This window comes from Pseudomonas lurida, from assembly GCF_002563895.1.
Taxonomy (GTDB): Bacteria; Pseudomonadota; Gammaproteobacteria; order Pseudomonadales; family Pseudomonadaceae; genus Aquipseudomonas; species Aquipseudomonas lurida.
Map to the genome: position 1 here is coordinate 2,678,731 of NZ_PDJB01000001.1, position 114,469 is coordinate 2,793,199.

General features: G+C 61.7%; 97 protein-coding genes, 1 pseudogene and 2 riboswitches (2 of these 100 running past the window's edge). Of the genes and pseudogenes, 42 read left to right on the forward strand and 56 right to left on the reverse strand.

Annotated elements, in window-relative coordinates; all coding sequences use genetic code 11:
* Nucleotides 1-1,332, reverse strand: partial view of a ubiquinone-dependent pyruvate dehydrogenase gene (poxB, locus tag ATH90_RS12095; protein WP_034104550.1) — the 5' portion only. The gene continues 393 nt to the left of window position 1, outside the view; 1,332 of the gene's 1,725 nt are visible here — the first part of the coding sequence; the start codon lies at nt 1,330-1,332; the stop codon falls past the left edge of the window.
* A 77-nt stretch (nt 1,333-1,409) separates the two neighbouring features.
* A complete protein-coding gene (locus ATH90_RS12100; RefSeq protein ID WP_098466357.1) occupies nt 1,410-2,642 on the reverse strand; it encodes an NADH:flavin oxidoreductase/NADH oxidase family protein in 1,233 nt (410 codons plus the stop codon).
* Between the two features lie 71 nt (nt 2,643-2,713).
* Between ATH90_RS12100 and ATH90_RS12105 the strand changes: the two genes are divergently transcribed.
* The gene (locus ATH90_RS12105) at nt 2,714-3,118 is read left to right on the forward strand and encodes a MerR family transcriptional regulator (RefSeq protein WP_098466358.1); all 405 of its coding nucleotides are present in this window, start codon (nt 2,714-2,716) and stop codon (nt 3,116-3,118) included.
* 41 nt (nt 3,119-3,159) lie between these two features.
* Here ATH90_RS12105 and ATH90_RS12110 read toward each other — a convergent pair whose 3' ends face one another.
* Nucleotides 3,160-3,654: a DUF934 domain-containing protein gene (locus ATH90_RS12110; protein WP_034104555.1), complete on the reverse strand. Its 495-nt coding sequence runs from the start codon at nt 3,652-3,654 to the stop codon at nt 3,160-3,162.
* A complete protein-coding gene (locus tag ATH90_RS12115) occupies nt 3,638-5,296 on the reverse strand; it encodes a nitrite/sulfite reductase (RefSeq protein ID WP_098466359.1) in 1,659 nt (552 codons plus the stop codon). Before ATH90_RS12115 ends, ATH90_RS12110 begins: the two co-directional genes overlap by 17 nt.
* A gap of 422 nt (nt 5,297-5,718) precedes the next feature.
* On the opposite strand from ATH90_RS12115, the gene ATH90_RS12120 reads away from it, so the two are divergent.
* Nucleotides 5,719-6,786, forward strand: coding sequence for an ABC transporter substrate-binding protein (locus ATH90_RS12120; protein WP_034104559.1), 1,068 nt, complete (start codon nt 5,719-5,721; stop codon nt 6,784-6,786).
* Here the strand turns inward: ATH90_RS12120 and ATH90_RS12125 are convergent.
* Nucleotides 6,783-6,998: a DUF2970 domain-containing protein gene (locus ATH90_RS12125; protein WP_034104561.1), complete on the reverse strand. Its 216-nt coding sequence runs from the start codon at nt 6,996-6,998 to the stop codon at nt 6,783-6,785. The two genes, ATH90_RS12120 and ATH90_RS12125, sit on opposite strands and share 4 nt — an antisense overlap.
* 140 nt (nt 6,999-7,138) lie before the next feature.
* Between ATH90_RS12125 and ATH90_RS12130 the strand changes: the two genes are divergently transcribed.
* Entirely contained in the window at nt 7,139-14,116 is a 6,978-nt protein-coding gene (locus tag ATH90_RS12130) for an NEL-type E3 ubiquitin ligase domain-containing protein (protein WP_098466360.1), read from the forward strand.
* Between the two features lie 4 nt (nt 14,117-14,120).
* Here ATH90_RS12130 and metH read toward each other — a convergent pair whose 3' ends face one another.
* A complete protein-coding gene (metH, locus tag ATH90_RS12135; RefSeq protein ID WP_098466361.1) occupies nt 14,121-17,831 on the reverse strand; it encodes a methionine synthase in 3,711 nt (1,236 codons plus the stop codon).
* A 166-nt stretch (nt 17,832-17,997) separates the two neighbouring features.
* Here metH and ATH90_RS12140 point away from each other — a divergent pair, with 166 nt between their 5' ends.
* Together ATH90_RS12140 and nfuA are read left to right on the forward strand one after the other, a co-directional pair.
* Nucleotides 17,998-20,289, forward strand: coding sequence for a fatty acid cis/trans isomerase (locus ATH90_RS12140; RefSeq protein ID WP_098466362.1), 2,292 nt, complete (start codon nt 17,998-18,000; stop codon nt 20,287-20,289).
* Between the two features lie 728 nt (nt 20,290-21,017).
* Entirely contained in the window at nt 21,018-21,602 is a 585-nt protein-coding gene (gene nfuA / locus ATH90_RS12145) for a Fe-S biogenesis protein NfuA (RefSeq protein ID WP_003173594.1), read from the forward strand.
* A gap of 247 nt (nt 21,603-21,849) precedes the next feature.
* Here nfuA and cobM read toward each other — a convergent pair whose 3' ends face one another.
* From cobM to ATH90_RS12165, 4 genes are all read right to left on the reverse strand, one after another.
* Nucleotides 21,850-22,596, reverse strand: coding sequence for a precorrin-4 C(11)-methyltransferase (gene cobM / locus ATH90_RS12150; RefSeq protein ID WP_098466363.1), 747 nt, complete (start codon nt 22,594-22,596; stop codon nt 21,850-21,852).
* A gap of 69 nt (nt 22,597-22,665) precedes the next feature.
* Nucleotides 22,666-23,058 (reverse strand): cobalamin biosynthesis protein, encoded by a 393-nt coding sequence (locus ATH90_RS12155; protein WP_098466364.1) that lies wholly within the window; start codon nt 23,056-23,058, stop codon nt 22,666-22,668.
* A complete protein-coding gene (locus ATH90_RS12160; protein ID WP_034104574.1) occupies nt 23,055-23,759 on the reverse strand; it encodes a CbtA family protein in 705 nt (234 codons plus the stop codon). The genes ATH90_RS12155 and ATH90_RS12160 overlap by 4 nt, the downstream gene beginning before the upstream one ends.
* An 11-nt stretch (nt 23,760-23,770) precedes the next feature.
* Nucleotides 23,771-23,959 (reverse strand): CbtB domain-containing protein, encoded by a 189-nt coding sequence (locus ATH90_RS12165; RefSeq protein WP_034104576.1) that lies wholly within the window; start codon nt 23,957-23,959, stop codon nt 23,771-23,773.
* A gap of 96 nt (nt 23,960-24,055) precedes the next feature.
* A riboswitch (cobalamin riboswitch) is annotated at nt 24,056-24,262 on the reverse strand.
* Nucleotides 24,263-24,388: 126 nt separating this feature from the next.
* Nucleotides 24,389-24,587, forward strand: a riboswitch (cobalamin riboswitch).
* Between the two features lie 93 nt (nt 24,588-24,680).
* On the opposite strand from ATH90_RS12165, the gene cobW reads away from it, so the two are divergent.
* The 4 genes from cobW to ATH90_RS12185 are packed head-to-tail and all read left to right on the forward strand — an operon-like array spanning nt 24,681 to nt 31,161.
* Nucleotides 24,681-25,742, forward strand: a complete 1,062-nt coding sequence (gene cobW / locus ATH90_RS12170; protein ID WP_034104578.1) for a cobalamin biosynthesis protein CobW — start codon at nt 24,681-24,683, stop codon at nt 25,740-25,742.
* Nucleotides 25,743-25,745: 3 nt separating this feature from the next.
* On the forward strand, nt 25,746-29,507 hold the full coding sequence (gene cobN, locus ATH90_RS12175; RefSeq protein ID WP_098466365.1) for a cobaltochelatase subunit CobN: 3,762 nt from the start codon (nt 25,746-25,748) through the stop codon (nt 29,505-29,507).
* Nucleotides 29,507-30,505 carry a magnesium chelatase ATPase subunit I gene (locus tag ATH90_RS12180; RefSeq protein WP_098466366.1) on the forward strand — a complete coding sequence of 333 codons (999 nt, stop codon included), beginning with the start codon at nt 29,507-29,509 and terminating at the stop codon, nt 30,503-30,505. Before cobN ends, ATH90_RS12180 begins: the two co-directional genes overlap by 1 nt.
* Nucleotides 30,506-30,558: 53 nt before the next feature.
* On the forward strand, nt 30,559-31,161 hold the full coding sequence (locus ATH90_RS12185) for a vWA domain-containing protein (protein WP_098467666.1): 603 nt from the start codon (nt 30,559-30,561) through the stop codon (nt 31,159-31,161).
* A 112-nt stretch (nt 31,162-31,273) separates the two neighbouring features.
* On the opposite strand, the gene ATH90_RS12190 is transcribed toward ATH90_RS12185, so the two are convergent.
* Complete coding sequence (locus tag ATH90_RS12190; RefSeq protein ID WP_034104584.1) at nt 31,274-32,221, reverse strand: DUF1853 family protein; 948 nt, start codon at nt 32,219-32,221, stop codon at nt 31,274-31,276.
* A 145-nt stretch (nt 32,222-32,366) separates the two neighbouring features.
* Here ATH90_RS12190 and ATH90_RS12195 point away from each other — a divergent pair, with 145 nt between their 5' ends.
* The 8 genes from ATH90_RS12195 to pepN are packed head-to-tail and all read left to right on the forward strand — an operon-like array spanning nt 32,367 to nt 40,834.
* Nucleotides 32,367-33,257, forward strand: coding sequence for an NAD(+) kinase (locus ATH90_RS12195; protein ID WP_003217892.1), 891 nt, complete (start codon nt 32,367-32,369; stop codon nt 33,255-33,257).
* Nucleotides 33,254-34,228 carry a metallophosphoesterase gene (locus tag ATH90_RS12200; protein ID WP_164403586.1) on the forward strand — a complete coding sequence of 325 codons (975 nt, stop codon included), beginning with the start codon at nt 33,254-33,256 and terminating at the stop codon, nt 34,226-34,228. The genes ATH90_RS12195 and ATH90_RS12200 overlap by 4 nt, the downstream gene beginning before the upstream one ends.
* Nucleotides 34,229-34,266: 38 nt before the next feature.
* Entirely contained in the window at nt 34,267-35,616 is a 1,350-nt protein-coding gene (locus ATH90_RS12205; RefSeq protein ID WP_098466367.1) for an ATP-binding protein, read from the forward strand.
* On the forward strand, nt 35,616-36,101 hold the full coding sequence (locus ATH90_RS12210; RefSeq protein WP_098466368.1) for a hypothetical protein: 486 nt from the start codon (nt 35,616-35,618) through the stop codon (nt 36,099-36,101). Before ATH90_RS12205 ends, ATH90_RS12210 begins: the two co-directional genes overlap by 1 nt.
* Nucleotides 36,101-37,024 (forward strand): tetratricopeptide repeat protein, encoded by a 924-nt coding sequence (locus tag ATH90_RS12215; protein ID WP_034104595.1) that lies wholly within the window; start codon nt 36,101-36,103, stop codon nt 37,022-37,024. The genes ATH90_RS12210 and ATH90_RS12215 overlap by 1 nt, the downstream gene beginning before the upstream one ends.
* A 51-nt stretch (nt 37,025-37,075) precedes the next feature.
* Nucleotides 37,076-37,336, forward strand: coding sequence for a YeaC family protein (locus tag ATH90_RS12220; RefSeq protein ID WP_016972751.1), 261 nt, complete (start codon nt 37,076-37,078; stop codon nt 37,334-37,336).
* On the forward strand, nt 37,333-38,163 hold the full coding sequence (locus ATH90_RS12225) for a DUF2797 domain-containing protein (RefSeq protein WP_034104598.1): 831 nt from the start codon (nt 37,333-37,335) through the stop codon (nt 38,161-38,163). The genes ATH90_RS12220 and ATH90_RS12225 overlap by 4 nt, the downstream gene beginning before the upstream one ends.
* Before the next feature lie 13 nt (nt 38,164-38,176).
* On the forward strand, nt 38,177-40,834 hold the full coding sequence (gene pepN, locus ATH90_RS12230; RefSeq protein WP_098466369.1) for an aminopeptidase N: 2,658 nt from the start codon (nt 38,177-38,179) through the stop codon (nt 40,832-40,834).
* Between the two features lie 54 nt (nt 40,835-40,888).
* On the opposite strand, the gene ATH90_RS12235 is transcribed toward pepN, so the two are convergent.
* Nucleotides 40,889-41,935 (reverse strand): aldo/keto reductase, encoded by a 1,047-nt coding sequence (locus tag ATH90_RS12235; RefSeq protein ID WP_034104603.1) that lies wholly within the window; start codon nt 41,933-41,935, stop codon nt 40,889-40,891.
* A 160-nt stretch (nt 41,936-42,095) separates the two neighbouring features.
* On the opposite strand from ATH90_RS12235, the gene ATH90_RS12240 reads away from it, so the two are divergent.
* From ATH90_RS12240 to ATH90_RS12255, 4 genes are all read left to right on the forward strand, one after another.
* Complete coding sequence (locus ATH90_RS12240; RefSeq protein ID WP_034104605.1) at nt 42,096-42,812, forward strand: helix-turn-helix transcriptional regulator; 717 nt, start codon at nt 42,096-42,098, stop codon at nt 42,810-42,812.
* A 52-nt stretch (nt 42,813-42,864) separates the two neighbouring features.
* Nucleotides 42,865-43,200 (forward strand): nuclear transport factor 2 family protein, encoded by a 336-nt coding sequence (locus ATH90_RS12245; RefSeq protein WP_034104606.1) that lies wholly within the window; start codon nt 42,865-42,867, stop codon nt 43,198-43,200.
* A 15-nt stretch (nt 43,201-43,215) separates the two neighbouring features.
* Nucleotides 43,216-44,319 (forward strand): cell division protein ZapE, encoded by a 1,104-nt coding sequence (zapE, locus tag ATH90_RS12250; protein WP_098466370.1) that lies wholly within the window; start codon nt 43,216-43,218, stop codon nt 44,317-44,319.
* Nucleotides 44,320-44,491: 172 nt separating this feature from the next.
* Complete coding sequence (locus ATH90_RS12255; protein WP_034104610.1) at nt 44,492-44,983, forward strand: GNAT family N-acetyltransferase; 492 nt, start codon at nt 44,492-44,494, stop codon at nt 44,981-44,983.
* 110 nt (nt 44,984-45,093) lie between these two features.
* Here the strand turns inward: ATH90_RS12255 and ATH90_RS12260 are convergent, their stop codons facing one another.
* From ATH90_RS12260 to ATH90_RS29065, 4 genes are all read right to left on the reverse strand, one after another.
* Nucleotides 45,094-45,315: a hypothetical protein gene (locus tag ATH90_RS12260; RefSeq protein WP_034104612.1), complete on the reverse strand. Its 222-nt coding sequence runs from the start codon at nt 45,313-45,315 to the stop codon at nt 45,094-45,096.
* Between the two features lie 144 nt (nt 45,316-45,459).
* A complete protein-coding gene (locus ATH90_RS12265) occupies nt 45,460-47,688 on the reverse strand; it encodes a TonB-dependent siderophore receptor (RefSeq protein ID WP_098466371.1) in 2,229 nt (742 codons plus the stop codon).
* A gap of 112 nt (nt 47,689-47,800) precedes the next feature.
* Entirely contained in the window at nt 47,801-49,549 is a 1,749-nt protein-coding gene (locus ATH90_RS12270; RefSeq protein ID WP_034104616.1) for a phosphoethanolamine transferase CptA, read from the reverse strand.
* A gap of 161 nt (nt 49,550-49,710) precedes the next feature.
* The gene (locus ATH90_RS29065) at nt 49,711-49,890 is read right to left on the reverse strand and encodes a DUF6026 family protein (protein WP_141537479.1); all 180 of its coding nucleotides are present in this window, start codon (nt 49,888-49,890) and stop codon (nt 49,711-49,713) included.
* 270 nt (nt 49,891-50,160) lie between these two features.
* Between ATH90_RS29065 and gnd the strand changes: the two genes are divergently transcribed.
* Genes gnd through ATH90_RS12285 form a run of 3 tightly spaced genes read left to right on the forward strand, consistent with a single transcriptional unit; the run spans nt 50,161 to nt 53,485 of the window.
* Nucleotides 50,161-51,144, forward strand: coding sequence for a phosphogluconate dehydrogenase (NAD(+)-dependent, decarboxylating) (gene gnd, locus ATH90_RS12275; protein WP_034104618.1), 984 nt, complete (start codon nt 50,161-50,163; stop codon nt 51,142-51,144).
* Nucleotides 51,141-52,664 carry a glucose-6-phosphate dehydrogenase gene (zwf, locus tag ATH90_RS12280; RefSeq protein WP_098466372.1) on the forward strand — a complete coding sequence of 508 codons (1,524 nt, stop codon included), beginning with the start codon at nt 51,141-51,143 and terminating at the stop codon, nt 52,662-52,664. Before gnd ends, zwf begins: the two co-directional genes overlap by 4 nt.
* Entirely contained in the window at nt 52,661-53,485 is an 825-nt protein-coding gene (locus tag ATH90_RS12285) for a Cof-type HAD-IIB family hydrolase (RefSeq protein ID WP_034104622.1), read from the forward strand. The genes zwf and ATH90_RS12285 overlap by 4 nt, the downstream gene beginning before the upstream one ends.
* A 66-nt stretch (nt 53,486-53,551) precedes the next feature.
* Here the strand turns inward: ATH90_RS12285 and ATH90_RS12290 are convergent, their stop codons facing one another.
* The gene (locus tag ATH90_RS12290; protein ID WP_034104624.1) at nt 53,552-53,812 is read right to left on the reverse strand and encodes a hypothetical protein; all 261 of its coding nucleotides are present in this window, start codon (nt 53,810-53,812) and stop codon (nt 53,552-53,554) included.
* 342 nt (nt 53,813-54,154) lie between these two features.
* On the opposite strand from ATH90_RS12290, the gene ATH90_RS12295 reads away from it, so the two are divergent.
* A complete protein-coding gene (locus ATH90_RS12295; RefSeq protein WP_069023369.1) occupies nt 54,155-55,480 on the forward strand; it encodes a sigma-54 dependent transcriptional regulator in 1,326 nt (441 codons plus the stop codon).
* A gap of 85 nt (nt 55,481-55,565) precedes the next feature.
* Here ATH90_RS12295 and ATH90_RS12300 read toward each other — a convergent pair whose 3' ends face one another.
* The 7 genes from ATH90_RS12300 to ATH90_RS12330 all read right to left on the reverse strand — a co-directional run bounded on the left by ATH90_RS12300 (nt 55,566) and on the right by ATH90_RS12330 (nt 61,581).
* On the reverse strand, nt 55,566-56,864 hold the full coding sequence (locus ATH90_RS12300; RefSeq protein WP_034104628.1) for an autotransporter outer membrane beta-barrel domain-containing protein: 1,299 nt from the start codon (nt 56,862-56,864) through the stop codon (nt 55,566-55,568).
* Between the two features lie 49 nt (nt 56,865-56,913).
* Nucleotides 56,914-57,660, reverse strand: a complete 747-nt coding sequence (locus tag ATH90_RS12305; RefSeq protein WP_034104630.1) for a hypothetical protein — start codon at nt 57,658-57,660, stop codon at nt 56,914-56,916.
* A 42-nt stretch (nt 57,661-57,702) separates the two neighbouring features.
* Nucleotides 57,703-58,383, reverse strand: coding sequence for a C39 family peptidase (locus tag ATH90_RS12310; RefSeq protein ID WP_034104632.1), 681 nt, complete (start codon nt 58,381-58,383; stop codon nt 57,703-57,705).
* 61 nt (nt 58,384-58,444) lie between these two features.
* The gene (locus ATH90_RS12315; RefSeq protein ID WP_034104634.1) at nt 58,445-59,188 is read right to left on the reverse strand and encodes a hypothetical protein; all 744 of its coding nucleotides are present in this window, start codon (nt 59,186-59,188) and stop codon (nt 58,445-58,447) included.
* A gap of 67 nt (nt 59,189-59,255) precedes the next feature.
* Entirely contained in the window at nt 59,256-59,807 is a 552-nt protein-coding gene (locus ATH90_RS12320) for a hypothetical protein (protein ID WP_034104636.1), read from the reverse strand.
* Nucleotides 59,807-60,256, reverse strand: coding sequence for a hypothetical protein (locus ATH90_RS12325; protein WP_034104638.1), 450 nt, complete (start codon nt 60,254-60,256; stop codon nt 59,807-59,809). The genes ATH90_RS12320 and ATH90_RS12325 overlap by 1 nt, the downstream gene beginning before the upstream one ends.
* Nucleotides 60,257-60,585: 329 nt before the next feature.
* Nucleotides 60,586-61,581 carry a FecR family protein gene (locus tag ATH90_RS12330; RefSeq protein ID WP_069023357.1) on the reverse strand — a complete coding sequence of 332 codons (996 nt, stop codon included), beginning with the start codon at nt 61,579-61,581 and terminating at the stop codon, nt 60,586-60,588.
* 153 nt (nt 61,582-61,734) lie between these two features.
* On the opposite strand from ATH90_RS12330, the gene ATH90_RS12335 reads away from it, so the two are divergent.
* Both ATH90_RS12335 and ATH90_RS12345 read left to right on the forward strand, forming a co-directional pair.
* Complete coding sequence (locus ATH90_RS12335) at nt 61,735-62,004, forward strand: PepSY domain-containing protein (protein WP_098466373.1); 270 nt, start codon at nt 61,735-61,737, stop codon at nt 62,002-62,004.
* A gap of 388 nt (nt 62,005-62,392) precedes the next feature.
* Entirely contained in the window at nt 62,393-63,430 is a 1,038-nt protein-coding gene (locus ATH90_RS12345; RefSeq protein WP_034104646.1) for an Ldh family oxidoreductase, read from the forward strand.
* 37 nt (nt 63,431-63,467) lie between these two features.
* On the opposite strand, the gene ATH90_RS12350 is transcribed toward ATH90_RS12345, so the two are convergent.
* Nucleotides 63,468-63,797 (reverse strand): ElaB/YgaM/YqjD family protein, encoded by a 330-nt coding sequence (locus ATH90_RS12350; RefSeq protein WP_098466374.1) that lies wholly within the window; start codon nt 63,795-63,797, stop codon nt 63,468-63,470.
* A gap of 163 nt (nt 63,798-63,960) precedes the next feature.
* Here ATH90_RS12350 and ATH90_RS12355 point away from each other — a divergent pair, with 163 nt between their 5' ends.
* The gene (locus tag ATH90_RS12355) at nt 63,961-64,215 is read left to right on the forward strand and encodes a hypothetical protein (RefSeq protein WP_003190904.1); all 255 of its coding nucleotides are present in this window, start codon (nt 63,961-63,963) and stop codon (nt 64,213-64,215) included.
* On the opposite strand, the gene ATH90_RS12360 is transcribed toward ATH90_RS12355, so the two are convergent.
* Nucleotides 64,208-65,101 (reverse strand): LysR family transcriptional regulator, encoded by an 894-nt coding sequence (locus ATH90_RS12360; RefSeq protein WP_098466375.1) that lies wholly within the window; start codon nt 65,099-65,101, stop codon nt 64,208-64,210. The genes ATH90_RS12355 and ATH90_RS12360 overlap by 8 nt on opposite strands.
* A 153-nt stretch (nt 65,102-65,254) precedes the next feature.
* Between ATH90_RS12360 and ATH90_RS12365 the strand changes: the two genes are divergently transcribed.
* Entirely contained in the window at nt 65,255-66,181 is a 927-nt protein-coding gene (locus ATH90_RS12365) for a carbon-nitrogen hydrolase family protein (protein WP_034104653.1), read from the forward strand.
* A gap of 63 nt (nt 66,182-66,244) precedes the next feature.
* Here ATH90_RS12365 and ATH90_RS12370 read toward each other — a convergent pair whose 3' ends face one another.
* Complete coding sequence (locus ATH90_RS12370) at nt 66,245-66,706, reverse strand: LEA/WHy family protein (RefSeq protein ID WP_098466376.1); 462 nt, start codon at nt 66,704-66,706, stop codon at nt 66,245-66,247.
* Nucleotides 66,707-66,718: 12 nt separating this feature from the next.
* A complete protein-coding gene (locus ATH90_RS12375) occupies nt 66,719-68,146 on the reverse strand; it encodes a nucleobase:cation symporter-2 family protein (protein ID WP_034104654.1) in 1,428 nt (475 codons plus the stop codon).
* A gap of 233 nt (nt 68,147-68,379) precedes the next feature.
* Between ATH90_RS12375 and ATH90_RS12380 the strand changes: the two genes are divergently transcribed.
* Entirely contained in the window at nt 68,380-70,005 is a 1,626-nt protein-coding gene (locus ATH90_RS12380) for a methyl-accepting chemotaxis protein (RefSeq protein ID WP_034104656.1), read from the forward strand.
* Between the two features lie 130 nt (nt 70,006-70,135).
* Here the strand turns inward: ATH90_RS12380 and ATH90_RS12385 are convergent, their stop codons facing one another.
* The 10 genes from ATH90_RS12385 to ATH90_RS12430 form a co-directional block, all read right to left on the reverse strand.
* Nucleotides 70,136-71,113 carry a 2-hydroxyacid dehydrogenase gene (locus ATH90_RS12385; RefSeq protein WP_069023338.1) on the reverse strand — a complete coding sequence of 326 codons (978 nt, stop codon included), beginning with the start codon at nt 71,111-71,113 and terminating at the stop codon, nt 70,136-70,138.
* Nucleotides 71,110-72,402, reverse strand: a complete 1,293-nt coding sequence (locus ATH90_RS12390) for an MFS transporter (protein WP_034104660.1) — start codon at nt 72,400-72,402, stop codon at nt 71,110-71,112. Before ATH90_RS12390 ends, ATH90_RS12385 begins: the two co-directional genes overlap by 4 nt.
* 45 nt (nt 72,403-72,447) lie before the next feature.
* Nucleotides 72,448-73,389, reverse strand: a complete 942-nt coding sequence (locus ATH90_RS12395; protein ID WP_034104662.1) for a sugar kinase — start codon at nt 73,387-73,389, stop codon at nt 72,448-72,450.
* Entirely contained in the window at nt 73,382-74,164 is a 783-nt protein-coding gene (locus tag ATH90_RS12400) for a sugar phosphate isomerase/epimerase family protein (RefSeq protein ID WP_098466377.1), read from the reverse strand. The genes ATH90_RS12395 and ATH90_RS12400 overlap by 8 nt, the downstream gene beginning before the upstream one ends.
* A 71-nt stretch (nt 74,165-74,235) precedes the next feature.
* Nucleotides 74,236-75,249 (reverse strand): LacI family DNA-binding transcriptional regulator, encoded by a 1,014-nt coding sequence (locus tag ATH90_RS12405; protein ID WP_098467667.1) that lies wholly within the window; start codon nt 75,247-75,249, stop codon nt 74,236-74,238.
* Between the two features lie 108 nt (nt 75,250-75,357).
* The gene (locus ATH90_RS12410; protein ID WP_098466378.1) at nt 75,358-75,957 is read right to left on the reverse strand and encodes a LysE family translocator; all 600 of its coding nucleotides are present in this window, start codon (nt 75,955-75,957) and stop codon (nt 75,358-75,360) included.
* A 54-nt stretch (nt 75,958-76,011) separates the two neighbouring features.
* Nucleotides 76,012-76,851, reverse strand: a complete 840-nt coding sequence (locus tag ATH90_RS12415; RefSeq protein WP_098466379.1) for an AraC family transcriptional regulator — start codon at nt 76,849-76,851, stop codon at nt 76,012-76,014.
* Between the two features lie 73 nt (nt 76,852-76,924).
* On the reverse strand, nt 76,925-77,566 hold the full coding sequence (locus ATH90_RS12420; protein ID WP_034104673.1) for a DUF1345 domain-containing protein: 642 nt from the start codon (nt 77,564-77,566) through the stop codon (nt 76,925-76,927).
* 142 nt (nt 77,567-77,708) lie between these two features.
* Complete coding sequence (locus ATH90_RS12425; protein ID WP_098466380.1) at nt 77,709-80,807, reverse strand: efflux RND transporter permease subunit; 3,099 nt, start codon at nt 80,805-80,807, stop codon at nt 77,709-77,711.
* Nucleotides 80,808-80,825: 18 nt separating this feature from the next.
* A complete protein-coding gene (locus tag ATH90_RS12430; protein ID WP_098466381.1) occupies nt 80,826-81,983 on the reverse strand; it encodes an efflux RND transporter periplasmic adaptor subunit in 1,158 nt (385 codons plus the stop codon).
* A 220-nt stretch (nt 81,984-82,203) separates the two neighbouring features.
* On the opposite strand from ATH90_RS12430, the gene ATH90_RS12435 reads away from it, so the two are divergent.
* Complete coding sequence (locus ATH90_RS12435) at nt 82,204-82,905, forward strand: response regulator (RefSeq protein ID WP_034104679.1); 702 nt, start codon at nt 82,204-82,206, stop codon at nt 82,903-82,905.
* A gap of 3 nt (nt 82,906-82,908) precedes the next feature.
* Complete coding sequence (locus tag ATH90_RS12440) at nt 82,909-84,210, forward strand: ATP-binding protein (protein WP_034104681.1); 1,302 nt, start codon at nt 82,909-82,911, stop codon at nt 84,208-84,210.
* Here the strand turns inward: ATH90_RS12440 and ATH90_RS12445 are convergent, their stop codons facing one another.
* The 3 genes from ATH90_RS12445 to ATH90_RS12455 form a co-directional block, all read right to left on the reverse strand.
* The gene (locus ATH90_RS12445) at nt 84,211-84,879 is read right to left on the reverse strand and encodes an anti-sigma factor (RefSeq protein ID WP_098466382.1); all 669 of its coding nucleotides are present in this window, start codon (nt 84,877-84,879) and stop codon (nt 84,211-84,213) included. It lies immediately after the preceding gene.
* Nucleotides 84,876-85,391 carry a sigma-70 family RNA polymerase sigma factor gene (locus ATH90_RS12450; RefSeq protein ID WP_098466383.1) on the reverse strand — a complete coding sequence of 172 codons (516 nt, stop codon included), beginning with the start codon at nt 85,389-85,391 and terminating at the stop codon, nt 84,876-84,878. The genes ATH90_RS12445 and ATH90_RS12450 overlap by 4 nt, the downstream gene beginning before the upstream one ends.
* Before the next feature lie 66 nt (nt 85,392-85,457).
* A complete protein-coding gene (locus tag ATH90_RS12455; protein ID WP_034104687.1) occupies nt 85,458-85,979 on the reverse strand; it encodes a DUF3455 domain-containing protein in 522 nt (173 codons plus the stop codon).
* A 139-nt stretch (nt 85,980-86,118) separates the two neighbouring features.
* Between ATH90_RS12455 and ATH90_RS12460 the strand changes: the two genes are divergently transcribed.
* The gene (locus ATH90_RS12460; protein WP_034104689.1) at nt 86,119-86,889 is read left to right on the forward strand and encodes a class I SAM-dependent methyltransferase; all 771 of its coding nucleotides are present in this window, start codon (nt 86,119-86,121) and stop codon (nt 86,887-86,889) included.
* Between the two features lie 91 nt (nt 86,890-86,980).
* A complete protein-coding gene (locus ATH90_RS12465) occupies nt 86,981-87,766 on the forward strand; it encodes a sulfite exporter TauE/SafE family protein (protein WP_034104691.1) in 786 nt (261 codons plus the stop codon).
* A 456-nt stretch (nt 87,767-88,222) separates the two neighbouring features.
* Here ATH90_RS12465 and ATH90_RS12470 read toward each other — a convergent pair whose 3' ends face one another.
* On the reverse strand, nt 88,223-89,464 hold the full coding sequence (locus ATH90_RS12470) for an acyl-CoA dehydrogenase family protein (RefSeq protein WP_098466384.1): 1,242 nt from the start codon (nt 89,462-89,464) through the stop codon (nt 88,223-88,225).
* 254 nt (nt 89,465-89,718) lie between these two features.
* Between ATH90_RS12470 and sfnG the strand changes: the two genes are divergently transcribed.
* On the forward strand, nt 89,719-90,804 hold the full coding sequence (gene sfnG / locus ATH90_RS12475; protein WP_098466385.1) for a dimethylsulfone monooxygenase SfnG: 1,086 nt from the start codon (nt 89,719-89,721) through the stop codon (nt 90,802-90,804).
* On the opposite strand, the gene ATH90_RS12480 is transcribed toward sfnG, so the two are convergent.
* Nucleotides 90,788-91,888 (reverse strand): GNAT family N-acetyltransferase/peptidase C39 family protein, encoded by a 1,101-nt coding sequence (locus ATH90_RS12480; protein ID WP_034104698.1) that lies wholly within the window; start codon nt 91,886-91,888, stop codon nt 90,788-90,790. The two genes, sfnG and ATH90_RS12480, sit on opposite strands and share 17 nt — an antisense overlap.
* Nucleotides 91,889-91,982: 94 nt before the next feature.
* Here ATH90_RS12480 and ATH90_RS12485 point away from each other — a divergent pair, with 94 nt between their 5' ends.
* Both ATH90_RS12485 and ATH90_RS12490 read left to right on the forward strand, forming a co-directional pair.
* A complete protein-coding gene (locus ATH90_RS12485) occupies nt 91,983-93,569 on the forward strand; it encodes a RimK family protein (RefSeq protein ID WP_034104700.1) in 1,587 nt (528 codons plus the stop codon).
* A 7-nt stretch (nt 93,570-93,576) separates the two neighbouring features.
* On the forward strand, nt 93,577-94,503 hold the full coding sequence (locus ATH90_RS12490) for a magnesium transporter CorA family protein (protein ID WP_034104703.1): 927 nt from the start codon (nt 93,577-93,579) through the stop codon (nt 94,501-94,503).
* Between the two features lie 524 nt (nt 94,504-95,027).
* On the opposite strand, the gene map is transcribed toward ATH90_RS12490, so the two are convergent.
* Complete coding sequence (gene map / locus ATH90_RS12495; protein ID WP_034104705.1) at nt 95,028-95,777, reverse strand: type I methionyl aminopeptidase; 750 nt, start codon at nt 95,775-95,777, stop codon at nt 95,028-95,030.
* Nucleotides 95,777-95,977, reverse strand: coding sequence for a ParD-like family protein (locus ATH90_RS12500; RefSeq protein WP_003190946.1), 201 nt, complete (start codon nt 95,975-95,977; stop codon nt 95,777-95,779). The genes map and ATH90_RS12500 overlap by 1 nt, the downstream gene beginning before the upstream one ends.
* Before the next feature lie 273 nt (nt 95,978-96,250).
* Here ATH90_RS12500 and ilvA point away from each other — a divergent pair, with 273 nt between their 5' ends.
* A complete protein-coding gene (ilvA, locus tag ATH90_RS12505) occupies nt 96,251-97,291 on the forward strand; it encodes a threonine ammonia-lyase, biosynthetic (protein ID WP_098466386.1) in 1,041 nt (346 codons plus the stop codon).
* A gap of 216 nt (nt 97,292-97,507) precedes the next feature.
* A complete protein-coding gene (locus ATH90_RS12510; RefSeq protein WP_034104707.1) occupies nt 97,508-97,777 on the forward strand; it encodes a DUF1652 domain-containing protein in 270 nt (89 codons plus the stop codon).
* On the opposite strand, the pseudogene ATH90_RS12515 reads toward ATH90_RS12510, so the two are convergent.
* The 11 genes and pseudogenes from ATH90_RS12515 to ATH90_RS12565 form a co-directional block, all read right to left on the reverse strand.
* Nucleotides 97,774-98,177, reverse strand: a pseudogene (locus ATH90_RS12515) (hypothetical protein). The gene ATH90_RS12510 and the pseudogene ATH90_RS12515 overlap by 4 nt on opposite strands.
* Nucleotides 98,178-98,255: 78 nt before the next feature.
* The gene (locus ATH90_RS12520) at nt 98,256-98,525 is read right to left on the reverse strand and encodes a DUF2790 domain-containing protein (RefSeq protein ID WP_034104711.1); all 270 of its coding nucleotides are present in this window, start codon (nt 98,523-98,525) and stop codon (nt 98,256-98,258) included.
* Between the two features lie 87 nt (nt 98,526-98,612).
* A complete protein-coding gene (locus tag ATH90_RS12525) occupies nt 98,613-99,551 on the reverse strand; it encodes a carbohydrate kinase family protein (protein ID WP_034104713.1) in 939 nt (312 codons plus the stop codon).
* A gap of 12 nt (nt 99,552-99,563) precedes the next feature.
* Complete coding sequence (gene xylB, locus ATH90_RS12530) at nt 99,564-101,045, reverse strand: xylulokinase (protein WP_034104800.1); 1,482 nt, start codon at nt 101,043-101,045, stop codon at nt 99,564-99,566.
* A 130-nt stretch (nt 101,046-101,175) separates the two neighbouring features.
* On the reverse strand, nt 101,176-102,657 hold the full coding sequence (locus tag ATH90_RS12535) for a mannitol dehydrogenase family protein (protein WP_098466387.1): 1,482 nt from the start codon (nt 102,655-102,657) through the stop codon (nt 101,176-101,178).
* A 16-nt stretch (nt 102,658-102,673) separates the two neighbouring features.
* Nucleotides 102,674-103,777 carry an ABC transporter ATP-binding protein gene (locus ATH90_RS12540; protein ID WP_034104718.1) on the reverse strand — a complete coding sequence of 368 codons (1,104 nt, stop codon included), beginning with the start codon at nt 103,775-103,777 and terminating at the stop codon, nt 102,674-102,676.
* 39 nt (nt 103,778-103,816) lie between these two features.
* The gene (locus ATH90_RS12545; RefSeq protein ID WP_012723930.1) at nt 103,817-104,647 is read right to left on the reverse strand and encodes a carbohydrate ABC transporter permease; all 831 of its coding nucleotides are present in this window, start codon (nt 104,645-104,647) and stop codon (nt 103,817-103,819) included.
* 10 nt (nt 104,648-104,657) lie between these two features.
* Nucleotides 104,658-105,548, reverse strand: coding sequence for a carbohydrate ABC transporter permease (locus ATH90_RS12550; protein WP_034104722.1), 891 nt, complete (start codon nt 105,546-105,548; stop codon nt 104,658-104,660).
* Between the two features lie 166 nt (nt 105,549-105,714).
* A complete protein-coding gene (locus ATH90_RS12555) occupies nt 105,715-106,998 on the reverse strand; it encodes an ABC transporter substrate-binding protein (RefSeq protein ID WP_371919465.1) in 1,284 nt (427 codons plus the stop codon).
* Between the two features lie 360 nt (nt 106,999-107,358).
* A complete protein-coding gene (locus ATH90_RS12560) occupies nt 107,359-108,264 on the reverse strand; it encodes an AraC family transcriptional regulator (RefSeq protein WP_034104726.1) in 906 nt (301 codons plus the stop codon).
* Between the two features lie 72 nt (nt 108,265-108,336).
* On the reverse strand, nt 108,337-109,626 hold the full coding sequence (locus ATH90_RS12565; protein WP_098466388.1) for a glycosyltransferase: 1,290 nt from the start codon (nt 109,624-109,626) through the stop codon (nt 108,337-108,339).
* A gap of 158 nt (nt 109,627-109,784) precedes the next feature.
* On the opposite strand from ATH90_RS12565, the gene tpx reads away from it, so the two are divergent.
* From tpx to ATH90_RS12580, 3 genes are all read left to right on the forward strand, one after another.
* Nucleotides 109,785-110,285 carry a thiol peroxidase gene (gene tpx / locus ATH90_RS12570; RefSeq protein WP_034104730.1) on the forward strand — a complete coding sequence of 167 codons (501 nt, stop codon included), beginning with the start codon at nt 109,785-109,787 and terminating at the stop codon, nt 110,283-110,285.
* 231 nt (nt 110,286-110,516) lie between these two features.
* Complete coding sequence (locus ATH90_RS12575) at nt 110,517-111,821, forward strand: MdtA/MuxA family multidrug efflux RND transporter periplasmic adaptor subunit (RefSeq protein ID WP_034104732.1); 1,305 nt, start codon at nt 110,517-110,519, stop codon at nt 111,819-111,821.
* Nucleotides 111,818-114,469: the 5' portion of an MdtB/MuxB family multidrug efflux RND transporter permease subunit gene (locus tag ATH90_RS12580; RefSeq protein WP_034104734.1), read on the forward strand. 450 nt of this gene lie beyond the right edge of the window; 2,652 of the gene's 3,102 nt are visible here — the first part of the coding sequence; it begins with the start codon at nt 111,818-111,820; its stop codon lies off the right edge, out of view. The genes ATH90_RS12575 and ATH90_RS12580 overlap by 4 nt, the downstream gene beginning before the upstream one ends.

The window sequence follows — 114,469 nt, forward strand, 5'->3', positions numbered from 1 at the left end:
GTCCCCCATCAACATGGCAAAGCCGCCATCGCCGGACATCGAAATCACTTGGCGATCCGGGAAAGCTGCCTGTGCGCCGATGGCCTGGGGCATCGCGTTGGCCATGGAACCGTGGTTGAACGAACCGATCAGGCGACGCTTGCCGTTCATCTTCAAATAGCGCGCCGCCCACACGGTCGGCGAACCGACGTCGGCGGTGAAAATGGCATCTTCATCCGCCAGTTCGCTGAGCAGGCGTGCCACGTACTGCGGGTGGATCGGCCGATTGGCCTTCGACGGTTGTGCCAGGTCGTCCAGCCCCTGGCGGGCTTTTTCATAATGCTTCAAGGAGGTCTCGAGAAAGCTGCGATCGGTCTTGCGCGTCAGGCGAGGCAGCAGGGCGCCGATGGTTTCACTGACATCGGCGGCAATGCCCAGGTCCAGCGTCGCACGACGACCCAGGGCCTGCGGGTTGCGGTCAACCTGGATGATCTTGGCGTCGGTCGGGTAGAACTGGCGGTAGGGGAAGTCGGTGCCGAGCATGATCAACGTGTCGCAGTCGAGCATGGCGTGGTAGCCCGAGCTGAAGCCGATTAGGCCGGTCATGCCCACATCGAACGGGTTGTCCCACTCCACATGTTCCTTGCCGCGCAGGGCATGCACCACAGGGGCACCCAGCGCGTCGGCCAAGGCGACGACCTGGTCATGGGCGCCCGCGCAACCGCTGCCGCACAGCAGGGTGACTTTCTGGCTGCTGTCCAGAATGTCGGTGAGGCGTTGCAGGTCCTGCTCCGCAGGCAGGGTGCGCGGCGCGTGCAGGGCCGGCCAGGGCTTGAGTGTGTCCTCGACCTCTAGCAGCGACACATCGCCGGGAATCACCACGACCGCCACGCCACGGTTGAGGATCGCCGAACGCATGGCGCGATGCAGCACGTGGGGCATCTGCTCGGGGTTGGAGACCAGCTCGATAAAGTGGCTGCACTCCTTGAACAGTTCCTGGGGATGAGTTTCCTGGAAGTAGTTCAGGCCGATCTCCGAGGACGGGATCTGCGCGGCAATCGCCAGCACCGGCACATGGTTGCGATGGCAGTCGAACAGGCCATTGATCAAGTGCAGGTTGCCCGGTCCGCAGCTGCCGGCGCACACCGTCAGCTCGCCCGTGGCGGCCGCTTCGGCACCCGCGGCGAACGCCGCCACTTCCTCGTGACGCACATGCATCCATTCGATGCTGTCCATGGTGCGCAGGGCGTCTGTGAGGCCGTTGAGGCTGTCGCCGGTCAGGCCCCAGATGCGCTTGATGCCCGCCTGTTCAAGGGTGGTCGCCAACTGCTGGGCCAGGTTGATTTTCGCCATGAAGAACTCCAATCGTCAGTGAGGTTAAAAACTGCTGATCAATAGGGGACAGTTCGATCACGGCGAATGCTCCGCTCTTAACGTGAAGATTGCGTCATGGCCGCACGGTATTGCCGCGTGCGCCGGGCAATGAACCATTGGTCACGGACCAGCGCAACGCACGGGGCGACTCTGGCCCTGGGCAGCAGGCCGCGGCTGAGTCGGCGCATCTGGTAGCGCACTACGGCGAGGACAGCGAGGGAGGCCAGGGGTTTGCGCTTCCAGTCGATCGGCTTGAGCTGCGGGTTGGGGTCGCGACCTTCGCGCCAGTGTTGGATCAGTTGCGGCTCCAACGTCAGGGCCGTGGCGATACCGGCCATGGCGATGCCGCTGTCCAGCACGTGCTGCACGACCGGTAGGCGGCGAATCCCGCCGGTAACCATGACCGGCATGGTGGCGATGGTTGCAAGCGACGTGGCCATTTCCAGGAAGTACGCTTCGCGGGCCAGGGTACGACCGTCCCGTGCCTCGCCTTGCATGGCTGGTGCTTCGTAGCTGCCACCGGACAACTCCAGCAGGTCGATAGGCAGTGGGTTGAGCATTTCGACCACGGCACGTGCATCGGCCTCTGCGAAGCCGCCGCGCTGGAAGTCTGCGGAGTTGAGTTTGACGGCCACGCAGAACGAAGGGCTGACACTGGCGCGTACCGCACGGACCACTTCCAGGAGCAAGCGCGCGCGGTTTTCCAGCGAGCCGCCCCAGCGGTCGGTGCGCTGGTTGCTCAAGGGTGAGAGAAACTGGCTGATCAGGTAGCCGTGGGCACCATGGATTTGCACGCCGGTAAACCCGGCTTTCTCGGCCAGGCGTGCGCTGATGGCGAAGCGTTTGATCACATCCTGGATATCGCCTTCGGCCATGGCCTTGGGTTTGGCGAACATCTTCGAGAAACCGCCCAGGTCAAGCGCGACGGCGGAAGGTGCCACGGCTTGCTGGCGCAAGTTGGCCGGGGTCTGGCGCCCCGGGTGGCTGAGCTGTACCCAGAAGTGCACGTGCCTGGCCCGAGCCACATCGGCCCATTCGCGAAAGCTGTCCAGCTGCTGCTCGTCCTCGAGGGCGACGCCGCCCGGGCCGGTCATGGCGCGGCGGTCGATCATCACGTTGCCGGTGATCAACACGCCAGGCTCACCATCCGCCCAGGCCTTGTACAGCTGCATCAATTCACGCGAAGGCGCCTGCCGGTGATCCGCCATGTTTTCTTCCATCGCAGCCTTGGCGATACGGTTGGAGAGGACTTGGCCGTTGGGCAGTTGCAAGGGTTCAAAGGGGGACATGGATTGACTCCTGGGCGGGGGAGGCCTCAGGCTAAGCTTAAAGTTAACTTTAATGTCAAGCAGGTGCGGCGATGAATATTGGTGAGCTGGCAAGACAGAGTGGGCTGGCGGCGTCGCGCATACGGTTCTACGAGTCCGAGGGCCTGATCACCCAGGTAGGGCGCCAGGCCAATGGCTATCGACGCTATGCGCCTGAAGCCTTGCAGGCACTGCAACTGATCCAGAGCGCGCAACAGGCCGGGTTTACCTTGCAGGAGCTCAAGGCACTGATGCCGGCGCCGGGTGAGCACAAGCGTGAGGCATTGATCGAGGCGCTGGAGCGCAAGGTTGCACAGATCGAAGGCATGCAGGCGCAGTTGGCGCATAGCAAGGCGCAATTGCTGGGCGTGATTGAGGCGGTGCGGGCGCAGCCGGAAGGCGTGCCGTGTTCCATGGGGCAAAAACAGGTGCTGGCGTCGATCAAGACCAAGCCATAAAAAAAGCCCTGGCATGCCAGGGCTTTTTTATGTGCGCACGCTTAGCGGCGACGGAACAGCGGCAGTGGCTCATCCGTTGCAGCCTGGTACGTCACCGAGAAGTCCTTGAGGCTTTCCAGCGCGTCGTAGGGGTCTTTGTCGGCGCGCAAGGCGAAGGCATCGAACCCGCAGCGGCGCAGGTAGAACAGTTGGTCGCGGAGCACGTCGCCAATCGCACGCAGCTCGCCTTTGTAACCGTAGCGGTCACGCAGCAATCGGGCGTTGGAGTAGTTGCGACCGTCGGTGAAGGCCGGGAAGTTCAGGGCGATGACCTGGAAGTGTGCCACGTCTTCACCGATTTCCTCGGCTTCTTCGTCGGCGTCCAGCCACACGCCCAGGCCACCGTCGCGGGCCTTGAGGGCGTGACCGTGTTCGCGCCACAGGGCCAGTGGCACGATCAAGTCGTCGCAGTTTGAAATGCCGTCGAAGCTCGCGTCCTTGGGCAGCAGGTGCCAGGTTTCGTCGACGACTTCGTTGTTCTTAATGATTCGCTGCATAGACGCGCTCCTTGAACAGGTCAATGCCGATGCGCTGGTAGGTGTCGATGAATCGCTCATCTTCGGTGCGCTGTTCGATGTACACGTCGATCAGCTTGCCGATCACCTCGGGCATGGCTTCCTGGGCGAAGGATGGGCCGAGGATCTTACCCAGGCTCGCATCGCGGCTGGCGCTGCCACCCAGGGACACTTGGTAGAATTCTTCGCCTTTCTTGTCAACGCCCAGGATGCCGATGTGCCCGACGTGGTGGTGACCACAGGCGTTCATGCAACCGGAGATGTTCAGGTCGAGCTCGCCGATGTCGAACAGGTAGTCCAGGTCGTCGAAGCGGCGCTGGATCGATTCGGCAATCGGGATCGACTTGGCGTTGGCCAGCGAGCAGAAGTCGCCACCCGGGCAGCAGATGATGTCCGTCAACAGGCCGATGTTCGGGGTGGCGAAACCCCCTTCGCGCAGTTCGCCCCACAGGGTGAACAGTTGGCTCTGCTCGACGTCCGCGAGAATGATGTTCTGCTCGTGGGAGGTGCGCAGTTGGCCAAAGCTGTAGCGCTCGGCCAGGTCGGCGACGGCGTCCAGCTGCTTGTCGGTGATATCGCCCGGTGCGACACCAGTGGGCTTGAGCGACAGGGTCACTGCGACATAACCCGACTTCTTGTGCGCCAGGGTGTTGCGAGTGCGCCAGCGTGCAAAGCCTGGGTGCTCCTTATCGAGCGCTGCCAACTCGGCGTCCTGATTGGTCAGGGCCTTGTACTCAGGGTCGACGAAATGCTTGGCCACACGGTGCACTTCGGCTTCGGTCAGGGTGGTCTGGCCGCCGCGCAGGTGTTCCATCTCGGCGTCGACTTTCTGGGCGAAGACCTCGGGAGTCAGCGCCTTGACCAGGATCTTGATCCGGGCCTTGTACTTGTTGTCACGACGGCCGTAGCGGTTGTAGACCCGCAGGATCGCGTCGAGGTAGCTCAACAGGTCCTGCCACGGCAGGAATTCATTGATAAAGGCACCGACCACTGGGGTACGGCCGAGGCCGCCACCCACCAGGACACGGAAGCCCAGCTCGCCGGCGTCATTGTGCACCGGCTCCAGGCCGATATCGTGCACTTCGATGGCGGCGCGGTCCGAGGTCGAGCCATTGATGGCGATCTTGAACTTGCGCGGCAGGTAGGCGAATTCGGGGTGGAAGGTGGTCCATTGGCGGACGATTTCGCACCAGGGGCGTGGGTCGATCAGCTCGTCGGCAGCAACACCGGCGAATTGGTCAGTGGTCACGTTGCGCAGGCAGTTACCGCTGGTCTGAATAGCGTGCATCTGCACGGTAGCCAGTTCAGCCAGGATGTCCGGCACATCTTCCAGGGCCGGCCAGTTGAACTGTACGTTCTGGCGGGTACTGATGTGGGCATAGCCTTTGTCGAAGTCGCGGGCAATCTTGGCCATCATGCGCGCCTGGCGCGACGTCAGTTGGCCATAGGGCACGGCCACCCGCAGCATCGGCGCAAAGCGCTGAACATAAAGGCCATTTTGCAGGCGCAGAGGGCGGAACTCTTCTTCGCTCAGTTCACCTGCTAGGTAGCGTCGGGTCTGATCACGGAACTGCTTGACGCGGTCCTCGATGATGCGCTGATCGTATTCGTCGTATACGTACATATAGGTCCTGTTCTCGGCAAATCTGCGCGCACGGCCGCGCACTCCCAACGGAGCCGGCGCACGATACCAGTTTGCGTTTATGCGCAAAAGTGATGTTTGAGTATATGCAAATAACCAAATTGACTAATGAGAACCGTTATTGCCATACCCACATTTGTCATGCGGGCAATCATCAACTTTACTGTGCTCGTGTCTTCGTTCAATCACCTATAAAACCGACAAGAGGCGATGCGATGAGCAATCCGACAAAAGCCCGTAAACCCGACAGTACCGTGGACGCCTGGGCCATTCTGTTCCTGATTATCCTGGTGGTAGGGACCGCGGTGTTCTGGGTCAGCCACCAATAAAGACGGTCGATTGAGTCTCGATTGACTGTCGGATTGCCACTATCATGGCGTCCACTGTTCAAGGCTCAAATAACCATGTTCAAGGTTTTGATTGCGTGTGTGTGGTTGCTGGTATCGACGGTAGGGGCCATGGCCCATGCCACGTCGGTGGTGTTTCTCAACCCAGGCACATCGACGGAAACCTTCTGGGTCAGCTACGCGCAATTCATGCAGGCCGCAGCCAAGGACCTCGGCCTGGATTTGCGCGTGCGTTATTCCGAGCGCGATACCAACAACACGCTGGTCCAGGCGCGTGAAGCCCTACAAGGCAGCGAGCGGCCCGACTACCTGGTGCTGGTGAACGAGCAATACGTCGCACCGCAAATCCTGCGCATGGCCGAGGGCAGCGGGGTCAAGCTGCTGGTGGTCAACAGCGCGCTGACCGCCGACCAAATGCAATTGCTGGGCTCGCGCAGCGGCATTCAGTTGATCGGTAGCCTGGTCGCCGACGACGAACAGGCGGGCTACCTGATGCTCAGCGATCTGTTGCGTCAGCATGGCCCGGTTGCCCCCGGCCAATCCCTCGACCTGCTGGCATTTTCCGGGTCCAAGACCACCCCGGTGGCTCAGTTGCGCGAGCGCGGCATGCGCCGGGCACTGGCCGAGCATCCCGAGGTGCGCCTGCGCCAGTTGGTCTACGGTGAATGGAGTCGCCAGCGCGCCTTCGAGCAAGCCACGCTGCTGTTCAAGCGCTACCCGCAGACGGCGCTGGTGTGGTCGGCCAACGACCAGATGGCGCTGGGGGCCATGCAGGCGCTGCAGGCCAGTGGTGGAATGCCCGGCAAGGACGCGTTGTTCAGTGCAGTCAACAGCTCACCCGAGATCTTGCAGGCGCGCCTGGAGGGGCAGGTGTCGAGCTTGGTCGCCGGGCACTTCACCGTGGGCGGGTGGGCCATGGTATTGATCAATGACGATGCCAAGGGCGTAGACATTGGCGCCTATGGCGGGCGTGACCGTCAGCTGGCGTTGTTCCAGCTGATTGATGCCGGCCAGGCGCGACGCTTGCTGGGCCCAACACCGTCGGTGAATTTTCGTGCGCTGTCTGCGCAAGGCAAGCCGACGTCCTACCGTTACCCTTTCAGCCTGCAGTTGTTACTGCGCTAGACCCCGGCCAGGTGCAGCACCAGTTTGACGATCGCAAACAGGGCCAGTGCAAACACCGCCGTGAACAGGATGCCCAGGATCACGAAGTGACTGGGCTTGCCGTGGGAAAAGTCACGGGCGCGATTCTTTCCGCTCTGTACGCCGAATGCTGCGGCCATCACGCTATGCAACATCTGCCAGAACGTTGGTGGCTTGTTGGGTGAGTCGTCCATAAAACCCTCGCCATGCGGATCAAGTCGATCCTGAGCAAGCATAGTCAATTCCCGTGGGCAGGCCACAACAGTGCACCGCTTCGAGGCGCCTGGGGCGTGATTTTCTGATGCATCTTCATGACGCATCAGGAAACCGCAACATGCCCACACCCTCGCTTCACGCTCCGTTCATCCAGTCCCGCCTTCCTGGGTGGATCAAACACCTGGCCGCGCCCGACATCGAGGCGTTGAACCGCGCCCGCGACCCGGTGCAGCGCTTCCAGGCGAGATACCCCGAGGCGTTCGCCGCCGCCAGCCCGCTCCTGCGCCAGGCCCTGATCGACAGCGGCGTGCGGCGCCAGGCGTCAAGCCAGGCATTGGCCACGGTGCTGAAAGACTTGAAAGGCATCACCGAATTTGCCGAGCCGCTGTTGGTCGAGGCGTTACGCAAGCGGTTCGGCGTGGCGCCGGATGTCAACGGCACCGCGCTTTTTCATATGCGCGCGCCCAATCGCCTGGAACAGCAGTCGCTGTTGCAAGCGGCGCTGCGCAATTTCGAGGCCGATGAGCCGTTCGATGAGGTCGCGCTGCAGGAAACCAGTGCGCTCGCGCCGGCGGGGTCGCTGGAACAAATCCTTTACGATGAAAGCCAGCGTTATCCGTTTGCGAAAGTGCGCTACCACGTGCGCGACAAGCTGGCGATCAAACCTGCGGAATTCGCCGACCTGTGCCGTCAACTGGATCTGGGCCGGCAATATCAGCAACACCTGAGCACTGTGTTTGGCGCGCCAGCCAGCACTGCACAGGTGCGCCGGCAGACGATAGAGGCCAACAAGGATGCATGGCGGGTGCACGCTCACACCGCCCGAATGCGTTCGGTGATCAGTGCCAGCGCCTACGCGGCGTTGCTGGCGATAATCGATGGCATGCCCACCCCCAGGCTCGACGGTGCGCAGGTCACTTACAGCCAGTTGAACCTGCTGGGCTCTGACGTGAGCGACCTGGTGATCATCGGTAGCGTCTCGCGCAAACCGCTACCGGGGTTGGACACGCTGATTGACCTGTTTTTGCCGCAAGCCAAGCTGATCAAACCGCTGATCGGCGATAGTCGCATCATTGTGTGCATCCCCGGCGATCCGCTCGACCCGATCAGGGAGTATGCCTCGCTCAAGGCCTTCGCCACGCAGTTGGCAATCAAGCTGCGCTCACCAGGTTATCAGCGCTTTTTTGCCGGCCGGCTGCCCCTGGATGAAGCCCAAACCTTCTTGCGACGCCTCAAAAGCCAGTTGAAGACCAACCGCTGGAATCCGAACCCTGTGCCGCCTGGGCCGAACTACAACCCCGCTGCCTTCGCCTCGGGGATGTACGAAGAAGTCTGGAGCGACGATGTCGATCTGCATGCCAAAGAGGCGTTCATAGAGACCGACGTGTTCGCTCATCTCTACGACAAGCACCTTGAACGGGTCACGTCCAACGCCAAGCTGCTGGCCGTACCCACCGCGCAGGTGGATCACGACGCCTGGCGCAATCGCCTCAAGCATTGGGCCGAATGGGGGTTGAACGTACTCAACGTCGCGGCGTTCTTTGTGCCCGGGCTGGGCGAAGTGATGATGGTCATCACTGCCGTGCAGATCGGCTATGAGGTGTACCAAGGCGCTGAAGCGTGGAGCGTCGGAGACAGCGCGCAAGCCTGGGCGCATCTCACCTCGGTCATGCAGAACGTCGCTTCCATGGCGGCGCTGGGCGCGGTGGCGGGCAGGGCGCGGACGCTGGTGCCGTCGCCATTCGTCAACGGCATGCGCCGCGTGGTGACGCCGTTCGGCAAACTGCGCCTGTGGCATCCGGACCTTTCGACCTATAAAAGCAGCGTCTCGCTCAAGGGCCTCACGCCCAATGCCTTGGGGCAGTACACAGTGGCCGGCAAGACCTACATCTCGCTGGAGGGCAGCGCCTTCGAAAAGCGCTTCGATCCAGCGCTCAAGGAGTGGCGGATCAAGCACCCCGTCAACCAGGATGCCTACCAGCCGATTGTGCGGCACAACGGACGTGGTGCCTGGCGCCATACGCTGGAGCGGCCATTGGAATGGTCGCGCCTGAAGCTGCTGCGTCGAACCGGGCCGCACATGGAGCACCTCAGCGATGCACAGGTGGAGCAAATCGCCGATGTCAGCGGGTTCAACGACGATGGCCTGCGGGCGATGCACGTGGATCATCAGGTACCACCACCGGAGTTTTTGGAGATGGCCCGGTTGTTCGAGGTCGACCGGCAAACGGACGAGGTGATCGGCAACATCCGCGCGGGCGCCTGCCTTGGAAAGCATTGCCAGTTCATGGCGCCGCTGGCCGTGGAGATGCCCGAATGGCCGGCGGGGGAAGTGGTCGAAGTGTTCAGTGGCCCGGAACCCTGGGGCGCTTCACAGCGCTTCGGGACAGGCAGCACCCGGCCATCGATCACAATCACGCAGGCAGAGGTCAATGCGGGGAAACTGCCTGAAAAAATACTCGCAGGTCTCGATCAAGCGCAGATCACCCGCGTGTTGGGCAGTGAAGGCGCCCGGCCAGGTGTGCAGCCTGTACAGATATTGAGGGAACGTCTGGCCGATCAGGCGCAAGCCCGCAAAAAGGCCTTGTTCGAAAGCCTGTTGAGCGCTCAAGCGGTCACGGACGCCGATACCCAGGTGCTGCAACGCAGCTTTGCGTCGCTGTCGCCAGAAGCCGCGCAGCAGGTACTGGGCGATGCCAGTGCCGCAGAACTGAACCAGTTGCGCAGCACCGGGCGCGTTCCGTTGCGCTTGGCCAAGGACATTCGTGTGCATCTGCACCAGAGTTTTTTAAGCCGGGCACTGGCAGGCCTATATTTGGAAAGCCTGGCCAGCACGGCCAGCGACCGCCTGGCGCTGCACTGCCTGGAGCAACTGCCCGGCTGGTCGACGGACATCCGCGTGGAACTGCGTGCCCGCGGGATCAGGGGGCCGCTGGTGGACAGCATCGGCAGCGAACAGGCCGCGACGCGTTTTTACCTGATCAAGGGTGACGATCAGTTTCGTACGTTCGAGGCTGGCGGCAGGGCGCTGAACAGCGTACCCAAGCATGGCCGCAATCTGTTCGAGTCGCTGCTGCACGTGGTGCCCGAGACGGTGCGTGGGGCGTTGCAGGGCGAGCAAGGCGCGGCATTGCGCAAGCAGGTGGCGGACTATGCGTGCCGCCATCGTGATGAGATGTCGCGCATCCTCAAGCGTGATCCACTCAAGGGCGCAGGCGCACGCAGGGTACGGCGCCCCTCCGGGCTGCTGGGGTATGCCGCCAGCGGTGACACCGTCGGGTTTGCCGATGAGCCGTTGGTCGCCAGGGTGCGGGATGTCTATCCCAACCTTGATGATCGACAGGCGGCGCAGTTCATCCGGAGCCGCCAGTTGGCGGGTGATACCGATCAGCAGGTGTTCCATCTGCTGGAAAACCGGAGCCGGGAGTTCGAAGGCCTGCGTACGGTGCTGCAAACCTGGGTCGATGAAGGCACGGTGCGGTTTCCACAGGGGCCGAACTGGCCGACCCGACGTGTCTTCGCCGACCGCATCATCGGCTGCTGGCGAAACGGTCTGGTTCGAGGGCTGGCGCCGGCATTCGACCTTGATCTGTTGGGCGCTGATTCGTTGCCGCCGTGGGGTGCGGACTTTTCCCATGTGCGCCGGGTCAGGGCAGGCAGTGCCCAACTGGTCGATGGCACGCTGGTACAGCGCTTCTCTGCGCTTGAGTCGCTGGACATCGCCCTCGAGGCGGCAGACATGCCGGCCCTGGCAAGCAGATTGCCCGCGTGGCATGGCATCGTCGACATCAAACTCGAACTGCCGCTGATGTCGGGTGAGTATTCACCCGCATTGACCCAAGCGATCCAGCAAATGACTCAACTGACGCACTTGCACTTGAGTGGTCACCTCCCGGCGCTCGATTATGGCGCGCTGCCACATTTGCGCACCTTGAGGCTGGCAGGCAGCCTGCACGAATGGCCGGCAGGGCTGCAGGCCATCGATGGTCTTGAACTGGTGGACCTGAGCGATGTGCAGATCTCTTCGCTGCCCAGCGCTCTGTTCACGGGGCACGAGCGCTTGTGGCGTCACCTGCGATTGAACTGGAGGGCGTTGGAGCCGGCGGCGTTCCGGCAGGCCTTTGAGTACGTGCGTGGCAACGTGGACCATCTCATGGATGAGCCGTTTAGGGTCGCCCAATACAGTGAGCGTCGGCTGGAGGAACTGGTTGCGCACGACCCGGCATTCGCCGGCAACGCCCTGGCCGCATTCAGGCGCGATGGCCTCGCAGGCCAGGCGTTGCTGGATAAAGTCGAGGCGCTGCATGACGACTATCGCACCTGGAATGCATCGCTGGTGGAGTGGTTGCGTGTGGAGGGGAGGCGCGTCGAAGGCGAGCAAATGCCCCTGCGTGATCGTCAGGCTTTGGCGAACCGGCTCCGTGCTTGCTGGCGCGATGCACTGGCGGCCCGGTATGCGCCCCGTGAACCGGTGGCAGGTCCGTCCCGTGGCCGTGGCGAACCGGTAAGAGAGACGCTGGACCTGAGCGAGTACGGCGCGCTGGGTGATTTGCCGGCGCTGGGCGATACAGCGTTTCCCCAGATACGCCGCGTGATTCTGCGAGAGGCAAAACTCACGACAATGCAGGTGAATGACTTCCTGGGGCGGTTCCCTCAGGTGCGCGAACTCGACCTGAGTGGCAACCGCTTGACCGAACTGCCCGCGGTGCTGGAAAGCTTCGGGGCGCTGACCGACCTGAATCTTGCCGGCAATGAACTCAAGATCACCGCACCGACCCAGGCGCGGTTGAACCGCTTGAGCACGCTGCAACGCCTGGACCTGTCGAGGAACCGCGTCGGTCACCTGGACGTCACGTCGATGACCAACCTGGTGTACTTGAACCTGGCGCAGACCCAGGTCGCGACCTGGCCCGAAGGCATACTGGGCCTGCCACGGCTGGGCTTTCTCGACCTCAGCCATAGCGCGATAACCGGCATTCCCGAGGCGGCGCTGGTGGGGCACGACGTGCTGCTGGCGGGGACCACGTTGCGCGGTTGCCGCTTGAGTTCATCGGCGCTGGCCACGGCGCAGGCATTTGCTGAGCGCACCGGCCCCGGGCATCCCTTGGCGAGCATGTTCGCCAGGCCGTTCGGGATCGACAGGGCGGTGCTGGCGGCGGGCAGGACAGGCGGCGATCCGGCGTTCTTCCCGGTAGAGGCGTCGCAGCAACCGGACTTGCTGGTGCCACTACCGCTGGAGCCGGGAGGCGACGAGGCGCCACTGACCAGCGCCGCGCGCCTGCAACGGCTTGATCCGCAGCTTGACCTGGCGCAGGCCAGCAAGCGAATCGACGCCTGGCTGGCACAGGGCATCAGTGCCACGCAGATCGAAACTGCGCTGCGCCAGTGGCAGGTACAGCACACCCAGATGATCGAGCGCTTGAATGCCTGGATCGATGTGCCCGCCGTGCGTCATCGTAACGAGTGGGTGAATGCGACCGATCGCCGACGCGCTTCTGACCGGCTGCTGAGCTGCTGGCGAGAGACGCTGCGTGATGTGCGAGGGGACGACAGCGCGGCGAATGACTATGCCATTGATTTGAGCGGCCTGGTCCTCGGCGACCTGCCTGCGCTGCCGGTTACCTTCAACCATGTCCGGGCGCTGGACCTTGGCGGTGTTCGGCTCACGACGGCTTCGGAGGGGTTCCTGCGCGCCTTTCCCCGGCTCAACCGCCTGATACTCAACGGTAATCGCTTGGGCACATTACCCGAGGCCGTCACCCAAATGGCCGACCTGACTCAGCTGGGCCTCAATGGCAACGCGCTGGCGGCCAACGAACCGTTGCAGCGCCAACTGCAGGCTTTGACGCGCCTGCAAGTGCTGGACCTGGGCGCGAATGAGCTGGAGACGTTTGACCTCGCCGGTCTTGACCACCTGCAAAGCCTGGACTTGAGCCATAACCAGTTGCTCTTATGGCCGGTCGGTGCCCTGGAGGCGCCCGCGCTGACAAGCCTCGACCTGAGGAGCAACTACCCGATCGCCGATATTCCGCCAACTGCCTTTGAGCCGCGGCATGCCGCGTTGATGGCAGGCACCAACCTGTCGGGGAACCTGCTGCGGGAGGATGAACTCATCCGGTTGCGCGAGTATCAGCGCGAAACCGGGCGTGGGCTGGGCTTTACCGCCGAAGAGATTGACAATGACCTCGCAGGCTACGGGACCGAGTCCGACGATGATCGTCCCGACGTTCACCCTGAACTGGAGCCGGCGCAGGTGCAAAAGGCCCGCTGGTTCGAAGGCGTACCCCTCGACTCGGAAAAACATGCGATATGGGACACGGTGATCGCCCGCGACAGCACCGGTGACTTCGCGAACATACTGGCGCAACTGCGCAACACCCGAGACTTCGAACTGGATCGCGCCGACCTGGCCGGGCGAGTCTGGGAGGTGCTGTCGGCGGCCTATGGCGATGAAGCCCTGAGCGAGCGGTTGATGGCTATCGCGCGTGCCTCGAGGCATTCGGTGACCTGTGGCGATGGCCGAAGCCTGTTGTTCAACGCGCTGGAGATCGAGGTCTATGAGTTCAATGCACTGCGCGCCATCGACCCTACCGACAAGGGCCGCGCCCTGCTGAACCTGTCCAGGGGATTGTTCCGCCTGGGCCAGTTGGAGGAGGTCGCCAGGGTACGTATCCGTGATAACCCCCGCACGGATCCGGCGGAAATCCGGCTGGCGTATCGCCTCGGCCTGGCCCGGCGCCTGGCATTGCCCAGGCAGCCCAGAAGCATGCTCTACGCCAGCGTTTCAGGGGTGGAGCCAGCGGATCTCGAGGCGGCCTATACGACGATCATGGCGCGCGAGCAGACGCCGCTATTCATTGAGCAACTGGTGGGGCGCGCTTACTGGGTGGATTATCTGCAAGAGCAATACCCGGACGCGTTCGCGAAGCTTCAGCAAGGGCTGGCGGACAAGGCCTCGGCGCTGGAGGATCAGTACCCCGACATGAGTTCGGAGTATCTCCAGCGCATGGAGGCGTTGCAGAAGGCCCACGCTACTGAGCGGCAAGCGTTGATCAGCCAGCTGTCAGCGCGGGAAATTGCCGCGCTGGGCAGCTAGTCGGTCAGTTGTCGTACCCCAGGTTCGGCGCCAGCCAGCGCTCGGTCACGCTCAGGTCCTGGCTTTTGCGCGCGGTGTAGCTAGTGACCTGGTCCTTGTCGACCTTGCCCACGGCAAAGTACTGCGCCTGCGGGTGGGCGAAGTACCAGCCACTGACGGCCGCTGCCGGGAACATCGCGTAATGTTCGGTGAGGAACACGCCGCTGCGGCCCGCATGCATTTCGCGGGCTTCAGGGTCGAGCAGTTGGAACAGCTGGGCTTTCTCGGTGTGATCCGGGCAGGCCGGGTAACCGGGGGCAGGGCGGATGCCGCTGTATTGCTCCTTGATCAGCGCTTCGTTATCCAGTTGCTCGTCCTTGGCATAACCCCAGTGTTCCTTGCGCACTTGTTGGTGCAGCCACTCGGCGCAGGCCTCGGCCAAGCGGTCGGCCAGGGCCTTGACCATGATCGAGTTGTAGTCGTCGCCCGCGTCCTGGTAGGCCTTGGCGACTTCTTCGGCACCGATGCCGGCGGTGGTGATAAAGCCACCGATGTAGTCGGTCACGCCGCTGTCCTTGGGCGCGACGAAGTCGGCCAGGGAGAAGTTCGGCTTGCCGTCGGTCTTGATGATCTGCTGGCGCAGGTGGTGCAGCCGGGCAATCGGCTGGCCATCGTCGCCGTAGACTTCCAGGTCATCGTCCTGCACCTGGTTGGTCGGCCAGAAACCAAATACGGCACGGGCGCTGATGAGTTTTTCATCGATCAGCTTCTTGAGCATTTCCTGGGCATCGGCGTAGAGCGCGGTGGCGGCTTCACCGACCACTTCGTCTTCGAGGATGCGCGGGAACTTGCCGGCCAGGTCCCAGGAGATAAAGAACGGCGTCCAGTCGATGTACTCGGCCAGCACCTTGAGGTCGATATTGTCCAGCACCTTGGCACCGGTAAAGGTCGGGACCACCGGGGTGTAGGTGCTCCAGTCGAACTGCGGCTTCTTGGCGATGGCGGCCGGGTAGCTCAGGCGTTCGGTACGGGCGCTGCGGTTGGAGGTGCGTTCACGCACGTCGATGTATTCCAGGCGGGTCTTCTCGACGAAGCCGGCCTTGAGCTCCTTGGACAGCAACTGCGTGGCCACGCCCACGGCGCGGGAGGCGTCGGTGACGTAGATCACCGCATCGTTGCTGTACTTGGGCTCGATCTTCACCGCAGTGTGCGCCTTGGACGTGGTGGCGCCACCGATCATCAGCGGCAGGTGAAAGTCCTGGCGTTGCATCTCGCGGGCGACGTGCACCATCTCGTCCAGGGACGGCGTGATCAGGCCGGACAGGCCGATGATGTCGCACTTTTGTTCCTTGGCCACCTGCAGGATCTTCTCGGCCGGCACCATCACGCCCAGGTCGACGATGTCATAGCCGTTGCAACCCAATACCACGCCGACGATGTTCTTGCCGATGTCGTGCACGTCGCCCTTCACTGTGGCCATCAGGATCTTGCCCTTGGCTTCCGGCTTATCGCCCTTTTCCAGCTCGATGAATGGGATCAAGTGGGCCACGGCCTGTTTCATCACGCGGGCGGACTTGACCACCTGGGGCAGGAACATTTTGCCGGCGCCGAACAGGTCTCCGACGATGTTCATGCCGGACATCAGCGGGCCCTCGATCACTTCGATCGGGCGCGCGAATGACAACCGCGATTCCTCGGTGTCTTCGACAATGTGGGTGGTGATGCCCTTGACCAGCGCGTGCTCCAGGCGCTTGTTGACGTCCCAGCCGCGCCACTCCTCGGTCTCGGCTTCCTTGACGCTGCCGTCACCCTTGTATTTGTCGGCAATGGCCAGCAGGGCGTCGGTGCCTTCGGGCGTGCGGTTGAGCACCACGTCTTCCACGGCATCGCGCAGCTCGGCCGGGATCTGGTCGTAGATCTCCAGTTGACCGGCGTTGACGATACCCATGCTCAGGCCGTTGCGGATCGCATACAGCAGGAATACCGAGTGGATCGCCTCGCGCACCGGGTTGTTGCCACGGAACGAGAACGACACGTTGGACACGCCGCCAGAGGTCAGCGCATACGGCAGTTCATCGCGGATATAGGCGCAGGCGTTGATGAAGTCGACCGCGTAGTTGTTGTGCTCCTCGATACCGGTGGCGACCGCGAAGATGTTCGGGTCGAAAATGATGTCTTCTGGAGGAAACCCGACTTCATTCACCAGGATGTCGTAGGAGCGTTTGCAGATTTCTTTCTTGCGCGCCTCAGTGTCGGCCTGGCCGGCTTCGTCGAACGCCATCACCACCACCGCGGCGCCATAGCGCTTGCACAGCTTGGCGTGGTGAATGAACTGCTCGACACCTTCCTTCATGCTGATGGAGTTGACGATGCCCTTGCCCTGGATGCACTTGAGGCCGGCCTCGATCACTTCCCACTTGGAGGAGTCGATCATGATCGGCACGCGGGAGATGTCCGGCTCGCCGGCAATCAGATTGAGGAAGGTCACCATGGCCTTCTTCGAATCGAGCATGCCCTCGTCCATGTTGATGTCGATCACCTGGGCGCCGGCTTCCACCTGCTGCAGGGCGACTTCGAGTGCTTCGGTGTAGTTGTCTTCACGGATCAGGCGGGCGAAACGCGCGGAACCGGTGATGTTGGTACGTTCGCCGACGTTGACGAACAACGAGCTGCGATCAATGGTGAACGGCTCCAGGCCCGACAGGCGGCAAGCCTTGGGAATGTCCGGGATCTGGCGCGGCGCATAGCCGGCCACGGCCTTGGCGATGGCTTCAATGTGGCCCGGGGTGGTGCCGCAGCAGCCGCCGACGATGTTGAGGAAGCCGCTCTGGGCGAATTCTTCAATGACCTTGGCGGTTTCCGACGGCAGTTCGTCGTACTCGCCGAATTCGTTGGGCAGGCCGGCGTTGGGGTGCGCGGAAACGTGGGTGTTGGCCTTGTTCGACAACTCTTCCAGGTACGGACGCAGTTCGCTGGCGCCCAGGGCGCAGTTCAAACCTACCGAAATCGGCTTGGCGTGGGCCACGGAGTTCCAGAACGCTTCGGTGGTCTGGCCCGACAACGTGCGGCCGGAAGCGTCGGTGATGGTGCCGGAGATCATGATCGGCAGTTCGATACCCAGTTCTTCGAACACGCCTTGCACGGCGAAGATCGCGGCCTTGGCGTTGAGGGTGTCGAAGATGGTCTCGATCAGGATCAGGTCGGCGCCGCCCTCGATCAGGCCCTTGGTGGCCTCGGTGTAGTTTTCCACCAGTTCATCGAAGGTCACGTTGCGGTAGCCGGGGTTGTTCACGTCAGGCGACAGCGAGCAGGTACGGCTGGTCGGGCCGAGCACGCCAGCGACGAAGCGTGGCTTGGTGGGGTTCTCCAGGGTCTTGGCGTCGGCGATCTTGCGCGCCAGGCGTGCGCCTTCTACGTTCAGCTCGTAGGCCAGTTCTTCCATGCCGTAGTCGGCCATGGAAATGCGCGTGGCGTTGAACGTGTTGGTTTCGAGGATATCGGCACCGGCATCCAGGTAGGCTTTCTCGATGCCGCCGATCACGTCCGGACGGGTGATCACCAGCAGGTCGTTGTTACCCTTGACGTCGCTTGGCCAGTCGGCGAAGCGTTTGCCACGGTAGTCGTGCTCTTCCAGTTTGTAGCTCTGGATCATCGTGCCCATACCGCCGTCGAGGATCAGGATACGTTCCTTGAGGGCTTGATGAAGGGCTTGCAGACGAACGCTACGATCGGACATGGGACTACTCTGGTCAGGCATTACGGAGGGCGTGAATCATAGCAAACCTGTGCCGATTTAGAGCATGTGCAGGTTTTGCATGAATATCGTTCATGTTGTAGTGGGGGGTGGCCCGGTAGAATCGCGGGCAATTTTCCAGCGCACGCATTGAATCGGGACCGGATACATGTCACTTCGCCTCATCACCAGCGCCGTCCTGGCACTGGTCGCCTGCATTGCACAGGCCGACGGACCCGCCCCGGCGATTTCGTATACCCGCGACATCCAACCCATTTTCACCGAGAAATGCGTGGCCTGCCACGCCTGCTACGACTCCGCTTGCCAGCTCAACCTCGGCAGTGCCGAAGGCGCGGCGCGCGGTGCGAGCAAAGTGCCTGTCTATGATGGCGAACGCAGCCAGGCCACGCCGACCACCCGCTTGTTCTATGACGCCTTTGGCAAGCAAGCCTGGCAGCAGAAGGGCTTCTACTCGGTGCTGGACGCCCAGGGCAGCCAGGCCGCCTTGATGGCGCGCATGCTGGAACTGGGCCATAACGCACCACTGCAACCCAACGCCAAGTTGCCGGATGACATCGTGCTGGGCCTGAACCGCGAAAATATGTGCGCCATGCCCGGCGAGTTCAATGCCTACGCGGGTGCCCATCCCAGGGAAGGCATGCCACTGGCTGTTACGGGCTTGACCGACCAGCAATACCAGACCCTGCAACGTTGGCTCGCCTCTGGCGCCCCGATTGATGAACAAGGCCTGGCGCCAAGTGCCAAGGAGGCCTTGCAAGTCCAACAGTGGGAGAACCTGTTCAATCAGCCCGGCGCCCGCGAAAGCCTGGTGGCGCGCTGGTTGTTCGAGCATTTGTACCTTGCGCACATTTACTTCGAGAACGGCGAGCCAGGGCATTTCTTCCAGTGGGTGCGTTCGCGCACGCCGAGCGGCCAGCCGATCGATCTGATCGCCACGCGCCGCCCCAATGATGACCCCGGCACCCAGGTGTATTACCGCCTGTGGCCGGTGCAGGGCGTGATCGTGCATAAAACCCACATCACGTACCCGTTCAGTGCCGCAAAGATGGCGCGTATCAAGGCGCTGTTCTACGCCGGTAGCTGGCAGGTCAATGCCTTGCCGGGCTACGGCCCTGGACGGCGCGCCAACCCCTTCGACACCTTCGAAGCCATCCCGGCCAAGGCGCGTTACCAGTTCATGCTGGATAACGCCGAATACTTCGTACGCACCTTTATTCGCGGGCCGGTCTGCCGTGGGCAGATCGCCACGGACGTGATCCGCGACAACTTCTGGGCCCTGTTCCAGGACCCTGACCACGACCTGTACATCACCGATGCGCGCTATCGCGGCCAGGCCACACCCTTGTTGGCCATGCCCGGGCAGAACGATGACGTCGGCAGTGTGCTCAGCCTGTGGCTGGCGTATCGCGACAAACGCAACGAATACGAGGCCCTGCGCCGCGACAGCTACGCCGACCTGCCTCCGCCGAGTTGGTCGAGCCTGTGGGCGGGCAATGACAATGCCTTGTTGAGCATCTTCCGTCATTTCGACAGCGCCTCGGTGACCAAAGGCTTGATCGGCGAAGTACCGCAGACGATGTGGCTGTTCGACTACCCGTTGCTGGAGCGCACGTATTACCAGTTGGCGGTGAATTTCGATGTGTTCGGCAATGTGTCGCACCAGGCCCAGACCCGGCTGTACTTCGACCTGATCCGCAACGGCGCCGAGCAGAACTTCCTGCGCCTGATGCCTGCCGACTCCCGCGATGGCTACATGGACGACTGGTACCAGAACAGCGGCAAGCTCAAGCTGTGGCTGGACTATGAGGCGATTGATGATGACAAGCCGACCGGCCTGCACCTGAGCGAGAACGATCCGAAGCGCGACTTTGCCAGCCAGTTGCTCAGTCATTACGGCGATTTGAACGCCAGCCCGGATCCGATCAACCGCTGCAGCGGCGCTTATTGCTCTCGCGACGGTATCGACCCGGCCTTGCAGGAGGCGGAGCAGGCGCTCAGCCGTCTGACTTCACGCCCGGCGGCCGGGCTCAAGGTTATCGATCAACTGCCTGAAGCCACGATGTTGCGAATCGAAACGGCCGGCGGTCAGCGTGTGGTCTACAGCATGGTGCGTAACCGTGCCCACAGTAATGTGGCGTTTTTGCTGGGGGAGGCTTATCGCTACCAGCCGGGTTTGGATACGGTGACGATTTATCCCGGCGTGCTGAGCAGCTATCCGAACTTCATGTTCAATATTCCGGCGCTTGAAGTGCCTGAGTTTGTTGCGCAGATGGAGCAGGCTCACGATGCCAAGCGCTTCGAGAAAATTGTTGATCGGTGGGGGGTGCGACGCAGTCATCCGCTGTTTTGGCAGTATTTCCATGACTTGTCGCAGTACATTCGTGAGACCACGCCGGTGGAAGAAGGGGTGTTGGACATGAATCGGTATGAGAATCTGTGAGGGGGTGTGTGGGGGCCGGGGCATACCTGCTTTTCTGTAGGCGCTGGCTTGCCCGCGATGCAGGCGACTCGGTACATCAGGCACAGCCAGTGGATGCCATCGCAGGCAAGCCAGCTCCCACATTTGACCGAGTTCGCCGCTAAGTAACAGGTTGGTTTTGAGGCCGCCGCGCTTGGCTGGGAGATTAAGCCTATACCTGCTTTTCTGTAGGCGCTGGCTTGCCTGCGATGCAGGCGACTCGGTACATCAGGCACAGCCAGTGGATGCCATCGCAGGCAAGCCAGCTCCCACATTTGACCGAGATCGCCGCTAAGTAACAGGTTGGTTTTGAGGCCGCCGCGCTTGGCTGGGAGATTAAGCCTATACCTGCTTTTCTGTGGGAGCTGGCTTGCCTGCGATGCAGGCGACTCGGTGCATCAGGCACAGCCAGTGGATGCCATCGCAGGCAAGCCAGCTCCCACATTTGACCGAGATCGCCGCTCAGTAACAGGTTGGTTTTGAGGCCGCCGCGCTCTTGCTTTTGATTTTGATCTTAGGCACACCGAGTCTAGGCGAGGTGCCGAGTGTTGGTGCAAGCGCCCTTTGGTGACTTTGGGAATACCCGCCATCACCCAAATAACGGATATGTACACCCCCTCCCAGAAATGCCTATCCCGACAAAAACACTAGGACTTTGTACCTGCGTAATATTTTGGCGTAAACTGCCGGCAAGCCTGTGAGGAGTTTCCATGACTGCCATTACCATTACCGACGCCGCCCACGATTACCTGGCTGACCTGCTGTCCAAGCAGAATACCCCAGGAATCGGCATCCGCGTCTTTATCACCCAGCCCGGCACTCAATACGCCGAGACGTGCATTGCCTACTGCAAGCCTGGGGAAGAGAAGCCTGAAGACACCGCCCTGGGGCTGAAAAGCTTCACCGCGTACATCGATGCCTTCAGCGAAGCCTTCCTCGACGACGCGGTGGTCGACTACGCCACCGACCGTATGGGCGGCCAGTTGACCATCAAGGCGCCGAACGCCAAGGTGCCCAACGTCAATGCCGACAGCCCGGTCAACGAGCGCATCAACTATTACCTGCAAACCGAGATCAACCCTGGGCTCGCCAGCCACGGTGGCCAGGTCAGCCTGATCGACGTGGTCGAGGACGGCATCGCGGTGCTCAAGTTCGGCGGCGGCTGCCAAGGCTGCGGCCAGGCGGACGTGACCCTGCGTGAAGGCATTGAGCGCACCCTGCTCGAGCGTATCCCGGAGCTCAAGGGCGTACGTGACGTGACCGACCACACGCAGAAAGAAAACGCCTACTACTGAGTAAGGCGTTCACTGCGATCAGAAAAAACGGCGCCCCGTGAGCGCCGTTTTTTTATGCTTAAAATTCAGTGGCTTGCGCTATTTATCTGACGTTTACCATTAACTGTAGGCATTGGCTGTTCAGCGATTGCAGTGTGCCGGCTGCCGAACTGATAACACGATGCAAATATCACCGGAAAGTCAGTCCATTTAGTGAGATTTATCCAATATAAATCAGCATGTTATGTGTTTTTTGTGAGGTTGTTTGTCACGGCCGATACAGGTGTGCATGCCCGGCCCGGTACAGCGAAGACTCACTGAAACTGTCACTCGCCAATACCCGGCCCACCACGATCAGCGCGGTGCGCCGAAACCCTTTCGCGGTGACCTTGTCGGCAATATCACTGAGCGTGCCCACCACCCAGTCCTGATCCGGCCAGGTCGCCCGGTGCACCACGGCAATCGGGCAATCCGCGCCATAGTGCGGCAGCAATTCGGCGACGATCTTGTCCAGGTGATTGACCCCCAGGTGAATCGCCATGGTCGTGCCATGCCGTGCCAGGCTGTCGAAGTCTTCACCGGCTGGCATGCTGGTTTTGTCGGCGTAGCGCGTCAGGATCACACTTTGGGCGATGTCGGGCAGGGTCAGTTCCGCTTCCAGCAGCGCAGCGCAAGCGGCGACTGCGGTGACCCCGGGGATGATCTGGAACGGGATGCCCAGCTCGCGCAAATGGCGGATCTGTTCGCCAATCGCGCCATACAGGCTTGGGTCACCGGAGTGTACGCGGGCCACATCCTGGCCATTTGCATGGGCAGCCTTGATCAGGTCGATGATTTGTTCCAAGTGCAGTTCGGCGCTGTTGACCACGTTCTCCGCTTGATGGCCTTCCAGCACCGCCGCAGGCACCAACGAGCCGGCATAGATGATCACCGGGCAACTGCGGATTAGCCGCTGGCCTTTGACGGTGATCAATTCCGGGTCGCCGGGGCCTGCGCCGATGAAGTAGACGGTCATGGAAAATCCTGATGGAAAACGGGCGAGCATGAAGGATGCTCATGATCGGAAGGGGCGATTATCAGATTTTTACCCGGCGCATGCCAATGCAAAGGTGGCCCGGGCAGTCTTTTTGCGGGTGATCAGCAAGCGGGCAGGGGCGTTGCCGAGCTGTTCCGCCAAGGCCAGGGCGGCGCTTTCGGCGATGCCATAACAGCCGGTATGGGCAAACACAACGTCCGACTTGTGGCTCAGGCGGTGTTCAAAAACCGCCAACTGCTCGGCGCTGAAGCACTGCAACGGCAGTTCCAGCGCTTTGGCCAGTGCCAGGAGGCCTGGTTCATTCTGTTTGCGGTCGATAGTGGCCAGCGCGGTGATGCTGTCGCGCTCGATACCGCCCTCGGCGAGGGCGCTATCAAACAAGGCCAGCAGTGCGTGAAGATCACACCCTTGCTGGCACCCCAGGCCGACCACTCGTGTCATGCGGAGTATTGATCGTCGCGGTTGCGGCGAAACAACCAAGCGCTGATCAGGCCCAGGGCCAGCCAGAATGCGACGTTGGTCAGTTGTGAAGCGATTTTGAACTGCGCTTCCAGGGCTTGCGGTGCCAGCATCGAATGCACCTCTGGCTGCGGCGCGCCGATCACGTGCGGTACCGCGATAATCGCCACGCCCAGCACTTTGAGCAGCCAGTTGCGACCAAATACGATCAGTGCGATACCGGCGGCGGTAGACGCGGCGGTGCCGATCCACCAGGTCTGGCGCAGCGCCAGGTCGGCGGCGGCGGTGCCCGGCAACTCAGGCGGCAGGCCCAAGGTAGGTGCCAGCACGAACGTCGCATAACCGGCCAGGCCCCAGAGCAGGCCCTGGGCCGTGCGGGTCGGTGCGCGCAGGGTATAGAGGCCGGCCAGCATCAGCGCAAAACCGACGGCGACCACCAGGTTGCCACCTGTGGTGGACAGGACGCGCTGCCAGCCATTTTCCGGCTCCCAGGCTTCGGCATCGTGGGTGTGGGCGGCAGCACCTTCGGCATGTTGATGGGCCACTTCAGTGGCGGCCGGGGCGTTTTCATAGGTTTCCGCCTGCAGTATCAGCGGGGCGACCCAGAAGCTTTGCAGCAAGGTCAGCAGCAGGGCGGCCAGAAGGCCGGTGAAACCGGCGGTTTGCGCAATACGCTTGATCATGTCGGCAGGTCTCAGTGGCACGGGAACGCGGCGCTGTGGCGGGTATCGTGGGCGGCGTTGTGCACCGCCTCGATGTGCGAGAAACCGGCGAAATACACCAGGCACGCACCCAGGATCGACGCGCCGATGGCGGCGGTCAGGCGTTGGCCCAGGGTAGCGGAGCTGCTGGTGGTGTGTGAGGTGCTGCTGATGATCGACATGGCGCGTCCCTTCTGGGTGTCAGGGTGAAACGAGCGCATGAAAACCCCGCGAGCCAGGCACGCAGGGTTCTGAACAGCGCCCGCCCACCGCGGGTTTGTTATCTGAATTTTCGGGCCGGTCTCCGGGCTTGCGAGGGGGCTCCTGGGGAGTCCTCAAAGCGTCGCCTTCCCATGCATTTGCACAGTGGCCGTGACACTTCGCTCGCTTACCGTTGCGGGGGCAGCACCGGACTGGTCATATCGCTATGACGCACCGGTTTCCCGTTTCACCCTGTGAAGGGCACCCGAAACAAGGTGTGTAGGAGAGCATGGGCGCAGGATGGGAGTCAATTGAGTTGTTGGGTGCCTATCCGTTACCTGAATATCGGATAGGTACACGAGCGAGCCCAGCCAAGCCCAACCCATCATTGACCATCCCCCAAGCACTGCGTAGCCTTGCACCCTCGAGGTTCTTCAGCCCAGGCCGAAGCTAAGAAGGGAACGCGGTCCAAGCCGCGGCTGCCCCCGCAACTGTAAAGGGTTTATCTGACTGCCACGCCACTGCCATCCGGCGGGAAGGCGCAGCCAGCGCCGGTCGCAAGACCCGCATGCCCCAAGCCAGGAGACCTGCCTCGTAACCGATTTTCCAATTCAACCGGGCGGGGTGATCCGGTGACGAAATCCGCTGCTGCGCGCCGTCGCAGGGCCTATCGTCCCGTATGCCCGCCCCCAAGGGCATCCGATGAAAACACTGGCCAAACTTCCCGTCACCATCGTTACCGGCTTCCTCGGTTCGGGCAAAACCACCTTGTTGCGCCACATGCTCGACAACGCGCAGGGCCGCCGCATTGCGGTCATCGTCAATGAGTTCGGCGAGTTGGGCATCGACGGTGAGATCCTCAAGCAGTGCTCCATCGGTTGCACTGAAGAAGAGGCCAACGGCCGCGTGTACGAACTGGCCAACGGCTGCCTGTGCTGCACGGTGCAAGAAGAGTTTTTCCCGGTGATGCGCGAATTGGTCGCCCGTCGTGGTGACCTCGACCATATCCTCATCGAAACCTCCGGCCTGGCCCTGCCAAAACCGTTGGTACAAGCCTTTCAATGGCCAGAAATCCGCAGCGCCTGCACGGTTGACGCGGTGATCACCGTGGTCGACAGCCCGGCCGTGGCCGCTGGCACCTTCGCCGCATTCCCGGACCAGGTCGATGCCCAGCGCAAACTCGACCCGAACCTGGACCACGAATCGCCACTGCATGAGCTGTTCGCTGACCAGTTGGCCAGCGCCGACCTGGTGATCCTCAACAAGACCGACCTGATCAGCGCCGAAGACCTGGCCCGCGTGCGCCTGGAAGTCGCCGAAGAACTGCCACCCGCGGTGAAGATCGTCGAAGCCAGCAGCGGTCGCTTGCCGTTGGACGTGCTGATTGGCGTGGGTGCCGGCTCCGAAGAACATATCGACGGCCGCCACAGCCATCACGATCATCACCACGAGGGTGAAGACGACCACGACCACGATGCGTTTGACTCGATCTCCATCGACCTGCCACAAGCTGACGAAGCGCTGCTGCTCGAGGCCCTGACGCAACTGGTGGTGCAACACGGCATCCTGCGCGTCAAAGGTTTCGCTGCTATCCCGAACAAGCCGATGCGCCTGCTGATCCAGGGCGTGGGCACGCGTTTCGACAAGCATTTCGACCGTGCCTGGGGCGCCGACGAAGCGCGCGTCACGCGCTTGGTGCTGATCGGCCAGGAGCTCGATGCGGCGGGCCTTGAAGCGCAATTGCGCGCCGCGCTCAGCGTCTAACCCATGCACCTGCTCAGGACCCAGCCCGGTGGTTTCGTCTCGGACGACAACATTGCCGACCTCGGCCAGACCCCCGCTGAACTGGTGATCCTGTGCAGCGGTGATTCGAGCCTGGCGCTGCTGGCCGAAGCGGCCCAGCAGCTGCCCGACGACTACCCCAGTTTTCGCCTGGCCAACCCGATGCAGGTGCAGAACCATGCCTCCGTCGACCTGTACGTCGATGAAGTGCTGCGCCACGCCAAGGTCATCCTGATCTCGCTGCATGGCGGCATCGGTTATTGGCGCTACGGCATCGAGCGCCTGGTGGAACTGGCCGAGCGCGGCGTGCAGTTGATTCTGGTGCCGGGGGATGACAGACCGGACCCGGAGCTCAGTGACCTGAGCACCGTTGGCGTACAAGCGCGTGATCGCCTCTGGCACTTCCTGCGCCAGGGCGGCCTGGCGAATGCGCTGAATTTCTATCGCTGCCTGGCCAGTGGTTACCTGGGCCGGGACTACGCCTGGGAAGCGCCACAAACCCTGCCGCGCACGGCGATTTATCACCCGCATCACGCCAGTGCATGCCTGCATGATTGGCAGGCCGACTGGAGCGCGGACTGGCCGGTGGCGGCGGTGCTGTTCTATCGCTCCCATTTGCAGGCGGCCAATACCGGGTTTATCGACGTGTTCTGCCAGCGCTTGCAGGCTGCGGGCCTTAACCCGTTGCCCATGGCGGCGGCCAGTTTGAAAGAGCCCGGCTGCCTGGCGGTGGTCGAGGACGTGCTGGATGAGGTAGGCGCGGCGGTGATCCTCAACACCACAGGCTTTGCCCAATCCAGCCCCGAAGCGCCGCATTTACGCCCGTTTCGCCGTAATATCCCGGTGATCCAGGCCATTTGCGCCCAAGACAACCAGCCCGGCTGGGAGGCCAGCGAGCAGGGCCTCGGCCCGCGTGACCTGGCGATGCATATCGCCTTGCCCGAACTGGACGGGCGCATCATCAGCCGGCCGATCAGTTTCAAGGACCTGGCCTGGCGCAGTGAGCGCAGCCAGTCGGACGTGGTCTGCTACCGCGCCGCGCCCGAGCGCATGGATTTTGTCGCGCAGCTGGCCCGGCGTTGGGTCGAGTTGGCGCGAGTGCCCGCTGCGGACAAACGCATTGCGCTGGTCCTTGCCAATTACCCAACCCGCGACGGCCGTATCGGCAACGGCGTTGGCCTGGACACGCCCGCGGCGGCGCTGAATATCCTGCGGGCCTTGCAGGCTGAAGGCTATCCGCTGCCGGACAGCTTGCCCGAGAGCGGCACGGCGCTGATCCACGCTTTACTCGGCGGCGTCACCAATGACCTGGACGGTCTCGACCTGCGCCCGTGCCATCAAAGCCTGGCGCTGGAGGACTACGAGGCGATGTTCAAGCGCTTGCCCGAGGCCAACCGCCAGGCCGTGCTGGAACGCTGGGGCGCGCCGCACAACGACCCGATGTTCCGCGACGGTCGCCTGATGATCGCCGGCCTGCGCCTGGGCCTGACCTTTGTCGGCATCCAGCCGGCACGCGGTTATCAGGTGGATGCCAGCGCGGTGTACCACGACCCGGACCTGGTTCCGCCCCATGCTTACCTGGCGTTTTACTTCTGGTTGCGCCACACCTACGGTGCCCATGGCGTGATCCATGTGGGCAAGCACGGCAATCTGGAATGGTTGCCGGGCAAGGGCGTGGGGCTGTCGGAAAACTGCTGGCCCGACGCGCTGCTGGGGCCGCTGCCGAACATCTACCCGTTTATCGTCAACGACCCTGGCGAGGGCGCCCAAGCCAAGCGGCGCACCCAGGCAGTGATCATCGACCACCTGATGCCGCCGCTGACCCGTGCCGAAACCTATGGCCCGCTGCGTGATCTGGAGCTGCTCGCGGACGAGTATTACGAAGCGCAGCTGCTGGATCCGCGCCGCGCTCTGGAGCTGCAGAAAGACATTCTCAAACTGGTGCGTGAAACCCGCATCGACCAGGAACTCGAGCTGCAAAGCGATACAGAGGCGGCGGTGTGGCTGCCGCGCCTGGACACCTACCTGTGCGACTTGAAGGAGTCGCAGATTCGCGACGGCCTGCATATCTTCGGCGAGTCGCCGGAGGGGCGCTTGCGTATCGATACCTTGCTCGCCTTGCTGCGCATCCCGCGTGGCGACGGCCGTGGCCCGCAGTCGAGTTTACTGCGGGTGCTGGCCAAGGCGTTCGAGCTGGGCTTCGACCCGCTGGACTGCGCCCTGGCCGAACCCTGGACCGGGCGCCGGCCGCTGGTGTTGCAGACGATCGACGGGCAGTTGTGGCGCACCGCCGGCGATACCCGCGAGCGCCTCGAACTGTACGCGGCGCGCTTGATCGAGCAGGCGCTGGAAGGGCCGCTTGAACAGTTGGAAGCGCCTGGCTGGGAGGATGTGAAGGCGGTCATCGAAAGCCTGCGTATCGTGGTTGCGCCACGCCTGGACGCCTGCGGCCCGGCAGAAATGCGTGGGTTGCTGGACGCCTTGAACGGCCGTTTCGTGCCCGCGGGCCCCAGTGGTGCGCCGAGTCGCGGGCGTCTGGATGTGCTGCCGACCGGGCGCAACTTTTTCACCGTCGACGTACGCAACCTGCCCACCACCACCGCCTGGCGCATCGGCTTCCAGTCGGCCAACCTGATTCTCGAGCGGCACCTGCAGGACCATGGCGACCACCTGCGCCAGCTCGGTCTGTCGGTATGGGGCACTGCCACCATGCGCACCGGCGGTGATGATATCGCCCAGGCCATGGCACTGATGGGCGTGCGCCCGGTGTGGGCGACGGGCAGCCAGCGCGTGGATGACTTTGAAATCCTGCCGATCAGCCTGCTGGATCGTCCGCGCGTTGACGTGACGCTGCGGGTGTCCGGCTTTTTCCGTGATGCCTTCGCCAACCTGATCCGCCTGTTCGATGCGGCGGTGCAGGCTGTCGCCGCGCTGGACGAGCCGGACGATATGAACCCGCTGGCCGCCAAGGTGCGCAGCGAGCGCGAAGCGTTGCGCAACTCCGGCCTGGACGAAGAGGCCGCTGCTAAACAGGCCGGCTGGCGCATCTTTGGTGCCAAGCCCGGCGCTTATGGTGCGGGGGTGCAGGGTGCGGTCGACGGGCGCCTGTGGCAAAGCCGCGAAGACCTCGCCGAGGTCTACCTGAACTGGGGCGGCTATGCCTATGGCGGCTCCGACGAAGGCACTGCCGCCCGCGCGCAATTCGCCCAGCGCTTGAGCCAGGTGCAGGCAGTGTTGCAGAACCAGGACAACCGCGAGCACGACCTGCTCGATTCCAATGATTACTACCAGTTCCAAGGCGGCATGCTCGCCGCTGTGGAAACCCTGAGCGGCGACAAGGCTGCCAGCTATCATGGCGACCATAGCCAGCCGGACCTGCCGAAGATCCGTACCCTGAAGGAAGAGCTGAACCGGGTTATCCGTTCCCGCGCCGCCAACCCCAAGTGGATTGAGGGCGTGAAGCGCCATGGCTATAAAGGTGCGTTCGAGATGGCGGCGACTGTGGACAATCTGTTCGCCTTCGATGCCACCACCGCACTGATTGACGATCACCAATACGCGCTGTTGGCCGACGCCTATCTGCTCGACCCTGACACGCGGGCCTTCGTGCAACAACACAACCCCGATGCGCTGCGCGACATGACCGAACGCATGCTCGAAGCCCAGCAGCGTGGCATGTGGCAGGAGCCCGGAGCGTACCGCGAAGCGTTGGAAAACCTGTTGCTGGATATAGAAGAAGACAGCTGATGACTGATACCCCCCATTTCCCGCTGTCCGCCGTGGTCGGCGCCGACGACCTGAAACTGGCGCTGTGCCTGACCGCCATCGACCCAAAGATCGGCGGTGTGCTGATTGAAGGCCCGCGTGGCATGGCCAAGTCGACCTTGGCGCGTGGCTTGGCGGACCTGCTGGCCAGTGGTCAATTCGTGACATTGCCGTTGGGTGCCACCGAAGAGCGCCTGGTCGGCACGCTGGACCTGGACGCCGCATTGGGTGAAGGCCGCGCGCAATTCTCGCCCGGCGTATTGGCCAAGGCTGACGGCGGCGTGCTGTACGTCGACGAAGTCAACCTGCTGCCCGATCACCTGGTGGACCTGCTGCTGGACGTGGCTGCCAGCGGCACCAACCTGATCGAGCGCGACGGCATTTCCCATCGGCATTCGGCGCGCTTTGTGCTGATCGGCACCATGAACCCGGAGGAGGGCGAGTTGCGTCCGCAACTGCTCGATCGCTTTGGTTTCAACGTGGCGCTGAGCGGGCAGACCCTGCCGGCCGAGCGTGGGCAGATCATCCGTCGCCGCCTGGATTTCGACAGCGACCCCGTCGAGTTCTGCGCGCAATGGGCCGAGCAGCAGGCTGCATTGCGTGAACGCTGCACCCAGGCGCGGGCGCGGCTCGACGGTATCGAACTGGATGACCAGGCGCTCGCCCAGATCACCGAGCGCTGCTTTGGCGCCGGTGTCGATGGCCTGCGCGCGGACTTGGTTTGGCTGCGGGGCGCCAGGGCCCATGCCGCTTGGCGGGGGGCCAGCGCCATTGCCGAGGAAGATATCGAGGCGGTGGCCGAATTTGCCCTGCGTCATCGCCGTCAGGAGCAAGCACCGCCCGCCAGCCCGCCGAGCGAAGGGCAGTCGCCTAAACCCTCCGACGCATCGCCCGGCCAGGGCCAGTGGGGCGATATGCCCGCTCCAGCCTTGCCCACGGGCGCACGCCGGGACGTGCCCACCTGGCCAAAAAAGCCCTAGGCATCCGCCCCCGGCCTGACACGGGGGCGGATGCCCGCCCCAGGCCGGGGCGACTGGACCACGGCAGGCACGGCAGGGCGCGCAGCGCGAAGCAGGGCACGGTCAACTGGACGGGCACCTTGCTGGGTGGCCGGCCACAGTCGCTCGAAGACTTGCGCTACCACCTGCGCAGTCGTACGGCCCGTGAACTGTGGCTGGTGATTGTTGATGCATCGGCGTCCACTCGACGGCATCGAGCGCTCACCGACGCCAAGGGCCTGTTGGGCCAGGTGTTTGATGATGCCTATCGGCAACGGGCGCGCATGGCCTTGCTGACCGCCAGCGGGCAATCGCCCAAGTGGCAGGTGCAGGGGCTCAAGGCCTCGAAAAGCCTGGCGAGCTGGCTGGAGCAGCTGGGCGCGGGCGGTGGCACGCCCTTGCTGGCGGCGCTGACCGAGGCCGGGCATTGGCTGGTGGCGCGGCGCAAGCGTTATCCGGCTGAGCAGCAGCGGCTGCTGGTGATTACCGACGGGCGACTCAAGGCTATTAGCGGTCTGCCGCTGCTGGCGTGTCCGGGGTTGCTGGTGGATATCGAGCGCGGGCCGATCCGGTTGGGGCGGGCTCGGGAATTGGCGGCGGGGTTGCAGCTGGATTATCGCCATATCGATAAGTTGTAGCGCCTGGGCGGTCGTTTTCGCAGGCAAGCCAGCTTTCACATTTGATAGGTGACGCAGGCAAAATGTGGGCGCTGGCTTGCCTGCGATGAGGCCTTCATACGCCGCCAGGCTCTCAGCCAGCGCCTGGTACATTCGGCCAGAGATCGGCCACCAGAAACAACCGCTCAGCTTCCTCCCAATCCTCGCCCACCGGCACCAACCGCACCAGCAACTGCGCTGGTGCCATCGGATCCAGCTCGGCCAGCCAGCCCTGCATCCGCGCTTCCTCCCACACTTCGTCTGCCGCGTAGTGCGCCGGTGCCAGCCACGCATGCCGGGGCAGGGGCTGCCAGCGACCGGGCGCGCTGGCGTTGACGAATCCCTGCCAATCACGCTGATGCAGCCAGCGCCCACGCAAATGCTGCGGATGGGCGCCAATGGGCGCCTGGGCTTGGCCGGGCCAGGGATACAGCAGATAGCCACCCAGCCACAAGTGCGCATCGAAGTGCTGGATATCCAGCGCCGCCAGCGCTTCACGGCTCTCAGCCCGCGCGGATATCGGCAGTTGATGCTGGGCCAGGTGGGCCAGCTTGCGGTCCAGCCGGTCATGGCAGCCCGGCCCCAGCCATTGCGCCGTGTCCTGGCCGTCACCGTCCTGCGGCCCTAGATAAAGTTTGATCGCCAACTCCAGGTGATGCACGCCATCGCGGTCGCGCAGGAGCATGTCGAGCTCGCCAAGGGTATGCCCTGCGCGGCGGATTGGCAGGTTGGCCGCCAGCAGTTCCACGCCCGGCGCGTGCTGCACCGCGAACTGCCACAAGCGTTCGTAATACAGGCCCAGGCGCCGGGTGCGGGACAGGCTCAGCCATTGCTGCAAGGGGCTGCTGTCCTGGTCGAGTTGGCGCAGCCAGCGTTCCAGCCGATGCGGCGCCTGCACCCACTCGCTGCCAGCCAGCGGGTGACGCTGTGGCCACGGCGTCTGCGCGAGCATCGGCGGGGCGAGCATCACCCACGCCAGGTCGCGCACTTCGGGGTGGCGCAGCTGGCGGGGCAGGTTGTGCAGATCCGGGAACACAGTCATGGTCCGAGCATAGCCTTTTCAGTGTCGCGCGGGTGGATGAGAACCCTTGTCATCAAGTCTTCACGGCGACAAAGGGTTTTGCCTGGGACGGCCTTTCGCCCATAATCGTTCTTTTTTGCCACACCCCAAATCCCGCAGGAGCCCCATGGAGCAATTTCGCAATATCGGCATTATCGGTCGCCTGGGCAGTACCCAGGTGTTGGACACCGTCCGCCGGCTGAAAAAGTTCCTGCTGGAACGCCACCTGCATGTGATCCTCGAAGACACCATCGCTGAAATCCTGCCGGGCCACGGCCTGCAAACGTCGTCGCGCAAGATGCTCGGCGAAGTCTGCGACATGGTTATCGTGGTCGGCGGCGACGGCAGCCTGCTCGGCGCCGCGCGCGCACTGGCGCGGCATAACGTGCCGGTGCTGGGGATCAACCGGGGCAGCCTGGGTTTCCTCACCGATATCCGCCCGGATGAGCTGGAAGTCGAAGTGGCCAAGGTGCTCGACGGCCATTACCTGGTGGAAAACCGCTTCCTGCTGCAAGCCGAAGTGCGCCGCCATGGCGAAGCCATTGGCCAGGGCGACGCCCTCAATGACGTGGTGCTGCACCCTGGCAAGTCCACGCGGATGATCGAGTTCGAGCTGTACATAGACGGCCAGTTCGTGTGCAGCCAGAAGGCCGACGGCCTGATCGTCGCCACGCCCACCGGCTCCACGGCCTATGCGCTGTCGGCGGGAGGCCCGATCATGCATCCCAAGCTGGATGCCATTGTGATCGTGCCGATGTATCCCCATATGTTGTCGAGCAGGCCCATCGTGGTCGACGGCAACAGTGAGCTGAAAATCGTGGTGTCCAAAGACATGCAGATCTACCCACAGGTGTCCTGTGACGGTCAGAACCATTTCACCTGCGCCCCCGGTGACACCATCACCGTGAGCAAGAAGGCACAGAAGTTGCGGTTGATCCACCCGCTGGACCACAACTACTACGAAGTGTGCCGCACCAAGCTGGGCTGGGGCAGCCGCTTGGGGGGTGGAGGCGACTGATGCTCGATCCCGCGCGTAGCTACGACCTGATTGGTGACGTGCACGGTTGCGCCCATACCCTTGAGCACTTGCTCGACCTGTTGGGCTACCACAAGCAGGGCGGCACCTGGCGTCATCCGTCGCGCATGGCGGTGTTTCTCGGCGATATCATCGACCGTGGCCCGCGTATCCGCGAGGCGTTGCATATCGTCCACGACATGGCCGAGGCCGGCCAGGCGCTGTGCATCATGGGCAACCACGAGTTCAATGCCCTGGGCTGGACCACACCGGCACCGCCGGGCAGTGGCAAGCAGTTTGTGCGCGAGCACAACCCACGGCATGCGCGGTTGATCCACGAAACCCTGACCCAGTTCGAACACCACCCGGCCGATTGGCACGACTTCCTCGGCTGGTTCTACGACATGCCGCTGTTTGTCGATGCCGGGCGCTTTCGCGTGGTGCATGCGTGCTGGGACGACGGCTTTATCCAGCCGCTGCGCGCGACCTTCCCGGACGGCTGCATCGACCAGCACTTCCTGCAGGCTGCAGCCGTGCCGGGCAGTTTTGCCTGCAACGCGTTCGACCGCCTGCTGCGTGGCACCGACATGCGCCTGCCGGATGGCCTCACGCTGACCGGTGGCGATGGCCTGACGCGTTCGTTCTTTCGCACCAAGTTCTGGGAAGACGACCCGAAAACCTACGGCGACATCGTGTTCCAGCCCGATGCCTTGCCCGAGCCGGTGGCGCGCACGCCGTTGTCGTCCACCGAAAAGAATTCCCTGTTGCGCTACGGCGTCGACGAACCGTTGTTGTTCGTCGGGCACTACTGGCGCAGCGGCAAACCGGCGCCGATCCGCCCGAACCTGGCCTGCCTGGACTACAGCGCGGTGCTGTACGGCAAGCTGGTGGCGTACCGCCTGGACCAGGAAACCCGCCTCGACCCGCGCAAGTTCGTGTGGGTCGATGTCGAGCGGCCGGAGGTGCTGACATGAGCCCCTGCGCGCTGCACATGCACTGTTGAGGAACCTCCATGGATGATTCGACGTTCGACCAACTGGAGGCTGCGCTGGCCGCTGCCCCCGGTAACGTCGCACTGCTGACCGTATTGCTGGGCGCCAGCCTCGAGCGTGGCGAACACGCGCGCGGGCTGAAGCTGTTGCCCGCCGACCTAGAGCAATGGCCAGACGCCCCAGCGCTGAAGCGGGCGGCGGCGCAACTGCTGCTCGCCGATGGCCAGGCGCACAAGGCACTGCCTTTGATCGAGGGTGAAGACCCTGCCGCGCGCCTGCTCAAGGCCCGTGCCCTGGCGGCACTGGAGCGCCTCAAGGAAGCCCAGGTGGAATACCGCGCGGCGGTGGACGCCAACCCGGCGCTGGAAGACATGGTGTTGTGGCGCCGCCTGAATGTGTCGGTGGTGGACTTTCCTGGCGCCGAGGGCCGCCCGCGCCTGCGCGTGATCTCCAATGATGACACCGACCAGAGCGAAGTCGTGCGCCTGCTGGTGCCGGAAAACGAAACCCTGACCTTCGATGACATCGGCGGCCTGGATGAGCTGAAAAAGACCATCCACAAAAAGATCATCTTGCCGTACCAGAAGCCGGGCCTGTTCCAGCGCTTTCGCAAGAAGGTCGGCGGCGGCGTGCTACTGTACGGCCCGCCGGGTTGCGGCAAGACCATGCTGGCCCGCGCGACGGCGGGGGAGTGCAAGGCGACGTTTTTCAATGTGGCGATCTCCGACGTACTGGATATGTACATCGGCGAGTCCGAGCGCAAGTTGCATGCGCTGTTCGAGCAGGCGCGGGCCCAGGCGCCGGCGGTGATGTTTTTTGACGAAGTCGAGGCACTGGGTGGCAAGCGCGCCAATACCCGCGAGTCGACGTCGTCCAAGCTGGTCAGCCAGTTCCTCTCCGAGATGGATGGTTTTACCAATGACAACCACGGCGTGCTGATCCTCGCCGCGACCAACGTACCCTGGTCGGTGGACTCGGCGTTCCGTCGTCCCGGCCGGTTTGACCGCGTGTTGTTTGTACCGCCACCGGATCGCCCGGCGCGCGAGGCGATGCTCAAGGCAATGATGAAAGGCCGCCCGATGGCCGACGACATCGACTTTGCCTTCCTGGCCAAGAACACCTCGGGCTTCTCCGGTGCCGATCTCAGCGAGTTGGTGGAAACTGCCGCCGATGAAGCCATTGAAGCCTCCATCGACACTGGCGCCGAGCAGTCGATTTGCGACCGGCATTTCAAGCAAGCCTTGAAAGAGGTGCGCGCCACCACCCTGGAATGGCTGACCACGGCGCGCAATTACGCGCGTTATGCCAACGAAGGCAACCAGTACGATGAAGTGCTGGCCTTCCTCGACAAACACGGGAAGGGTCGCTGATGGCGCAGTACGGTGGTTATCGCATCGAAGATGAGCCGCGCCCGGGCGCCTTGGCCAAATGGGCGGTATCGCCGTTCTGGCCGCTGCTGGGCCTGATGCTGGGCGGCGCTTGGCTGGGCTTGCCGTGGTTTGTGTTCAACGCCATCGCCGTCGGTAGCCCGACGCGGGTGCGCGAGTGGGTACTGGCCGGCGTTGCGCTGGTGGGCAGTATCGTGATCGGTTTTGTGCTGCTGCAACTGGTGGGCGCGGGGTATCTGCAGACCCAGGCACAAATCCAGTATGCCTTGCTGGTGCTGGTGGTGTGGAAACTCACCCTGGGCTACCTGCTGTATATGCAGCAAAACGCGACCATCGAGATTTACCAGTACTACGGCGGCGAGCTGAGCCGCTTTGGTCTTCCGTTGGCGTTGATTGGTGGCTTCGTGCTCAAAGGCATGGTCGTCAAATGGCTGCCGTACACCCTGTGGTATCTGGTGGTGAGCTGATGAATACCGACTATCTGCTGCAACTGGCCTACCAGCGCCTGCAGGCTGGCCATAATGACGGCGCCATCGACGCACTGCGCCAACTGCTGGCCAGCGATCCGCATTCGGCCGAAGCCCATGCCCTGCTGGCGATCTGCTTGATGAACATGCGCCGCGTGCATGCCGCCAAGCGCGAGGTGCAGTTGGCCCTGGCGGCCGATGCGCAACTGCCACTGTCCCACTATGCTGCCGCACAAGTGGCGATTGCCCTGCGCAAGTTCAAGTTGGCCCAGGAGCACGTGACCCAGTTGTTGGACATGGAACCGCTGAACCCGGCGTATTACCGTTGCCAGGCCGAGTTGTACGAGCTCACCGGTCGCCTCGCGCAGAGCCGCGAGCCGTTGGAAAAAGCCTTGCAACTGGGCCCCGACGACCCTGCCAACCTAGTGGCCATGGCGCAGTTTCACCGCGCCAGCAGCCACTGGGACCAGGCGTATCAGTTCGCGCGCCAGGCGTTGCAGGCGGACCCATCAAATGCAGCAGCGGTGGTGGTGCTCGGCCACCTGTTGCTGCGCGAAGGCGATATCAATGGCGCCCGCGACCACGCGATCTGGGCCTTGCAAGAGAACGCCACCAACGTTGCGGCCCTGCACTTGCTCACGGCCGTCAAGGCGCGCAGCAATGTATTCCTCGGCACATGGTGGCGCTTCAATAGCTGGATGAACGAGCGCGGCGCCACCCGCGCCATCATCCTGCTTCTGTGCATGTTTGTGGTCTACCGTGTAGTGGTTATTACGTTGACGGACCAGGGCTATCCGCAAGTGGCCGAGATGGTCAACTGGCTGTGGCTGGCATTTGCCGCCTACACCTTCGCGGCGCCGCAGATCTTCCGGCGGTTGCTGGACAAAGAGCTTGTACAGGTCAAGCTCTCCAAGGAATTCTGACGGGCCGGGCCCCGTCACCCACGTACTCGCTGAACCTCAGAGGTTGTTCACATGTCATCTTTTGCTGAAATGATCGAAAACATCACCCCGGACATCTACGAGAGCCTCAAGCTTGCCGTGGAAATCGGCAAGTGGTCCGATGGCCGCAAGCTCACTGCCGAACAGCGCGAGCTGTCGCTGCAAGCGGTGATCGCCTGGGAAATCCAGAACCTGCCGGAAGACCAGCGCACCGGCTACATGGGCCCGCAGGAGTGCGCGTCGAAATCGGCACCGGTACCGAACATCCTGTTCAAGTCGGATGCGATCCATTGATTGAAATTGGTCGCGGTGCAGTCAGCAAAATGTCGGCGCAACTCGGTGAGCCGACCGTTCAATACGCGTTTCGCTTAGGAGACGCCGAGGTGCCGGTCAATCCAATGATCGGCACTCACGTGCGCCTGGAGTACCTCGGTGCCATTCATTGCAGCCATTGCGGCCGCAAGACCAAGACCAGCTTCAGCCAGGGGTATTGCTACCCGTGCATGACCAAGCTGGCCCAGTGTGACCTGTGCATCATGAGCCCCGAGCGTTGCCATTACGACGCCGGCACCTGCCGCGATCCAGGCTGGGGCGAAACATTCTGCATGACCGACCACGTGGTGTACCTGGCGAATTCGTCCGGGATCAAGGTCGGCATCACCCGCGCTACCCAGTTGCCGACGCGCTGGCTGGACCAGGGCGCGAGCCAGGCGCTGCCGATCATGCGCGTGGCGACCCGCCAGCAATCTGGTTTCGTCGAAGACCTGTTTCGCAGCCAGGTGGCCGACAAGACCAATTGGCGCGCGTTGCTCAAGGGCGACGCCCAGTCCGTCGACCTCAAGCAGGTACGTGACGCGTTGTTCGCCTCATGCGCCGAAGGCCTGGTAAGTCTGCAGGAACGCTTTGGCTTGCAGGCCATCCAAACGATTGCCGACATTGAACCGATCGAAATCCGCTATCCAGTCGAGCAGTACCCGACCAAGATCGTCAGCTTCAACCTGGACAAGAACCCGATTGCCGAAGGCACGCTGCTGGGGATCAAAGGCCAATACCTGATCTTCGACACCGGCGTTATCAATATTCGTAAGTACACGGCCTACCAGCTCGCCGTGCATCAGTAGAAGGATGCCACCCATGCGCACCGAACAACCGAAGATGATTTACCTGAAGGACTATCAGGCGCCGGACTACCTGATCGAAGAGACGCACCTGACCTTCGAGTTGTTCGAGGACCACAGCCTGGTCCACGCGCAACTGGTGATGCGCCGCAACCCTGAGCGCGGTGCCGGTTTGCCGCCGTTGGTGCTGGACGGCCAGCAATTGGAGCTGTTGAGTGTCAACCTGGCCGACCAGGAACTGACGGCCGATGATTATCAACTGACCGATAGTCATTTGACGGTGCATCCGCAGAGCGAGACTTTTACCCTTGATACCACGGTAAAAATTCACCCGGAAACCAACACGGCCCTCGAAGGCCTGTACAAGTCCGGCAGCATGTTCTGCACGCAATGCGAGGCCGAGGGCTTCCGCAAGATCACCTATTACCTCGACCGCCCGGACGTGATGAGCACCTTCACCACCACGGTGATCGCCGAGCAACACCGCTACCCGATCCTGCTGTCCAACGGCAACCCGATCGCCAGCGGCCCCGGCGAAGACGGCCGTCACTGGGCAACCTGGGAAGACCCGTTCAAGAAGCCGGCGTACCTGTTTGCCCTGGTAGCCGGTGACCTGTGGTGTGTCGAAGATACCTTCACTACCCTGACGGACCGCACCGTGGCGTTGCGCATCTACGTCGAACCGGAAAACATCGACAAGTGCCAGCACGCCATGACCAGCCTGAAGAAATCCATGCGCTGGGATGAAGAAACCTACGGCCGCGAGTACGACCTCGACATCTTCATGATCGTCGCGGTGAATGATTTCAACATGGGCGCCATGGAAAACAAGGGCCTTAACATCTTCAACTCCAGCGCCGTGCTGGCCCGCGCCGAAACCGCTACGGATGCTGCGCACCAGCGGGTCGAGGCGATTGTTGCCCACGAATATTTCCACAACTGGTCGGGCAACCGCGTGACCTGCCGCGACTGGTTCCAGCTGTCGCTCAAGGAAGGCTTCACAGTGTTCCGGGATTCGGGCTTCTCTGCCGACATGAACTCGGCCACGGTCAAGCGCATCCAGGACGTGGCGTACCTGCGTACCCACCAGTTCGCCGAAGACGCCGGCCCCATGGCCCACGCCGTGCGCCCGGACAGCTTTATCGAGATCTCCAACTTCTACACCCTGACCGTGTATGAAAAGGGTTCGGAAGTGGTCGGCATGATCCACACCCTGCTCGGTGCCGAAGGCTTTCGCAAAGGCAGCGACCTGTACTTCGAGCGCCATGACGGCCAGGCCGTGACCTGCGATGACTTCATCAAGGCCATGGAAGACGCCAACGGCGCCGACCTGACCCAGTTCAAGCGCTGGTACAGCCAGGCCGGTACACCGCGCCTGGCGGTGAGCGAGTCCTACGATGCCGCGGCCAAGACCTACAGCCTGACCTTCCGCCAAAGCTGCCCGGAAACCCCGGACAAGGTGGAAAAATTGCCGTTCGTGATCCCGGTGGAAATGGGCTTGCTGGACGGGAAGGGCGCCGGTATCGCCTTGCGCCTGGCCGGTGAAGCGGCTGCTGGCGCCACGTCGCGCGTGATCTCGGTGACCGAGGCCGAGCAGACCTTCACCTTCGTGGATATCCCGGAGCAGCCTTTGCCTTCGCTGCTGCGCGGTTTCTCGGCGCCGGTGAAGCTGAGCTTCCCCTACAGCCGCGATCAATTAATGTTCCTGATGCAGCATGACAGCGACGGCTTCAATCGTTGGGATGCCGGCCAGCAATTGTCGGTGCAGGTGTTGCAGGAACTGATCGCTCAGCACCAGCAGGGCCAGGCGTTACACATGGATCAACGCTTGATCACCGCGCTGCGCAGTGTGTTGAGCGACGAAAGCCTGGACCAGGCGATGGTTGCCGAAATGCTGTCGTTGCCAGGTGAGGCCTACCTGACCGAAATCAGTGATGTGGCGGATATCGAGGCTATCCATGCTGCCCGCGAGTTTGCGCGCAAGCAGCTGGCGGATAACTTGCACGAAGCACTGTGGCTGCGTTACCAGGCCAATCGCGAACTGTCCAAGCAAACGCCTTACGTGGCGGCCGCCGAGCACTTTGCCCGGCGCGCGTTGCAGAACATCGCGCTGTCGTACCTGATGCTCAGCGGCAAGCCGGAAGTACTGGCGGCGACGATCGAACAGTTCGACACCAGCGACAACATGACTGAGCGCCTCACCGCGCTGGCGGTGCTGGTGAACTCGCCATTCGAAGCGGAGAAGGCCCAGGCATTGGCGGTGTTCGCCGAGAACTTCAAAGACAACCCGTTGGTCATGGACCAGTGGTTCAGCGTGCAGGCCGGCAGCGTATTGCCGGGCGGACTGGAGCGGGTCAAGGCGTTGATGGAGCACCCGGCGTTCACCCTCAAGAACCCGAACAAGGTGCGTGCATTGATCGGCGCATTTGCCGGGCAGAACCTGATCAACTTCCATGCCGCCGATGGCTCTGGCTATCGCTTCCTGGCGGACCTGGTGATCCAGTTGAATGGCTTCAACCCGCAGATTGCTTCGCGCCAACTGGCGCCGCTGACCCGCTGGCGTAAATACGACAGCGCGCGCCAAGCGCTGATGAAAGCGGAGCTGGAGCGCATTCTGGCGTCTGGCGAGCTGTCGAGCGATGTGTTCGAGGTGGTCAGCAAGAGCCTGGCTTAAGCTGTATCGTTGAATGCAAAAAACGGCCTGTTCACCAGGCCGTTTTTTTTCGCCTCAGATAACCGGCGGGCGAGGGGCGTGCGGTCCGTTATCGATGGGAAAACGCTCCGCGATGATCCCATGCGGCACGCCCAGCGGTATGGCACTGGCGGTGTCGAGGCGGGTGACTTGCTCGGCCGACAGTTGCACCTCCAGGGCACCGAGGGTGCTGTCCAGCTGCGCACGGGTGCGTGAGCCCAGGATCGGGATCAGTGCCGTGGTGGAGCGGCGCGCTTTTTCCCGCAGCCAGGCGATGGCGACGTGGGTGGGTGTGGCGCCGACTTCACCGGCCACGGCCAGCAGTGTATCGAGCACTGCGGTTTCGCGGGCGCTGTGTTCGGCGTGCACCAGGATACCGAGTTTGTTGGCACGGTTATCGTCCTGGGTGTTGCGGTATTTGCCGGTCAGGAAGCCACCGCCCAGAGGCGACCACAACGTGGCGGCAAGGCCCAGCGCTTCGGCCATCGGCAGCAGCTCGCGGTCGGCGGTGCGCTCGACCAGGCTGTATTCCACCTGGATACCGATGATGGGCGCAAAGCTGCGCACTTCAGCCAGCAGGTCGGCACGGGCAATGCGCCAGGCGGGGAAGTTGGAGAGGCCGGCGTAGTGGATCTTGCCGGCGCGCACCAGGTCGTCGAGGCCGCGCAGGATCTCTTCCATGGGCGTGACGTTGTCGCTCATATGTGCCCAGAGCAGGTCGATGCGATCAGTGTTCAAGCGCTTGAGGCTTTCTTCCACCGAGCGGACCAGGTTCTTGCGGTTGTTGCCGAGCCTGATCGTACCTTCATCGGACGGTTGGGTGCGCAGGGTGTACTTGGTGGCCACCACCAGGTTGTCGCGCTCGGAGGCGATGAATTCACCCAGCAGCTTTTCGGCCTGTCCGAACTGGTAGCCGTTGGCGGTATCGAGGAAATTCCCGCCGGCCTCCAGGTAACCGTCGAAGATCTGCTTGGCTTCATCGCGCTCGGCGCCATGGCCCCAGCCCGTACCGAAGTTGCCGGTGCCCAAGGCCAATTCAGATACCAGCAAACCGCTGCGGCGGCCAAAGACTTTATTGCGCATACAAGGACTCCTGAGGCAGTGGGTTTATTAAATGTTTAGCAACATGTATTTAATATGATGCTGGTAATGTATTTGGTCAAGCGGCTTTTTTGCTGCTGACGTTTTCTGACAGGGGCCTCTGCTAAGCTGCGGCACGTTTCCTCTTTCGGCAGGCATTCCCGTGTCGCGTACCACCCGTCTACTGACTTTGCTCCAGACCCTGCGGGGCAAGAAACGTCCGGTGACCGCCGCCGTGCTGGCGGCGCAGTTGGAGGTGTCCGAGCGCACGCTGTACCGCGATATCGCCGAACTGACCGCTTTGGGCGCACCTATTTTTGGCGAGGCGGGCGTAGGGTATGTGCTGCGCAGTGGCCTGTTCCTGCCGCCATTGATGCTGAACGCCGAGGAAACCGAAGCGATCGTGCTCGGCTTGCGTTATGTGGACCAGCGCGGTGATGACGTGCTCAGCCGCGCCGCCGCCAATGCCCTGGCCAAGATCGCCGACGTGCTCGACCCGGCCGCCCAGGAAGCCTTGCGCAACCCGACGGTATTGCCCGGACCGCCAGGGTTTGGCTACCCGGAAAACCGCGTCCCGCTCAAAGTGTTTCGCGAGGCCATTGGCAACCAGGCCAAGTTGCATATCGATTACGCAGACGCCAGCCAGACCCAGAGCCAGCGCTTGATCTGGCCACTGGCCCTGGGGTTTCTGAATGAGGTGCGGGTGATCGTGGCTTGGTGTGAGTTGCGTGGTGCCTATCGCACCTTCCGCACCGACCGCGTGGCGAGTGCCGAAGCGTCCGGTGGACGTTACCCAGGCCGCCGCAGTGACTGGCTGAGGGCCTGGCGCAAGCTGCTGGAGGCGAATGAATCTGGACCCTTTACTCCTGACAAAAACTGACACACCTGTGGCTTAGCATGGCGCTACAAATCACCAAGAAAGGAGCTGTGCCATGTCTATCCCCGAGTTGGCGCCGGCCATCGTGGCCTATATCACGGCCGCCAATACCCGTGACACCTCGGCTATCGCCCAGTGCTTTGCCGAAGATGCCAATGTGTTCGATGAGGGCCAGCACCAGATCGGTGCAGCGGCCATTGCGCGCTGGATGGAAGACACCGGGCGTCGCTACCAGCCGCGGGTCGAAGTGCTCAAGGTGCAACACCGTACCGGTAAGGTGCTGGTCAGCAACATCGTGTCCGGCAATTTCCCGGGCAGTCCCTTGGAGCTGCGCTACACCTTTCGCTTGAACGAGCAGGGCAAGATTTCACGCCTGGATATTTCCCTGTAGTTCATACTGACGGGCATGACTTTCGACTCGCCCCTCGCTGCTTACCAACACGCTATCGCTCAACGGGGTTTCGTTGCCGACGACGTCCAGCGCCGTGCGGTGGACGCCCTGCAAGCCTGCCATGAAGCCCTGCACCAGGGCCATGCGCCAATCACCGGCGTGTACCTGTGGGGGCCGGTGGGGCGTGGCAAGACCTGGCTGATGGATCAGTTCTACCAGAGCCTGCGGGTGCCTGCGCGACGCCAGCATTTTCATCACTTCATGGGGTGGGTGCATCAGCGCCTGTTCCAACTGACCGGCACCCACGACCCTTTGCAGGCCCTGGCCCGGGAACTCAGCCAGGAAGTGCGCGTGCTGTGTTTCGATGAGCTGTTCGTCAGTGACATCGGTGACGCGATCATCCTTGGGCGTTTGTTCCAAGTGATGTTTGAGGAGGGCGTGGTGATGGTCTGCACCTCCAACCAACCGCCTGACCAGTTGTACGCCGAGGGCTTCAACCGCGAGCGTTTTTTGCCGGGTATCGCGGCGATAAAGCAGCATATGCGCGTGGTTGCGGTGGATGGGGGTGAGGACCACCGGCTGCATCCGGGTGTGGGTATCCAGCGCTACTGGGTCAACCAGCCGGAGGCGCTGTCCGAGGTGTTCAAGCAATTGGCCGAAGGCCAGCCAACCAGCAGTGGGCCGATTGCCGTGGGGCATCGTTCCATTGTCGCCGTGCGGTCCAGTGCCACCGTGCTCTGGTGCCGTTACGCCGCGCTGTGCGAGCAACCCCTGGCGGCGATGGATTTCATGCTGCTGTGTGATCGCTTCAAGGCGATTTTGCTCGCAGAAGTACCCTGCCTCAGTGCGCAAAAACGCCCAGGCCGAATCGCCCGCGGCACTGAGGACGGCGCGCAGCGGGTAGTGGCCGGTGACCGCGAGTTGCCGGCATTGTCGGTACACGATGACAGCGTGCGTCGTTTTATTGCTTTGGTGGACGAGTGCTACGACCGGAAGGTGCCGTTATTCATCGAGGCCCAAGTGCCGCTGGAACAACTTTATACCGAAGGCTATCTGGTATTTCCCTTCCGCAGGACCCTCAGCCGCCTGAAAGAAATGCAGTTGCAGCGTTTCGGCTAAGGCCTGTGCGAAAAAATCCAGAATCGTCTGGTTGTGCTTTTTCGACGGCTCAGCCTTCGCGTTTTCATGCGCATTTTTGTAGTTAATCTCCTTCATCTGGCGCCTGCTCCACGCTTACAATCGTGCCCCTCTCAGGGAACCGATTCCCTTTTAGTCGTGATCGAGGATGGAAATGGACACCCCGGATATCCTGGTGCTGCAAGCCAGCTACACCAACCCCGTGCATGCCGAAGCAATTGGCCGCGTGCTCAACCATTACGCGGAAGACCCGATGGGGGGCGGTCACAGCCTGTCTGCCGATCTTCTGGAGCAACTGCCGGGCGAACTCGCCAAGCGCGCCCACGCGTTCAGTGTGCTGGCGTTCGTGGGAGGTGAGCCGGCAGGTCTGGTGAATTGCTTTGAAGGCTTCTCCACCTTTGCCTGCCGCCCGCTGGTCAATATCCATGACGTAGCGGTGATGGGGCCGTTCCGTGGTTTGGGGCTGAGCCAGAAAATGCTGCAGAAGGTCGAGGAAATCGCCCGTCAGCGCGGCTGCTGCAAGATCACCCTGGAGGTGCTGGAAGGCAATGCCGTGGCTCAAGCGGCGTATCGCAAGTTTGGTTTTGATGATTCGATGTTTGACCCCGCCCATGGGCGCATGTTGTTCTGGAGCAAACCGCTTTAATAACTAACAGGCAAAAAAAAGGCGCCGTTAGTTAAACGGCGCCAAGTACACCTTAGCCATAGGAGCAGTAGGGTAAGGGGGTGTGCGGTTAAATCAGGTGTGCCGCTGAATCAAGTGTTCGGTTGTTGCTCGGCGGTGGAGAGGCCAGTGGCTTCTTTCTTTGCGTTCTTGCCATCGGCCTGGGCAGTTTGCTCAGCGGTGCCGTGAGTCTTCTGCTGCATGAACGTGAAGTTGTTGTAGAACTCCTTCGAGCGTTCGGAACCGCCTTCGGCAAAGGCGGCGGCTGAGGTCAGGGTCATCAGGCTGGCAAGCATCAGGGTCGAGAGTTTCATGGCAGTATTCCCATTAAGAGTGATCGGTATCCGCTCTGTCCTTGATCAGATTCATGGGGCGAGTTTGGCGTGAGTTTATTAAGTAGGAATTAACGCGAATAACCCCAGAAGTTAACAATTTCGTTAACTTCTGGTTAAAGCTACTTACAGCTTCCAGTCCAATGCCAACGTGATTGAGCGCGGGTCGCCCCAATACACGCCATTATAGAAACCGACGCGTTCGTAATATTTTTTATCAAATAGGTTGTTGACGTTAATTGATGTCGAAACACGTTCATCGAACTGGTAGCGCGACATCAGGTTGACCACGGTGTAGGCCTGTTGGGTGATCTTGGTCGGTGTCGTGATGAGATCGCCGTCCTGATTCCTTGCTCCCGTCGGGCGTCCGGCAAAGGCGTAGAAGTCGCTCTGCCAATTGACGGCACCCCCCACTGTCAAGCCACGCCATTCACCGGGCAGGCGATAGGCTGTCGACATCTTCAGCAGGTTCATCGGTTGATCGGTGTTGTTGCGTTGCTGATCGCCGTTGAGCGAGTGGGTGTAGGTGTAACCGGCGGTGAGGTTCCAGTCGCGCATGACTTCGCCGGACACCTCGACTTCAAAACCCTGCACCTTGTTGCCCTTGCCTCCGGACTTGTAGAACTGCTCGCGGGTGATCGGGTCTGGTGGGGCCGCATTGTCGAGTTCGGCCACGTTATCCTGGGTGCTCCAGAAGTAAGCGGTGGCCAGGTTCAACCGCTCGTTCAGCAGGCTGCCCTTGAGGCCGATTTCGTAGTTGCTGCCCACCACCGGTTCCAGGTATTTCTTGCTGGCATCACGTTCGTCCTGCGGATTGAAGATATCGGTGTAGCTGGCATATACCGTGTATTGCGGCGTCAGGTCGTAGAGCAGCCCTGCGTAGGGCGTCCACATGTCGTTGTGGGTCTGGCGGGTCTTGGGTTCGGGGATGCGCTGGTTATTGGCGTCGTAGTCAACAGGGGTGCTTTCGATTTCCCAACTGCCGTACCGGCTGCCCAGTACCGCGTGCAGCCTGTCGGTCAGGCTCAGTCGAGTGGCCAGGTACCCGGCCTTCTGTTGTTTGCTGGAGTGCGGGCCCTTGAGTCCGGTAGTACGGTCGGGAAACTTGACGATACCGCCCATGTGTTGCCAATCAGGGATCGTTTCGTAGCCATCGGGTGTGCTGTAGCGCTGATAGGGCGAGGAGTCCCGCTGCTCCGACTCGCCATACCCAACCATCAATTCATGCTCGCGGCCCAGCAGTGGGTAGGCACCGGCGAGGTTGAAGTCCACGGCATCCATTTTCGAGGTGCCGACCATCTGGTTGGTCCAGGCGGTCATGCCGCTGCCATCCGGATTCGGGAATCCCGCGCCGCCGTAGTACACCTTGCCGTCGGTATCGCTTTGTCGGTGGGTGTAGGCGGCCTTCAAGCGCCAGTCCTCGGACAGTTTGTGGTCGAGGGAGGCAAAGGTGGTCTTGTCCTTCAGCGGCCAGGAACTCCAGTCGGTGGCCATATTGGCGGAGCGTGACAAGCGGGCCTTGCTGCCATCGCTGTTCCAATAGGGCAGTGTGCCCCATGAAGTGCCCTGGACATGCTTGTTCTGATAATCGAAGCCGACGGCTATCACGGTATCGTCTGTCAGATCAGCCTCGAGGATGCCGTAGCCGACTTCCCTTTGCAGAGCATAGTTATCACGAAAGGATTGGCTGTCGCGGTACGCCATCACGGTACGCCCGCGCAGGCGGCCATCAAACGCCAGCGGGCCGCCCACATCCAGGTAGCTGTAGTAGTTGTCATGGCTGGCGCCGCTGACGCCGGCCTTGGCTTGCCACTGTGAAGTCGGGCGCTTGCGGATCATGTTGACCGTGGCCGACGGATCGCCTGCTCCCGTGGTCAGCCCGGTCGCACCGCGTACCACTTCGATACGGTCGTAGATGATGGTGTCGGAGTCCGACTTCATACGCCCAAATGTATTGAGCATGCCGTCCACCTGGAAATTGTTGATGGAGTAGCCGCGCGATGAATAGCCAGCGCGGTCCGAATCCAGGTGCTGGACCGTCACTCCAGTGGTTTGGAGCAGGGCGTCGGTCAACGTATTGAGATTGAAATCATCCATCTGCTGGCGAGTGATCACCGAGATCGATTGCGGGGTTTCCTTGACCGACAGGTTCAGGCGGGTGGCGGTGCTCATTGAGCCGGTGGTGTAGGCCCCAGTGTGTTCGGTGGTGGCACCCAGGCCTTCGGCGGTGATGCTGGTGGCGCCGAGTTCGAGGGCATTGTTGTCGGGGTCGGTTTCGGCCAGCAGGTCCGGGCTTACTGCCACAGTGAGCAGGCCGAGGGTGAGGGTCATGGAACGGGTTAAGGGCGCGAACATCGGAAGACTCCTTGTCGTCTTTGAAGCCTTCTCGGTGAGAAAAGGCCTTGGCTCAAAGACGAAAGGAGGCGGGGAACTTTAGGATTAAACGAGAATGATTGTTATCTTTCTGTTACAAGGGCTCTTGGAGCACCACCTCGTTCGTGGTCTTTTTCGGCTTGATCAGGCTGAAGTCAATCAAGCCTTTCTGCTGGCGCTCGTAAGGGTTGCCGATCATCAAGGGGCGCGGCTTGAAGCTGTCGCTGACTAGGCTCTTGCTGCGGTCCCATTCATCGAAACTCAGCCCGGCCAGGTCGGCCCAGGTGTGAATCAATTGCGAGCTGCTGTAAGGGCGATGCAGGTCGCCGGCAAAACTCCAGTCGTGGGTTTCGCGCCATTTGGGTGAGGCATAGGCCATGAACGGGATGGTGTACATCGGCGCCGTCGGCTTGCCCTCGTTACGCCCCAGGGTGCTATGGCCTGCAGAGTCGAAGACATCTTCGCCATGGTCCGAGAGGTACAGCAGGAAGCCGTTGGGGTCGGTCTTGGCGTAGTCCTTGATCAGGCTCGACACCACGAAGTCGTTGTACAGCACGGCATTGTCATAGCTGTTGTAGGTCGGCAACTGTGCATCGCTGACGCCAGCCGGCACGCCCTGGCGATCGGTAAACTTGTCGAAGGTCGGCGGGTAGCGGTACTGGTAGCTCATGTGAGTACCCAGCAGGTGCACCACGATGAACTTGCGTTCGGCAGGGTCGGCCAGGGCCTTGGCGAACGGTGCCAGCACATCGCCGTCATACTGGCGGGCATTCTGGTTGCGATTGTTGTTCAGGTACACCTGTTCGTCGGCCTGTTCGGAAAAGGTCGTGAGCATGGTGTTGCGCTTGGTCATGGTCTGCTGGTTGGTGATCCAGTAGGTCTTGTAGCCCGCCTGTTTCATCACACTGACAATCGACGGGGTCTTGAGGTACAGGTCCGGGTTTTCTTCGTCGGCGAAGGTCAGCACCTGTTGCAGCGCTTCAATGGTATAGGGGCGCGGGGTGATGACGTTATTGAACACCGCCAATTGGTCGCGCAGCTTGTCCAGTTCTGGTGTGGTGTTACGCGGGTAACCGTACAGGCCCATGCGCTGGCGGTTGGTGGACTCGCCGATCACCAGCACCAGCGTGGACGGCTGGCCAGCCATGCTGTCCTTGAGGTTCTTCAAGGGCGGGATCTGGCTGGCGCTGGTAAGCATGCCTTGCATGTTATCCAGTTGCTCGGTGTAGCGACGGTAAGCCACGATCATCTGCCATGGCACGGCCGGCTCGATGCGGGTTTCAAAACGATCGATAGCCTGTTCCATGTTGTCGCTGGTAGCGATCTGCTTGACCAGCGGATAACCCACCACCGCCAGCACGATGGCTGCTGCTGCCAGCATCGACTGGCCGCGAGGCAGGTAGACCGGGCGCAGGCGGGTCCACAGGAACACGGCGAAGGCGGTATGGGCGATGAACGCCAGCACGATCCACCAGGCGAAATATTGGGTGGCGTATTCGCCGGCTTCAGAGATGTTCGACTCGAACATGATGAAGATGACGCTTTGGGAAAATTCCTGCTGGTAAATGAAGAAATAACCCAGGCTGGCCATGGAGCATGCCCACAGCACTACGCCGATCAAGGCGGCGAGCAGTCGCGTGCGGTGCGGGAACAACAGCATGGGCGCGAGCCACAGCGCGCTCATGAAGAAGGCTTGGCGGAAGCCGCTGAAACCCGAGGTGCCGGTCAGTTGGATCAGCAGCTGGGTAATGCCCGAGAAGTACCAGAAAAACAGGAACAGCCAACCAAGGCCGGCCCAGTCAAAGCCTTTCGCAGACGTGGTGCTGCGTTTGAACATCGCCATCCAGCGCTCCAACCCGATAATGTTTCAGTTGACGCGCAGTGGCGCGCGCAACAGAGGCCACCCATGCATGGGGTGGCCCTTGGGGGCGGGAGTATCGGGACGGGTATGTGAAAACTTTGTGAGATTTTTGTAGCGGTTATCTTACAAAGTGATGGCCGGGCTTAGCAGAGCGCAGGCTGGGCACCAGAAGGCTGGTCCAACTGGGCTTGGATGATGTGCGAACGCAGGCGCATGACTTCCTGCTGCAACTGTTCGCGTTCGTCTTTCAACTGGCGCAGCTCATCACGTCGAATGGTGACGTAGAGGGTCTGTGGCGGACGGTTCATCTGTGCTGTGCTCATTGCTTACCTCGCAAATAGCCGGTGTATCGCGGTGTGCCAGAACGCTTGAGTCGAGGTTCTCGGCAGCAGTCGGAGGTAATTCTGAATTCTTTTTGCGGACAAGGGAACTTTTTTATTTTTGATGGTCCTGTGACTTTTTGCGCCGTGATGGTGAAACGATGGCAACTTTTTTCCATGAAACTACAGGTATCCGCGCTGGACTAACCCTCATTAGCCTCATTGCGCTATAAACTATGTCACACACTTTTTAGTAGTTAGGAGCATCAGCACATGCAACTGGGGATTATCGGACTAGGCCGCATGGGCGGGAATATTGCACGGCGCCTGATGCTCAATGGGCATACCACCGTTGTTTACGACCGTAACGAAGCATTTGTAAAAGGCCTAAGCGAAGAGGGCGCCACCGGCGTTGCCGACCTCAAGGCCCTGGTTGCCGGGCTGCAAAAACCGCGCACCGTGTGGGTGATGTTGCCGGCGGGCGCGCCCACCGAAGACACTATCAACGAATTGAGCACGCTGCTCGAAGACGGTGATGCAATCATCGACGGCGGCAACACCAACTACAAGGACGACGTTCGCCGGGCCAAGGCCCTGGCTGAAAAGGGCCTGCACTATGTCGACGTCGGCACGTCCGGCGGCGTCTGGGGCCTGGAGCGTGGCTACTGCATGATGATCGGTGGCGACGCCGAGACCGTGCAGCGCCTTGACCCGATCTTCAAGAGCCTGGCCCCGGGCCTGGGCAGCATCCCGCGCACCAAGGACCGTTCTGCCAGCGCCGACCCGCGCGCCGAGCAGGGCTACATCCACGCCGGCCCGGCGGGCTCCGGTCACTTCGTCAAGATGATCCACAACGGCATCGAGTACGGGATGATGCAGGCGTTCGCCGAAGGGTTTGACATCCTCAAGACCAAGAACTCGGAAAACCTGCCGGAAGACCAGCGCTTCGACCTCAACGTGGCCGATATCGCCGAAGTCTGGCGCCGTGGCAGCGTGGTGTCTTCCTGGCTGCTGGACCTGACTGCCGACGCCCTGGCCACCGACCCGAAACTCGACGGCTATTCCGGCTCGGTTGCCGACAGTGGCGAAGGCCGCTGGACCATCGAAGCCGCCATGGAACAGGCCGTGCCGGTTCCGGTGCTGTCCACCTCGCTGTTTGCACGCTTCCGCTCGCGCCAGCAAAGCACCTACGGTGACAAAATGCTCTCTGCCATGCGCTTCGGCTTTGGTGGTCATGTGGAGACTTCCAAAAAATGACCGCCAACGGCAAGAAACCCAAGGCCGAACCCGCTCCGCCCACCACCCTGTTTCTGTTTGGTGCCCATGGTGACCTTGTAAAGCGCCTGCTCATGCCGGCGCTGTATAACCTCAGTCGTGATGGGTTGCTGGGCGATGGCCTGCGCATTGTCGGCGTTGATCACAACGCCATCAGCGACGCCGATTTCGCGAAGAAACTCGAGGACTTCATCCGCACCGAGGCCGCTAGCAAGGTCAAGGGCAGCGGGGACAACGCCCTCGACCCGCAGCTGTGGGCGCAATTGGCCAAGGGCATCAGCTACGTCGAGGGCGATTTCCTCGACGACAGCACCTATGCCGACATTGGCAAGAAGATCGCCGACAGCGGCACCGGCAACGCCGTGTTCTACCTGGCCACTGCACCGCGCTTCTTCAGCGACGTGGTGCAGCGCCTGGGCAGTGCCGGGCTGTTGAGCGAAACCGATGACAGCTTCCGTCGCGTGGTCATCGAGAAGCCCTTCGGCTCCGACCTTGCCACCGCCGAAGCGCTGAACGCCAGCCTGCTCAAGGTGATGAGCGAGAAGCAGATCTATCGCATCGACCATTACCTGGGCAAGGAAACGGTGCAGAACATCCTCATCAGCCGTTTCTCCAACGTGCTGTTCGAAGCGTTCTGGAACAACCATTACATTGACCACGTGCAGATCACCGCTGCCGAAACGGTCGGTGTTGAAACCCGTGGCAATTTCTTCGAAAAAACCGGCACGCTGCGCGATATGGTGCCCAACCACCTGTTCCAGTTGCTGGCGATGGTGGCCATGGAGCCACCGGCGGCCTTTGGCGCCGATGCCGTGCGTGGTGAAAAAGCCAAGGTAATTGGCGCGGTACGCCCGTGGTCCCTGGAAGATGCGCGAGCCAACTCGGTTCGTGGGCAGTACACCGCCGGCGAAATTGGCGGCAAGCAACTGCCGGGCTATCGCGAAGAAGCCAATGTGGCGCCTGACAGCAGCACCGAGACCTTTGTCGCCCTCAAGGTGATGATCGACAACTGGCGCTGGGTCGGCGTGCCGTTCTACCTGCGCACCGGTAAGCGCATGAGCGTGCGCGACACCGAAATCGTCATCTGCTTCAAGCCTGCGCCTTACGCGCAGTTTCGTGACACCGAGGTCGACGAGCTCAAGCCCACCTACCTGAAGATCCAGATCCAGCCCAACGAGGGCATGTGGTTCGACCTGCTGGCGAAAAAGCCCGGGCCGACCCTGGACATGGCCAATATCCAACTGGGCTTTGCCTACAAGGACTTCTTCGAAATGCAGCCATCGACCGGGTACGAAACCCTGATTTATGACTGCATGACCGGCGACCAGACCTTGTTCCAGCGCGCCGATAACATCGAGAACGGCTGGCGTGCGGTGCAGCCATTCCTCGATGCCTGGAAGGAAGACGACGGTATCCAGGTCTACAAGGCGGGTGAGGACGGTCCGGCCGCCGCCGATGCCTTGCTGGCCCGCGATGGTCGTGCCTGGCACAGCCTCGGATGAGTGACGCAGCGATTCATCCCATCCGTTTTATCCTCAGTGACGTGGACGGCACCTTGCTGCATCCCGATCACAGTCTCAGCCAACGCACCGCCGATGCGGTGCGTGCGCTGCGCGACAGCGGGGTGTTTTTCAGCCTGGCCAGCGGGCGGCCGCCCAAGGCCATGCTGCAACTGATCGAAACTTTCGGTATCGATGTGCCGGTGGCGGGCTTCAATGGCGGCACCTTGATCAATCCGGATGGCAGCATCCTGGTGGCCCATCACCTGCCGGCCGAAGCCGCGCTGGTGACCCTGGCGCTGTTTTCGGCCGAGCCGGACGTGGAAGTGTGGGTGTTTGCCGACGGCGACTGGCTGCGCCGTGATCCGCCGGGGCCCATGCTGCAACGCGAGGCCGATGGCTTGGGTTACGGGCCGGTGGTGGTGGAGAGTTTCGAGCCCTATCTGGACCGGGTCGACAAGATCGTCGCCGCCAGTCTCAATACGCAGTTGCTGGTCGAGCTGGAAGCCCAATTGCAGCCCAAGGTGCAGGGGCTGGCCCAGGTGTCGCGTTCACAGCCGGTGTACCTGGACGTGACCGCGATGCTGGCCAACAAGGGCGAGGCCTTGAAGACCTTGGCCGCGCACTTGGGGGTACCCATTGAGCAGACGGCGGCGATCGGCGATGGCGGCAATGACCCGGCGATGTTTCACGTAGCCGGGTTGTCGATTGCCATGGGGCAGGCGGAGGAAACCGTCAAGCGCCAGGCCAGCGTGGTGACCGGCAGCAACATCGAGGATGGCGCGGCTGAAGCGATCGAACGGTTTATTCTCGCCGCGCAATAAGCGACGTGCGCATTAACACTGAACTTGCGCGCCTTTAATCCACGGCGCGCAAGTTACAGTGTTGTCTTACTTGGGCATTGCCCAGGATTGCAACTGGTGGCCATCTTTATCGAGTTCAGCGCGGGCTTGCAACAGCAAGTTTTCCAACTGCGCGGGGTCGGTATAGGTGCTCGACGACAGTTGTTTACTGCCGATGCGGGTATTGGTGCGGTCGATGACACTCAGGCTGAGGGCGCCATTGCCATCGTGCCAGGCCACGCATTGAAAGGGCTGGAAAGCACGGTCTGCGATCAAAAGAGCTTCGTTGATGCGGAGCGGGGCGTTCATGTGGGTTCTCTCTCATTGCCCATTCAAGTGAGTGCCGGCGGTTGGGCTGACCGTGCGGCGGGTTACTTGTACTGATGCACGATGGCCGGGTTCGGGTCACATGCTAGAACAACTTTTTTCAACTTTTACTGATTAACGTCATGTAAGCGGCTGTTTTGAAAGCTGAATGAAAGTGTGCGAGCTGCCGAACTTTTTTGCCTGCCACGCGGCGAGGTGGCTTTTTGCCCCGACTTATAGCGAAACGGTACAAGGCTTGTGTCAGGACCTTGCTAGGGTTAGCAGCAGACGTCACAAACTGTTGTTTCTAAATAAATTTTACAATTTTGACGCCAAGGAACAGTCATGGGTGTACCCCCCGTCCAACGCCGATTGCTAGTGGTTGATCCCTGTGACGACTGCCACGGGTTGCTGCCCGGTTTGCGCATGGCCGGGTGGGAAGTTGACAGTTGCACACTGGAAGCCGTGGGTGACCGATCCTGTGATGTCGGCCTGCTGCGCCTGCAGCCTTATCACCTGGAACGTCCGGAGGCGGTCAAGGAGCTGATCGGCCGCAGCGGTACGGAGTGGATTGCAGTACTCAGCCAGGACGTGCTGCGCCTGCAGAACGTCGGTGACTTTGTCTGCGAGTGGTTTTTTGACTTCCATACCTTGCCCTTCGACGTATCCCGCGTCCAAGTCACCCTGGGCCGCGCCTTTGGCATGGCGCGCCTGCGGGGCAAGGGTCACACACCGGTGGATGAGCCCGAGCATGAACTGCTGGGGGACAGTCGACCGATCCGCGAATTGCGCAAACTGCTGTCGAAACTGGCGCCCACCGAATCCCCGGTGTTGATCCGCGGCGACAGCGGCACCGGTAAAGAGCTGGTGGCCAAGACCCTGCATCGCCAATCCCAGCGCCACGCCAAACCTTTTGTCGCGATCAACTGCGGGGCGATCCCGGAACACTTGATCCAATCCGAACTGTTCGGCCATGAAAAGGGCGCGTTTACCGGCGCCCATCAGCGCAAGGTCGGGCGCATCGAGGCCGCCAACGGCGGCACGCTGTTTCTGGATGAGATCGGCGACCTGCCCATGGAGCTGCAAGCCAACCTGCTGCGGTTTCTCCAGGAGAAGCAGATCGAACGCGTCGGTGGCAGCCAGCCGATTCCCGTGGATGTGCGGGTGTTGGCGGCCACTCACGTCGACCTTGAGGCCGCCGTGGAGAAGGGCGCCTTTCGCGAAGACTTGTACTACCGTCTCAATGTCCTGCAAGTGGTCACCGCGCCGTTGCGCGAACGGCATGGCGACATCGCGATGTTGGCCAACCACTTTTCCCGTTTCTACAGCCAGGAAACCGGCCGCCGCCCGCGCACCTTCAGCGATGACGCCCTGGTCGCCATGGGCGAGCACGCTTGGCCGGGCAATGTGCGCGAGCTGGCCAACCGTGTGCGACGTGGCCTGGTACTGGCCGAAGGACGCCAGATCGAAGCCGTTGATCTGGGATTACAGGGCCAACAGGCAATTTCGCCGCCCATGGCTACACTGGAAGACTACAAGCACCGCGCCGAACGCCAGGCACTGTGCGATGTGCTCAACCGGCACAGTGACAACCTGAGTGTCGCGGCCCGCGTGCTGGGAGTATCCCGGCCCACGTTCTACCGGTTGCTGCACAAACACCAGATCCGCTAGGGCGGGTAAACCGAAAAGCCCCGCAACGACCCTTATCGTTGCGGGGCTTTTCCTTTTGTATCAAGCGGGCTTGCCCCGCGATTGCCTAGAAGTAATACGGAAACTTCAAGCTGAACGTAAAGTCCGGCGCATCATCCGTCATGCCGATCGCCAGGTTAGGCACGATCGTCAGGTTGTCCGATGCTGCAATCGTCATCCCCACGTTGAAGTAGCCGGCGTTCGCGTCGCTGGACACCACCGATTGCCAGTCCCCGCCGTCAGGCTTGAGCTTGCTCTTGCGTTGCACCAGGTCGGAGACCGAGAACGACATGCTCATCTTCTCGTTCAGCGCGAACGCAACGCCGACGCCAAACTGGAAGCTGTCGCCCAGCCTGACTTTGCCGCCGACTTTCTGGTTGACGTCACTGCTGATGTCGTCGAACGAATCTTCGAAGTTGTGGGTGTACGAGAGCGAGCCAAACAGCACCGCCGGGTCGAACGTCTTGACCAGCGAGATGCCCGGGGTGATCGACCAGACGCCGTTACCGGTAGGCAGGCTTTCAGGTACATAGAGGTTGTCGTTGGTGGTTTGCCTGACCAGCTTGATGCCAAAGGGTTCTTTGCCGGTAGGTGCCTTGACGCGTACCGATACCACCGCGTCCGGCAAGGTGGGGGTTTCGTCGAGGAATTTGTACGCCACGCCGAAGTTCACGTCGCCGATGGTGGGATCGCGGGTTACGTCGGCTTCCGAGGTGGCCGTCGCATCGTTGCCGGCGCCGCTCGACTGGTACGTCGATTCGCGGTACACCACCGGTACGTTGACGTCGAACTGCCAGCGGTTGTCGAAGTTGTAGCGCCCGGTCAAGTCCAGCGTCCAGTTGTCAGCCTTGATGCGGTCCAGGTTGATATTGCCCAGAAAGATCGAATCCAGGGCCAGGAAACCATTGAGGGTCAACTGACGGGCGTCGTAACGCGCATAGGTGATGCCGGTTTCAAAGCTGAACTTGCCATTCCCGAAGAAGCCACTGGCTTCGTTGTACAGGTTGCTCACGCTTTGTGCCGGGGCCGAATCGTCCTTGAGCGACTGCCCATAAGAACTGCCGCCGCCCGCGCCGCCGGATGCCGCTGCGGCGCCCGTGCCAGCGACGGTCTTGCCGCCTTTCTGGAAGTCTGCGGGAGACTTGGCCAGGCGCTTGGGCGCTGCCGTGGCCGGTTGATCTTCCACCTGGCGCACCCGTTGCTCCAACACTGCCAGGGCTTTTTGCTGCACTTCGTACCGCTGCTTGAGTTCCAGAAGCTCCTGTTTGAGTGTATCGATATCGGCGTCTGGCGCGGCATACAACATGGATGCGGGCAAGAGCGTACTTAAACAGACCACCGCACGTAGCGATAACGATCGATGCATGAAATAAGCCGTCCTTTTCTAATGCGTAAGTGTCGAGGGTCAGCGTAGTTCAATAACCGAGAGTGCGTAGGCCTTTAAGTTGATCCAGATTGCAGTTCAAGGCCGGGCCGTTCAGGCCGTTATTGCCCATCACCACATTGAGTTGGGTCATGTTGTTGACGAAGTTGGTATTGCCGGTCAACACCGTGCCCTGCAGCACTTGGCCGCTGCCGATCTGCTGGAGGCTATTGCCTTGGTTATGGTTGGCCTGTATCGCCATCTGCAAGCCGCCGTTGTTGGCCGAGACGCTCACACGGCCTGCCGCGCTGTCGCCGGTCACTGTGCCACCGGCGACCAGTACTTGCCCGGATTGAACGATGTTGGACGGTGCAAAGCCGTTTTCAGTGACGTTGATACCGACGTTGTTGTAGGCGGTATTGCCATCGCCGGCGGTGCGCACGCTTTGGGTCACACCCGTACCGGTGCCCAAGCCTGCACCCCCGACCACATTACCGGTGCCGGTGTTCTGGTTGGTGCCGGTGCCGCTGGCGCCGGTGGTTTGTACGTAGAACTGCGGGGTAATGGTCGATGAGTCGACTTGCATACTGGCTTTGCCGGTGATGGTGTCGCCCACGGCATTGGTCCAGGTGCTGCTCATGACAATACCGAAGCTGATGATTCGCCCCGGCATCACATAACGGCCGCGAAGTTCGGCCATTTCCGAATCCTTGAGCTCGATCGGCTTGAACCCCGAAGAAGCGTAAGTGGGCATTGAGGCTGCCAGACACAAGACCGTCAGCCAACGGGAAGTGTTCATCTTCAGCTCCTGGAGCGTCCTGCCCCTTATTGCGCTTCTTGTTTAGAAGAAGTCGCTCTGGATGAAACCGAAATCCATCAGCTCGGCATCGCCTACCGGCCTGAACTCATTCAACTGGTTCTTGGCGGTCAACGGGGTAGGAGGGTCGAGCAAGGCGTTGGCCTTGTCGTAACCTTCACCCAATATGGCGAAGACGATGCCATTCCAGCCCTTGACGAAGTCGTCGTGTGAATAGCGCTTGTGGCCCAGCACCGGGTCGCCGATATAGACCCAATCCTTGTCCGCGCGCTGTAACACCACGAAGTGCTTGTAGCCACGAATCTCCAGCAGCACCACCACGGGGATCTTCACGGTCACCAGGGTCTCTGGCCCGATCTTGTAGCCCCGGGCACGCATGCCGATGCTTTCGAGGTAGCGCTTCATGTCCAGCATGGAAAAGCCTTGGGTACGTACCAGGTCCTGGTCTGCATTGACCAGCATGCCTTTGATGACGTGGTCTTCGTCTACGTCCAGCCAATAGCCCTGGCGCAGAATGGTGGCGAGTGCCGCAGCACCGCAGCTGAAATCGGTTTTCTGTTCCACCAGGTTGGCGAACCGGCGTTCACGGATACTCTCGACCTTCTTGTAGATGACTGCACCGCCGGGCATGGCGGAGATCGCCATGGTCCCTGCCCAGGTTGGGCCGGTGAGCAACATCAGGAGGGTGAGGGTTGCGAGGCGCATGATCGTGTGACCTGCTGGACACTGGAATAAAAAAGGGCCTTGTTGCCAAGGCCCGATTGGATCAGAAGCGCACGCCGCTGGCGCAGACGGTGCAACCTTGACCGATCGACAGGCTGTTGCTGCCTTGGTTGCCGGAACCCGATTGCAGGTTCACACCCACGTTGCCGGAGTTACGGTTAACCGCGTTGTCGAGGCTGGAGTTGTTCGACACGTACTGTGGTTTGCTGCCATAGCCATAACCGTGGCTGGTAGCCGCAGTGTTGAGGTAGTTGTTGGCGAGCGAGTTTTGCTCGGTGTTGGCGGCCGCTGCGATGTTTTTACCGTCAGCAGTGGTGATTGCCAGGTTGTTCTTGCCTTGGTTGCCTTGACCGGCCTGGCCGTTGTAGCCCACGTTGCCGGAGTTGCCGTTGATGCCGTTATCCACCGAAGCGTTGTTCTGAATGCCTTTGCTGACGAAGTTGTTCAGCGCGCTGTTTTGATTCACATCGACCACGGCGAACACGGTTGCGAAGTCACCCTTGGCGCTGGAAATGGCGCCAGAGTTGTCGGCCTGGTTGCCACTGCCGGCTTGAACGTTAACCCCGGTGTTACCACTGTTGCCGTTTACCGAGTTATCGGCAGAGGCGTTATTTTCGGTCTTGGTGTCGTCGAACTTGTTGCCCACGCTGTTTTGTACATCCGTAACCACGGAGGCAACCACGCCGGTTGGTTGAGGCGCAGGGTGCCAGCCACCTGCTTGAGCAGCAGCAGCCATGAGAGCGGCGAGAGCGAAAACCAGTGGTTTCAGAGCCATTTGAGGTTTCATGGTGTTTCTCCTTGCTTCTAATTAGTTGGTTAAGTGTTGGTACGGTCTAACGTGTGCTACCAAGCTGTTACTTGATAGTGATGCCCAGGGTGTTAGCCACTCGGTTCCCCACCCCAGCACTCTGGTTCACCTGTATCACTCCTCGGCTGCCGGTGAAGGCCTGGTCGCTTGTCACGACCTGGCGGCTGCCAGTGGTGGGGGTGAGCCCTGAGTCGGTTGCCAGCGTCGTCGTGTTCTGTTGCAACAGGACGCTGTCGTCGATGCTTTGCGGGCCAGGGTTGATGCTGATCCGCACGGCATTGATTGATTGGTTATTGGCCCCGGCTGACTGGTTGATGCCCAGCATGCCGTTGCCATTGGTAAAAGAAGTGCCTTCGATCGTCGCCTTGGCGTTCAGCGAGGGGTCGACCTTGCCGTTCATGTTCTGGATCGTGCGGGTGGAGGCCTGGCCACCGAGTGCGACGGCGCGGTTATTGGCGGTTTGCTGCTGGTCGCCGGCTGCCTGGTTGATCATCAGGTTGCCGTTGTAGGCTTGGCCGCTATTGGTGATCACGGCGGTGTTGTCGGCCATGGCACAGGTGCTGCCCAGCAGGGCCAGAATAAGCAGGGAGCGCTTCATTATTTGCCCCCCATCATGCTGCCGATGTTGTTCAACGGCGCCATGCCACGCTGGATCGAGTCACTGATCTGCCCGCCCATGGCGGCGCCGGCACCGTGCCCGACCGCTGCCCCGGAGCCGAGTGTCGATACACTGCCTTGGGTGCTGTTGAGGCCAGGAATATTGCCGTTTGGCAGGACTGCGCGGGTAATGCTCGAGCCGCTGCTGATACCGCGAATGTCCATGTCGCTGAGTTCGCCCGTGGCGTTTATGATCTCGCGGCTTGGATTGGCGTTGGCGGTCGTGGGGTAGGGGTCTTTACCGAATGAAGGCCGACCGTACATGTGGCCTTGGACATCACGTCCTGTCACGATCACACCGTCACCTGCCAGGGTCGGAAGACTGATACTGGCGCTGAGTACACAGCTGACCAGCAGTACGTTCATCGAACCTTGAGTGAGTGTCATCACGGCGGCATTCCTTATTCTTCGCGCTGACCCTAAACAGCGCTGTAAGGGATAGAGCAGAAGCCGTGCCGCTTTTTATTAGTTTCGGTTATTCAAGGGGTTGCGATAAATACCAGGCAAAATGATGGCCGCCCTGTATCAGCCGTGAGACAGCGACCCTCGCAGGCTTGGCTATCCAGCCACTGCACAATCGCTTCACCTCTGTGTATCAGTGCTGTAACACCGCGCGTGGCAAAACGATGAATCCGCTCACCACGGGCGGTCCAGGGCAGGCAGCTGTAAAGAAAATGGACACTTCAGGCGTGCACACGCCTGCGCCTGCTGGCGAGGGCTCAGCCTTTGGGGGTTTTACGCGGGATGGAGTTGAGTACGGGGTTGCCGTCCTGGTTCTGGGTCAGGTAGACCGGCAACACCTTGGGCAGGGAGGGGACGAGGTTGTTGACCTCGTTGATGTTGTAGATGCCGCCAATGCGAATCGCCCCGGTACTGGCGTCGGCCAGCATCACCGGTTTGTTCAGGTAGCGGTTGATCAGTGGCAACGCATCGGCCAGGGCCAGGTTGTCGAGGACCAGTTTGCCCTGGCGCCAGGCCAGTGCGGTGTCGTTCGGGTTGATCGCCCGCACGCGGGGGGTGGCGTCGCCCTGTTGATAGCTGGCCTGCATGCCAGGGGTGAGGGGCACGCTGCCGTGCACTGAGTCGCTGGCAATTTGTACCGAGCCTTCGAGTAGCATCACCCGTACTTGGTCTTCATATTTCCAGACGTTGAACTGGGTCCCCGTGACGCGTACCTGGCCTGCGCCTGCGTGCACGATGAACGGGTGGTTGCTGTCATGGCTGACCTTGAAGAACGCCTCGCCCTTTTTCAGCGTGACCCGGCGCTGGTCTTTGTAGTTGCTGTAGACCAGCTCGGTGCCAAGGTTGAGTTCCACTTGGCTGCCATCACCCAGCGTAACCTGGCGTAACCCGTTGGTGGCGTCGAAGCGTTCATAGGAACTCGGCAGCCATCCGGCTTCCCAACCGGTAACGGCAGCCAGTGGCAGGGCTACCAGGCAAATCGCTGCTGCCACCGCATAGGTGCGTAGACGGCTGGGACGCTTGGATCGCACCACCACGGGGATCGATTCGCTGCGCGGCAGGTGATCGGCGACCTCCCAGATTTCGAGCATGGCCGCGTATTCAAAAGCGTGCAGCGGATGAGCATCGTGCCATTGCGTAAAAGCCTGACGCTCGCCGGGTGTGCAATCACGAGCGTGCAAGCGCATGCACCAATGCGCAGCGGCGTCGGTGATCGCGTCATATTCGGCTTCTGAAAAGGCTTTTTCGCTCATTAACTCATCCTGATTTCCCACATTCTAACCTCCCGAGGCGGATGCCGAGAACAGCCATCATGGCGATTGCGCATCAATTGGAACTTATTCTCGTTTGGCGATGCCCAAAAAATTCAGGACATGAGTCTGTCATTCCCACAATGGAGTACGAATATGCTGAAGAAAACCTTAGTCGCCCTGTGTGCAACCACCGCGCTGCTCAGCGCTGGCGCGGCCATGGCCGACAAGCCGGGCGTGGGCTGGATCACCATCGAGAAAGCGATCGAAGTGGCCAAGACCAAGGCCGGCTACATCGAGGTGTACGCAGCCGAAGCCGACGACAATGGCTATTGGGAAGTCAAAGGGCGCAAGTCCGACGGCACGGTGTATGAAGCGCGCATCGATGGCGCTTCGGGCAATATCCTGCGTGACCAGAAAGACTGACGTTCCCCGCCGGGAGCCTGCCTAGGCTCCCGCATTCCGTTCCAGGCCCAACAGGCTGATCATGTCAGTGATCGAGTCGGTGTTGGCCGCTAGGGTGTCCACCCCTCTTTCAAGATTACTCATGAATAACCCTTGGGCGCTTTCGAGCGTTCGGTCGCGCGTGGTGCCCAGGTACTCATCAGAAAAGCAGGCCTGGCCGAGTCGTGCCATCGCAGATTCTTTCAACGTGGCGGCGCTAGGACGCGACGCAACGTGCGGGCGCCGTGCAGGTGGCGGTCGATAACCGGGGCGGATCGCAAGCGCCCGTTGACAGCAGGCACGGGAGGCGTTGTTTAATCGGCGGTCTGGATTCTTGTTGTCTCTTCCAATTATAAAATCGGAGCTACAGATGTCTGCCCAGTCCCCGATAGTTGACAGTCCTTCGGCCTTCATCGGTTTCAATGACCTGGTGGGGTTGCTGCACGGCATATTTGTCAAACATGGCACCTCACCGGAGGTTGCGTCGATCCTGGCGCACAATTGCGCAAGCGCCGAGCGCGACGGCGCGCACAGTCATGGCATCTTCCGCATTCCCGGTTACCTCAGCACGCTGGCCAGTGGCTGGGTCAATGGCAAGGCCGTGCCTGTGGTCACGGATGTGGCGTCCGGCTTCGTGCGGGTGGATGCCGGTAACGGCTTCGCGCAACCGGCGCTGGAGGCGGCCCGCGCGCTGCTGGTGGACAAGGCCCGCAGCGCCGGCATCGCACTGCTGGCTATTCACAACTCCCATCACTTTGCCGCGCTGTGGCCGGATGTCGAGCCTTTCGCCGAAGAGGGGCTCGTGGCATTGAGCGTGGTCAACAGCATGACCTGCGTGGTGCCTCATGGCGCCGACCGGCCGCTGTTCGGCACCAACCCCATCGCCTTCGCCGCGCCGCGTGCCGACGGCTTGCCGATTGTGTTCGACCTCGCTACCAGCGCCATCGCCCACGGCGACGTACAGATCGCCGCACGCAAGGGCGAGCGCCTGCCGCCGGGCATGGGCGTTGACAGTCTCGGCCAGCCCACCCAAGACCCCAAGGCCGTACTCGAAGGCGGCGCGCTACTGCCTTTTGGCGGGCACAAAGGGTCGGCATTATCGATGATGGTCGAGTTGTTGGCGGCGGCCTTGACCGGCGGCAACTTCTCGTTCGAGTTCAACTGGGCCGACCATCCGGGTGCCCGCACGCCTTGGACCGGGCAATTGCTGATCGTTATCGACCCGAGCAAGACCGCCGGGCAAAGCTTTGCCGAGCGCAGCCAGGAACTGGTGCGGCAGATGCATGCGGCGGGGTTGCGGCGGTTACCGGGGGATCGACGTCATCGCACACGGATGAAGTCGCAACAGCAGGGGATTGAGCTGCAAGCGCAGGAGCTGGCGCAATTGCAGGCGTTGCTGGTCGATTGAACAGGTGGCGGCGCCATCGGCGCCGCCGCCTGGCACATCAGTTACGGCGGCCCAGCAACAGGCCGACCACCAGGCCGAAGCCGGCAGAGATGGCCACGGTCTGCCATGGGTGGCCACCGATGTAGGTTTCGGTCGCGTCGACCACTGGCTTGCTGCGCTCGCGCACGTTGGACACCGATTCCAGCGCTTGCTTGAGTTTGATGGCGACCTGCTCACGCAGGGTTTCACCTTCTTCGCCTACCAAGGCAGCGCTGCTTTTGAGCAGTTTGTCAGATTCTTCAATCAGCGCCGTGAGTTCGCTGAAGGCTTGATCCTTGATTTGATCTTCGACAGCTTGGGCGGCTTGAGCGGCGGTTTTGCGGGCCATTGTGTGACTCCTTGCAGATGAATGTGACAGTGAACAATGGAGTGTCGGGCGAAGGCAAAAGTTGCAGTTTTTTTGCCGTGCACGGATGCGGGGCAAAATCCGGATCAGGAAAATCCGGCCTACAGTGTAAGATGTCGCCTATTTGTGCAGCAGGTAATTCAACATGAGCTTCAATCTCGCCAACAAGACCCTCGCCGAACGCGCCGAGCTGGAAGATGAAAAGTCCCGTCTCTACGACCTGTGGCAAACCAACCTGGGCAAGGCCAAGGGCGAAGCGGCGCGATTGTTCGGCGAACGTGCCAAGCGCAAGGGCAAGTGGGCCGAATGGGTACGTGCCGAACTCGACGGCATGTCGCCCCCGGAGTTTTCCAACATGGTGCGCAGTGAAGTCAACAAGCTGATGGCCGCGGCTAAATAAAACTCGCCACAATCGCTTCACGGACTTTAAGCACTACCGGATCGAGTTGCGCCTGGGTACGCCAGCCCAGTTCGATCGGGTAGCGCGGCAGCGCCAGCGGGCAGGGCAGCACGCGCAGTCCGGTCATCTCGGCGATGGCCTGCGCGGCGTGTCCCGGAATGGTCGCCACTGCCTGGCTGCCCTTGAGCAAAAAGGGCAGCGCGGCAAAGTGGCTGGTGGATGCGCACACGTGGCGGCTCAACCCTTGCGCCGCCAGCCCCTCGTCGGTGATCCCGATAAACCCGCCTGAAGACACCAGCACATGTTCGCGCGCGACGAATGCCTCCAGGCTGATCTGGTGCTGATCCGAATCCACCAGGCAGCGGTAATCACCTTCCCCCAGCACCTGTCTGCTCAACCGGCTGTGGGCAAAACCGCCGGCGGTAATCGCCAGGTCCAAGGTGCGATCGAGTAACGCGCCTGCGACGATCTGGCTGTGGGTCTGACGGAAAATTACCCGGAGCTTGGGCGCACGCTCTGCGATTTCAGCGATCAACCGACGACCATAGGCAATTTCGAAATCATCCGATAACCCCAGCACCACGGACCTGCCTTGATACTGCTGGTTATCCGGATTGACCATCGCCAGGCTCTGCCGGCAGCGGTCCAGCGCCTCACTGATGACCGGCTTCAACTGATTGGCCCGCAACGTCGGCGCCAGGCCGCGGCCGGTCCGCACGAACAATTGATCGCCGTATACATCGCGCAAACGCCTCAGTGCGGCGCTGATCGCCGATTGCGTCACGCCCAGGCGCAACGCTGCACGACTGGCGCTGGACTCGTCATGCAAGGCTTCAAAGGTTTTCAGCAGGTTGAGATCGACCTGGGCGATATTCATTTGGCGCATATCATTCAGCACTGGAGTGGGCTTTATTCATGATCGCCGCTCGCAGGAGAATGGGCAACCCGCCCCCTGGAGGAGCGAGATTGATACCGTATTCCGCGCTCAAGCTCGTTCGTGCAGAAGGGGCACTACCGTCTTTTATCCGGAGTGATCGTGATGCCTGTTTCTACTGTGGCCGCTTTGCAGATTGGCGCGTTGCCGGGCGGCAAGGCCGAGACCCTGGCGCAAATCCTCAGCTACGAGGACGCCATCCAGCGCAGCGGTGCGCAACTGGTGGTCATGCCAGAGGCGCTGCTCGGTGGCTATCCCAAAGGCGAAGGCTTCGGTACGCAACTGGGTTACCGCCTGCCTGAAGGTCGTGACGCCTACGCACGGTACTTCGCCAACGCCATCGATGTGCCCGGCGCAGAGACCGAGGCGCTGGCGGGGTTGTCCGCACGTACCGGTGCCAGCCTGGTACTCGGCGTGATCGAGCGCAGTGGCAGCACGCTGTACTGCACCATGTTGTACTTCGAGCCCGCCGGTGGCCTGGTGGCCAAGCACCGCAAGCTGATGCCTACCGGCACCGAACGACTGATCTGGGGCAAGGGTGATGGCTCGACATTGCCGGTGATCGACGCTGCGGTGGGCCGTATTGGCGGCGCCGTGTGCTGGGAAAACATGATGCCCCTGTTGCGCACGGCGATGTATGCCAAGGGGGTGCAGGTGTGGTGTGCGCCGACCGTGGACGAGCGCGAAATGTGGCAGGTGAGCATGCGCCATGTCGCCCATGAGGGCCGCTGTTTTGTCGTGAGTGCGTGCCAGGTGCAGGCCTCGCCGCAAGCCTTGGGCGTGGAGATTGCCAATTGGCCTTCGGACCGTGCGTTGATTGCCGGTGGCAGCGTGATCATCGGCCCCATGGGCGACATTCTCGCCGGGCCACTGCACGGTGAAGCGGGACTGCTGACGGCCCGCATCGATACCGATGAGTTGGTGCGCGCGCGGTACGACTATGACGTGGTAGGGCACTACGCCCGGCCGGATATATTCGAGTTGGTGGTGGACGAGCGCGCCAAGCCCGGCGTGCGCTCTATCACCGACTGAAACCCGATAAGCCTGTAGAAGCCGGTTTGCCGGCGCCTCCAATAGGTGTCGGTTGCATGGCGCTTACCAGGTGGCGGTATTCGGCAGGTCCAGCGTGCCACGGTCCACGAAGCGCATTGTGCCGAACAGGCCACCCGCCAGTTTGCCGCGCAGCACATACGGCAGGTTGTTCAAGCTTTGGGTCTGGCTCAGGCCCAGGGTCTGACGTAACACCGAAAACGCCGAAACACTCACCGGCACCATCAGAACGGTCTCGGAAAAACGTGGGATCGATCCGCTTTGGTCACTCACGCCCGACGCCAACGGCCGGCCGTTGACTTCTAGGTCAAGGGCCAAGCCGTTGTAGTCGATCGCCGTCTCATTGGGGTTCTGCACCCGTAGCTTCACGGCAAAGCGCACTTCCAGGTCCTGGCTTTGCAGGGGCTCGATGCCCACCACGTTGATGTTCACCGGGTCGCGATTGGGAAACAGGGCGCAGGCGCTCAGGGTTAGCAGCAACAGCGATAGAACCATGAGCTTGCGCATTAAAAGGTGCTCCTATTTCGTGACGTCCGGGTCCTGCATGACTTTGAGGGTAGAGGACTCCGGATCAAATTCATCTTCTTCCAGTTCTATGAACTCTTCCGGCAGGAAAATGTTCAGCAAGATTGCACAGAATGCGCCCACGGTGATCGGCGATTCAAAGATGTTATGCAGCGCCTTGGGCAGGTCGCGCAGCACTTCCGGTACGGCGGCGACGCCCAGGCCCATGCCGAGGGAAATTGCCACGATCAGCACATTGCGCCGGTGCAGCCCGGCTTCGGCGAGGATCTTGATGCCAGCCACCGCCACGGTGCCGAACATGATCAGGGTCGCGCCGCCCAGCACCGGCTTGGGCATCAGTTGCAGCACCGCGCCGATCATCGGGAACAGGCCCAGCAACACCAGCAGGCCGGCGATGAAGTACGCCACATAACGGCTAGCCACGCCGGTCAATTGGATCACGCCGTTGTTCTGGGCAAACGTCACCATCGGCAGGCTGTTGAAGGTGGCGGCCATCGCCGAGTTGAGTCCGTCTGCCAACAGGCCGGACTTGATGCGCTTGATATACAGCGGGCCCTTGACCGGCTGTTGGGAAATCATCGAGTTGGCGGTCAGGTCACCAGCTGCCTCCAGGGGCGAAATCAGGAAGATCACCGCCACCGGGATAAAGGCCACCCAGTCGAACGAGAAGCCGTACTTGAACGGCACCGGCACGCTGATCAGCGGCACCTGGGGCAGTGCCGCCATGTCCACGCGCCCCAGCCACCAGGCGACCACGAAACCCAGGGTCAGGCCGATCACGATCGAACCCAGGCGCAGGAACGGATTGTTGAAGCGGTTGAGCACCACGATGGTCAGCAGTACCAGCGCGGCCAATCCCATATTGCTCGCGGCGCCGAGGTCGCTGGCGCCAAAACCGCCGGCCATATCGGTGACCGCCACCTTGATCAGCGACAGGCCCATCAGGGTAATGATGGTGCCGGTGACCACCGGGGTGATCAGCTTGCGCAGCTTGCCGATGAATTGGCTGAGCACCACCTCGATAAACGCCGCGAAAAAGCAGATGCCAAAGATCGTCGAGAGGATTTCATCGGTGCCGCCGCCCCGGGCCTTGACCATAAAGCCCGCGCTGAGAATCACACTGATGAAGGAGAAGCTGGTGCCCTGCAGGCACAACAGCCCGGAGCCGATCGGGCCGAACTTGCGCGCTTGCACAAAGGTGCCGAGCCCCGACACAAACAGCGCCATGCTCACCAGGTAGGGCACTTCGCTTTCCAGGCCCAGCACACCACCAACGATCAGCGTGGGCGTGATGATCCCGACAAAACTCGCCAGCACGTGCTGCAAGGCGGCAAAAATGGCGGCCGTGAAGTGCGGGCGGTCTTCCAGGCCGTAGATCAGGTCGGATTTATAGCGGGGGCGGGAGGCTTGAGCGTCAGACAAAATGCGGGCTCGGGTCAGAAAATGGAGGCGCAGGATGCCAGAAACTGCCTTTTGTCAGAAGTGTAAAAAAATATTTATAGAGCCCCTACGCAAAACCCCTGGCCCTGCCGATACCGCGTATAGGCCCACATACTTATTACAACAGTGGTGACCAAGGTCTGAGCAGCGCGTTGACGCTGACGGATCGTTTCGCGGCAGGGACGCTTGCAGACACTCCTTCTGAGAGCACCCCTATGTCCCTTCGCCAGTTGAATATTGCTCCTCGAGCGTTTCTCGGTTTCGCCTTCATTGCGTTGTTAGTGGTTTTACTGGGGGTGTTTGCGGTCAACCGCATGACACAGATCCGCCAGTCTTCGGTTGGCATGAGCCTGAACCAGCTGCCCAGCGTGACTTCACTGGCTGTTATTACAGAGAACGTGCTGCGCCTGCGCATCCTGTCGTTCCGCGTGTTGGTCAACCGCGAGCCTGCCAGCCTGCAAGAAGCCGAAACCCGCATAGGTGTGCTCGCCGACAAGGTCAAGACGGCCCAGGCCACCTACGCTGCACTGCCTGCTGGCCCGGAGGAGGCGGCACTGTACAAGACGTTCATGACGACCCTGGACAACTACTTCAAGGCCCAGGCCGACATGTTGGCGCTGTCCAAGCAGGGCAAGGTCGATGAAATGCGCGCCCTGATCAACTCGCGGATCAAGGACGGCACCGACCAGATGGGCGAGCAACTGAACAAGCTCATTGCCATCAACGCGGCCGACGCCAAGCAAGCCGACGATGACGCCGGGCAAAGTTACCAGGGCGCGATTACCGGTGTGATCGCCGTGTCGGTCGTCGCCGCGCTGCTTACCGTATTGCTGGCCTGGCTCCTCACCCGCAGCATTGTCACGCCGCTGCGCAGGGCCGTGGAACTCGCCGAAACCATCGCCGGTGGCAACCTGAGCAAGACCATCGAAGACGATGGCAAGGATGAACCCGCACGTTTGCTCAGCGCGTTGTCGACCATGCAGGCCAATTTGCGCCAGACCATCCAGCATATCGCCGGTTCGGCCACGCAGCTGGCGTCCGCCGCTGAAGAGTTGAGCGCGGTGACCGAAGAAGCCTCCAAAGGCTTGCAGCAACAGAACAATGAAATCGACCAGGCGGCTACGGCCGTCAACGAGATGACGGCAGCGGTGGAAGAAGTGGCGCGCAATGCGGTGTCGACGTCCGAAGCGTCCGGGCAGTCCAACCAGGCCGCGCGCGAAGGCCGCGACCGGGTGATGGAAACCGTCGGCGCGATCCAGACCATGACCCAGGATGTGCAAAACACGGCGGCGATGATCGAAGGCCTGGCGACTCAAGGGCGTGATATCGGCAAGGTGCTGGACGTGATCCGTGCGATTGCCGAACAGACCAACCTGCTGGCGCTCAACGCGGCCATCGAAGCTGCCCGTGCCGGTGAAGCCGGGCGTGGTTTTGCGGTGGTGGCCGACGAGGTGAGGGCCCTGGCCCATCGCACGGCGCAGTCGACCCAGGAGATCGAAAAAATGGTCGCCGGTATCCAGAACGGCACCGGCGAAGCCGTACAGTCCATGCAGCAGAGCAACCAGCGCACCCAGACCACCCTGGAAATGGCCCGCGCCGCCGGCGTGGCCCTGGAGCAGATCACCCAATCCATCAGCCTGATCAACGAACGCAACCTGGTGATTGCCAGCGCGTCAGAAGAACAGGCCCAGGTGTCCCGTGAAGTGGACCGCAACCTGGTGAATATCCGCGACCTGGCGACCCAGTCGGCGGCGGGTGCCAACCAGACCAGCGCGGCCAGCCATGAGCTGTCGCGCCTGGCGGTGGATTTGAATGGGATGGTGGCGCGGTTCGTTATCTAACGAGCGACGCGGGTCTGAGGTGGGGGGCTGGCTTGCCTGCGATGCGCTGGATCAGTCAATGATGTACTGGCTGTTAGCGTGCTAGCGCGGGCAAGCCCGCCCTCACATTCGTCTGGTGTTGGGTCAGGAATCAGTGCTTCCAGGCGAGCGGGTTCACCAGGTTTTTCGGGCGCTCACCCGCCAACGCCTGCAACAGGTTATCCACGGCACACGTGGCCATCGCTTCCCGGGTCTCATGGGTCGCCGAGCCGATGTGCGGCGTGGCCACCACATTGTTCAAGCGCAACAACGGGGAATGGTGATCCAGCGGTTCTTTTTCGAACACGTCCAATCCCGCTGCGCGGATCGTGCGTTGTTGCAACGCGTCCACCAGCGCGGCCTCATCTACCACCTTGCCGCGCGAGATATTGATGAAGATCGTCTCTGGCCCCATCAGCGCGAATTGTTCGGCGCCAATCAGCTTCTCGGTTTCAGCGGTCAGCGGCAATGTCAGGCAGACAAAGTCGGCCTGTTGCAGCAAATCGTCCAAGCTACGGTACTGCGCGCCGAAACGCGCTTCCACCGCCGGCTTGGGCGAATGGCTGTGGTAGATCACCGGCATGCCGAAGCCAAAGTGCCCACGCTGGGCCAGGGCTTCGCCGATGCGGCCCATGCCGATGATACCGAGGGTCTTGCCATGCACGTCGCTGCCAAAGTGCGCCGGGCCGATGTTCTTGCTCCACTGGCCGGCGCGCACCATATCGGCCAGTTCGACCACGCGGCGGGCGGTGGCCAGGATCAAGGCAAAGCCGGTGTCGGCGGTGGTTTCGGTGAGCACGTCCGGGGTATTGCTGAGCAGGATGCCGCGCCCCGTCAGGTAGTCGATATCGTAGTTGTCCACGCCCACCGACACGCTGGCCACCGCTTCCAGTGCCGGCGCCAGGTCCAGCAGCTTGGCGTCCAGGCGCAGGCTGGCACCCAACAGGCCGTGGGCGCTGGGCAGGGCATCGCGCAGCTTGGCCAGGCCGGTGTCATCCAGCGCTTCGATCAGCGTAACCTCGGCCTTTTCATGCAGGCGGGCCATCAGCGGCGCGGAGAGTTTCTTGTACAACACGACAGACTTTTTCATGAGGTCTTTACCTTCAACTCCAGGGTGGGCACGGGCGAGCGGTCGCTGGCGCCGGGCTTGAGGAAAATGGTCAGCACCACCGACAGCATCAACGCACCGCTCATCAACAGGTACGAGGCGCCAGGCGAGCCGGTGCTGCTATTGAGGTAGCCCACCAGGTACGAACCACCGAACGAACCAAGGGCTCCCATGCTGTTGATCAGCGCCATGGCGCCACCGGCGACATTGGCCGGGAGGATTTCCGGGACGATGGCGAAAAATGGGCCATAGGGCGCGTACATACAGGCGCCGGCAATCACCAGCAGGGTGTAGGACCACCAGAAGTGTTCGGCGCCCAGCACGTAGGACGCATAGAACGCGATGGAGGCAATCAGCAGCGGCGGCCACACAAAGCGCTTACGTTTTTGCAGTTTGTCCGAGCCCCAGGACACCACCAGCATGCCAATCACCGCTGCCAGATACGGCAGCGCCGACAGCCAGCCTGCCTCGACCATGTCCATCTGCAGGCCGGCCTTGAGGATCGACGGCAGCCACAGTACAAAGCCATACACACCAATGCTCCAGCAGAAGAACTGCAAAGCCAGGATGATCACCTTGGGCGAGCGAAAGGCTTCGGCGTAGTTCTTCACCGCCTTGATGCCCACCTGCTCGGCGGCCAGGGCCGTTTCCAGGTTGTGCTTTTCGCTGTCGCTGAGCCATTTGGCATCCTTTGGACGCTCATCGGCCAGTTTCCACCAGATAAAAGCCCACAGCACCGCTGGCAGGCCTTCGATGATGAACATCCAGCGCCAGCTGAAATGCTGCACGAGGTAACCTGACACCACCGACATCCACAGCATGGTTACCGGGTTGCCGAGGATCAGGAAGGTATTGGCGCGGGAGCGTTCGGCACGGGTGAACCAGTGGCACAGGTACACCAGCATCGCCGGCATCACCGCGGCTTCCACCACCCCCAGCATGAAGCGAATCACAATCAGCATGTAGGCGTTGGACACCACGCCGGTCAGGGTGGCCAGGCCGCCCCAGAGGATCAGGCTGACAAAAATCAGCTTCTTGACGCTGCGCTTTTGCGCATAGATCGCCCCCGGCACCTGGAAGAAAAAGTAACCGAGGAAAAACAGCGCACCCAGCAACGACGACATGCCGGGCGTGATCATCAGGTCTTCGGCCATCCCGGAGGCAGCGGCGAAGCCATAGTTGGCGCGGTCCAGGTACGCCAGGCTGTAGGTGATAAAAACGATGGGCATGATGTACCACCAACGGCGGGTGGCGAGTTTCACGGTGTCCATGGGGTTGCTCCTGAGCTTGTTGTAGTTGTGGCAACAGGTAATGGGTTAGGCAACGGATCGACTGGGTAACTCAGAACGGGTGGGCAAACCTTCCATGTCGCCGCGGCTCTGCACGGCACGGCTGCCGATCCAGTTGCCGCGCTCTACCGCCTCGCGAAAGCCGAGGTTTTCGAGCAGCGCGCTGATCATGCCCACGGCAAAGCCGTCACCGGCGCCGACCGTGTCCACCACGGTGTCCACGCGCACGGCGGCGACAAAGCCCTGGTCCATCTGGGTGCGGTAGTAGGCGCCGTCGGGTCCAAGCTTGATCGCCACGGCTTCGGCGCCCTGGTCGAGGTAAAACGCGGCAATGTCGGCCGGGTCATCGAAGCCAGTGAGCAGGCGGCCTTCGCCCAGGCCCGGCAGGACCCAATCGGCCAGGCCGGCGAGGGCGTTGATTTCGCGGACCATTGTCTGTTGGTTGGCCCACAGCGACGGACGCAGGTTGGGATCGAACGACACGCTGCGCCCGGCCTTGCGCATTTGCGTCATCAGCTCGACGGACAACTCGTGTGTCGCGGCCGACAACGCCGGTGGAATACCCGTGGCATGCAGGTGTCGGGCTTGCAGCAGTGCGGGGCTGATCGCAGCGATGGACAAGTGACTGGCCGCCGAACCTTTGCGGAAATACTCCACCTGCGGATCATCCCCGGCTTCCTCGCGGGACTTGAGCTGAAAACCGGTGGGGTGCAACGGGTCGACCGCCACATGCCGGCAATCCAGGCCTTCCCTGGTCAGGGTGTCGACCACAAAGCGCCCGAGTGAATCATTGCCCACCCGGCTTAGCCAGGCCACGTTGAAGCCCAGGCGCGAGAGGCCAATGGCGACGTTGCTGTCGGCCCCGGCAATGCGCTTGTGAAACTGCGCGACCTGGGCGAGCTCGCCAGTCTGCTCGGCGACGAACATCGCCATGGTTTCACCAAACGAGAGGATATCGATGTCAGACATGCGCGTTCTCCGCACGGGGTTGGCCCAGCAGGGCGAGGGTGGCGACTTGCTGCGCGGTGACCGCGACCAGGTCATCGCCTTGCAGCGGAAATTCCACCGCCCGGGTAATACCTTGAGTCATGTGCTTGAGCAGTTGTTCCCACAGGTGCAGGTCGGTGGCGCCAGGCGGCAGGGCAACCAGCTTGCCGTCGGCGCGACGGGCCACGGCCTTGCAGTGCAGGTAATCCACATGCCTGCCGAGCAGGCGCGCGGCGGTAAGGGCAGACTGGTCCTGCCACTGCCAGTTGCCGATATCGAAGGTCATCTTCACCGGCAGGCCGAGCCGCTCCACTTCGCTGAAGAAGCGTTGCATTGGCTCGATCCGGCCGCCCTGCAGGGTCTGGTCATTTTCCACCAGCAACTGCACTGGGTGGCGGTTGAGCAGGGCGTGCAGGCTCTCCAGGTCATTGGTGTCGGTGAAGTAGCCGAGTGAGACCTTGAGCCAGCGCGCACCAAAGGCCTGGGCCCGATCCAGGGTCGCCGCCAGCTCGGCATTCGGTTGGGCGCGGCCGGCGACCCACAGTTCCAGGGGCGATGAGAACACCGATTCCAGACCCTGCCCGGCAGCGGCCTGGGCCAGTTCATCGGGTTGCTCGACCGTCAGCAATTCTTCACGCCATTCGATGCGTTGGGCGCCGGCGGCCGCCAGCAACTCGACAAAACTCAATTGGCCCTGCTGGCGGACAAGGTCGGCGCCGTAGCTGGAAAGGCTGATGGAGACGGGGTACTTATGCATTGTTGTTTACCTCTGAAACCGGTTTCATTTTTTTACGCACACCAAAACGGTAGTGACCGGGAAGCCGGCGCCTACGGGAGGGTTGTGGAGCCTCGGATGATCAGCTGGGGCAGGAAATCCAGGGTGCGTGTTGGCGTCGTGTCACCACGCAGGCGCTTGAGCAAACAGTCGAAGGCACTGGCGCCAATCGCCTCGGTCGGCTGGGCGAGGGCAGTGATGCCCGTGCCCACCAGCGGGTACCAGTCGAGGTCATCCAGGGCGATCAGGCCCACGTCCTCGAACAGCGTGCAGCCCAAGTGTTTCAGCGCACGGGTACAGGCCAGCGCAGCGACGCCATTGGCGCAGAAAACGGCCTTGGGACCTGGGGTCGCAAGAAAGGTTTGCAGACGGTGCTCCAGCTCGCTGTCCAGTTCCAGCACCGTCCCGGCCAATGCCGGACGGCGGGCGATCTCGGCCTTGAAACTGTCCCGGCGCTCCAATCGCGAGCTGGTGCCATCGGTGGCTTCGCTCACCATCAGCACGTGGCGATACCCCTGTTGCTCCAAGTGGTCCACGGCTATGCGCACGGCCGCCGGGTTGTCCAGGCCGACCAGGTCGCTGTGCAGCGGCTCGACCTTGCGGTCCACCAGCACCAGCGGCATTTCGCGCTGCAGTTCAAGCAACTGGTCGAGGTGATGGCCGAGGGTGTTCACGATCAGGCCTTCGATGTTGTACGAACGCAGCGCGGCCAGGTGCTGGCGCTCCTGCTCGTCATCACGGTCGGTGTTGCACACCACCAGGCTGTAGCCGTGCTGGCGGCAGGCGGTCTCGACGCCGTGCATCACGGCAATGGAATAGGGGTTGCGGATATCGGCCACCAGCATGCCGATCAGCCGTGTACGCCCGCGTTTCAAACCGCGGGCCATCTGGTTGGGGCGGTAGCCGAGTTGTTCGATGGCCTGTTCGATGCGCAGGGCAATGGCATCGGAGAGCAAGGCGCGGTCGTCGCCGATAAAGCGCGACACGCTCGCCTTGGACACACCGGCGCGCTCGGCCACATCAAGCATGGTCACGCGGCTGCGCTGGGCGGCAGAAAAATTGTTCACGGTCATCGACCTTCTATTTTTATTGGAATGACTGAAACCGGTTTCAGGAAACCATCAAAACGGGAAAGTCGTCAAGCAGTTGTAGGACAAAGTCAGATAGCCGGTGCGTCAAACCACCACACCCAGCCAGGTCGCACCCAGCAGCAACACCGCCATACTGCGGTTGAAGCGCTGCGTGGCCTTGGCCGACCGAAACACCTGTGCCGATCCGACGCCCAGCAGCGCCCACGTGCCCAGGCATGGCAGCGAGATCAGGAAAAATATCAGTGACAGGTACACCACCTGGCTCTGGCGCTCCTCACCATTGCCAGCAAAGACGCTCACAACCGCGAGCGCCATCATCCACGTTTTCGGGTTGATCAACTGCAGGCTGGCGGCGCCGATCAGGCCCAGGGGTTTTTGGCTCGCATCGACGTCGATGGTTTGCGCCGGGGCGCTGAATATCTGCCAGGCCAGGTAACTCAGCCAGGCGACGCCGATCCATTGCATGGCGGTTTGTACCTTGGGCACGTGCACCCATGACTGGCCAACGCCTGAACCCACCAGCAGCACGAGCCCCGCGGCACCGAGACAGGCGCCCAGGATGATAGGCAGCGCCGCCTTGAAACCGTAACGGGCACTGTGGCTCAGCACCAGGATATTGGTGGGGCCGGGTGTGATCGACGCGACAAAGGCAAACAGCGTAAAGGGCATAAACGTGGACAGCATGGTGGATGACTCCGATAAACCAGATGATGGAGTCGATCTTCACAAGCCCGCGTGCTACCTGTCTGGAAGATTTGAGCAGCGTTTGCGGTAGGCGGCGGGCGTAAGGCCGTAGGCGCGCACGAACCAGCGGCCGAGGTGGCTCTGGTCGGCAAAGCCCAATGCAATCGCTACATCCGCCGGTTGCTCGCCGTTGGCCAGCAAGTGCCGGGCCCGCGCCAGGCGCAGTTGCACCAGGTAAGCGTGAGGCGGCAGGCCAAACGCGCTCTTGAAGGCGCGGGTCAGGCGGAACCGGTCGACGCTGCAGGCCAGGGCCAGTTCGTCCATGCCCACATCCATGTGCAAGTGGGCATGCAGGTATTCCCGGGCCTTGTGGGCCACCTGCGGCAGGCGCGGGTCCTCACGGTAGCGGGTGCGCCAGTAGAGTTGCCCGGTGAGGCGTTCCAGCAATTGGTCCATGGCACGTTGGCGCACGATGCGCAGTTCGCCGCTGTGCAGGGTCTGGAAGGCTTGGCTGGTGGCCAGGGCCAGGCGTGGGTCACTGGCCAAGGTGCTGGCAAACGCCAGCTGGCTGCCTGGCGGCGCCTCTTCGAACACCGCACTCACTTCGCGCGCCAACCAGTGTGGGTCGAGGTAGAGCATATGGTAAGTGAACCCGTCGGCAGTGGGCGCATCGCCATCATGCAACTCGCCGGGTTCCACCAGGAACACCTGGCCGGGCACGCTGTTGTGGCGGGTGCGGCGGCAGTTGAATTGCTGCACGCCTTGTTCGGTGACGCCGATCAGGTAGCTGTCGTGCCAATGCGGGTCGTACGCATGGCCTTCGAAGTGCGCGCGCAAGGTCTCGATACCGGTGTCGGCGTCCTGGGACAGGTCGATCCAATTGTGCGCGGCCATACATCACCGAAACGGAATACGTGAGGCTATTAGCGCCCAGCACTGGATGGGCGTCTAGAAGGTTTGTGCAGCCTCAACCGAACAAGCCAGCGGCGATATTGATCGAGAACCCCAGGATCGCCGTGTTGAACAGAAACCCGATCAACGATTGCCCCAGCACCACCTTGCGCATGCCGCGGGTGGCAACCCCGACATCGGAGGTCTGCACCGCCACGCCGATGGTGAAGGAGAAGTACAGGAAGTCCCAATAGTTGGGGGTCAGCAAGCCTTCGGCAAAGCGCAACGCCGGTTCCTTGCCATCCCAGGTGTAATAGAGGCGGGCGTAATGCACGCTGAAAATCACCCCGATCAGCAACCACGAACCGATCACCGTGAGCCCGGTAAACCCGTAGTGCAGCAGGCGTTCGGAGGCGGCCAGGTCCTTGCTGCCTACCAGTTCGAAGGTGATGGTCGCCAGGCTGGCGATGGCTGCGATACACACCGTGAACAGCACCAGCCCGGCGTTTTCATCCTCGATTTCGGCGATACGCTTCACATCCGCAGCCTTGGCGCGACGCGTCAGCCATAGCATCAGCACCAGGTAGGTCCACACGCCGGCGTTCCAGCCGATGAGGATTTTGCTGGCGAGCGTGTCAGCCGGCGCCAGGATGCCCACGGCAATGCCCAGCACGGCGGCGGCGGAGAGGCGAGGGTGGGTGCGGGCGAGGAAGGGCATGGCGGCTCACAGACAGTCATTTGTGAGCACCATAACCCCTGTAGGCGCTGGCGTGCCAGCGATGGCATCTACTCGGTGAGCCTGACAGGCCGAGGTGTCTGCATCGCGGGCAAGCCCGCTCCTACACGGGGTGGGGCGTTGATCAGTCGGGTGTGTGGCGCTTGCGCACCCGTTTCATCACCACCACAAAGAACACCGGCACGAACACCACCGCCAGCGTCGCGGTGATCATCCCGCCAATGACACCCGTGCCAATCGCCTGTTGGCTGGCCGAACTGGCCCCGGTGGCAATCGCCAGCGGCACCACGCCGAGGATGAACGCCAGGGACGTCATGATGATCGGCCGCAACCTGAGGCGCGCGGCCTTCAACGTGGCGGTGATCAAGTCTTCACCCTGGTCGTACAGGTCCTTGGCGAATTCGATGATCAGGATCGCGTTCTTCGCCGACAGGCCGATGATGGTGATCAAGCCGACCTTGAAGAACACATCATTGGGCATGCCGCGCAAGGACACCGCCAGTACCGCACCGAGTACGCCCAACGGTACCACCAGCAACACCGATGTCGGGATCGACCAGCTTTCATACAACGCCGCCAGGCACAGGAACACGATCAGCAGCGACAAGCCCAGCAACAAGGGCGCCTGGGCGCCGGACAGGCGTTCCTGCAAGGACAGCCCGGTCCACTCCTGGCCCAGGCCGGCTGGCAATTGGCTGACCAGGCGCTGGATTTCATCCATCGCCTCACCGGTACTGTGGCCAGGTGCCGCTTCGCCAGAAATCGCGATGGCCGGGTAGCCGTTGTAACGGGTCAATTGCGCCGGACCCTGGGTCCATTTGGCTTCGACAAATGCCGACAGCGGCACCATTTTGCCATCGTTGTTGCGCACATTGATCTTCATCAAGTCCGCCACCTGGCTACGCTGGTCGCCTTCGGCCTGCACCACCACGCGCTGCATGCGGCCCTGGTTGGGGAAGTCGTTGACGTAGGCCGAACCGATGGCCGAGGACAGCACATTGCCGACGTCAGCAAACGATACACCCAACGCATTGGCCTGTTTGCGGTCCACCTCCAGCTGCACTTGCGGTGCCTCGGCCAGGGCGCTTTCGCGCACGTTGGCGAGGATCGGGCTTTTCTCGGCGGCCGCCAGCAACTCGGTGCGTGCCGCCATCAACGCGGCATGGCCGACGCCTCCACGGTCCTGCAGGCGGAACTCAAAGCCGCTGGACGTGCCCAGGCCATCCACCGGCGGCGGCAGGATCGCATAGGCAATCGCGTCCTTGAGCTCGCTGAAGGCCATGTTGGCGCGGTCGGCAATCGACGCGGCGGAATCATCGCTGCCGCGCTCCGACCAATCCTTGAGCGTGGTAAACGCCAGCGCCGCGTTCTGCCCCGAGCCGGAGAAACTGAAGCCCATGATCATGGTGGTATCACCCACGCCTGGTTCCTCGGCGTTATGCGCTTCGATCTGCTCGGCCACCTGCACCGTGCGATTCTTGCTCGCGCCGGGCGGCAGTTGGATATCGGTGATGGTGTAGCCCTGGTCTTCCACCGGCAGGAACGAGGAGGGCAGGCGGCTGAACATCCACCCCAGGCCCACCAGCAGCACCAGGTAGATCAGCAGGTAGCGGCCGCTGCGCTTGAGGGCATAGGCCACCCAGCCTTCATAACGATCGGTGAGCTGCTCGAAGCGGTGGTTGAACCAGCCGAAGAAACCGCCCTTGGCATGGTGCTCGCCCTTGGCAATCGGCTTGAGCAAGCTCGCGCACAGGGCTGGGGTCAGGGTCAGGGCGAGGAACGCCGAGAACAGGATCGACGTGGCCATCGACAGCGAGAATTGCTGGTAAATCACCCCCACCGAGCCCGCCATGAACGCCATTGGCAGGAACACCGCGACCAGTACCAGGGTGATGCCGATGATGGCGCCGGTGATCTGGCCCATGGCTTTTTTCGTCGCCGCCTTGGGTGACAGGCCTTCGGTGGCCATGATCCGCTCGACGTTCTCCACCACCACGATCGCATCGTCCACCAGGATACCGATCGCCAGCACCATGCCGAACATGGTCAGCACGTTGATGGAAAAGCCCAGCAACAACATGGTGGCGAAGGTGCCCATCAGCGCAATCGGCACCACCAGGGTCGGGATCAGCGTGTAGCGCACGTTCTGCAGGAACAGGAACATCACCGCGAACACCAGGGCCATTGCCTCAAGCAGCGTGTAGACCACCTTGGTGATCGAGACTTTGACGAACGGCGAGGTGTCGTACGGGATCTTGTATTCCACATTGGCCGGGAAGTAGCGCGACAACTCGTCCATTTTCGCCCGCACCAGGGTGGCGGTGCTCAGCGCGTTGGCACCGGGCGACAGTTGCACGCTGACGGCGGTGGATGGCTTGCCATTCAGGCGCGTGGAAAACTGGTATTCCTGGCTGCCGATTTCCACTCGCGCCACGTCGCCGACGCGCACGGTGGAACCGTCCGGGTTGGCCTTGAGCACAATGTCTGCGAATTCGGCCGGGGTCGACAACTGGCCCTTGACCAGGATCGCCGCAGTGATTTCCTGGGTCTTGGTACCGGGCAGATCACCGATGCTGCCCGCCGACACCTGGGCGTTCTGCGCGCTGATCGCGGCATTCACGTCGGCCGGGGTCAAGTTGAAACCGATCAGTTTCTGCGGGTCGATCCAGATGCGCATTGCACGTTCGGCACCGTACAGCTGCGCCTTGCCCACGCCATCGAGGCGCTTGAGTTCGTTCATCACGTTGCGCGCCAGGTAATCGCTGAGCGCCACGTCATCGAGCTTGCCGTCGCTGGAGGTCAGCGTCACCAGCAACAGGAAGCCGGCGGAGACTTTCTCCACCTGCAAGCCTTGCTGGGTCACCGCCTGGGGCAGGCGCGGCTCCACGGCCTTGAGTCGGTTCTGCACGTCGACCTGGGCCATCTCCGGGTCGGTGCCGGGCTGGAACGTCGCGGTGATGGTGGCCGAGCCCAGGCTGCTCTGGGATTCGAAGTACAGCAGGTGATCGGCGCCGTTCAGTTCCTGCTCGATCAGGCTGACCACGCTTTCGTCCAGGGTCTGGGCCGAGGCACCGGGGTACACGGCATAGATTTCAACTTTCGGCGGCGCGACGTTGGGGTACTGGGCCACCGGCAACTGCGGGATGGCGAGCGCGCCGGCCAGCAGGATAAACAGGGCGACCACCCAGGCGAAGATCGGGCGGTCAATGAAGAACTGCGGCATGGTAAGTGATTCCTTTCCTTAGCGGACAGAGGCCTGGGCATTCGGCGCGGGGCTGTCGTCCACTTCGACTTTTTCGCCGGGGCGCGCGTGTTGCAGGCCCTCGACGACGATACGGTCGCCGGGTTTGAGGCCGCTGCTGACGATCCAGCGGTCCTCGATCACCGCGCCAAGCTCCACTGGCTGCTGGCTCACGGTCTGCTCGGCGTCCAGCAACAGCACCATCGGGATGCCCGCGCTGTCGCGGGTGATAGCGCGTTGCGGCACGCTGATGCCTTGCTTGTCGATCGCCTGTTCCAGGCGCACCCGCACAAAGCTGCCGGGCAGCAGGTCGAGGTCCGGGTTGGGGAACTCGCTGCGCAGGATGATTTGCCCGGTGCCGGGATCGACGCTGATCTCGGCGAAGAGCAATTTGCCTGGCAGCGGGTAAAGGCTGCCGTCGTCCTGGATCAGCGTGGCCTTGGCCTGGTCCTGGCCGACCTGCTTCAAGCTGCCGGCACGGAAGGCACGGCGCAGGTCATTCAACTCGCGGGTGGACTGGGTCAGGTCGGCGTGGATCGGGTCCAACTGCTGGATGATCGCCAGCGGCGTGGCCTCGTTCTGGCCGACCAGCGCCCCCTCGGTCACCAACGCGCGGTCGATGCGTCCGGAAATCGGCGCGGTCACGGTGGCGTAGCCCAGGTTCAGCCTGGCGCGTTCGACAGCGGCCTTGTTGGCGGCGACATCGGCGTTGGTCTGGCGCACGGCGGCGCGGGCGTTGTCGTAGTCCTGGCCGCTGATGGCGTTGCCTTCCACCAACTGGCTGTAGCGCTGTTCTTGCAAGTGCGCCTGGAAGGCATTGGCCTGGGCCTTGCTCAGGTTGGCCTGGGCACTGTCCAGGTCGGCCTTGAAGGGCGCGGGGTCGATGCGAAACAGCACGTCGCCTTGTTTCACGTCGTGGCCTTCCTTGAACACCCGCTGCATGACGACGCCCGCGACCCGTGCACGCACTTCGGCAATGCGCGGCGCGGCGATGCGCCCGCTCAGTTCGCTGGTGATCGAGAGCGGTTTGGCCTGCAGGGTTTCGATGCGCACTTTGGCCAGGGGCATTTCTGGCGCTTCGGCGGCGGAGTCGCCACACGCGCTCAGGGCCAGGGTGAGGGCCAGCAGGCAAAACGGCGCAAACAGATTCTTCGACATGCTCTTATCCCAATATTGACTGGCGCATCCTAAAGTCACCTGCGCCCTGGTGCTGTGAAGCTGTGTAGGCCGTGTGTGAAGAAATGTAAGGTGCGACCCATAGTCCGCAGAGGGCGTATATCCTTGCACAATCCTGCAAACAACCAAGATCGATGTGGGAGCAAGCCCGCTCCCACAAGGGTCTGTGCACAGCCGACGAACCGCATTATTTGGAAACACCATGCCCAACATCCTCCTGGTGGAAGACGACGCCGCACTCTCCGAGCTGATTGCCAGCTACCTGGAACGCAATGGCTATCACGTCAGCGTGCTCAGCCGTGGCGATCACGTTCGCGAACGCGCACGCCTGAACCCGCCGGACTTGGTGATCCTCGACCTGATGCTGCCCGGTCTCGACGGCCTGCAAGTGTGCCGCCTGTTGCGCGCTGACTCGGCGGGCCTGCCCATCCTGATGCTCACCGCCCGTGATGACAGCCACGACCAAGTGCTGGGCCTGGAAATGGGCGCCGATGACTACGTGACCAAACCCTGCGAACCGCGTGTGTTGCTGGCCCGTGTGCGTACGTTGCTGCGCCGTAGCAGCTTGTCCGAGCCCCAGCTCGCCAATGACCAGATCATCGTGGGCAACCTGTGCATCGACCTGTCGGAGCGCACCGTGACCTGGCGCGAGCAGGCCGTGGAGTTGTCCAGCGGCGAATACAACCTGCTGGTGGTGCTGGCCCGGCATGCCGGCGAAGTGCTCAGCCGCGACCAGATCCTGCAACGCCTGCGTGGTATCGAGTTCAACGGCACCGACCGGTCGGTGGATGTGGCCATCTCCAAGCTGCGCCGCAAGTTCGATGACAACGCCGGCGAAGCGCGCAAGATCAAGACGGTATGGGGCAAGGGCTACCTGTTCAGCCGTTCCGAGTGGGAATGCTGACCCATGTTCCGTGTATTGCTGCGTCTCTACCTGATCACCATCGTCACCTACAGTGCGGCGATCTACCTGATCCCCTCGTTGGTGATCCAGCTGTTCGAACACCGCTACATGAACTACAACATCGAGCAGACTCGCGGCCAGCAAAAGCTGATCGTCAAGCAATACCTGCGCGCACCGGTGGAACGCTGGTCACAGGTGACCGACCAGCTGGGCCGTGACTTCGCACCCTTGAAAGTGCAATTGCTGCTGCGCCAGGACGCCAGCTACACCCCGACCGAAGAAAAACTGCTGGAGCAGGGCAAGCCAGTCGTGCGCCTGGGGGAGTGGGGGTGGATGGAGGAAATCAGTTCGCCGATCAACGAGCAATTCGTGGTCAAGCTGACAGTTCCGCCCGATCCGATGGACATGAACGTCCTGTACTGGGCGATCAACGTGCTGATCGTCGCTGCGCTGCTGGCCTGCCTGTTGGTGTGGCTGCGTCCGCACTGGCGCGACCTGGAACGCTTGAAAAGCACCGCGGGGCAATTGGGCCAGGGCAACCTGGCCGAGCGTACGCGCATTCCGGCCAGCTCCAGCATCGGCAGTCTGGCCTCGGTGTTCGACACCATGGCCGACGACATCGAACACCTGCTCAACCAGCAGCGCGACCTGCTCAACGCGGTCTCCCACGAACTGCGCACGCCGCTCACTCGCCTGGATTTCGGCCTGGCGCTGGCGCTCTCCGAAGACTTGCCCGAGGCCAGTCGCGAACGCCTGCAAAGCCTGGTGGCGCATATCCGCGAGCTGGATGAACTGGTGCTCGAGCTGCTGTCCTACAGCCGCCTGCAAAACCCGGCGCAACTGCCAGAGAGGGTCGAGGTGGTGCTCGATGAATTTATCGACAGCGTGCTTGGCAGCGTCGACGACGAGCTGGAAAACCCCGAGATCGTCATCGACGTCGCACTCGATTGCGCCGTGGAGCGCTTCAGCCTCGACCCGCGCCTCACCGCCCGTGCGTTGCAGAACCTGCTGCGCAATGCCACGCGTTACTGCGACAAGCGCATCCAGGTCGGCGTCAAGGTGTGCCCCAAGGGCTGTGAAATCTGGGTGGACGATGACGGCATCGGCATCCCGCTGGACCAGCGCGAGCGCATCTTCGAGCCGTTCTACCGCCTGGACCGCAGCCGTGACCGTGCCACCGGTGGTTTCGGCCTGGGCCTGGCCATCAGCCGGCGCGCCCTGGAAGCCCAGGGCGGCACCTTGACGGCATTGGCGTCGCCGCTGGGTGGCGCGCGATTCCGGGTGTGGTTGCCCAGCGTCGGCTGATCAGAGCACCTTAACCGCGCGGCCGATCGCCTGGATCGGCCCGGTGGGCTTACCGGTTGGCGAGCCCCGTGGATCTTCCAGGGTCAGCTCGAACAGTTGGTTCTGCGTCAGCGGCGGCAGCTTGTCGAGTGGCACCGACAGCGTCTGCCCCGGCTTGACCAGGCCCAGGGACACGGGCCCCTGCCAACCGTCGCCTTTGGTCCAGAACTGCAGGGCCTTGTCGGCCGGCACTTCCATCACACCCAGCGGGATCAACTGAATCTGCTGATCGTTACTGGCCTGGATCACCCAGCCCGGTGCCTGGTTTTGCGGTGCAACCAGCACCACCACGAAGCTTGGCTCGGCAGTGGGCGGGCGGGTCAGCAGCAACCCGGCCAGCACCAGCGTGGTCAGCAACCCGGCACCGGCCAGGCCACGCCACACTGCAAGCAAGTCCCACCAGGGCGTTCGGGCACCGGCGGTGTTGCGTTCGATGCGTCGCCATAATTCAGAGGAAGGTGGTACGGGCTCCGCCAGGGCCGTCAACGGCAACAGGCGCTGTTCCCAGGCATCAACCGCTGCGCGTAGCTCGGCGTCATGGGCGAGGCGTTGTTCCACCTCGACGCGCTGTTCGCCAGGCAGGGTGCCCAGCACGTATTCGCTGGCCAGTTCGTCCAGTGGGTTGCTCATGCCATGCACTCCCGCAGCGCGGCGAGGCTACGTTTGATCCAGGCTTTGACGGTCCCCAGCGGGGTGTCCAGTTTCCGGGCGATTTCGCTGTGGGAATAACCGTCGACATAGGCATGCAGGATGCACGTGCGGCGGGCCGGATCGAGCTGCTCCAGGCAGGCGTGGACCTGCCCCGAGCGCGAAGCGAATTCAAAGGTGTCGGTTGTAGCGACGCGCTCGTGCTCGTCGCTCAACGGTATTTCACGGTAATGATTGCGCACGACATTGAGCGCCAGGTGCCGGGTCACACTGAACACCCAGCCACGGGCGGAGCCGCGATCGGGGTCGAAACTGCCGGCGCCGCGCCAGACCTTGATGAAGGCGTCATGCACGATGTCTTCGGCCAGGGACTTGTCCCTGACGATGCGCAGCGCCACGCCGAGCAAACGGCTGCTGTCCTGCTCATAGAGCTGGCGCAAGGCGCGTTGATCGCCACGGGCGCACGCCCGCAGACAGGCTTCGTAATCAAACACGTGATGCTACCCCCAAGCGCCAAACCGCATATTTATCCGCATTGGGGGCAGCGTAGCCGAGTTTGTTCAGTTGGCCGCCCAGAAAATGTAGTCGGCCTGGTACTTCACCACTTCCTGCTTGCCTTTGTTGGCAGCGGTGCACTCAGTGCTCGGCGCCACGCCACCCTTGAGCGCGACGCGCTGGATGTAGCTCACGCCACTCATCGCGCCCTTGCCTTCGGCCGGGTTGGCCTTGACCAGTTGATACGGCAGGTTGCCCGCACCGGACGGCGCCACGGCCAACTGGGTGCCGGTGACTTTCGAACCGTCCTTGGCCTGCCAGGTAGCGGGTGGGCCGAAATAGGTGCCCACTTGCTTGCCGCTGCGGTCATTCAGCACCGCCTTTGGCCCGACAAAGGTCCACTCGGTCTGGCCCGCAGCGTTGGCTTTGTCGCGGCACTCGTAGGTGATTTCGCCGACGCCGGTGGTTTCCAGCGCCACCTTGTGGCCATCCGGCACCTTGATGCTGTCGGGCAAGCCGGTCTGGGCGAAGGCAGCAGGTGCAGCGGCCAGCAGGGCAGTGAGGCAGAACAGTGCTTTAGCGTTCATGGGTACTTCTCCATTTCAGTAAAACAGCGGGGTGACTGAGAGGTACTACCCATGGCACGCACGATTGGATGCAGCGATTAGAAAATAAATGATAGAGGGCGCACACTGTGCCCCCGCTTTACCCGAGGAGAGATTGGCAATGACTGGTGTTCACACGTCTGCTCAACAAGGTTTCTCTACCCAGGCCGTCACCTACGCCCAGGGCCGGCCGGATTACCCAAGGCAACTGACGGGCTGGCTGGCCGAGACCCTGCGCATCGATGCCCAGTCGAACGTGATTGACCTGGGCGCCGGCACCGGCAAGTTCACCCGTTTGCTCAGCACCCTGGCACCGACATTGACCGCCGTCGAGCCGGTCGCGGCCATGGGCGCCCAGTTGACCAAACTGCTGCCGGCCGTACGCCTGGTCAATGGCACCGCTGAATCCATCCCACTGCCCGCCGCCAGCGCTGATGCGGTGGTGTGTGCCCAGGCATTCCACTGGTTCTCCACGGAGGCTGCCCTGGCAGAAATCCATCGCGTGCTCAAGCCCGACGGCCGCCTTGGCCTGGTGTGGAACGTGCGGGATGAATCGGTGGATTGGGTCGCCGCCATCACTGACATCATCACTCCCTACGAAGGCGACACCCCGCGCTTTCACACCGGGCGCTGGCGCGAGGCTTTCACCGGCGAGTACTTTTGCGCACCCGAAGTGACCTTTTTTCCCTACAGCCACGTCGGCAGCCCTCAAGAAGTGATCATGGACCGTTTCCTCTCCGTGAGTTTTATCGCGGCGCTTCCCGAGGCACCCAAAGCCATGGTTACCGCACAATTGCAGGCACTGATCGACACCCATCCGGCGTTGAAAGGGCGGGAGACGGTCGCCTTCCCCTACGAGACCCAGGCCTACGTCTGCCATCGACTGAGTTAAAAGGCATAAAGTCAGATCATATTGATATAAGTCGTTATAAGAAAAATCGCTATCCTGCGGCCAGAAATTTATAAGGCCGCAGGTAGCTTTAATGGATGTGGGTAATTTTGGTTTTGTGGTTGCTGGCCTGATCGTTGGTTTTATCGTAGGCATGACCGGTGTGGGCGGGGGCTCGTTGATGACCCCGATCCTGCTGTGGTTCGGCATCAACCCCGCCACTGCGGTGGGCACCGACCTGTTGTACGCGGCCATCACCAAGTCCGGTGGCGTGCTGGTGCACAGCAAGAACAAGAACATCGACTGGACCATCACCGGCTGGCTGACCCTGGGCAGTGTGCCTGCGGTGTTGCTGACCCTGTGGTTCCTGGCCAGTCTGCACACTGACCCCAGTGCCATGAATGCGGTGATCAAGCAGGCCCTCGGCGTGGTGCTGCTGCTGACGGCCTTGGCGATTCTGTTCAAGAAAAGCCTGTTGGCGTTTGCCCAGCGGCATGCCGGCGATGACTACCACATGAGTCCGCGCAACCTGAACGCGCTGACGGTGGTGACGGGGGCGATCCTCGGCACCATGGTTGCCCTGACGTCCATTGGCGCGGGTGCGCTGGGGACCGTGGCGTTGTTTATTCTGTATCCGTTCCTGGCTACGCGGCGGTTGGTGGGGACTGAGATCGCGCATGCCGTGCCGCTGACCCTGGTGGCGGGATTGGGCCATGCCAGCATGGGTAACATGGACTGGCATCTGCTGGGCTTTTTGTTGATGGGGTCGTTGCCGGGGATTTATATCGGTAGTCATATGACGGGCAAGCTTCCGGATGGGGTGTTGCGCCCGTGTTTGGCGGTGATGCTCATGGCTATCGGCTACAAACTGGCGTTTTGATTTGGGGGCATATCCGTTGTTTGGGTAGCGGCGGCTTAGGGTTCCGTCCTTACGGCGGTTCACTTTTGAAAAAAGAGCCCAAGAGTAACCATGGCACTTGACCCACCATTCGGCACCTCGCCTAGGCTCGGGTTACCCACGGATTCAAGCCTGAGTACGGCCAGCGTGTTGGGTGGGGCGCCTCAGATCACAAGCAAGCCAAGATCAGCTTCGTCTGGGGGATAGAGCACCCACCTTTGACCGAGACCGACAGTAAAAAAACGGTCAGATCCCAGGTCGCCGTGCTGGGTCGATAGATCAATCACATACTAGCTTTTCTGTGGGAGCTGGCTTGCCTGCGATGCAGGCACCTCGGTACATCAGGCATACCGGGCTGATTCCATCGCAGCCAAGCCAGCACCCACCTTTGACCGGGGTCGACAATAAGAAACCTGTCGGGTTACGGGCACACCGAGCCTAAGCTGCTGTACCGGGCCCATTCCCAATCTGCCAGACAAATGGCGGCTCAACCCCATTAACCACCCAATCCCCCACAATCCGCGCCTTGTAGATCACCGGATTATGCGACGACACCGTCCGCGCATTACGCCAATGCCGATCCAGCGCCTTACCCTGGCGCACATCCGACGCCCCCAATGCATTGAACAACTCACTGGTCGCACGCTGGATCAACTCGGACACCACCACCTGTGCAGTGGCCGACTCAATTTCGGCCGCCACGTTGGCCTCACGCTCCACGGCTTCATCCCCCCCAAACCTCGCGACATAAGCCCGTTGCGCCGGCAGCGTCGCTTTCAACGCGCTGGCCTCGGCGGCGTACACCAGAGCAGCCACGTCGCCCACTACCTGTTGAATCTGCGGATCCTGGCTCACATGGGCCGCATTGCCATGGCTGTAGATGCGCTGGCGGCTGCGCACCTGATGCGCCACATCACGCAATGCCGCACGGCCGATACCCGCCAGGCTGGCGAGCAACACCAACTGGTAGAACGCGGTCTGGTATTTGAACCGGGTGGCAAAGTCGATGACGTTGCCTGCTTCCACCACGGCATCGGTAAAGCGTGACGTGCCGCTGCCCGTAGTGCGCTGGCCAAAGCCGTCCCAGTCATCGCTGTGCACCACGCCAGGCTGGCGGGCGCGGGTGGCGGCGATCACGTCGGCGCCGGTGTCGCTGCGCTGGGCGTAGACGTCGATCCAGTCGGCGAAAATGCTGCCGGTGCTGTAGAACTTTTCTCCATTGAGCTTCCAATGGTCACCGTCGGGGCTGACGTGGGTGACCACATCGCCGATGGCCACGTTGCCGATTTCGGTCCAGGCGCAACCGACGATGTCGCCCTCCACGAAACGCTTGAACCACAGGTCGCGACCGGCACTGGGTGGTGCATTCAGGCGGTCTTCGGCAAAAGCAAAGTGCCCGCGTAGGGCCTGGGGCAGATTTGAGTCGGCTTCGGCCAGTTCGATCAGCAGTTCAAACAACTGCGGCAAGGAAGCACCGCCACCACCGTACTCCACGGGAACGCGCACCGCGCCAAAGCCGGCGGCTTTTAGCCACTGGATCGGCTCGTGGGGCAGGGTGCGGCTCTGTTCGCGCTGTACGGCGCCCTCGGCGATGCGTTGAAAAATCGGCCGGAAGCGCGCAGCCAGGGTCGGGTAGTCCGCGCCGGTCGACAGCGGGTTGATGACGTGTTGTTCGGTCATGGGCAAGGTTCCTGGGCAATGATCGGTACAGGGGTGATTGCACAGTCCGTGCCGGGCGCCGCTGCCCGTATTTGCGGGGTAAAGCCCCAAGCCACTGTTGCCCTGGCAACAGCTGTTCGACAAACCAGCCCACTCTGCGACATCGTCGTCGGCACCTCCAATTGCGCCCAGAGCCCCTGGCATGGGCGTTTCACCGGCCTGGCATGCTTGCTGCTCAAGCCCTGGGTACATCCCTTTGTGCGAGGTACCGTTCGATGAGTCAGCAAGCCGTGAAATTTGCCTATTGGGTGCCCAACGTCAGCGGTGGGCTGGTGGTCAGCAAGATCGAGCAACGCACTCACTGGGGCATTGATTACAACCGCAAGCTGGCGCAGCTCGCCGAAGCCGCCGGTTTTGAGTACGGCCTCACCCAAATCCGCTTCACTGCCGGCTACGGCGCCGAAAACCAGCATGAATCCGTAGCGTTCAGCCACGCGCTGCTGGCTGCGACCACCACGCTCAAGGTGATCGCCGCCATCCTGCCCGGCCCGTGGCAACCAGCGCTGGCGGCCAAGCAACTGGCGACCATCGACCAGCTCACCAACGGCCGTATCGCGGTGAACATTGTCAGCGGCTGGTTCAAGGGCGAGTTCCAGGCCATTGGCGAACACTGGCTGGAGCACGACGAACGCTATCGCCGTTCCGAAGAATTCATCCGCGCCCTCAAAGGCATCTGGACCCAGGACGACTTCACCTTCAAAGGCGACTTCTACCGGTTCAACCATTACACCCTCAAGCCCAAGCCACTGGGCCAGCCGGAAGTGTTCCAGGGCGGTAGCTCGCGGGCGGCGCGGGACATGGCCGCACGGGTGTCGGACTGGTACTTCACCAACGGCAACACCCCGGAAGGCATCAAGGCTCAGGTCGACGACATCCGCGCCAAGGCGGCGGCGAATAACCATTCGGTCAAGGTCGGCGTCAATGCGTTCGTGATTGCCCGCGACACCGAAGAAGAAGCCCGTGCCGTGCTGGCGGAGATCATCGACAAGGCCGATCCGGAGGCCGTGAATGCCTTTGGTGACGCAGCCAAGCAGGCCGGCAAGGCTTCACCGGAAGGCGAGGGCAACTGGGCCAAGTCCAGTTTCGAGGACCTGGTGCAGTACAACGATGGCTTCAAGACCAACCTGATCGGCACGCCGCAGCAGATCGCCGAGCGCATCGTCGCGCTCAAGGCAGTGGGGGTGGACCTGGTGCTCGCCGGTTTCCTGCACTTCCAGGAAGAAGTCGAGTACTTCGGCAAGCGCGTGTTGCCGCTGGTGCGTGAGCTGGAGGCCAAGGCTGCGATCAAGAACGTGGCGTGAACACGACTACCGCCGCCCGCAATTTGTTATTGCCGAACCGGCACATGCGTTCGAACTCCCCATGGCTGACCGGCAAATGCTGGCAGTCCAGGGGTTGACGGTGCTGGCTGTGGTCAACGTCCGGGTCGTGCAGGTAGACGAAGTCATCGTCGCAGTCGGTGACCATTACCCAGTGCGGTGACTTGGAGCGCGTGAGGCGGTAGCTGCTGATCAACACCAGTGGCTGGCCGCCGTCACGTAATACCTGGGGCAAGTCCAGCGCGCCGCCGAACACTTGCTCGACGTCACTGCTCGCCAATTCCTCTTCGAATGCCTCATGCACCAGGCGCATGACGTCCTTTTTATGCGCATCTCGCACGCCATCCAGAAACAGCGGCCCGCGCACATTCACCTGCATGCGCACCGCAAAACCGCGACGCCAGGCGGCCAAGGCCAGCCCTTGCGGGCTGCAACCGCCATGGCCGGCGGTCATGAACACGGTGGTCGCTTCGCGCCAGATCTGCAGCTCTTCACGCCGTTGCGCCACGCGCTCCGGCACCAACGCGCCCATGGCCATCAGCAGGCACGCCGCGCCGCAGGTGAAGTCGGTGGTCTGCTGGTAATACGGCACGCTTTGCGGGCGCGCATCCTGATGCTGCACGATGCGTTTCTCCAGGCGCAGGGCGGCGGTGTGGTCTTCGTAGTAGTCGTTGATGAGGGCGAAACGCCGGTAGCCATTGCGCTCATACAGGGCCAGGGCAGCAGGATTGTCGGTGCGCACCTCCAGGCGCAGGTAGGCACAGTCGTGTTCCACCGCGATGGTTTCGATGCGTGTAAGCAACTGCTTGCCCAGCCCAAGGCCGCGTGCAGGCTCGGCGATGGCGATGGAATACAGGCGCGCCAACGAGGTGCCACGGTGGAACAGCACCAGCGCGTAGCCGAGCAACTGTCCCTCTTTTTCCGCCACCAGCAACTGGCCGTTGGCGCGGCTGACCATCCACTGGAAACTGCGCGATGACAACCGGTCGGTGGTGAAACAGTGCTGTTCCAGTGCCACCAATTCAGGCACATCGCAGGGGGTTGCAACGCGAAAGCAAAGAGCCATATGACCGCCGTAAAAGTTGCGTAACGAAACGGGACTTCTCTAAAAGATCGTGCTTAATAGAAAAGGTCGAGTTCTCTAAAGCGGATCAAATATTATGTCGGCGGTACAAGGTCATTGGCGTGAAGTATCCGAGCAAACGCTCGCGGCGACAATAACTAATAAAGGTTATTTTTCCGCACCTCTCAAAGGAACCCGTCAAGTAGTGATCATTGTCGAGCGCAAGGAAGATTGGGCCTCCTACTTCCCCAGCGAAGACATCGTCACGGCTCAGGAGTACTTGGAACAGACCCGGGAAAACGAGACCGGCAAGCGTGTGCAGGTGATCAACCTGTGCCGCAGCTACAAGTACCTGGGGCACGGTTATTACTGTTCGTTGCTCGCCGAGGCCCGCGGGCACAAGGTGATTCCCTCGGTGCGTACCATCAGCGAACTGACGAAGAAGTCGCTGTACGGCCTGGCCCTGGACGACCTGGATAAAACCCTCGATAAAGCCTTGAGTCATCACCTTTACAGCAATACCGAAGGCTTTACCCTGACACTTTACTTTGGCCGGACCAATATAGAGCCGTTGCAGGATCTGGCCCGCCAATTGTTTGAAGCCTTCCCATGCCCGATTCTGTTAGTTGAATTCAAGCAGCACAACGGCTGGCACATCGAAGGGGTCAAGTCTGGCGTGTTGCACAAGTTGCGCGACGATCAGGAAGATCAATTCGCCCACGCCCTGGATAACTTCAGCCGCAAGATCTGGCGCCAGCCACGCTCACGTCGCCTGGCCCGTTACGACCTGGCCATCCTGCACGACCCCCAGGAACAATTACCGCCGTCGAACGCCAAGGCGCTGGATAATTTCATTCGCGTGGGCAAGGGCCTGGGCATCGATGTGGAGCTGATCGAGCGCAAGGACTACTCGCGCCTGGCCGAGTACGACGCCTTGCTGATCCGCGAGACCACCAGCGTCGACAACCACACCTACCGCTTTGCCAAGAAAGCCGAAAGCGAAGGCCTGGTGGTCATGGACGACCCGGCATCGATCCTGCGCTGTACCAACAAGGTCTACCTCACGGACCTGCTCAACAGCCATCAACTGGGCATGCCCGCCACCGAGATTCTGTACAAGGAGCGACCGGAAGACTTCGAACGGGTCGGTGAGCGCCTGGGGTTCCCGCTGGTACTGAAGATCCCCGACGGCTGCTTCTCCCGCGGGGTGATCAAGGTCGAAAGCCAGGAAGCCTTGCTCAAGGCCACTGCGGAGCTGTTCGAGCATTCGGTACTGTTGTTGGCACAGGAGTTCTTTTACACCGAGTACGACTGGCGCATCGGTGTACTCAACCGCAAACCGATCTTTGCCTGCCAATACTTCATGTCCAAGGGCCATTGGCAGATCTACAACCACAAGGCCATCGGGCAGGACATCAACGGCGAATGCCGCACCCTGGCGGTCCACGAGGCGCCCAAGGCGGTGGTGGAACTGGCCGTCAAGACCGCCAACCTGATCGGTGATGGCCTCTACGGCGTCGACCTCAAGCAGTCCGGCGACAAAGTGGTGGTGATCGAGGTTAACGACAACCCCAACCTGGATGCGGGTATCGAAGATGCCTACTTGCAGGACGACCTCTATGGCCTGGTGCTGGAAGAGTTCGTGCGGCGCCTGGAGTTGAAGCGTCAGGGCCAGGTCTGGTGAGCCGGCGATGATCCAGCGTTTTGAACTGACCGATGGCAAGCTGCGCAGCGGGGAGCATGATGATGCCCCGATCCTGTTGTTCAACAACCCTGATTTGGCCGAGCGTGAGTGGCTGCGTGACCACCACAAGCTGGACGAGCACGCCCTGGCCTCGGCGCTCGACCCTGACGAAGTGTCACGTATCGAGTTTCACCCCGACAATCTGTTCCTGATCTGGAAACGCCCGGAGAATTACTCTGGCGGCGGCAACCTGGTGTTCGAGGTGTCGTCCTGCGGCCTGCTGTTTTCACCCAGTCGCCTGCTGGTGATCGCCACCGACGAAACCCCGCTCACCGGCCTGGGCCAGCGACGTCCGTTGCATACACCGCTGGATGTGTTGCTCGACCTGCTGCTCAACAACGTCCACCACTACCTGGGCCACCTCAAGGTGATCAAGCTGGTCGCCCGGGAGTTGCAGCAGCAGTTCAATGCGTCGATGAGCAACCACCACCTGATGCAGATGTTCAGCCTCAGCGAAAGCCTGATCTATTACATCAACGCGCTGCACAGCAACGGCGCGGTGCTGTCGCGGTTGCGCAACCATGCCGAGAAGGAGCATTTCAGCGCGGAAATCCTCGGGCTGATCGATGACCTGATCATCGAGAACCACCAGTGCTACAAACAGGCCGAGATCTATTCCAACGTCTTCTCCGGATTGATCGATGCGCGCGGCAACCTGATGAACAACAGCATGAACAACCTGTTGCGCAAGCTCACGTTGATCAACGTGGTGTTCCTGCCGCTGAACCTGATTGCGAGCATTGGCGGTATGTCGGAGTTCAGCATGATGACGGCGGGAACGCCGTGGTGGGTATCGTATCCGTTGTTCCTGCTGGCGATGGGGCTGGGGGCCGGCTTGATGGTGTTGGGCCTCAAGCGGATAGCCGGCGGGTGAATGTCGTGTGAGCCTGTTGATCTTTTGTGTGGCTTGTCTTTTTGTGTACACATCCATTTGTGCGGTCATCGCGGCCAACCCGGCGTCCTGCCGGGTTACCCACGGATTCAAACCTGCGCTCGGCCAGCGTGGTTGACGGGGCGCCTAAGATCAAAAGCAGCTTCGTCTGGTGGATAGAGAACCCACTGTGGGAGCGGGCTTGCTCGCGAATGCGGTGTGCCAGTCACAGATTTACTTGCTGACATACGGCTTTTCTGTGGGAGCTGGCTTGCCTGCGATGCAGACAGCTCGGTCCATCAGGTACACCGGGTTGATGCTATCGCAGGCAAGCCAGCTCCCACATTTGAACCGAGATCGACAGTAAGAAACCGGTCGGCTCCAAGGCCGCCACGCTGTTGATTTTGATCTTAGGCAGCCCCCAATCACTGTCGGATTACGGGCACACCGAGCTTAGGCGAGGTGCCGAGTGTTGGGGCACGAGCGTTTTTTGCTGGGCCGGTCCCCCAACAACAACCCCACACCGTCTAGGCCTGCAACGTAAACACCTCAAAGCCATCCGCGGTCACTGCCACCGTGTGTTCCCACTGCGCCGACAGGCTGTTGTCCTTGGTGACCACGGTCCACCCATCCTTGAGGCTGCGCACTTTCGAGCTGCCCTGGTTGAGCATTGGCTCCACGGTAAACACCATGCCTTCACGCAGTTCCAGCCCGGTGCCGGGACGGCCGAAGTGCAGGACCTGCGGTTCTTCGTGCATCTGCCGGCCGATGCCGTGGCCGCAATACTCGCGTACCACGCTGTAGCCGTTGGCTTGCGCATGGCGCTGGATCGCGTGGCCGATGTCGCCCAGGCGGGCGCCAGGCTTGACCTGGCGGATACCGGCCCACATCGCTTCGAAGGTCATTTCCACGAGGCGCCTGGCCTTGGGGGAAACGGTGCCGATCATGTACATCTTGCTGGAGTCGGCGATAAAGCCGCCTTTTTCCAGGGTGATGTCGATGTTGATGATGTCGCCGTCCTTGAGGATTTCCTTGGCGCTGGGCATGCCGTGGCACACCACTTCGTTGATTGAGGTGTTGATGGAGAAGGGGTAGTCGTACTGTCCCAGGCTGGCGGGGCGGGCGTTGAGGTCGTTGCGGATGAAGGCTTCGACGGCGGCGTCCAGCTCCAGGGTCGAGCGGCCGGCGGCGACGAAACCATCGAGCATAGTGAAGACCTGTGCCAGCAGGCGCCCGGCTTCACGCATCACGGCCAGTTGTGCGGCAGTCTTGATCATCAACTGCGCCCCCGGATCAGGTCTGGCTTGTCCAGCAACAGTTTGTTGATCAACTCGTTGTAGGGCAGGTGGGGGTTGAGTTCTGCGAGCAGCCCGATCTTGATCCAGAATTCAGCCTGGGCGTTGATGGAGCGGTCCATCGCAGCGCTGGCCAGGCGCAGTTGTTCGTGCAATTGGTCGGTGATCTTGACGATGCCCATGGTGTTCACTGTGCGGTAGGAATATACAAAGCGTATATGTTTCGTATATCAATCGTAAACCCCTCGCCGCTAAACGGCGGTTGGCCATTGACTTGGCCACGGGCCGCCGGTTAGTTTCGTCACATGACATTTCAAGCCTTTCGCAGCCAGCCAAGCATTATTACCGCCATTCCTCATTTGGCGGGATAGCGCACGGCTGTACCCAAACCCGCCCTAGAGGCGGGTTTTGTTTTTCCGTCTCCAGGGCCTTTGACAAAAAGCCAGGAGACACCCATGAGCACCTGCACCGCGCCTTACTCTGCCGACCCGGGACTGCTTGAACATTACGTGAAAAAGATTCTTGCTGCCCCGGTGTACGACCTGGCGGTGCGCACGCCCTTGCAGGCGGCCCCGGCCTTGTCGGCGCTGCTGGGTAACCAGGTATTGCTCAAGCGCGAAGACTTGCAACCGACCTTTTCCTTCAAGATTCGCGGCGCCTACAACAAGCTGGTGCAGCTCACGCCTGGGCAGAAAGCGCGTGGCGTCGTCACCGCGTCGGCCGGCAATCACGCCCAGGGCGTGGCCCTGGCGGCGCGGGAGCTGGGGATCGAGGCGCGCATTGTCATGCCCGCCAGCACCCCTGAGCTCAAGGTGCTGGGCGTGCGTTCACGCGGCGCGCAAGCGGTGCTGCACGGCGCGAGCTTCCCCTTTGCCCTGGCCCATGCGCTGCAGTTGGCCGAGTCGTCCGGCTGCACCTTCGTCTCGCCGTTCGATGACCCGGACGTAATTGCCGGCCAAGGCACCGTGGCCATGGAGATCCTGCGCCAACAGCAAGGGCCGTTGGACGCGATCTTCGTGCCGGTGGGCGGCGGTGGCCTGATCGCCGGCATTGCCGCGTACGTCAAATACCTGCGGCCCGAGGTGCGCATCATCGGCGTCGAACCCGAAGGGTCCAGTTGCCTGTTGGCGGCGCTGCGGGCCGGTGAACGGGTGGTGCTGCCCAGCGTTGACGGGTTTGCCGACGGCACGGCGGTGGCGCAGGTCGGCGCCTACGGGTTCGAGATCTGCCGGGACTGGGTGGATGAGGTCATCACCGTCAGTAATGACGAACTGTGCAGCGCCATCAAGCTGATCTACGACGACACACGTTCCATCACCGAGCCGTCCGGCGCGTTGGCAGTCGCCGGCATTCGTCAATACGTGGCCAGCCACAATCTGCATGGGCAGACCCTGGTGGCGATCAATTCCGGGGCGAATATCAACTTCGATAGTTTGCGACATGTTGCCGAAAGGGCCGCTGCGCAAGGCGCCGTTCAATCCCAAGCGCAGGGTTAAACGTTTAATCGACGCGGTTCGACGACGATTCAACGCATGCTGTTTAACGTATATAACCCCGTACAGTGCTTATGAAGAAAGGTTACAACGAGGGCGGTTTTTGCCGAGTAGGCTTGGGTGTTACAAGCGTCTTCCAAGGTCGGTAAGACGTGGCGGGCGAGCGCCCGCCAGCTTCATGACAATCTGTTGGCAGTCTCAGGAAAGGAGAGGTTGACCATGCTTTCGGAATTAGAACTTCGCAGCATTATTGAAGGAAGTTTCCTGCCCAAACGGTGCGAATGCATCAAAGCCGAAGATGCCTCGTTGACGATCAAGGTCTATGACGACCGTGACCGTGATCGGGTGGATCTGGAAGTCAAAGGCATTAACGCGGACAAACTCGACAGCAGTCGAGCCATTTGCAACCTGATCACCGGGCTGCGCGAAGACCTCAAGCACACCCACGCACCCGTCCTTCAACGAGCGTCGGAGCGCGGCGTCTACTAGCTGGACGCTTGAGTGTGATGCACCGAAGCCCTGTGGGCCTGGATGAACGCCAGGCCCAATACGGTTTCTGTAACCACCGCCAGCAAGATGCCGGGTCCCGCATTGCCATTGATCCACTCACTGAACCCTGATGCCGCCAACACAAAGCACCCGGTGATGAACCCGGTGGTCAGCGCGCGGCGTGTGTCTGAAGGGGGCGCGTGGCGCGCGCGGTAGAATAGAACATGACGCCAATGCCCAGGAACAACGCGGCGTTGCGGCGCGACACCAGCCCGGTGGCGCTGGAGTATTCGACGCTCCACAACCACAGCATCAGGTCGGGGCGCAGTCCCCAGATGAGTGCTAAGGCGAAGCAGAGCAGGGCGGTAAAGGTGGCGAGGGTGCGAAAACTCAACAGCATGGCGAATCCTTTCGGCCTTATGACAAGCCCGCAAGACTACGCCTATTTGTGCGGGCCTGGCACCGTTGTTTCAACGCTTCAGTTCTGGAAATCGCAGGCTTCGGACATTTTTCGATAGCTCACGTCTTCCACCTTGCCCGCCTTGTCCAGGAACTTGATATCCGCCTTGATGACCTTGCATTCGTCAGTCGGGGTTTCGTTCATGGCCAGGACCTTGTCGATGTTCATCGGCAGGCCGTAGTGATAAGGCACCGGTTTGACGGCGGCTGTTTGATCGTCGGCCTGGGCCAGGCCTGACACAGCCGCCAGTGCAAGGGCGGCACCGAGCATCAACGTGCGCAGTTTCATGGTGGTTCTCCGCAACAAGTGGGTACAACTTCACTCTCGGCTTGCGGGATTAACCATCGATTAATGTTTGCCTGGCTGACAAAACCTTCATCCAAGCTGGTGGCGGTACGGCAGGTCTGGTCCGGTCTTGCCACACGTCAGCGCGGCGGCGCGAATGGCGAAGCCCAGCATCGCGTCGATCTGGGCACGCGTGAGCTGTTGCAGGCCCTCGACTGAATCCCGCTGCTGCTCGGTCAGCCAGGCAATCAACGCGGCCTGGAAGGTATCACCGGCACCCACCGTATCGGCCATTACCACCTTGACTGCAGGTTGCGACCAGTTGCCGTGCTGGCGGCTGAACACACTGGCGCCGTCGCCGCCCCGTGTCAGGAAGACCAGCTGGCAACGGTGTTGCAACCAGCCCTGTAGCACGCTTTCCGGCGACTGGTCGGGGTAGAGCAGGTGCAGGTCCTCGTCGCTGACCTTGATCAGGTCGGCATGCTTGACCAATTCCGCCACGCGGTCGCGCCACAACTGGATATCCGGTTGCGGGTTGAGACGCACGTTGGGGTCGAGGCTGATCAGGCGTTGGCCACTTTCGCGCCTGACCAGGTTCAGCAGGGTGTCGCCAACCGGTTGCACGACCAGCGAGAACGAGCCCACATGCAGGCCGCGAATCTCAGCCCCCAGCGCCGGCAGGTGGGCGACTTCCAGCAGCCGATCGGCACAGCCTTCGCCGCGAAAGTTGTATTGCGGTGAACCATTGGCGCCCACGGCGACCATCGACAAGGTGGTCGGTGCGGCGAATTCCACCAGGAACTGCTCGCTGACCCCTTCATCCTTGAGCACCTGCAGCAAGCGGCGGCCCAGGAAGTCGGTGGACAAGCCACCGAACAACCCGGCCTCGATGCCCAGCCGGCGCAGCCCCACGGCGACGTTGAACGGCGAGCCGCCGGCAATTGCCTTGTAGTTGACCTTGGAAGCCTGCCCACTGGCATCTTCCTCGCTGAAAAAATCAAACAGCGCTTCGCCACACACCAGATACATAGTCGTTCGCTCTTAAAGGGTTGCCACGTGCTGTTGATAGCGCTCGTAAGCCTGTTGATAGGCGCTGACGCTGGCTGCCACCGGTAGCGTACGGCTGGCGGGGTCGACGCTCACGCATTTGTCGCACAGGCTGGCCAGGGATTCGCCGGACTGGCTCCAGGCCGCCTGGATGGCCGCGCCCAAGGCTGCGGCTTCGCTTTGTTCGGTGCAGATCACTTCGGTGTTCATGATATCGGCAACCATCTGCCGCCACACCGGGCTTTTCGAACCCCCGCCGATCAAGCGGATGCTCTGGCTTTGCAGGCCTGTCTGGCGCAGCAGGTCGAGGCCATAGCGCAGGCCGAAGGTGGTGCCTTCGACCACGGCGCGGCACAGGTTGGCGCGGGTCAGGTTGGTCATGGTCAGGCCGTGCAGGCTGCCGGTGGCGTGGGGCAGGGCGGGCACGCGCTCGCCGTTGAGGAACGGCAGCATGCTCACACCGTCGGCCCCGATGGGGGCGTGCTCGACCAGCGTATTGAACGCGGCCAGGTCGAGGTCGAACAGCTCGCGGATCACCCCGGTGGCGTTGGTCAGGTTCATGGTGCAAATCAATGGCAGCCAACCGCCGCTGGACGAACAGAAGGTGGCGACCGAGGCTTGCGGGCTGACGTTGGGCTGGTCGGCAAACGCATACACGGTGCCCGACGAGCCCAGGCTCATGGTGATCACGCCCGGAGCTATGTTCCCGGTGCCAATGGCGCCCATCATGTTGTCGCCGCCGCCACTGGAGACGATGGCGTTGGGGTTGATGCCCAGGCGTTCGGCGATGGCAGGCAGGACGGTGCCAACGGTTTGGTCAGCCTCTATCAACTGCGGCAAGGCGTGTTCCAGGCGACCGCTCGGGTCGATGTGCCTGAGCAGTGCCACATCCCACTCACGGCTGCGCACGTTGAAATAGCCGGTGCCCGAAGCATCGCCGTACTCGGCGACGGCGCGACCGGTAAGCCAATAGTTGAGGTAGTCGTGGGGCAGCAGGATATGCGCGATACGCGCGAAGATGTCCGGGTGTTGTTCGCGGGTCCATAGCAGCTTGGACACGGTGTAGCCGGGCGCAATGGCGACGCCCAGGCGCTCCAGCGAGCCGTTCTCGCCGCCCAGGTACGCCAGCAGGCGGTCGTTCTCTGGCGCGGTTTCGGTGTCGCACCACAACTTGGCCGGGCGCAGTACGTGGCCTTGGTCATCGAGCAATACCAGGCCGTGCTGTTGCCCGGACACGCCGATACCGAGGATGTCCTGGCCATCCACGCCGGCCTGTTGCAGGGCGCGGTGGGTGGCTTCGGTAAAGGCGTCCAGCCATTCCTGGGTGTGCTGCTCGCGCCGTCCGTTGGCGCCGCTGATCAGTGTGTGGGCTGCGGCGCCGAGGCCGAGTACCTGGCCGCTGGACGCGTCGAGGACAATGGCCTTGGTGCCTTGGGTACCGCAGTCGATGCCGAGAAACAGGTTTTGCTGGGTCATGAGGATTTGCTCAGCATTATTGTTGGATTGAAATGCGGTCATGGTGGGCGCTGGCTTGCTTGCGATGTGGATCAGTCAGCCATGAAGTGACTGACAGACCGTCATCGCAGGCAAGCCAGCGCCCCCCTGGTCAAGCCGGTTTCTTCAAGAGACTTTGCAGGGTTTGTGTCACGCCCTTGTCGCGCAAACTCACGAAACACCGCTCGAACGCTGCCACAAACGCAGGGGAGTTGGGAATAGCCGTGCCAAAAATCTCCTCCACCCCCAGCAAGCGTTTACTGATCAACCCATCATCACTCACCAGCCCCTGGCAAAACGCTGCACGCGGATCGGGAATCTGGTAGCTCACCCCCTGCTCATCCACGCCCTTGAGGTACAACGCCCAGGCCGCCACCACCAGCGCTGCGCGCTCAGTCTCGCGTCCATCGGCAATCAGGCGATTGATGGTCGGCACGGTGAACTTGGGAAACTTCGACGAACCATCCGAGCACACCCGCTCCAGCTGATCGGCAATTGCCTGGTTGGAGAAGCGGTCCACCAGCGTCTGCTTGTACTCGGTCAAATCGATGCCCGGCACTGGCGCCAGGTTCGGCGTGACGTCCAGGTCCATGTAGGCGCGCATGTAGGCCACGAACACCGGGTCATTCATGGTCTCGTGCACAAACCGATAACCCTTGAGAAACCCCAGGTAGGTCAGCGCCAGGTGGCTGCCGTTGAGCAGGCCGATCTTCATTTCTTCATAAGGCGTGACGTCATCGGTGAACTGCACGCCGACCTTTTCCCAGGCCGGGCGACCGTTGACGAATTTGTCTTCCAGCACCCACTGCACGAAAGGTTCGCACACCACCGGCCAGGCATCGTCAACGCCGTGATCGTCGTGCAATTGCAGGCGGTGCGCGGTGCTGGTCATCGGTGTAATGCGGTCGACCATGGCATTCGGGAAGCTCACGTTGGCCTTGATCCAGTCGTGCAGTTCGGCATTGTGCAGGGCCGCGAACGCCAGCAGCGCCTTGCGCGTCACGGCGCCGTTGTGCGGCAGGTTATCGCAGGACATCACGGTGAACGCCGGGGTGCCGGCAGCGCGGCGTTTGGTCAGGGCGGCGCAGATGAAGCCGAACACGGTTCTGGGCGCCGTCGGGTGGGCCAGGTCGTGCTGAATCTGCGGCAGGTGCGCCATGAATTCGCCGTTGCTGTCGTCGATGCAGTAGCCGCCTTCGGTGATGGTCAACGAGACGATGCGAATCTGCGGGCTGGCGAGTTTATCGATCAATGCCTGGGCGCCGTCTTCTGCCAACAGCATGTCGCTGATCGAGCCGATCACGCGCACTTCGGTGTCGTCGGTGTCGCCCAGTTCATACAGGGTGAACAGGTAGTCCTGGCCGGCCAGGTCATCGCGGGCCTTGCGGTCCTCGGCACGCAGGCCGACGCCGCAGATGCTCCAGTCCAGGCCTTCCCCCGTGTTCATCAACGCATCGGTGTAATACGCCTGGTGCGCACGGTGAAAACCACCGACACCGATATGGGCGATGCCCTGGCGGGTATCGGCAATGGCATAGGCCGGGATTTTCACGTCCGGCGCCAATTGAGTGAGGTTCTGTTTATTCAGTTTCATCACGAGTCTCGCGAAATCAGGCGGCGGCGCGCAGTGGGCGGGCCACGGCTACACCGTCGGTGTCGAACAGATGGCAGTGCGCCGGGTCCAGGTGCAGGTGCAGCGTCTCGCCGTACTGGCTGGCCATGTCGCCGCGAATCCGCATGGTCAGCGGCTCGCCGTTGGCGGTGATGACGTGGCAGAACGTGTCGCTGCCCAGGCGTTCGCCGACATCGGCAGTGACGGTCAGGGTGGTTTGGCCGGGGGCGGCGATTTCAAGGTGTTCCGGGCGAATGCCGAGTGTGACGGCGCTGCCGACGCTCAGCGTGGCGCCGCTCAGGGGCAGGCTGATGGTGGTGCCGGCGTCCAGCTGCACCTCGCAACCCTGGCTCTCGACACGGGTGACCTTGCCCTTGAGGAAGCCCATTTTCGGCGTTCCCAGGAAGCCCGCCACAAACAGGTTGGCGGGTTGGTGATACAGCTCCAGTGGCGAGCCGACCTGCTCGATACGGCCGCTGTTCAGCACCACGACTTTGTCGGCCAGGGTCATGGCTTCAACCTGGTCGTGGGTGACGTAGATCATGGTCGCTTGCAACTCTTTATGCAGGCGTGCCAGCTCCAGGCGCATCTGCACGCGCAGGGCGGCGTCGAGGTTGGACAGCGGTTCGTCGAACAGGAAGATCTTCGGGTTACGCACAATCGCGCGGCCGATGGCTACACGCTGACGCTGGCCGCCGGACAGTTGCTTGGGCTTGCGCTCCAGCAACGGCCCCAGCTCAAGGATGCGCGCCGCTTCGCTGACCTTGCTGTCCACCAGCTTCTTGTCGACGCCGGCCAGGTCCAGGGCAAACGACATGTTCTTGCGCACACTCATGTGCGGGTACAGCGCGTAGGTCTGGAACACCATCGCCAGGTCACGCTTGGCCGGGGTCACTTCGGTGATGTCACGGCCGTCCAGTTCGATGGTGCCTTCCGTCACTTCTTCCAAACCGGCGATCAGGCGCAGCAGGGTGGATTTACCGCACCCTGACGGGCCGACGAACACCACGAACTCCTTGTCGTTCACTTCCAGGTCGATGCCCTTGATGATGGAAAAGCCTTCGAAGCCTTTTTGCAGATTCTTGATTTTCAGGTTGGCCATGGGATGGGCCTCCGCGTTGAATTTTTTATTGAAAGGCCGTTATTTCACGGCGCCGAAGGACAAACCGCGCACCAGCTGCTTCTGGCTGATCCAGCCAAAGATCAGGATCGGCGCGCAGGCCAGCGTCGAGACGGCGGACAATTTGGCCCAGAACAACCCTTCGGGGCTGGAGTAGGAGGCGATCAATGCGGTCAACGGCGCAGCGGTCGACGAGGTCAGGTTCAGCGACCAGAACGCTTCGTTCCAGCACAGGATCAGCGACAGCAGCACGGTGGACGCCAGGCCGCCCTTGGCAATCGGCAGCAGCACGCGGACCATTTCCTGCCACAGGGTGGCGCCATCCAGGCGGGCGGCTTCGAGGATGTCCTTGGGAATGTCCTTGAAGTAGGTGTAAACCATCCAGACCACAATCGGCAGGTTGATCAGGGTGTAGATGATGATCAACGCAATGCGCGTATCCAGCAGGCCAAAGCTCTTGGCCAGCAGGTAGATCGGCATCAGCACGCCCACCGGTGGCAGCATCTTGGTGGACAGCATCCACAGCAGCGTGCCTTTGGTGCGCTGGGTTTCGTAGAACGCCATGGAGTAGGCGGCCGGTACCGAGATCAGCAGGCAAAGGGCGGTGGCGCTGAACGAGATCAACACCGAGTTCCACGCATAACTGAAGTAGTTGCTGCGCTCGTTGATGTGCAGGTAGTTCTCCAGCGTCGGGGTGAAGATGAACTGCGGTGGCGTGGCGAACGCGTCGATTTCGGTCTTGAAGCTGGTCAGCACCATCCAGAAAATCGGGAAGAAAATCAGGATCGCGATGGCCCAGGCCAGGGTGCCGAGCAACAGGCTTTGCAGGCGGCGGGATTGTTGGAGCGTCATGGCGCGGCCCTCAAGGCTTGTCAGTCAGGTTTTTGCCGATCATCCGCACCAGGATGATCGCCGCGATATTGGCGATGACCACGGCAATCAAACCGCCCGCCGAGGCCATGCCCACGTCGAACTGCACCAGCGCCTGGTTGTAGATCAGGTAGGCGAGGTTGGTGGACGCATAGCCGGGGCCACCGTTGGTGGTGGTGAAGATTTCGGCGAACACCGAGAGCAGGAAGATGGTTTCGATCATCACCACCACCGCAATCGGGCGGGCCAGGTGGGGCAGGGTCAGGTGCCAGAAGATCGCGATGGCACCGGCACCGTCCAGGCGCGCGGCTTCCTTTTGTTCCTGGTCGAGGGACTGCATGGCGGTCATCAGCAGCAGGATCGCGAACGGCAACCACTGCCACGACACAATGATGATGATCGACAGCAACGGATAGTGTGCGAGCCAGTCCACCGGCTCGGCGCCGAACAGCTTCCACACGGCGGCGAGAATCCCCGACACCGGGTGGAAAATCAGGTTCTTCCAGATCAGCGCACCGACCGTGGGCATGATGAAGAACGGCGAGATCAACAACACCCGCACCAGGCCACGGCCGAAGAACTCACTGGCTTCGAGCAGGGCGCTGATCAACACGCCGAACACTACGCTGATCAACAGCACGCTGCCGACCAGCAACAGGGTATTGGTGGCGCCGGGCAGGAAGCCTGAGTCGGTGATGAAATAGGTGAAGTTCTCCAGGCCCACGAATTGGTTTTCGCCGGGGTAGAGTAGGTTGTAGCGGATCAGCGAAAAGTACAGGGTCATGCCCAGCGGCACGATCATCCACAGCAGCAGCAAGGCCACCGAGGGGCTGACGAGGAACCAGCCGGGGTTGGCCAGGCGGTTTTTGGGTGTTGTATTCATTAGGATCAAGACCAGTCGGGTGCAGGCGGAACTAGAATCGGAGCGTGGTCAATGTGGGCGCTGGCGTGCCTGCGATAGCATCACAACGGTCTGGCTGACAGACCGAGTCGCCTGCATCGCAGGCGAGCCAGCTCCCACACGAAGCATTTACCGCGGTGTACCCCTTTTATTTGGGATAACCCGCCCGCTTCATTTCACGCTCGGTGGTGGTCTGGGCGGCGGTCAGTGCAGCATCCACCGTCTGCTGGCCGGTCAATGCGCCCGAGAAGAACTTGCCGACCTGGGTACCAATCGCCTGAAATTCAGGAATGGTGACCAACTGGATACCGATATAAGGCACCGGCTTGAGGGTCGGTTTGGTCGGGTCCGCGACTTTCAGCGATTCGAGGGTCACTTTGGCGAACGGTGCCGCCTTCATGTATTCGTCGCTGTAGGTGGATTTGCGTGTGCCTGGCGGTACGTTGGCAATACCGTCGGTCTTGGCCACCAGCTCGCCATATTCCTTGGACGTTGCCCAACTGGTGAATACCTTGGCGGCATCCTTGGCCTTGGAACTGGTCGGAATGGCCAGGCTCCAGGAGTACAGCCACGAAGTGCCCTTGTCGGTCTTCTCGTGGGGGGCAAAAGTGAAGCCGACATGGTCAGCCACTTTGCTCTGGGTCTTGTCGGTCACGAACGAGCCGGCCACGCTGGCGTCCACCCAGATGGCGCACTTGCCGCTGTTGAACAGCGCCAGGTTTTCGTTGAAGCCGTTGCTGGAAGCGCCCGGTGGGCCAGACTTCTTCATGTTGTCGACGTAGAAGGTCAGCGCGTCCTTCCATTCAGGCCCGTTGAATTCAGGTTGCCACTTTTCATCGAACCAGCGTGCACCGTAGCCGTTGGCCAGGGTGGTGATCAGTGCCATGTTCTCACCCCAACCGGCTTTGCCGCGCAGGCACAGGCCGTACTGCTCTTTGGTCTTGTCAGTGAGTTTGGCCGCGAATTCGCCGATCTGGCTCCAGGTCGGGTGCTCGGGCATGGTCAGCCCGGCGTCCTTGAACAGGTCGGTGCGGTAATAGGTGATCGAGCTTTCGGCGTAGAACGGCAGGGCGTACAGCGAACCCTTGACGGACAGACCGTCACGCACTGAAGGGAATACATCGTCGAGGTCGTAGGACGCCGGCAGGTCCTTCATAGGCTCCAGCCAGCCCTTGGCGCCCCAGAGTGCAGCTTCGTACATGCCAATGGTCAACACATCGAACTGCCCGCCCTGAGTGGCGATGTCGGTGGTCAGGCGCTGGCGCAGCACGTTTTCTTCGAGTACCACCCAGTTGAGCTTGATGTCCGGATGCTCGGTCTCGAAGGTTTTCGAGAGCTTTTGCATGCGGATCATGTCGCTGTTGTTGACGGTGGCAATGGTCAGGGTCTGCGCGCCAAAGCTGACGGCGCTGAGGGTCATGCAGGTGGTCATGCAGGTAGAAACAAGCAGTGCTTTTGCTGTGAACTTCATCGCGCACTCCATTTCCGCGCCCAGGGGGCTACAGAAGGACAGTTATTGTTGTTGTGTCTTCCTACAGTCGTCAGGAAGAGTGTGCGTTGATTACAGCCTTCAAATGGGCTTATGACAAATCCTTGGGCGCACTTGGACTGATACTTTTTTGCACTGGAGTGAGGGGGGCTGAAACGATTTATTTGGGTGGGTTGGGATCAAGTGTGGGCGCTGGCTTGCCGGCGGCGCCATCGACACGGTGTATCAAGCGACCCGAGGTGCATGCCGGCAATGCGGCGACCCGATGAGCCAGCGGCCACGAAAAACAACATTGCGCTCACATCAGGCCAGGTTCTGTTCGGTCAGCCGCTGCACCGCCAGGCGCCGGTAGTGGGAAGGGGTCATGCCCTTCAACTGCTGGAAACGCCGGTTGAAGTTGGAGATATTGTTGAACCCAGACTCGAAGCACACATCCGTCACGGCCTTGTCGCCATCGGCCAGCAGCTCGCAGGATTTGCTGATGCGCAGGCGATTGACGAACTCGATAAAAGTGCGCCCGGTGGCCTGCTTGAACACGCGGGAAAAATAGGTCGGCTTCATGCCCAGGTATTCCGCCACTTCTTCCAAGGACAGTTCCCGCGCGTAATGCGCAAAGATGTAGTCCACCGCGCGGTTGGTGCGGTCGATGCTGTGCTCATCGGCCAGTTGCGGCGTGGTCACGCCGGACAGCAGTTGGTAGTCCTCACAGGCGCTCAGCACTTCCAGCAGGATAAAGAAGTGCCCCAACCGTGCCATCCCCTGGGCGTCCTCGATGCGTTGCATCAAGGTCATGGCCTGGGCAATGGTCTTTTTGCAGCGGAACTCGATGCCGTATTGCGCACGCTCGAGCAACGGGGCCAGGGTCCTGAGTTCGGCGAAGATGTGGCTGCCGTGCTCGAACAACTCATCGGTGAAGTTCACCAGCATGTCGCGCTTGGGCACTACCTCGTCTTCCTCCACCTGGCTGATCCAGTTGTGGGGCAGGTTGGGGCCGGTGAGGAACAGGCTTTCCGGGTAGAAGTTGCCGATATAGTCGCCAATGAAGACCTTGCCGGAGCTGGCGACGATCAGGTGCAACTCGTACTCCTTGTGGAAGTGCCAGCGCACCAGCGGGCAGGGGAAACCGTGCTGGCGATAGATGATGGACAGGCCGTTGTGGTCGTCCATCAGTTCGTAGGATGGGTCGGTGACACGCGTTGCTCGGGTCATGCTGCCGTCGCTTTATTGTGGTTGCTGTGTAGGATAATGCCCCCTCACGCGCCACCTCGCCAGCGCCGCTGTTTAGACGTTGCGGTTTTTTGCCTCGATCCACTGGGACATGTACTGCGTACTCTTGTGGGCGTGGTGGCGCAGCATGCTGCCGGTGAAGTTGTCCCGGCGATGGGCCGTCAGGTGGCTGCGACACTGCTCCAGGCACGCCACTAGCGCCGGGCCATGGACATGCTGGGCATAGCGGCGGGCAAGCAGTTGGCGTCCGTCTTCCTGGGCCTGGGTCCAGCGCTCGCGGTCCTGGTAGAGCGCCACGGCCGCCGCCGCCAGGGCGGGTGCGCTGCGTTCGATCATGCCCGGCCACGGCTGTTCATCACCCATGGCCTCGGCGCCGATGGGCGTGGTGATGTTCGGTGTGCCGCAGAGCATCGCATCCGCCAGCTTGCCCTTGATGCCCGCGCCGAATCGCAGGGGCGCCAGGCAGATACGCGCGGCGCTCATCACCTTCAAGGCATCTTCGGCCCAATTCATCACATGAAAACCCTGCGCCGGGTTATGCAATGCCGTGGCTTTGGGCGGGGTGTAGGCGCCATAGAGGTGCAGCTGCGCGCCCGGCAATTGCTGGCGGATCAGCGGCCACAGGCTGTTTTTCATCCAGAGCACCGCATCCCAGTTGGGCGCGTGGCGGAAGTTACCGATGCTGAGAAAGTGCGCACGGTCTTCAAACGGTGTGAACGGCGCGGTCGGCGGTTCGAGCATCAGCGGGCACCAGTGGAGCAGGGCGGCCGGCACCTTGAAGTGCTCGGTGAGCAAGCGGATTTCCAGGTCGGAGATCATCAGGCTGATATCACAGCGGTAAATGGCCGCGATTTCGCGCTTGGCCAGGTCGGTTTCGGCCATCAGGCGGAATTCCTCCTGCAACGCCGGCGAAAACAGCGCGCTGAAGTCGTCGCTGTCGGGGTGCGCCTTCAGGTGGTCCTTGAGGCGCTGGTGACGTGCGTCGCGCAGGCTTTGCAGGTCGGAGGTTTCCAGTACGCGCAGGGCGTCAGGGCAGCATTTTTCTACGCGCCAGCCGAACTGTTCTTCCATCATGAAACGGTCGAACAGCACGATATCCGGTGCCAACTCGCGGATAAAGTCATCGAAACTGCTGTTATTGAGTGCGATGGCGCATTCCGCGATGCCCAACGCAAGCAAGTCGGCCTTGTGCTCGCCGAGGGTCGCAGGGCTGCTGAAGGTGATGTCCCAACCTTGTGCAAGAAAACTGTCGAGGATTTGCATCATATGTCCGCCTGCAGCCGAGGAGCGGGGCTCCGGCCAGACATAACCAATGACCAGGACTTTGGTGGCAGGCTGATTCATCAACAACAGGTTCCTTGAAGGGCAGAGCGCAGGGCGCGCAATTAAACCATAACCGGCGACATGACAATTTATGCCTGGCGGTAGGTAGCCATCGCACTTTGTGGTTAACTTCCGCTTCTCGAATTCGTTTTATCAAACCCAGCATAAGGATTCTGTTCATGGCTCAAGTCACCCACCGTGGCAACCCGATCCAGGTTGAAGGCGATCTGCCGCAAGTCGGCACCCAGGCTCCTGAGTTCACCCTGACCGCCGGCGATCTGTCGGATGCAACCCTGGCGACCTTCGCCGGCAAGCGCAAAGTGCTGAATATCTTCCCAAGCGTCGACACCCCGACCTGCGCCACCTCGGTCCGCAAGTTCAACGCCCAGGCCAACGACCTGAACAACGCCGTTGTCCTGTGCATCTCCACCGACCTGCCATTTGCCCAGGCACGCTTCTGCGGCGCTGAAGGCCTGGAAAACGTGAAGAACCTGTCGGACTTCCGCAGCGCGGCGTTTGCCGTCGACTACGGCGTGGCCATCGCCGAAGGCCCGCTCAAAGGCCTGACCGCTCGTGCCGTTGTCGTCCTGGACGAAAACGACAACGTGCTGCACAGCGAACTGGTCAGCGAAATCGGCCAGGAGCCGAACTACGAAGCAGCCCTGGCTGTTTTGAAGTAACTGTTTCGGTACGTTACTGTCGTTTTGCAGTAACACGCTTGATGCATGATTGCGGCCTGGCCTAGTCCAGGCCGTTTTTATTTGTCGGTCAGCGGCTTAGCGAAATAGCCCATGAACTAAGGTCAGAAGTTAAAAGTTGTAAGCCCAAGGTAAATAGCCGGTAAAGGCGCTTTTCTTAATGCGCCCCAGTGCTTATCTTTCAGCCTCCCAAAGAAGAAGCTCTCGCGCCCAATGGTTGATCAATCCATGCAATCCTCCCCCCGTAAGTCCCGCCGCTGGCTGTTCGGCCTGCTGGTGCTACTGGTTATCGCCGGCCTGTGCTGGAAGTTCTGGCCCGGCAGCCACAAGGATGGCACCGAGCAGAAGCCCGCCGGGCATGCCGGCAAGTCGGGGATGATGCGCCCAGGCTTTGGTGGCTCCACCGGCCCGGTGCCGGTGCGCGTGGCCCCGGCGGTGCTCGGGGAATTCCCGGTGTATTACAAGGCGCTGGGCACGGTAACCGCACTCAACACCATCAATGTGCGCAGCCGGGTGGGCGGCGAGCTGGTGAAGATCGCTTTTGAAGAAGGCCAGATGGTCAAGGCCGGCGACCTGCTCGCCGAGATCGACCCGCGCAGTTACCAGAACGCCTTGCTCCAGGCCCAGGGCACGCTGATGCAGAACCAGGCCCAGCTGAAAAACGCGCAGGTCGACGTCCAGCGTTATCGCGACCTGTACGCCCAGGACAGTATCGCCAAGCAGACCCTGGACACCGCCGAAGCGCTGGTCCTGCAATACCAGGGCACGGTCAAGACCAACCAGGGGGCGGTGGACGACGCCAAGCTCAACCTCGAGTTCACCAAGATCCGCGCGCCGATCAGTGGCCGTGTCGGCCTGCGCCAGGTGGACGTGGGCAACCTGGTGGCGGCCAACGACACCACCTTCCTCGCGGTGATCACCCAGACCCAGCCGATCAGCGTGGCCTTCACCCTGCCGGAAAATACCCTGGAAACCGTGCTCGCCCGCTACCACGCCGGCAACAAGCTGCCCGTGGAAGCCTGGGACCGTGGCGACGTGAAGCAACAGGCCACCGGCGTGCTGCAGAGCCTGGACAACCAGATCGACGTCACCACCGGCACCCTGAAATTCAAGGCGCGTTTCGATAACAAGGACCAGGCGCTGTTCCCCAACCAGTTCGTCAATGTGCACTTGCTGGCCGACACCCTGCACAACGTGGTGCTGGCGCCATCGGCGGCGATCCAGTTCGGCAACACCGGCACCTTCGTCTACGTGCTCGACGGTGACAAGAAGGTCAAGGTGCAGCCCCTGGTGGTCGGTGATACCGATGGCGACAACACGGTGATCAAGGAAGGCCTCAAGGCCGGCGACCGCGTGGTGCTGGAAGGCACCGACCGTCTCAAGGATGGCAGCGAGATCGAAGTGGTCAACGACAGCAGCGAAGTGCCGACCACCCCGACCGAACACCTGCAAGGCAAGCCTGCGGCCAAAGGGGAGACCGGCACCACTGCTGGCAAGGCGCAAAAGGTCGGTTCATGAACCTGTCGCGGCTGTTTATCCTTCGCCCGGTCGCCACCACGCTGAGCATGCTGGCCATTGTCCTGGCCGGCATCATCGCGTACCGCTTGCTGCCGGTGTCGGCCTTGCCCCAGGTGGACTACCCGACGATCCGGGTGATGACCCTGTACCCTGGCGCCAGCCCGGATGTGATGACCAGTGCGGTCACCGCGCCGCTGGAGCGCCAGTTCGGGCAAATGCCGGGCCTTACGCAGATGGCCTCCACCAGTTCGGGTGGAGCGTCGGTGCTGACCCTGCGTTTCAACCTCGACATCAATATGGATGTCGCCGAGCAACAGGTGCAGGCCGCGATCAACGCCGCCACCAACCTGTTGCCCAAGGACCTGCCGGCGCCGCCGGTGTACAACAAGGTCAACCCGGCGGACACCCCGGTGCTGACCCTGGCGATCACCTCCAAGACCATGCTGCTGCCCAAGCTCAACGACCTGGTCGATACGCGCATGGCGCAGAAGATCGCGCAGATCAGCGGCGTCGGCATGGTCAGCATCGCCGGTGGCCAGCGCCAGGCCGTGCGGATCAAGGTCAACCCCGAGGCCCTGGCGGCCAACGGCCTGAACCTGTCGGACGTGCGCACCCTGATCGCCGCCTCCAACGTCAACCAGCCCAAGGGTAACTTCGACGGCCCCACCCGCGTGTCGATGCTCGACGCCAACGACCAGTTGGTTTCACCCCAGCAATACGCCGAACTGATCCTGGCCTACAACAATGGCGCCCCCCTGCGCCTCAAGGACGTGGCACAAATCGTCGACGGCGCCGAGAACGAACGCCTCGCCGCCTGGGCCAACGAAAACCAGGCCGTGCTGCTGAATATCCAGCGCCAGCCGGGTGCGAACGTGATCGAAGTGGTCGACCGCATCAAGGCGCTGCTGCCGAGCATCACCGACAACCTGCCGGCCGGCCTCGACGTGACGGTACTCACCGACCGTACACAGACCATCCGCGCGTCGGTCAAAGACGTGCAGCACGAATTGCTCATTGCTATTGCCCTGGTGGTGATGGTGACGTTCCTGTTCCTGCGGCGCGTCAGTGCCACCCTCATTCCCTCGATTGCCGTGCCGCTGTCGCTGGTGGGCACCTTTGGTGTGATGTACCTGGCGGGTTTTTCCATCAACAACCTGACGCTGATGGCCCTGACCATTGCCACCGGCTTCGTGGTGGACGACGCCATCGTGATGCTGGAGAACATCTCCCGCTATATCGAGGAAGGCGAGACCCCGCTGGCCGCCGCGCTCAAGGGCGCCAAGCAGATCGGCTTCACCCTGATTTCCCTGACGCTGTCGCTGATCGCGGTGTTGATCCCGCTGCTGTTCATGGCCGACGTGGTAGGGCGCTTGTTCCGCGAGTTCGCCATCACCCTGGCGGTGGCGATCCTGATTTCCCTGGTGGTGTCCCTGACCCTCACGCCGATGATGTGCGCGCGCTTGCTCAAGCGCGAGCCCAAGGAGCAAGAGCAGAGCCGCTTCTACAAGGCCAGCGGCGCCTGGATCGATTGGCTGATTGCGCGTTACGGGAGCCTGTTGCAGTGGGTGCTCAAGCACCAACCGCTGACGTTGCTGGTGGCCATCGCGACCCTGGGCTTGACCGTATTCCTCTACCTCGTGGTGCCCAAGGGTTTCTTCCCGGTGCAGGACACCGGCGTGATCCAGGGCATTTCCGAAGCGCCACAGTCGATCTCCTTTGCGGCCATGAGCCAGCGCCAGCAACAGTTGGCCAAGATCATCCTGGCCGATCCCGCCGTGGAAAGCCTGTCTTCCTATATTGGTGTGGACGGCGATAACGCGACCCTCAACAGTGGGCGCTTGCTGATCAACCTCAAGGCCCACGGCCAGCGTGACCTGAGCGCCGCCCAGGTGATCACCCGCCTGCAGCCGGAAATCGACAAGCTGGTGGGCATTCGCCTGTTCATGCAGCCGGTGCAGGACCTGACCATCGAAGACCGCGTGAGCCGTACCCAGTACCAGTTCAGCATGTCTTCGCCGGACGCCGACCTGTTGGCGCTGTGGAGCGAAAAACTGGTCCACGCGTTGAGCCAGTTGCCCGAACTCACCGACGTGGCCAGTGACTTGCAGGACAAGGGCCTGCAGGTGTACCTGGTGATCGACCGCGATGCCGCCTCGCGCCTGGGCGTCAGCGTGTCGACCATTACCGACGCGTTGTATGACGCCTTCGGCCAGCGGCAGATTTCCACGATCTACACCCAGGCCAGCCAGTACCGCGTGGTGCTGCAGGCCCAATCCGGCGAAACCCTGGGGCCGGAGGCGCTGAACCAGATCCATGTGAAGACCACCGACGGCGGCCAGGTGCGCTTGTCCAGCCTGGCTCACGTGGAACAACGCCAGGCCCAGTTGGCGATTGCGCACATCGGCCAGTTCCCGGCGGTGATGATGTCGTTCAACCTGGCCCCCGGCGTTGCGCTGGGCAAAGGCGTGGAGCTGATCAACCAGACCCAGAAAGACATCGGCATGCCGGTGGGCGTACAGACCCAGTTCCAGGGCGCAGCCCAGGCGTTCGAAGCGTCGCTGTCGAGCACTCTGCTGCTGATCCTGGCGGCGGTGGTCACCATGTACATCGTGCTCGGTGTGCTCTACGAGAGCTATATCCACCCGATC

What these genes read in the sequence shown, in the direction of transcription:
- ATH90_RS12100 (WP_098466357.1), bottom strand. Translation starts at nt 2,642, where the DNA reads ATGTCCCCCTTTGAACCCTTGCAACTGCCCAACGGCCAAGTCCTCTCC.
- ATH90_RS12105 (WP_098466358.1), top strand. Translation starts at nt 2,714, where the DNA reads ATGAATATTGGTGAGCTGGCAAGACAGAGTGGGCTGGCGGCGTCGCGC.
- ATH90_RS12110 (WP_034104555.1), bottom strand. Translation starts at nt 3,654, where the DNA reads ATGCAGCGAATCATTAAGAACAACGAAGTCGTCGACGAAACCTGGCAC.
- ATH90_RS12115 (WP_098466359.1), bottom strand. Translation starts at nt 5,296, where the DNA reads ATGTACGTATACGACGAATACGATCAGCGCATCATCGAGGACCGCGTC.
- ATH90_RS12120 (WP_034104559.1), top strand. Translation starts at nt 5,719, where the DNA reads ATGTTCAAGGTTTTGATTGCGTGTGTGTGGTTGCTGGTATCGACGGTA.
- ATH90_RS12125 (WP_034104561.1), bottom strand. Translation starts at nt 6,998, where the DNA reads ATGGACGACTCACCCAACAAGCCACCAACGTTCTGGCAGATGTTGCAT.
- ATH90_RS12130 (WP_098466360.1), top strand. Translation starts at nt 7,139, where the DNA reads ATGCCCACACCCTCGCTTCACGCTCCGTTCATCCAGTCCCGCCTTCCT.
- metH (WP_098466361.1), bottom strand. Translation starts at nt 17,831, where the DNA reads ATGTCCGATCGTAGCGTTCGTCTGCAAGCCCTTCATCAAGCCCTCAAG.
- ATH90_RS12140 (WP_098466362.1), top strand. Translation starts at nt 17,998, where the DNA reads ATGTCACTTCGCCTCATCACCAGCGCCGTCCTGGCACTGGTCGCCTGC.
- nfuA (WP_003173594.1), top strand. Translation starts at nt 21,018, where the DNA reads ATGACTGCCATTACCATTACCGACGCCGCCCACGATTACCTGGCTGAC.
- cobM (WP_098466363.1), bottom strand. Translation starts at nt 22,596, where the DNA reads ATGACCGTCTACTTCATCGGCGCAGGCCCCGGCGACCCGGAATTGATC.
- ATH90_RS12155 (WP_098466364.1), bottom strand. Translation starts at nt 23,058, where the DNA reads ATGACACGAGTGGTCGGCCTGGGGTGCCAGCAAGGGTGTGATCTTCAC.
- ATH90_RS12160 (WP_034104574.1), bottom strand. Translation starts at nt 23,759, where the DNA reads ATGATCAAGCGTATTGCGCAAACCGCCGGTTTCACCGGCCTTCTGGCC.
- ATH90_RS12165 (WP_034104576.1), bottom strand. Translation starts at nt 23,959, where the DNA reads ATGTCGATCATCAGCAGCACCTCACACACCACCAGCAGCTCCGCTACC.
- cobW (WP_034104578.1), top strand. Translation starts at nt 24,681, where the DNA reads ATGAAAACACTGGCCAAACTTCCCGTCACCATCGTTACCGGCTTCCTC.
- cobN (WP_098466365.1), top strand. Translation starts at nt 25,746, where the DNA reads ATGCACCTGCTCAGGACCCAGCCCGGTGGTTTCGTCTCGGACGACAAC.
- ATH90_RS12180 (WP_098466366.1), top strand. Translation starts at nt 29,507, where the DNA reads ATGACTGATACCCCCCATTTCCCGCTGTCCGCCGTGGTCGGCGCCGAC.
- ATH90_RS12190 (WP_034104584.1), bottom strand. Translation starts at nt 32,221, where the DNA reads ATGACTGTGTTCCCGGATCTGCACAACCTGCCCCGCCAGCTGCGCCAC.
- ATH90_RS12195 (WP_003217892.1), top strand. Translation starts at nt 32,367, where the DNA reads ATGGAGCAATTTCGCAATATCGGCATTATCGGTCGCCTGGGCAGTACC.
- ATH90_RS12205 (WP_098466367.1), top strand. Translation starts at nt 34,267, where the DNA reads ATGGATGATTCGACGTTCGACCAACTGGAGGCTGCGCTGGCCGCTGCC.
- ATH90_RS12210 (WP_098466368.1), top strand. Translation starts at nt 35,616, where the DNA reads ATGGCGCAGTACGGTGGTTATCGCATCGAAGATGAGCCGCGCCCGGGC.
- ATH90_RS12215 (WP_034104595.1), top strand. Translation starts at nt 36,101, where the DNA reads ATGAATACCGACTATCTGCTGCAACTGGCCTACCAGCGCCTGCAGGCT.
- ATH90_RS12220 (WP_016972751.1), top strand. Translation starts at nt 37,076, where the DNA reads ATGTCATCTTTTGCTGAAATGATCGAAAACATCACCCCGGACATCTAC.
- pepN (WP_098466369.1), top strand. Translation starts at nt 38,177, where the DNA reads ATGCGCACCGAACAACCGAAGATGATTTACCTGAAGGACTATCAGGCG.
- ATH90_RS12235 (WP_034104603.1), bottom strand. Translation starts at nt 41,935, where the DNA reads ATGCGCAATAAAGTCTTTGGCCGCCGCAGCGGTTTGCTGGTATCTGAA.
- ATH90_RS12245 (WP_034104606.1), top strand. Translation starts at nt 42,865, where the DNA reads ATGTCTATCCCCGAGTTGGCGCCGGCCATCGTGGCCTATATCACGGCC.
- zapE (WP_098466370.1), top strand. Translation starts at nt 43,216, where the DNA reads ATGACTTTCGACTCGCCCCTCGCTGCTTACCAACACGCTATCGCTCAA.
- ATH90_RS12255 (WP_034104610.1), top strand. Translation starts at nt 44,492, where the DNA reads ATGGACACCCCGGATATCCTGGTGCTGCAAGCCAGCTACACCAACCCC.
- ATH90_RS12260 (WP_034104612.1), bottom strand. Translation starts at nt 45,315, where the DNA reads ATGAAACTCTCGACCCTGATGCTTGCCAGCCTGATGACCCTGACCTCA.
- ATH90_RS12265 (WP_098466371.1), bottom strand. Translation starts at nt 47,688, where the DNA reads ATGTTCGCGCCCTTAACCCGTTCCATGACCCTCACCCTCGGCCTGCTC.
- ATH90_RS12270 (WP_034104616.1), bottom strand. Translation starts at nt 49,549, where the DNA reads ATGGCGATGTTCAAACGCAGCACCACGTCTGCGAAAGGCTTTGACTGG.
- ATH90_RS29065 (WP_141537479.1), bottom strand. Translation starts at nt 49,890, where the DNA reads ATGAGCACAGCACAGATGAACCGTCCGCCACAGACCCTCTACGTCACC.
- gnd (WP_034104618.1), top strand. Translation starts at nt 50,161, where the DNA reads ATGCAACTGGGGATTATCGGACTAGGCCGCATGGGCGGGAATATTGCA.
- zwf (WP_098466372.1), top strand. Translation starts at nt 51,141, where the DNA reads ATGACCGCCAACGGCAAGAAACCCAAGGCCGAACCCGCTCCGCCCACC.
- ATH90_RS12285 (WP_034104622.1), top strand. Translation starts at nt 52,661, where the DNA reads ATGAGTGACGCAGCGATTCATCCCATCCGTTTTATCCTCAGTGACGTG.
- ATH90_RS12290 (WP_034104624.1), bottom strand. Translation starts at nt 53,812, where the DNA reads ATGAACGCCCCGCTCCGCATCAACGAAGCTCTTTTGATCGCAGACCGT.
- ATH90_RS12295 (WP_069023369.1), top strand. Translation starts at nt 54,155, where the DNA reads ATGGGTGTACCCCCCGTCCAACGCCGATTGCTAGTGGTTGATCCCTGT.
- ATH90_RS12300 (WP_034104628.1), bottom strand. Translation starts at nt 56,864, where the DNA reads ATGCATCGATCGTTATCGCTACGTGCGGTGGTCTGTTTAAGTACGCTC.
- ATH90_RS12305 (WP_034104630.1), bottom strand. Translation starts at nt 57,660, where the DNA reads ATGAACACTTCCCGTTGGCTGACGGTCTTGTGTCTGGCAGCCTCAATG.
- ATH90_RS12310 (WP_034104632.1), bottom strand. Translation starts at nt 58,383, where the DNA reads ATGCGCCTCGCAACCCTCACCCTCCTGATGTTGCTCACCGGCCCAACC.
- ATH90_RS12315 (WP_034104634.1), bottom strand. Translation starts at nt 59,188, where the DNA reads ATGAAACCTCAAATGGCTCTGAAACCACTGGTTTTCGCTCTCGCCGCT.
- ATH90_RS12320 (WP_034104636.1), bottom strand. Translation starts at nt 59,807, where the DNA reads ATGAAGCGCTCCCTGCTTATTCTGGCCCTGCTGGGCAGCACCTGTGCC.
- ATH90_RS12330 (WP_069023357.1), bottom strand. Translation starts at nt 61,581, where the DNA reads ATGAGCGAAAAAGCCTTTTCAGAAGCCGAATATGACGCGATCACCGAC.
- ATH90_RS12335 (WP_098466373.1), top strand. Translation starts at nt 61,735, where the DNA reads ATGCTGAAGAAAACCTTAGTCGCCCTGTGTGCAACCACCGCGCTGCTC.
- ATH90_RS12345 (WP_034104646.1), top strand. Translation starts at nt 62,393, where the DNA reads ATGTCTGCCCAGTCCCCGATAGTTGACAGTCCTTCGGCCTTCATCGGT.
- ATH90_RS12350 (WP_098466374.1), bottom strand. Translation starts at nt 63,797, where the DNA reads ATGGCCCGCAAAACCGCCGCTCAAGCCGCCCAAGCTGTCGAAGATCAA.
- ATH90_RS12355 (WP_003190904.1), top strand. Translation starts at nt 63,961, where the DNA reads ATGAGCTTCAATCTCGCCAACAAGACCCTCGCCGAACGCGCCGAGCTG.
- ATH90_RS12360 (WP_098466375.1), bottom strand. Translation starts at nt 65,101, where the DNA reads ATGCGCCAAATGAATATCGCCCAGGTCGATCTCAACCTGCTGAAAACC.
- ATH90_RS12365 (WP_034104653.1), top strand. Translation starts at nt 65,255, where the DNA reads ATGCCTGTTTCTACTGTGGCCGCTTTGCAGATTGGCGCGTTGCCGGGC.
- ATH90_RS12370 (WP_098466376.1), bottom strand. Translation starts at nt 66,706, where the DNA reads ATGCGCAAGCTCATGGTTCTATCGCTGTTGCTGCTAACCCTGAGCGCC.
- ATH90_RS12380 (WP_034104656.1), top strand. Translation starts at nt 68,380, where the DNA reads ATGTCCCTTCGCCAGTTGAATATTGCTCCTCGAGCGTTTCTCGGTTTC.
- ATH90_RS12385 (WP_069023338.1), bottom strand. Translation starts at nt 71,113, where the DNA reads ATGAAAAAGTCTGTCGTGTTGTACAAGAAACTCTCCGCGCCGCTGATG.
- ATH90_RS12390 (WP_034104660.1), bottom strand. Translation starts at nt 72,402, where the DNA reads ATGGACACCGTGAAACTCGCCACCCGCCGTTGGTGGTACATCATGCCC.
- ATH90_RS12395 (WP_034104662.1), bottom strand. Translation starts at nt 73,389, where the DNA reads ATGTCTGACATCGATATCCTCTCGTTTGGTGAAACCATGGCGATGTTC.
- ATH90_RS12400 (WP_098466377.1), bottom strand. Translation starts at nt 74,164, where the DNA reads ATGCATAAGTACCCCGTCTCCATCAGCCTTTCCAGCTACGGCGCCGAC.
- ATH90_RS12410 (WP_098466378.1), bottom strand. Translation starts at nt 75,957, where the DNA reads ATGCTGTCCACGTTTATGCCCTTTACGCTGTTTGCCTTTGTCGCGTCG.
- ATH90_RS12415 (WP_098466379.1), bottom strand. Translation starts at nt 76,851, where the DNA reads ATGGCCGCGCACAATTGGATCGACCTGTCCCAGGACGCCGACACCGGT.
- ATH90_RS12420 (WP_034104673.1), bottom strand. Translation starts at nt 77,566, where the DNA reads ATGCCCTTCCTCGCCCGCACCCACCCTCGCCTCTCCGCCGCCGCCGTG.
- ATH90_RS12425 (WP_098466380.1), bottom strand. Translation starts at nt 80,807, where the DNA reads ATGCCGCAGTTCTTCATTGACCGCCCGATCTTCGCCTGGGTGGTCGCC.
- ATH90_RS12430 (WP_098466381.1), bottom strand. Translation starts at nt 81,983, where the DNA reads ATGTCGAAGAATCTGTTTGCGCCGTTTTGCCTGCTGGCCCTCACCCTG.
- ATH90_RS12435 (WP_034104679.1), top strand. Translation starts at nt 82,204, where the DNA reads ATGCCCAACATCCTCCTGGTGGAAGACGACGCCGCACTCTCCGAGCTG.
- ATH90_RS12440 (WP_034104681.1), top strand. Translation starts at nt 82,909, where the DNA reads ATGTTCCGTGTATTGCTGCGTCTCTACCTGATCACCATCGTCACCTAC.
- ATH90_RS12445 (WP_098466382.1), bottom strand. Translation starts at nt 84,879, where the DNA reads ATGAGCAACCCACTGGACGAACTGGCCAGCGAATACGTGCTGGGCACC.
- ATH90_RS12455 (WP_034104687.1), bottom strand. Translation starts at nt 85,979, where the DNA reads ATGAACGCTAAAGCACTGTTCTGCCTCACTGCCCTGCTGGCCGCTGCA.
- ATH90_RS12460 (WP_034104689.1), top strand. Translation starts at nt 86,119, where the DNA reads ATGACTGGTGTTCACACGTCTGCTCAACAAGGTTTCTCTACCCAGGCC.
- ATH90_RS12465 (WP_034104691.1), top strand. Translation starts at nt 86,981, where the DNA reads ATGGATGTGGGTAATTTTGGTTTTGTGGTTGCTGGCCTGATCGTTGGT.
- ATH90_RS12470 (WP_098466384.1), bottom strand. Translation starts at nt 89,464, where the DNA reads ATGACCGAACAACACGTCATCAACCCGCTGTCGACCGGCGCGGACTAC.
- sfnG (WP_098466385.1), top strand. Translation starts at nt 89,719, where the DNA reads ATGAGTCAGCAAGCCGTGAAATTTGCCTATTGGGTGCCCAACGTCAGC.
- ATH90_RS12480 (WP_034104698.1), bottom strand. Translation starts at nt 91,888, where the DNA reads ATGGCTCTTTGCTTTCGCGTTGCAACCCCCTGCGATGTGCCTGAATTG.
- ATH90_RS12485 (WP_034104700.1), top strand. Translation starts at nt 91,983, where the DNA reads ATGTCGGCGGTACAAGGTCATTGGCGTGAAGTATCCGAGCAAACGCTC.
- ATH90_RS12490 (WP_034104703.1), top strand. Translation starts at nt 93,577, where the DNA reads ATGATCCAGCGTTTTGAACTGACCGATGGCAAGCTGCGCAGCGGGGAG.
- map (WP_034104705.1), bottom strand. Translation starts at nt 95,777, where the DNA reads ATGATCAAGACTGCCGCACAACTGGCCGTGATGCGTGAAGCCGGGCGC.
- ATH90_RS12500 (WP_003190946.1), bottom strand. Translation starts at nt 95,977, where the DNA reads ATGGGCATCGTCAAGATCACCGACCAATTGCACGAACAACTGCGCCTG.
- ilvA (WP_098466386.1), top strand. Translation starts at nt 96,251, where the DNA reads ATGAGCACCTGCACCGCGCCTTACTCTGCCGACCCGGGACTGCTTGAA.
- ATH90_RS12510 (WP_034104707.1), top strand. Translation starts at nt 97,508, where the DNA reads ATGCTTTCGGAATTAGAACTTCGCAGCATTATTGAAGGAAGTTTCCTG.
- ATH90_RS12520 (WP_034104711.1), bottom strand. Translation starts at nt 98,525, where the DNA reads ATGAAACTGCGCACGTTGATGCTCGGTGCCGCCCTTGCACTGGCGGCT.
- ATH90_RS12525 (WP_034104713.1), bottom strand. Translation starts at nt 99,551, where the DNA reads ATGTATCTGGTGTGTGGCGAAGCGCTGTTTGATTTTTTCAGCGAGGAA.
- xylB (WP_034104800.1), bottom strand. Translation starts at nt 101,045, where the DNA reads ATGACCCAGCAAAACCTGTTTCTCGGCATCGACTGCGGTACCCAAGGC.
- ATH90_RS12535 (WP_098466387.1), bottom strand. Translation starts at nt 102,657, where the DNA reads ATGAAACTGAATAAACAGAACCTCACTCAATTGGCGCCGGACGTGAAA.
- ATH90_RS12540 (WP_034104718.1), bottom strand. Translation starts at nt 103,777, where the DNA reads ATGGCCAACCTGAAAATCAAGAATCTGCAAAAAGGCTTCGAAGGCTTT.
- ATH90_RS12545 (WP_012723930.1), bottom strand. Translation starts at nt 104,647, where the DNA reads ATGACGCTCCAACAATCCCGCCGCCTGCAAAGCCTGTTGCTCGGCACC.
- ATH90_RS12550 (WP_034104722.1), bottom strand. Translation starts at nt 105,548, where the DNA reads ATGAATACAACACCCAAAAACCGCCTGGCCAACCCCGGCTGGTTCCTC.
- ATH90_RS12555 (WP_371919465.1), bottom strand. Translation starts at nt 106,998, where the DNA reads ATGACCACCTGCATGACCCTCAGCGCCGTCAGCTTTGGCGCGCAGACC.
- ATH90_RS12560 (WP_034104726.1), bottom strand. Translation starts at nt 108,264, where the DNA reads ATGACCCGAGCAACGCGTGTCACCGACCCATCCTACGAACTGATGGAC.
- ATH90_RS12565 (WP_098466388.1), bottom strand. Translation starts at nt 109,626, where the DNA reads ATGAATCAGCCTGCCACCAAAGTCCTGGTCATTGGTTATGTCTGGCCG.
- tpx (WP_034104730.1), top strand. Translation starts at nt 109,785, where the DNA reads ATGGCTCAAGTCACCCACCGTGGCAACCCGATCCAGGTTGAAGGCGAT.
- ATH90_RS12575 (WP_034104732.1), top strand. Translation starts at nt 110,517, where the DNA reads ATGGTTGATCAATCCATGCAATCCTCCCCCCGTAAGTCCCGCCGCTGG.